81 protein-coding genes (2 of these 81 running past the window's edge) are annotated in these 115,343 nt (G+C 41.1%); 47 read left to right on the forward strand and 34 right to left on the reverse strand.

What is annotated here, in order from left to right:
* Together AAA970_RS19155 and AAA970_RS19160 are read right to left on the reverse strand one after the other, a co-directional pair.
* Positions 1 to 456, reverse strand: partial view of a protein kinase domain-containing protein gene (locus AAA970_RS19155; protein WP_338238504.1) — the 5' portion only. 1,836 nt of this gene lie to the left of the window's left edge; the window shows 456 of its 2,292 coding nt (coding positions 1-456); it begins with the start codon at positions 454 to 456; the stop codon falls past the left edge of the window.
* Positions 457 to 464: 8 nt separating this feature from the next.
* Positions 465 to 1,028: a sigma-70 family RNA polymerase sigma factor gene (locus AAA970_RS19160; RefSeq protein ID WP_338238505.1), complete on the reverse strand. Its 564-nt coding sequence runs from the start codon at positions 1,026 to 1,028 to the stop codon at positions 465 to 467.
* A 398-nt stretch (positions 1,029 to 1,426) separates the two neighbouring features.
* Between AAA970_RS19160 and AAA970_RS19165 the strand changes: the two genes are divergently transcribed.
* Entirely contained in the window at positions 1,427 to 2,032 is a 606-nt protein-coding gene (locus tag AAA970_RS19165; protein WP_338238506.1) for a DUF4251 domain-containing protein, read from the forward strand.
* Positions 2,033 to 2,546: 514 nt separating this feature from the next.
* Here AAA970_RS19165 and AAA970_RS19170 read toward each other — a convergent pair.
* Positions 2,547 to 2,771 (reverse strand): hypothetical protein, encoded by a 225-nt coding sequence (locus AAA970_RS19170; RefSeq protein ID WP_338238507.1) that lies wholly within the window; start codon positions 2,769 to 2,771, stop codon positions 2,547 to 2,549.
* A 93-nt stretch (positions 2,772 to 2,864) separates the two neighbouring features.
* Positions 2,865 to 4,010 (reverse strand): DUF819 family protein, encoded by a 1,146-nt coding sequence (locus AAA970_RS19175; protein WP_338238508.1) that lies wholly within the window; start codon positions 4,008 to 4,010, stop codon positions 2,865 to 2,867.
* Positions 4,011 to 4,230: 220 nt separating this feature from the next.
* On the opposite strand from AAA970_RS19175, the gene AAA970_RS19180 reads away from it, so the two are divergent.
* The 3 genes from AAA970_RS19180 (at position 4,231) to AAA970_RS19190 (ending at position 8,177) form a co-directional block, all read left to right on the forward strand.
* A complete protein-coding gene (locus AAA970_RS19180; protein ID WP_338238509.1) occupies positions 4,231 to 6,186 on the forward strand; it encodes an LruC domain-containing protein in 1,956 nt (651 codons plus the stop codon).
* 166 nt (positions 6,187 to 6,352) lie between these two features.
* Complete coding sequence (locus AAA970_RS19185) at positions 6,353 to 7,477, forward strand: FMN-binding protein (protein WP_338238510.1); 1,125 nt, start codon at positions 6,353 to 6,355, stop codon at positions 7,475 to 7,477.
* A 1-nt stretch (position 7,478) separates the two neighbouring features.
* Positions 7,479 to 8,177, forward strand: a complete 699-nt coding sequence (locus tag AAA970_RS19190; RefSeq protein ID WP_338238511.1) for a flavin reductase family protein — start codon at positions 7,479 to 7,481, stop codon at positions 8,175 to 8,177.
* Positions 8,178 to 8,911: 734 nt separating this feature from the next.
* Here the strand turns inward: AAA970_RS19190 and AAA970_RS19195 are convergent.
* From AAA970_RS19195 to AAA970_RS19230, 8 genes are all read right to left on the reverse strand, one after another.
* Positions 8,912 to 9,262, reverse strand: a complete 351-nt coding sequence (locus tag AAA970_RS19195) for a translation initiation factor (protein ID WP_338238512.1) — start codon at positions 9,260 to 9,262, stop codon at positions 8,912 to 8,914.
* 423 nt (positions 9,263 to 9,685) lie between these two features.
* Complete coding sequence (locus AAA970_RS19200; RefSeq protein ID WP_338238513.1) at positions 9,686 to 10,207, reverse strand: hypothetical protein; 522 nt, start codon at positions 10,205 to 10,207, stop codon at positions 9,686 to 9,688.
* 824 nt (positions 10,208 to 11,031) lie between these two features.
* Positions 11,032 to 11,319 carry a hypothetical protein gene (locus AAA970_RS19205; RefSeq protein WP_338238514.1) on the reverse strand — a complete coding sequence of 96 codons (288 nt, stop codon included), beginning with the start codon at positions 11,317 to 11,319 and terminating at the stop codon, positions 11,032 to 11,034.
* Between the two features lie 225 nt (positions 11,320 to 11,544).
* Positions 11,545 to 11,823 carry a TM2 domain-containing protein gene (locus AAA970_RS19210; RefSeq protein WP_338238515.1) on the reverse strand — a complete coding sequence of 93 codons (279 nt, stop codon included), beginning with the start codon at positions 11,821 to 11,823 and terminating at the stop codon, positions 11,545 to 11,547.
* Positions 11,824 to 12,760: 937 nt separating this feature from the next.
* A complete protein-coding gene (locus AAA970_RS19215) occupies positions 12,761 to 13,501 on the reverse strand; it encodes a carbonic anhydrase (RefSeq protein ID WP_338238516.1) in 741 nt (246 codons plus the stop codon).
* Positions 13,502 to 13,688: 187 nt separating this feature from the next.
* Positions 13,689 to 15,305 carry an ABC-F family ATP-binding cassette domain-containing protein gene (locus AAA970_RS19220; RefSeq protein ID WP_338238517.1) on the reverse strand — a complete coding sequence of 539 codons (1,617 nt, stop codon included), beginning with the start codon at positions 15,303 to 15,305 and terminating at the stop codon, positions 13,689 to 13,691.
* A 92-nt stretch (positions 15,306 to 15,397) separates the two neighbouring features.
* Positions 15,398 to 15,874 (reverse strand): DUF2062 domain-containing protein, encoded by a 477-nt coding sequence (locus tag AAA970_RS19225; protein ID WP_338238518.1) that lies wholly within the window; start codon positions 15,872 to 15,874, stop codon positions 15,398 to 15,400.
* 803 nt (positions 15,875 to 16,677) lie between these two features.
* A complete protein-coding gene (locus AAA970_RS19230) occupies positions 16,678 to 17,523 on the reverse strand; it encodes an AraC family transcriptional regulator (RefSeq protein ID WP_338238519.1) in 846 nt (281 codons plus the stop codon).
* A gap of 1,073 nt (positions 17,524 to 18,596) precedes the next feature.
* Here AAA970_RS19230 and AAA970_RS19235 point away from each other — a divergent pair.
* The 4 genes from AAA970_RS19235 (at position 18,597) to AAA970_RS19250 (ending at position 23,387) form a co-directional block, all read left to right on the forward strand.
* Positions 18,597 to 18,908, forward strand: a complete 312-nt coding sequence (locus tag AAA970_RS19235; protein ID WP_053404356.1) for a transposase — start codon at positions 18,597 to 18,599, stop codon at positions 18,906 to 18,908.
* A gap of 17 nt (positions 18,909 to 18,925) precedes the next feature.
* A complete protein-coding gene (locus AAA970_RS19240; RefSeq protein ID WP_338237706.1) occupies positions 18,926 to 19,978 on the forward strand; it encodes an IS3 family transposase in 1,053 nt (350 codons plus the stop codon).
* 1,083 nt (positions 19,979 to 21,061) lie between these two features.
* The gene (locus tag AAA970_RS19245) at positions 21,062 to 22,432 is read left to right on the forward strand and encodes an MATE family efflux transporter (protein WP_338238520.1); all 1,371 of its coding nucleotides are present in this window, start codon (positions 21,062 to 21,064) and stop codon (positions 22,430 to 22,432) included.
* Between the two features lie 529 nt (positions 22,433 to 22,961).
* A complete protein-coding gene (locus AAA970_RS19250) occupies positions 22,962 to 23,387 on the forward strand; it encodes an OsmC family peroxiredoxin (RefSeq protein WP_338238521.1) in 426 nt (141 codons plus the stop codon).
* A 379-nt stretch (positions 23,388 to 23,766) separates the two neighbouring features.
* Here AAA970_RS19250 and AAA970_RS19255 read toward each other — a convergent pair whose 3' ends face one another.
* Together AAA970_RS19255 and AAA970_RS19260 are read right to left on the reverse strand one after the other, a co-directional pair.
* Positions 23,767 to 26,142 (reverse strand): ABC transporter permease, encoded by a 2,376-nt coding sequence (locus tag AAA970_RS19255; protein ID WP_338238522.1) that lies wholly within the window; start codon positions 26,140 to 26,142, stop codon positions 23,767 to 23,769.
* A gap of 413 nt (positions 26,143 to 26,555) precedes the next feature.
* Complete coding sequence (locus AAA970_RS19260) at positions 26,556 to 26,981, reverse strand: hypothetical protein (protein WP_338238523.1); 426 nt, start codon at positions 26,979 to 26,981, stop codon at positions 26,556 to 26,558.
* 404 nt (positions 26,982 to 27,385) lie between these two features.
* Here AAA970_RS19260 and AAA970_RS19265 point away from each other — a divergent pair, with 404 nt between their 5' ends.
* Both AAA970_RS19265 and bglX read left to right on the forward strand, forming a co-directional pair.
* Positions 27,386 to 27,547, forward strand: coding sequence for a cupin domain-containing protein (locus AAA970_RS19265; RefSeq protein ID WP_338238524.1), 162 nt, complete (start codon positions 27,386 to 27,388; stop codon positions 27,545 to 27,547).
* A 496-nt stretch (positions 27,548 to 28,043) separates the two neighbouring features.
* Positions 28,044 to 30,326, forward strand: a complete 2,283-nt coding sequence (bglX, locus tag AAA970_RS19270; protein ID WP_338238525.1) for a beta-glucosidase BglX — start codon at positions 28,044 to 28,046, stop codon at positions 30,324 to 30,326.
* A 908-nt stretch (positions 30,327 to 31,234) separates the two neighbouring features.
* On the opposite strand, the gene AAA970_RS19275 is transcribed toward bglX, so the two are convergent.
* The 5 genes from AAA970_RS19275 to AAA970_RS19295 form a co-directional block, all read right to left on the reverse strand.
* The gene (locus AAA970_RS19275; protein ID WP_338238526.1) at positions 31,235 to 32,824 is read right to left on the reverse strand and encodes an ATP-binding protein; all 1,590 of its coding nucleotides are present in this window, start codon (positions 32,822 to 32,824) and stop codon (positions 31,235 to 31,237) included.
* Between the two features lie 637 nt (positions 32,825 to 33,461).
* Positions 33,462 to 34,508 (reverse strand): ACR3 family arsenite efflux transporter, encoded by a 1,047-nt coding sequence (gene arsB / locus AAA970_RS19280; RefSeq protein ID WP_338238527.1) that lies wholly within the window; start codon positions 34,506 to 34,508, stop codon positions 33,462 to 33,464.
* 18 nt (positions 34,509 to 34,526) lie between these two features.
* On the reverse strand, positions 34,527 to 35,147 hold the full coding sequence (locus tag AAA970_RS19285; RefSeq protein ID WP_338238528.1) for a low molecular weight phosphatase family protein: 621 nt from the start codon (positions 35,145 to 35,147) through the stop codon (positions 34,527 to 34,529).
* A gap of 94 nt (positions 35,148 to 35,241) precedes the next feature.
* Complete coding sequence (locus AAA970_RS19290) at positions 35,242 to 35,718, reverse strand: DUF6428 family protein (protein WP_338238529.1); 477 nt, start codon at positions 35,716 to 35,718, stop codon at positions 35,242 to 35,244.
* Positions 35,719 to 35,768: 50 nt separating this feature from the next.
* The gene (locus AAA970_RS19295) at positions 35,769 to 36,098 is read right to left on the reverse strand and encodes an ArsR/SmtB family transcription factor (RefSeq protein WP_338238530.1); all 330 of its coding nucleotides are present in this window, start codon (positions 36,096 to 36,098) and stop codon (positions 35,769 to 35,771) included.
* A gap of 517 nt (positions 36,099 to 36,615) precedes the next feature.
* Here AAA970_RS19295 and AAA970_RS19300 point away from each other — a divergent pair.
* The gene (locus AAA970_RS19300; protein WP_338238531.1) at positions 36,616 to 37,089 is read left to right on the forward strand and encodes a carboxypeptidase-like regulatory domain-containing protein; all 474 of its coding nucleotides are present in this window, start codon (positions 36,616 to 36,618) and stop codon (positions 37,087 to 37,089) included.
* A gap of 541 nt (positions 37,090 to 37,630) precedes the next feature.
* On the opposite strand, the gene AAA970_RS19305 is transcribed toward AAA970_RS19300, so the two are convergent.
* Positions 37,631 to 38,140 carry a hypothetical protein gene (locus AAA970_RS19305; RefSeq protein WP_338238532.1) on the reverse strand — a complete coding sequence of 170 codons (510 nt, stop codon included), beginning with the start codon at positions 38,138 to 38,140 and terminating at the stop codon, positions 37,631 to 37,633.
* Positions 38,141 to 38,388: 248 nt separating this feature from the next.
* Here AAA970_RS19305 and AAA970_RS19310 point away from each other — a divergent pair, with 248 nt between their 5' ends.
* Together AAA970_RS19310 and AAA970_RS19315 are read left to right on the forward strand one after the other, a co-directional pair.
* A complete protein-coding gene (locus AAA970_RS19310) occupies positions 38,389 to 39,516 on the forward strand; it encodes a transposase (protein ID WP_338236619.1) in 1,128 nt (375 codons plus the stop codon).
* A 466-nt stretch (positions 39,517 to 39,982) separates the two neighbouring features.
* Positions 39,983 to 40,327 (forward strand): carboxypeptidase-like regulatory domain-containing protein, encoded by a 345-nt coding sequence (locus tag AAA970_RS19315; RefSeq protein ID WP_338238533.1) that lies wholly within the window; start codon positions 39,983 to 39,985, stop codon positions 40,325 to 40,327.
* Here AAA970_RS19315 and AAA970_RS19320 read toward each other — a convergent pair.
* Complete coding sequence (locus AAA970_RS19320; protein ID WP_338238534.1) at positions 40,305 to 40,784, reverse strand: hypothetical protein; 480 nt, start codon at positions 40,782 to 40,784, stop codon at positions 40,305 to 40,307. The genes AAA970_RS19315 and AAA970_RS19320 overlap by 23 nt on opposite strands.
* A gap of 233 nt (positions 40,785 to 41,017) precedes the next feature.
* Between AAA970_RS19320 and AAA970_RS19325 the strand changes: the two genes are divergently transcribed.
* The 19 genes from AAA970_RS19325 to AAA970_RS19415 all read left to right on the forward strand — a co-directional run bounded on the left by AAA970_RS19325 (position 41,018) and on the right by AAA970_RS19415 (position 70,181).
* Positions 41,018 to 41,590, forward strand: a complete 573-nt coding sequence (locus tag AAA970_RS19325; protein WP_338238535.1) for a hypothetical protein — start codon at positions 41,018 to 41,020, stop codon at positions 41,588 to 41,590.
* Positions 41,591 to 41,594: 4 nt separating this feature from the next.
* The gene (locus AAA970_RS19330) at positions 41,595 to 42,257 is read left to right on the forward strand and encodes a DUF2490 domain-containing protein (protein ID WP_338238536.1); all 663 of its coding nucleotides are present in this window, start codon (positions 41,595 to 41,597) and stop codon (positions 42,255 to 42,257) included.
* Between the two features lie 604 nt (positions 42,258 to 42,861).
* Positions 42,862 to 44,013 carry an ROK family transcriptional regulator gene (locus AAA970_RS19335; RefSeq protein ID WP_338238537.1) on the forward strand — a complete coding sequence of 384 codons (1,152 nt, stop codon included), beginning with the start codon at positions 42,862 to 42,864 and terminating at the stop codon, positions 44,011 to 44,013.
* Positions 44,014 to 44,475: 462 nt separating this feature from the next.
* A complete protein-coding gene (locus tag AAA970_RS19340) occupies positions 44,476 to 46,356 on the forward strand; it encodes a sodium:solute symporter family protein (RefSeq protein WP_338238538.1) in 1,881 nt (626 codons plus the stop codon).
* Positions 46,346 to 47,314 carry a DUF4434 domain-containing protein gene (locus AAA970_RS19345; protein WP_338238539.1) on the forward strand — a complete coding sequence of 323 codons (969 nt, stop codon included), beginning with the start codon at positions 46,346 to 46,348 and terminating at the stop codon, positions 47,312 to 47,314. Before AAA970_RS19340 ends, AAA970_RS19345 begins: the two co-directional genes overlap by 11 nt.
* On the forward strand, positions 47,283 to 48,449 hold the full coding sequence (locus tag AAA970_RS19350; protein WP_338238540.1) for a n-acyl-d-glucosamine 2-epimerase: 1,167 nt from the start codon (positions 47,283 to 47,285) through the stop codon (positions 48,447 to 48,449). Before AAA970_RS19345 ends, AAA970_RS19350 begins: the two co-directional genes overlap by 32 nt.
* Before the next feature lie 19 nt (positions 48,450 to 48,468).
* Positions 48,469 to 49,881 (forward strand): DUF5009 domain-containing protein, encoded by a 1,413-nt coding sequence (locus tag AAA970_RS19355; protein WP_338238541.1) that lies wholly within the window; start codon positions 48,469 to 48,471, stop codon positions 49,879 to 49,881.
* Between the two features lie 9 nt (positions 49,882 to 49,890).
* On the forward strand, positions 49,891 to 51,000 hold the full coding sequence (locus tag AAA970_RS19360; RefSeq protein WP_338238542.1) for a glycoside hydrolase family 10-like protein: 1,110 nt from the start codon (positions 49,891 to 49,893) through the stop codon (positions 50,998 to 51,000).
* 3 nt (positions 51,001 to 51,003) lie between these two features.
* A complete protein-coding gene (locus AAA970_RS19365; RefSeq protein ID WP_338238543.1) occupies positions 51,004 to 52,893 on the forward strand; it encodes an FAD-dependent oxidoreductase in 1,890 nt (629 codons plus the stop codon).
* A gap of 6 nt (positions 52,894 to 52,899) precedes the next feature.
* A complete protein-coding gene (locus AAA970_RS19370) occupies positions 52,900 to 55,131 on the forward strand; it encodes a GH92 family glycosyl hydrolase (protein WP_338238544.1) in 2,232 nt (743 codons plus the stop codon).
* A gap of 430 nt (positions 55,132 to 55,561) precedes the next feature.
* Positions 55,562 to 58,759 (forward strand): SusC/RagA family TonB-linked outer membrane protein, encoded by a 3,198-nt coding sequence (locus AAA970_RS19375; protein ID WP_338238545.1) that lies wholly within the window; start codon positions 55,562 to 55,564, stop codon positions 58,757 to 58,759.
* Between the two features lie 12 nt (positions 58,760 to 58,771).
* Entirely contained in the window at positions 58,772 to 60,304 is a 1,533-nt protein-coding gene (locus AAA970_RS19380) for a SusD/RagB family nutrient-binding outer membrane lipoprotein (RefSeq protein ID WP_338238547.1), read from the forward strand.
* Positions 60,305 to 60,594: 290 nt separating this feature from the next.
* The gene (locus tag AAA970_RS19385) at positions 60,595 to 61,689 is read left to right on the forward strand and encodes a hypothetical protein (RefSeq protein WP_338238548.1); all 1,095 of its coding nucleotides are present in this window, start codon (positions 60,595 to 60,597) and stop codon (positions 61,687 to 61,689) included.
* Between the two features lie 33 nt (positions 61,690 to 61,722).
* Positions 61,723 to 63,411, forward strand: coding sequence for a DUF4623 domain-containing protein (locus AAA970_RS19390; protein ID WP_338238549.1), 1,689 nt, complete (start codon positions 61,723 to 61,725; stop codon positions 63,409 to 63,411).
* A 57-nt stretch (positions 63,412 to 63,468) separates the two neighbouring features.
* Positions 63,469 to 65,427, forward strand: a complete 1,959-nt coding sequence (locus tag AAA970_RS19395; protein ID WP_338238550.1) for a family 10 glycosylhydrolase — start codon at positions 63,469 to 63,471, stop codon at positions 65,425 to 65,427.
* 35 nt (positions 65,428 to 65,462) lie between these two features.
* Complete coding sequence (locus tag AAA970_RS19400) at positions 65,463 to 66,548, forward strand: SGNH/GDSL hydrolase family protein (RefSeq protein WP_338238551.1); 1,086 nt, start codon at positions 65,463 to 65,465, stop codon at positions 66,546 to 66,548.
* 358 nt (positions 66,549 to 66,906) lie between these two features.
* Positions 66,907 to 68,115, forward strand: coding sequence for an MFS transporter (locus AAA970_RS19405; protein ID WP_338238552.1), 1,209 nt, complete (start codon positions 66,907 to 66,909; stop codon positions 68,113 to 68,115).
* 120 nt (positions 68,116 to 68,235) lie between these two features.
* Complete coding sequence (locus tag AAA970_RS19410) at positions 68,236 to 68,925, forward strand: peroxiredoxin-like family protein (protein ID WP_338238553.1); 690 nt, start codon at positions 68,236 to 68,238, stop codon at positions 68,923 to 68,925.
* Between the two features lie 821 nt (positions 68,926 to 69,746).
* Positions 69,747 to 70,181, forward strand: coding sequence for a hypothetical protein (locus AAA970_RS19415; RefSeq protein ID WP_338238554.1), 435 nt, complete (start codon positions 69,747 to 69,749; stop codon positions 70,179 to 70,181).
* A gap of 514 nt (positions 70,182 to 70,695) precedes the next feature.
* On the opposite strand, the gene AAA970_RS19420 is transcribed toward AAA970_RS19415, so the two are convergent.
* Positions 70,696 to 71,196 carry a DUF6398 domain-containing protein gene (locus AAA970_RS19420; protein WP_338238555.1) on the reverse strand — a complete coding sequence of 167 codons (501 nt, stop codon included), beginning with the start codon at positions 71,194 to 71,196 and terminating at the stop codon, positions 70,696 to 70,698.
* Positions 71,197 to 71,532: 336 nt separating this feature from the next.
* On the opposite strand from AAA970_RS19420, the gene AAA970_RS19425 reads away from it, so the two are divergent.
* The 4 genes from AAA970_RS19425 to AAA970_RS19440 are packed head-to-tail and all read left to right on the forward strand — an operon-like array spanning position 71,533 to position 77,820.
* Entirely contained in the window at positions 71,533 to 72,732 is a 1,200-nt protein-coding gene (locus tag AAA970_RS19425) for a hypothetical protein (protein WP_338238556.1), read from the forward strand.
* Complete coding sequence (locus tag AAA970_RS19430; protein ID WP_338238557.1) at positions 72,729 to 73,271, forward strand: condensin complex protein MksE; 543 nt, start codon at positions 72,729 to 72,731, stop codon at positions 73,269 to 73,271. Before AAA970_RS19425 ends, AAA970_RS19430 begins: the two co-directional genes overlap by 4 nt.
* Positions 73,268 to 76,969, forward strand: coding sequence for an ATP-binding protein (locus tag AAA970_RS19435; RefSeq protein ID WP_338238558.1), 3,702 nt, complete (start codon positions 73,268 to 73,270; stop codon positions 76,967 to 76,969). The genes AAA970_RS19430 and AAA970_RS19435 overlap by 4 nt, the downstream gene beginning before the upstream one ends.
* Positions 76,966 to 77,820, forward strand: a complete 855-nt coding sequence (locus AAA970_RS19440; RefSeq protein WP_338238559.1) for a hypothetical protein — start codon at positions 76,966 to 76,968, stop codon at positions 77,818 to 77,820. Before AAA970_RS19435 ends, AAA970_RS19440 begins: the two co-directional genes overlap by 4 nt.
* 466 nt (positions 77,821 to 78,286) lie before the next feature.
* On the opposite strand, the gene AAA970_RS19445 is transcribed toward AAA970_RS19440, so the two are convergent.
* The 3 genes from AAA970_RS19445 to AAA970_RS19455 form a co-directional block, all read right to left on the reverse strand.
* Positions 78,287 to 79,210, reverse strand: coding sequence for a DUF2167 domain-containing protein (locus tag AAA970_RS19445; RefSeq protein WP_338238560.1), 924 nt, complete (start codon positions 79,208 to 79,210; stop codon positions 78,287 to 78,289).
* A gap of 517 nt (positions 79,211 to 79,727) precedes the next feature.
* A complete protein-coding gene (locus tag AAA970_RS19450; RefSeq protein ID WP_338238561.1) occupies positions 79,728 to 82,043 on the reverse strand; it encodes a GH92 family glycosyl hydrolase in 2,316 nt (771 codons plus the stop codon).
* Positions 82,044 to 82,612: 569 nt separating this feature from the next.
* Positions 82,613 to 83,527, reverse strand: a complete 915-nt coding sequence (locus tag AAA970_RS19455; RefSeq protein ID WP_338238562.1) for a DMT family transporter — start codon at positions 83,525 to 83,527, stop codon at positions 82,613 to 82,615.
* Between the two features lie 524 nt (positions 83,528 to 84,051).
* On the opposite strand from AAA970_RS19455, the gene AAA970_RS19460 reads away from it, so the two are divergent.
* From AAA970_RS19460 to AAA970_RS19470, 3 genes are all read left to right on the forward strand, one after another.
* The gene (locus AAA970_RS19460) at positions 84,052 to 84,984 is read left to right on the forward strand and encodes a formylglycine-generating enzyme family protein (RefSeq protein WP_338238563.1); all 933 of its coding nucleotides are present in this window, start codon (positions 84,052 to 84,054) and stop codon (positions 84,982 to 84,984) included.
* A 187-nt stretch (positions 84,985 to 85,171) separates the two neighbouring features.
* Positions 85,172 to 87,865, forward strand: a complete 2,694-nt coding sequence (locus tag AAA970_RS19465; protein WP_338238564.1) for a TonB-dependent receptor — start codon at positions 85,172 to 85,174, stop codon at positions 87,863 to 87,865.
* Positions 87,866 to 87,867: 2 nt separating this feature from the next.
* Positions 87,868 to 88,641, forward strand: a complete 774-nt coding sequence (locus AAA970_RS19470; protein ID WP_338238565.1) for a DUF4249 domain-containing protein — start codon at positions 87,868 to 87,870, stop codon at positions 88,639 to 88,641.
* 571 nt (positions 88,642 to 89,212) lie between these two features.
* Here the strand turns inward: AAA970_RS19470 and AAA970_RS19475 are convergent.
* Positions 89,213 to 89,626 carry a response regulator gene (locus tag AAA970_RS19475; protein WP_338238566.1) on the reverse strand — a complete coding sequence of 138 codons (414 nt, stop codon included), beginning with the start codon at positions 89,624 to 89,626 and terminating at the stop codon, positions 89,213 to 89,215.
* A gap of 6 nt (positions 89,627 to 89,632) precedes the next feature.
* Positions 89,633 to 90,781, reverse strand: a complete 1,149-nt coding sequence (locus tag AAA970_RS19480; RefSeq protein WP_338238567.1) for a sensor histidine kinase — start codon at positions 90,779 to 90,781, stop codon at positions 89,633 to 89,635.
* 580 nt (positions 90,782 to 91,361) lie between these two features.
* Here AAA970_RS19480 and AAA970_RS19485 point away from each other — a divergent pair.
* The 3 genes from AAA970_RS19485 to AAA970_RS19495 all read left to right on the forward strand — a co-directional run bounded on the left by AAA970_RS19485 (position 91,362) and on the right by AAA970_RS19495 (position 95,271).
* The gene (locus tag AAA970_RS19485) at positions 91,362 to 92,705 is read left to right on the forward strand and encodes an MATE family efflux transporter (RefSeq protein WP_338238569.1); all 1,344 of its coding nucleotides are present in this window, start codon (positions 91,362 to 91,364) and stop codon (positions 92,703 to 92,705) included.
* Positions 92,706 to 93,476: 771 nt separating this feature from the next.
* On the forward strand, positions 93,477 to 93,716 hold the full coding sequence (locus tag AAA970_RS19490) for a hypothetical protein (protein ID WP_338238570.1): 240 nt from the start codon (positions 93,477 to 93,479) through the stop codon (positions 93,714 to 93,716).
* A gap of 535 nt (positions 93,717 to 94,251) precedes the next feature.
* A complete protein-coding gene (locus AAA970_RS19495) occupies positions 94,252 to 95,271 on the forward strand; it encodes an HAD family hydrolase (protein WP_338238571.1) in 1,020 nt (339 codons plus the stop codon).
* 44 nt (positions 95,272 to 95,315) lie between these two features.
* On the opposite strand, the gene AAA970_RS19500 is transcribed toward AAA970_RS19495, so the two are convergent.
* Positions 95,316 to 95,651, reverse strand: coding sequence for a HopJ type III effector protein (locus tag AAA970_RS19500; RefSeq protein ID WP_338238572.1), 336 nt, complete (start codon positions 95,649 to 95,651; stop codon positions 95,316 to 95,318).
* A gap of 168 nt (positions 95,652 to 95,819) precedes the next feature.
* Positions 95,820 to 96,917 (reverse strand): ISAs1 family transposase, encoded by a 1,098-nt coding sequence (locus tag AAA970_RS19505; protein ID WP_053404476.1) that lies wholly within the window; start codon positions 96,915 to 96,917, stop codon positions 95,820 to 95,822.
* A 316-nt stretch (positions 96,918 to 97,233) separates the two neighbouring features.
* Here AAA970_RS19505 and AAA970_RS19510 point away from each other — a divergent pair, with 316 nt between their 5' ends.
* Positions 97,234 to 98,583: a GAF domain-containing protein gene (locus AAA970_RS19510; protein WP_338238573.1), complete on the forward strand. Its 1,350-nt coding sequence runs from the start codon at positions 97,234 to 97,236 to the stop codon at positions 98,581 to 98,583.
* A 642-nt stretch (positions 98,584 to 99,225) separates the two neighbouring features.
* Here AAA970_RS19510 and AAA970_RS19515 read toward each other — a convergent pair.
* The gene (locus AAA970_RS19515; protein ID WP_060688165.1) at positions 99,226 to 99,468 is read right to left on the reverse strand and encodes a hypothetical protein; all 243 of its coding nucleotides are present in this window, start codon (positions 99,466 to 99,468) and stop codon (positions 99,226 to 99,228) included.
* A gap of 194 nt (positions 99,469 to 99,662) precedes the next feature.
* On the opposite strand from AAA970_RS19515, the gene AAA970_RS19520 reads away from it, so the two are divergent.
* On the forward strand, positions 99,663 to 101,129 hold the full coding sequence (locus AAA970_RS19520) for a hypothetical protein (RefSeq protein ID WP_338238574.1): 1,467 nt from the start codon (positions 99,663 to 99,665) through the stop codon (positions 101,127 to 101,129).
* Between the two features lie 332 nt (positions 101,130 to 101,461).
* On the opposite strand, the gene AAA970_RS19525 is transcribed toward AAA970_RS19520, so the two are convergent.
* The 4 genes from AAA970_RS19525 to AAA970_RS19540 form a co-directional block, all read right to left on the reverse strand.
* Positions 101,462 to 103,204, reverse strand: coding sequence for an ATP-binding protein (locus tag AAA970_RS19525; protein WP_338238575.1), 1,743 nt, complete (start codon positions 103,202 to 103,204; stop codon positions 101,462 to 101,464).
* 10 nt (positions 103,205 to 103,214) lie between these two features.
* Positions 103,215 to 103,715 (reverse strand): hypothetical protein, encoded by a 501-nt coding sequence (locus tag AAA970_RS19530; protein WP_338238576.1) that lies wholly within the window; start codon positions 103,713 to 103,715, stop codon positions 103,215 to 103,217.
* A gap of 117 nt (positions 103,716 to 103,832) precedes the next feature.
* Positions 103,833 to 105,542 carry a DEAD/DEAH box helicase gene (locus AAA970_RS19535; RefSeq protein ID WP_338238577.1) on the reverse strand — a complete coding sequence of 570 codons (1,710 nt, stop codon included), beginning with the start codon at positions 105,540 to 105,542 and terminating at the stop codon, positions 103,833 to 103,835.
* Between the two features lie 282 nt (positions 105,543 to 105,824).
* Positions 105,825 to 106,541 (reverse strand): YebC/PmpR family DNA-binding transcriptional regulator, encoded by a 717-nt coding sequence (locus AAA970_RS19540; RefSeq protein WP_060688160.1) that lies wholly within the window; start codon positions 106,539 to 106,541, stop codon positions 105,825 to 105,827.
* A gap of 691 nt (positions 106,542 to 107,232) precedes the next feature.
* Here AAA970_RS19540 and AAA970_RS19545 point away from each other — a divergent pair.
* The 3 genes from AAA970_RS19545 to AAA970_RS19555 form a co-directional block, all read left to right on the forward strand.
* Entirely contained in the window at positions 107,233 to 113,259 is a 6,027-nt protein-coding gene (locus AAA970_RS19545) for an Ig-like domain-containing protein (protein ID WP_338238578.1), read from the forward strand.
* A gap of 12 nt (positions 113,260 to 113,271) precedes the next feature.
* Positions 113,272 to 114,753 (forward strand): PorP/SprF family type IX secretion system membrane protein, encoded by a 1,482-nt coding sequence (locus AAA970_RS19550; protein WP_338238579.1) that lies wholly within the window; start codon positions 113,272 to 113,274, stop codon positions 114,751 to 114,753.
* Positions 114,754 to 115,307: 554 nt separating this feature from the next.
* A protein-coding gene (locus AAA970_RS19555; protein WP_338238580.1) for a dienelactone hydrolase family protein crosses the window boundary here: on the forward strand, positions 115,308 to 115,343 show its 5' end (the start). The gene runs 816 nt beyond the window's last position; the window shows 36 of its 852 coding nt (coding positions 1-36); its start codon is at positions 115,308 to 115,310; the stop codon falls past the right edge of the window.

A 115,343-nucleotide genomic window follows, 5' to 3' on the forward strand; every position in this document is an offset into this window, starting at 1 on the left:
CAAACTTTCCATGCGCTCTTTTTCTTTTTCAATCCAATCAAACAATACCTGGGAAGTGGTCTCCAGCAGGGCGCTTTTTTCTTCTAATTCTGCCTGAATAATTTTCTTTTTGATCGCCGAACGAACCACCTCCCCAAAAATCATGAGTAAGGCCAAGGTGGTGAATACGATGGCGAGCCTTGTCCCCTTTTTATTGAGGAAAACCCGCTCTACTTTATTTTTAAGGAAAACACTCTCTAATTTTTGAGGGTGAAGCTTCGACTTTTGGGTATTGGGCGAAGGCGGTTTGTCCTCCATATTCACTTCCGTGAATTCCTGGTAAAGAGAGAGGACTGCTTTTTTTAAGGCTTCATCTCCCTGGCATGCCTCTTCTATGATGGTTAAAGCCCTTTCCTTGGGCGCGTCCATCACTTTGGCTAAAATAGCAGAGGCACGATCATGCATATTTGAACTCATGCAGGGGCTTAAATTTCGGTCTTCATGAATTTTCTTAACCAGGCCTTAGCGACTTTCCAGTCTACTTCTATGGTTTTGATAGACACTTCAAGCTCATCGGCAATCTCTTGCATTTTCATGCCTCCGAAAAATTTCATTTCCACCACCTGTGCCTGTCGAGGGGAAACCTCCGCTAATTTTTCAATCCCTTCATTGATATCCAAAATAGCCTCTTCCTTTTGGTCCGTATAGGCGATGCCCTCCTCCAATTCTATCTTGTGTGCGCCGCCGCCTCTTTTTTGAGCATTTCGGTTGCGGGCATGATGCACCAAAATTCTTCTGATGGCCTGTGCACTTAAGGCGTAGAAATGGGTGCGACTGTTGAAGCTCAGGTTGTCCTGATCGACCAAATTCATGAAAGCCTCATTCACCAATAGGGTAGGTTGTAAAGTGTGGTCCTGACGTTCGCGAGCGAATAACTTTTCGGCAATCACGTGCAGATTGTCATAGACCATCGGGTATAGCTTTTCACGATTTGAAGCTAAATCTATCTGATTCAGTAGTTGGGTTACTTCTTGTTTTTGTGCACTCATTGAAATCGTATTGTGGTTTTGGGATAGTTGGAATATCATCATTTTTCTAGGGAAATGAAAGTTTGATGGCTATAAAGGCTTGTTAAAAGCTTTCCTTCCGGTTGTAAATTCGAATTATTGGAAGCGATTTCGGATAATCTCTCAACAATAGCGCTGGTATTCTCTCGAAATTATCGGGTATCGCTTCGGCAATAATCAAATTTTCTCTGTTAACATGCTCAAACCATATTTCTTTCAGGGCTAAGGGGTAGAGCATCTGATGTAAATGATTTTTTAAAATTCTTCAAAAAGGGTCAGGGTTTTGGGATCGGAATTTCCCATCTGCAGGTGTAAGGGCGAAGGAGTTTCGCTAAGGGCGTGAATATTCACGCACAAAACAATCGCTAAATATTTAGACAATGAAAACGTTAAGTCGCCTATTGGCAGTAATTGTGGTTTTAGTCGTTAGTTCCATGTCTTTTGCGGAGAAGTTGGAAGGAGAAAAGGAGAAGGAAAGTAAATTAAGCCGTCGGGAGATCCGTAAGTTGGAACGAAAAAAACGCCGGGAAGCAGCCCGGTTGGCAGAAGAGTATCAGGCAGCGATGACTGATATGATGATCCAAAACAAAAACTTTGTACTCGAAACTGACCGTTTGTATGACCGCTACGGGAATTCGGTGAATGTGAATTCTTCCACCAATTATGTTTCGGTGGTGGAAGATCGGGCGGTGCTCCAACTGGCCTTTGAAGAAATTCCAGCAGGGCTTAATGGCCTGGGCGGGGTGACCTGTGTAGGGAAGGTGAATAAATATGAATTCAAGCAAGAAGAAAATGGCAGCTATTGGGTAAGTTATTCGCTTTTTGGTCCTAACGGTACATTTGATGTGAGCATGAGCGTTCTTCCGAATGGTAGCGCTACGGCCAATATCCGGGGAAATTGGGGGGAAGCCTTGAAGTATCAGGGGAGGATTGTTCCCTCCGCCAAGACCAGAACCTATGAAGGTCATCAGGATTATACTTTTTAAGCCAAAATATTTTTACTTAAAACCTCCTTTAGCTGCTATGCGGGAAAATGAGGGGATTTTTCCTCTTTTGAGTTTTTCCGACCCAAGCAGTTAAAAGAGGAGAAAGCAAGTTTAGAGGGGATTTAAAAGCCAAATTTTGCAGCCGGATGCTGTGCTTTTAAACATACCCTTTTTCAAATTGAGTGATTAGAAAATGAAATGCCCATTCTAAAGGTAGTGGAAGTAGCCTTTAGGATGGGCTTGATGATTGCAGTGATTTATTCTCATATAAAGGCTGCCTGATCTTATTACAAGATGCAATAGCCGGATGATTCTTGCTATATCCTTCTTTAGCTGCAAGACGGAAATAGGAGGGAATTTTTCCTATTTCGAGTTTTTCCGAAGGAAGCAGTAAAAGCCGGAGAATGCAAACTGGCCCAAATATCGGCTATTTATACATCAGTAAATACAATATTATGGCCTTGAAAATAAATCGATTAGGGGAGTCGCTAAATTTAGCGGTGAATAATTCAGCTTAATCACATTCCTCCTCTACCAGACCATCATGTCCTTCCTCAGGGTTCAGGCTGATATGCCTTTGCAAATCTTCCTCCGCCTCCCTCATTTCCGGACGCAACATGCCCACCCAATCATGAGAATGGCAAATGGCGTAATAATAGCATTCCTGTACGGGCGAGGTCCAACTATTTAAACTCAGGAAAAGCAGGGGCAAAGCGAGCAAAGAAAAAACCTTTTTCATAATGAATAGGATTGATTACCAATAGTAAAATACTTTTGGCCATTATTTCGTTACTATTCAACTTATGCTTTGTGGGTTACCATAAAGCTTCTCTTATGGAATAGATTTTAAGCTAATTGCTATAAAATATCCCAAATAATTTCCAACAGCGTATCCGATGATGCCGATGGTTAAACCGGATAGGATGATTTTTTTATTTTTTAAAGCGCCGGCCACCATGGGTACAAAGGGAGGCGAGCAAACCAGTGCCGTGGCACTGATGATCATGCTGTGGGCATCCACTTTCAGGATTTTACAAAGTAATAAATGGAGCAACAGGGAGCTGAACAATACAATGGCCGTCAGGAAAAACAGGCTTCCGTTCGCCTGCTGAAAGAAATCTTCTACCTGAACCATCGAAGCCACCAGGGTGCTGAATACTAAAATAAGGTACATCCCCAGATCAAAGGAATTTTCCAGTTGGCGAATTCTGGGAATAAAGGAGGCGCCTATACCGAGGGTGGTCAGGCCCAGCATGATAACCGGCGTTTGAAGGGTAGGGTCAAAAGCCAGCGATAGCAGATACGCAAGTCCTAAACAGGTGACAGAAACCGCTAAGGAAGTAAGTGTTTTTAGCATTCCTTTTCCCTTAAAAATATGCCATTCTTTTTTGGCCGTTTCCTCAGGTGCCAGGGAGATCTCTTGTAAATTTTGGGGTGTTCCCAATACTTTTCCAATAACTTTTTCGCCAATACTGATTAGAAATAAGAGGAAAAGACCACTTAAAATCATATCACTGGTGTGTAAGAGTAAGTAGGTGTTTTCATCCACCTCCAGCATCAGTTTCAGGCTGGCCAGGTTGGGAGTACCGCCGGTGTAAACGCCTACAAATAATCCCGCAATTTTCCACCATTCCGATAATTCGGCATGATAAGTAAAAGTCAACAGGCTTACGATCAGGATGATGGAAAGCATGCCGGCCAACATGGCTTTTATACTGTTGCCCGCCATTTGACGGCTGTCTTTAATATTGGAAGAAAAAAGCAATAAAGGAATCGCCAGTGGGATTGATATGGAGATGAGTTCATTCTTTAAAGGTAATAGCTCCGAGCTGTTCCAACCGATATTACCGGCAAGCAGCCCCAAGCCATAAGAGAGGATTACTGCGCCCACCCGATGCAGAACAGGAAAGCGGTACAATAAGAAATAAACGAATAATGGGGCTATTAAGAAAAAAATACTCCAGACAATCAATTCCATTCCCAACTAGTCAATCATTAAAATAAACAAAAATCAAAATTAGGTATTTGAGCAGAGTTTTTCACTAAAAATGGAGGGATAATTTTTTCAAAAAATGTAAAAGAAAGCAATAGGTGATGATGTGATTTTTATATAAAATCTATGTTTTTATAAATAGTAATTTACCCATCACCTGCTCTTAGATTATATTTAGTAAAGGTGAAATATAATTTTATCGCTAATGAGACGTATTAACCTTCTTTTTGTTTTACTGGTTGTTTTTCTTGCTTCCTGCTGGAATCAGCGCGATCGAAATGATCCTTCCGCCTCAGGATTTGAGACTATTCAGGTTCCGGATGGCTTCTCTTATAAAACAAACTATAAAATTAACCTTTCAGTGGGAGATGATAATCCCTCTGCCAGCGCATTTTATGAAATTGCTTTTAAAGATACCGATGAAAGCGAACTTAGTTTGGGACGTGCTTTTTTAGAAAAGGGACAAAGCCATTTTGATATACAGATTAACGTACCCACTCATGGAAAGGAGTTGGTGATTACCAAGGTAACAAATGGTGCAGAAATTAAGGAGTTTGTCCCTATTGCACCGCAAACTAATGTGAATTTTGTGAGTAATCAGCGGATCACAAATTGCACCTCCTTAATCTATGGAGTGAACAACAATGGAGAGTTTTTTAGCATTGATCAAAATTCCGGAAATTATGAGTGGACTTATGTCGATGAAAGTATGCCCGATGGTGGATCCATTGCCTGTGCAGTGGATAAGTACAACGGCCGGGTCTATGTGAATTTTGGAAAAAAGCTCCGCTACTTTACCATAGCCGATTCCACCTGGACTACAGTGGCGACTACTAACCCTTTCAATGGTTCCTATCCAAGAATGGAGTATCATCACGGGAATAATGAACTGTGGATTGCAAACGGGACTAAGATGCATATTTTGGATGCGGCCGATGGCAGTACCAAGCGTTCTTTTGATATTCAGGGTTTAGAAAGCCCTACCGGTGGAGGGGATGTGGCGATCAGTTTGAATGGTGATGTTTATATGTGTTGCTTCTCTGGTTTGTATAAGATTAATGAAATAGATACGCTTAATAATATCATCACCACTTCCCGTATTAGTGCAGAGGGGCTGCCCTGGAATCCCACTTCTTTGGCCATCGATGAAAATGATCGCCTGTTCATGGGCACCAATAATAGTAATTCCCTATTTATAGAAATGGATAAAGAAACCGGAGCTTATGATACGGTGGCGATTTATAATACTAAAATCAATGATTTAGGTGCTTTTCCCTGTACTGTGGAGGAATGCCCGCAGACTGATACTGATGGGGACGGCTGCATTGATTGTATAGATGAATTTCCGGAAGATCCAAGCAATTGTGGTACGGTGTCTAGTCCAAGTAAATTTGGATTTGGTTCCGTAGCTTTTGAGGATTTATGGCCGTCTAAGGGAGATTATGATTTCAATGACATTGTGGTGAATTATCGTTTTAAATTGTTTGTGAATGGGAGCAATGAAGTCACAAAAATGGAAATTACTTTGGTTCAGAAAGCCAGATCTGCCAGTTATGATAATGGATTTGGAATTGCCTTGCCGGATGGCGTTTCTCAATCTGATATTGTCTCCGTTACCGGAACAAATTTAACCACCGGTAATATTTCCACTTTGGCCAATGGAACGGAAAGTGGTCATGGCGACCGTGTCGTGATTATTCCATTTGATCAGGCCTCTCTGATGAGTGATTATGGCACCTGCCTTGAAGATGCAAAGCGCAATACGCTGGTGGTAACGGTCACCTTCAGTAATCCGATGAATTTGGAAACTTCCGGTCTGGCTGATTTCCCTTATAATCCTTTCATTTTCCAGAATGGGGTGCGGAGTCATGAAATTCATTTATTCAATGAAGCACCTACGGCCTTATATGATCCGGACCTGTTCCAGACGTTTGAGGATAATTCGGATATGGAAAATAACCGCTACTATCAAACCTTCGCCAAGCACCCCTGGGGATTGTCCATTATCCATGATTATCGGGTAGTGGATGAAGGCATAGATATTACCAGTGCCTATAACAATTTCAAAGCCTGGGCCGAATCCGGTGGTGTCACCAATACAGACTGGTATAAAGATAATGCCGGCAACCGAAATACAGAACATATTTGTACCGACAGGTAAATTTGGGATAGATATTTTTAAAGCAGGAGCAATCCTGCTTTTTTTATGTCCTTTTCTTTCGAAACGGTCCTGTATTTTAACTTCATTATAATGAGCTTATTGCGGATAACGATTGAAGATGCGGTATATTTCGCTATTAGGTTTGAGAAGGAATAATTTTTTGAATATGAAAGGAGTTTATCCGAAGGGGTACCGATACTATTATTATGGTTTGTTTTTTCTATTTATACTGACGCTGGGCTTAAGTAGCGGCTGGAAGTTCAATTTTGGGCAAAAGGCTTCTCCGAACGTTGTTGTAAATATGGATTTGGTCGGGCGACTATTCCCTGAAGCAAAAGCCTTTGAGGCAGTTGAGGAAGGGGAGCACGTTTATCGTGTAAGCTTTGGGCAAAAGCAAGGGGGCAAGGTAGTGATTGTGCAACATAATCCAGGCTATGGCGGGAATTTGCCGTTAATGATTGGTCTGAAAGGCGGACAGGTGCAGCAGGTTCTATTGTTGGAAAATAAGGAAACACCAGAATTTCTAAAGTACCTGGAAGAAGCTCATTTTCTGGATCAATGGAAAGGCTTTTCCATTGATCAGGAAGAGGCGATTCGAATTGCAGCGGTGTCCGGGGCCACGGAAACCTCCAAAGCGGTGCAAAGAGGAGTGGATCAGGGATTGCGTCAGCTTGGGCTAAACAAAGAGGACCTTGGCCCGGACTATTGGGCCTTGTTTCGTGATCTTATTTTTTTAGCGATGGTCCTATTGTCCTTGTTGATGAGTTATCGCAAGGACCTGAAAGCTTACCGGATGGCGTATATGCTATTGGTTTTTGTGGTGACCGGTTTGTTTTTAGGGAAAGCCCTTTCTTTAAAAATTGTGAATGGATGGGTGGCTAATGGGCTGAACTGGCAAACGGGCTGGTCCTCGGTTTTATTAATGGCCCTGGCGATCATCATGCCCCTGTTGAACAAGCCTAAGTTTTATTGTACTTATTTATGTCCGATGGGTGCCTTTCAGGAGATGATCAATAAATTATCAAAAAAGAAGAAAAGGCCCTTCAAAGGGCAATGGAGGAAAATTCCCCTTAATGAGGTTTATTTAATCCTGATTTGGGCCGGCCTGATCTTGGGCTTTCAGTTGGAATTAAGCTATTCAGAGCCATTTATTGCCTTTTTGTTTCAGGTAGCAGGCTGGTCTTTTCTGGGCTTTTTTCTGCTTATAGGCCTGCTTTCAATTTTTTATAATAAACCCTGGTGTAAGCTGTGTCCCACCGGTTGTTTGATCAATAAGATTTATTTGAAATAATATGATGGATAAAAGTAAAGCATTGAATATTGTTCTGTTGCTGGTGATAGTGGTTTTGCTGCTTGCCGGTAAAGGACAAGAGGGCGCTGATACTTTCCTGAAAGGATGGATTAGCCAAAATTTTGAAGATGATACCACGGCCACCTATCAGAAGGTATCCTTTGGGGAAAAGGAACTCGTGTATCCCAAGCCGGCCATGGTGATCGGTACTTATGATAGTCTGGGAAAGCCAAATATAATGACCGCCGCCTGGTTCGGGGTAGTAAATTCCAAACCCCTAAAAGTGGCCGTTTCTATGCGTCCTGCTACTTATTCTTATCACAATGTCATGCGGGAGCAGGCTTTTACGGTTAATATTCCCTCTCCGGAATTAGTACAATATGTGAAATATGTGGGACACCATTCCGGCAGGGATGTCGATAAATTTGAGAAGACCGGGCTGACAGCTGTTCGCGCAGACTCGGTGTCGGCGCCTTATGTACAGGAATTCCCCATAATTTTGGAGTGTCGGGTTACAGAGTATTTTGATTTGGGCTCTCACCGGCAGTTTGTCGGGCAGGTCATTGACGCTAAGGTGGATGAACGCTTTGTGGATGCTGCGGGAGAACTGGATTTCAGTGAATTTACCCCGGTGCTTTACGGAGATATGGGGAAATACTATGAGGGGGGAAAGGAAATAAAATTTGAACCTTTAAAGTAAGGACAAGCTGAAGAAGTTTGAGCTGCTTCAATGCCCTCTTCAATAGCATTTTTTCGTGTTGGTAGGCGTACAGTTTCTGCGGTTATATCAAGCCGAATGAATCACCGATGAATTTATTGATCTTCCCTGAGAGGGTTATTTCAGTTCATTACAGCGTTTTTTTTGAGTTTTAATAGGCCAAATAGGGGAAAGCTTACTTTCTCCTCAATCATCTGCTTCCTTTGAGAAAATGAAATAGAGCACTATTCCTTCATTTTTCCATCCTGAAGCTAAAGGAGGATTTAACCCGAATTATTCACCGCTAAATTCATTGACTAAGCACAAATAATTTATTTTCAATCCATTACAATTTATTTGTGATAGCCCAAATTTGGGCAGGCTTGCTTTCTCATTCATCTGATTCGTTGGGAAAAACTCGAAATAGGAAAATTTCCTTCATTTTTTCTCCTAACAGCTAAACGAGGATTTAAGCATCAATAATCCGGCTTAAGCATATTATTATTCGGTTTAAAAGGCGAGTGGTCACCTTTGTCTTTTTACCTTCAGGCAGGGAGTACCCTCTACTCGTTGATGGTAAATTCAAATCCACGGAATTGATTTTGGAATATTTTATTCAACCAAAGTGGTGCTATTATCACAAAATAATCCAGCACCCCTTTGGTTGGCGCTTAATGATAAACGGAAAGACTAAATATTATTCAATACAGCAAATTGTGCTGTAAAAATAGGGGCAATTATCCTCCGCTCTTTTTGGCTTTATAGCCAGCCTTGATCAGTAAGTCTAAAACCTTATCGCGAAAATCTCCCTGTATCATGATTTCGCCTTCTTTTGCCGATCCGCCTACGCCACATTTGGATTTCAATGCTTTACCCAGGGATTTCAAATCTTCTTCGCTTCCCACAAATCCGGTGATCAGGGTGACGGTTTTTCCTCCTCTTTGCTTTCGGTCAAGTAATACTTTTAAGTTTTGTTGAGCGGGTTCAAGGGTGGTGTCCACCTCATCCTGCTCATTTTGATATTCGTAATCCGGATCAGTGGAGTAAACTACTCCGCTGAAGTCCTTCCACTTCTTTTTCTTCGCCATCTTTTTTTTATGGCAATATAATTAATAAATGGCCTTAGGCCGGGGAATAAATAGAAAAAAGCAGCCTATCCAGACTGCCTTTGCTTGATGATTCCTTTATTTCATACCATTTCCATTTTGGAGGAAAGCCCGGGAGGGAATCCTGATTGCCAAAATGGAATTAATCAGCCTTATTCACCGCCAGATCCTACAAGCTAAAAAAAAAGAACTTATCGTATGGAGAGGTTACGGCTGGTTTTTCGGCTTTTTTAATGGCTTTTCCCGGATTATTCATGTTGAAATTCTCCTTTAGCTGTCACCTTTAAAAAGCCAATATGGGGAGCCTTTGCTTTTTTTATAAAGCAAAGGTTAATCTTCTAAAATTGGCTTAGTCTCGTTTTATAAAGGGGCTTCTGCCTTCATTTTGTACTGCACCATTTGATTTTAAAAACCAAAAACCACATCAAAAGTCATCGCAAAATCCGGTACTTTTTCATTTAAATCGAAAGCCGGAGAAAGGGTAAAGCCAGTGCTCCAGTGATCATCAATATTATAAGCGAGACCGCTCTGAACCAAAACGGCCTTGTCCCAATGTAAATGGTGACCGGCTTCTTGTATTGGTGTAGCGGTTGCCTCTTCCTTTTCGAAACCAAAGTTCATTCCAGCTCCCAGGAAAGTGCCCCAATGGCTATGATGAAAGGGAATTTCATGTACTAATACAGAGGCGAAATGATGGCCGGACTGATCAGCTGTTAATTGGATTTTGTTTTCCCTGAAAAAATAAACTGAGCCTGTAAACTCCATATGCGCTTCATCGGTGAGCGAGACTTCCAGTTCGAAATGTTTTTGATGTTCCTGATGTGCGGTAGGATGTGCCTGATCTGACTCTCCAATGGTCTTTGCCTGTGCGGTGGCAAATGTAAAAACGACCAGAAGCAGTGTGCCGAGCATTTTCTTTTTCAACATAAATAGTGTAAAATTTGGTTTTTCTTATTTGAGAGCGGCTTCAAACCAGACCTTGCCGAAGCAAATTTGAATTATTGGAAACGAATAGGGATAATTTTTCTGCAATGGTACTCACCTGCGCTCCACATAATGGCTTATCGCATTCCTCAATGCTCAAATTCCCTCAACAGATTTTGGCTTTCGTCACGCTCTTTTATAAAAAAAGGGGGTTTAATCTTATCTAAATTCAAATTTAATGAGGGTTCCGCTGAGGTGCAAGTTTCTGTCGGCGCTATTCATCATACTGAAAGATGATAATTATCACAACTGTCTGTAATGCCAAAATAAACTGGCCATTTCTTAATGCATTGCGGGATTTTTGTAATTGATAAGCAATTGGTTGTCTATTATGTACCTTTCTGCTGCTCATGGTTATTGGAAATCACCCTTTTTTTGAAGGTAGTTTTGCCTGGATTATTCCTGCTAAAATCTTCGTTTAGCTGAAAGGCGGGAAAAAATGTAGGAATAGTTCCTTCTTTCATTTTTTTCAAATGAAGCAGATAAAGGTGGAGCATGCTGGCTTGCCCAAATTGGGGATATTAATAAATCAGTAAAATAGGCCTTAAGATAATGGAAGTGAGTGATTTGAGGTGGGGAGCTAAACGTGGTAATTAATAATCAGCTTAAGAGTGTGTTAAAGGCCAAAATTTTTAACCAAAATATGATTATTGCTAAAGCGATACCCGATTATTTTGAGAGAATAGCATCGGTATTGTGGAGAAATTATCCAAAATCGCTTGCCATAATTCGAATTTGCAGGCGGATGGTGTGCGTTTAAACACATTCTAAGGATTTTCATTAGGTTTTAAAAAGTTAAACTTCAGCAGGACCCAAGTAAGGGTGAAAGTGGGAAGGAGGTCGGTGCCGGGTAAAATTTCTTCGAGGAAACTTAAAGAAGCCATTGCCCGATTCCCGTACATTTGAAAGTGGATAATTCCGGCTAAGGGCGCCCAAATAATATCAATAAACTCTCCATAGCCCGGAATGAAATAACTAAGCATGCCAATGGCATCAAAGAGTAAACTTAGAAATAGGGCTTTTAAGCTTCCGGGGGGTAGGTTTTTGATAATCATCTCAAGTGCGGATAGGCAACGGTTACCCTTTATTAAGTGAGGAATAATGCGATAGGTTTTCCCTTTATCCTTAGGGGCACATCAAACAACAAATTATTGGAAACGATTAGGATATTTTTTTCAATGATAGCCCTGCATTTCGCTCTAAATAATCTTTTATCAATTCTGCAATGTTCGAATTTTCGTTACTAATTCCGTCTATTGATTTGCTCCTGCAACTGTAGACTAATTCATAGACATGGCAACCATTCGATCTTCTTCAATTTCTTTCAGATCTAATTCATCTATAAAGGATTGTAGGAATTGGTTGTGCTTACGCACCATTGTTGGAATTCGGAAAAGGTCGATCAGGGCCCAAATGCCCAACCCTCCAAGGGTAAGCCAATATAGCCATTGCCTTTTCCAATTATTGAGGTAGGCATAATGGCAACCTAAGAGAAACCAGCAAACATAAGCGGCAATACCGCTTTTGAATTGACTTTCGTAAATGATTTTACTTTCCATAATCCCCTTATACTTAATTGTTTTTAAATATAATCAAATGGATTATTAATTTAAACTTAATAATGATAAGATCAGAATTTTTTTATGCCCTATAGGTGTTGACCACTATCAAAATCATAAGATAGCATGAATTATTTTTGACTTAGCCGGATTATTCCTCCTTATAGCGTGGTTAAATGCCAAAATTCCCAGCGAAAATTTGATTATTGCCAAAGCGATTCCTGAATATTTTGCGAGAATAGTAGCGCTATTGTGGAGAAATTATCCAAAATCGCCTCCAATAATTTGAATTTGCAGTCGGATGGTGCGGTTTTAAACGCGTTCTTAAGCCCTCCTTTAGCTGCGAGGCCGGAAAAGGAGGGAATGGTTCCCCATTTTGTTTTTTTGGGGAGTTAAATGATTTAGGAGGATGCAAGCTCATGCCTGTCTGGACGTTAAAAAGGAGGGATTATGCTGGTATCAAAATGAAGATTAACAAATTTATCCCCTGCGGTGGTTGGTTGTTTGGTGCGTCGTCGGGCAAAAAAGTATTGAAAAATGGATTTTGTCAGGGATTACTTTTTTCAGGTGGAGAAGGAAAAATGAGCTTCTTAACCTTCGCACTTTTGCCAGGATTATTCATGATGAAATCTTCCTTAAGCTGCAAGGCGGCAATATTAACTGAATATTTCCCTTTTTTATTTTTTTCCAAGAAAGCAGATGAATGAGGAGAAAGCAAGCCTGCCCAAATTTGGGCTATTATAAATCAAAGAAAAAAAATTGTAATGAACTGAAATTAAATTGCTTGCGATCAGTCAATAAATATGGCGGTGAATAATTCGGCTTAAGCCTCGCACTTTAGCATTTGAAAAGCCTAGAAAATAGTTGTTGGTCGAAATTTGACAATAAAAAAAAGCCTGTGATCACTCTCAGGCTTTTTTTGAATAAACTTAAGGGTTTATAGCCCCTCAATTTCTCTATTATTTACTGCTTGTATATGTCGGGCATTATTACCTTCCAGTTCGTTGATCATCATGATCTGTTCTTCAGAGGCATCCAGAATGTCCTGCTTAACAAACCATTTAACCGTTTCCGTAAATGGAGGAGTGGTTAAAGAGCCGTCATAACAGTAGAAATGGTCACTGGCTTTAACGATGTCATCCGCATTGATGTAATCCGTCCAGAGTTCCTTTTCCCCTTCATGATCCGGTACCGAATTGATGAATTTTTTCAGGAAGTCGTTTTCATTTCCCTCCTTAAAAAGTACACCTACTACCAAATAGGTGGTGTCATTGTCTGCAGCGGTATGGACAAAGTGCGCTTCCATTGGATAAGTAATTCCGTCGATCAGGTGCTCGGAAGGCGTATGAAAATGAAACTGACGCAAGTTATAGGCTTGTCCATCATATTCTAATACGGAGCCTGAATCGTAATCCAGTCGAATGGTATGTCCCGTGTTTACAATCTTCTCATGAGAATTTTTGTAGCTACACTGAAACTGATGTGGCTTCGGCTTACAAATTTTGCTGGTTTTAATGTTGATAGGAGATTGTTTAACTCCTGTCACCTCCTCATGAAGGTAAGCTTCCTGGGGAGTGGCATGTGCTTCATGTCCGGCTTCTCCAAAATAGTGATCCTTAATGACAATAGCTGCTAGTCCCAAAATAACCAGCCATGGAAAAGTAGATTTTATGCTCATATATTAATTAGAATTGTAACAGTCCAAAATTACCTGCTGCTTCATCATTAGAATATGATTAAACTCAATTATTTTAGTAATTCTTATCCTGCTTATTCTGTTACTGATGTTAATGGCAACATTAGAACAAAAAAAACGCCAGTTTTGACTAAAAACTGGCGTTGGATATTTTTTTATTAAAAAGGGCTTAGGCCTTATACATTTCTTCTTTTCTGCCCATTACCACTTCGTCGCTCAGATAGCTGTCAAAGTCAGTGTGTTTGTCGATCATACCATTAGGGGTAATCTCAATAATTCGGTTCGCTACCGTAGACACAAACTGGTGGTCATGAGAGGCAAACATTACCGTACCCGGATACTCTTTCAGTCCATTGTTAAAAGCAGTAATAGATTCCAGGTCCAAATGGGAAGTTGGTTCATCCAATAACAGCATGTTAGGTTGCTGCAACATGATCTTGGAAAGCATACATCTCACTTTTTCCCCTCCGGAAAGTACACGTGCCGATTTCATGATCTCCTCACCGGAGAACAACATTCTACCTAAAAATCCACGAATGAAAGTTTCATCCTCAGAAGTGGTGTATTGCTGTAGCCATTCCAACAGGTTATAATCCGTATCGAAAAACTTAGAGTTTTCATTAGGTAAATAACCTTTATTCACGGTTACGCCCCATTTTACCGTACCTGTAGTGGGTTCCAAATCTCCATTGATGATCTCGAAGAATTTGGTTACCGCCAAACTGTTTCTGGAAAGCACGGCAATCTTATCCCCTTTGGCAATAGTGAAATCCAAGCCCGCAAATAAAGTTACGCCCTCATGCACATAACTCAGGTTGGAAATTTCCAAAATCTGGTTTCCTACTTCACGCTCCTGGCTGAAAATAATACCAGGATAACGACGGCTCGAAGGCTGGATATCTTCCAGGTTCAGCTTTTCCAACATCTTCTTTCTGGAAGTAGCCTGCTTGGACTTTGCTGCATTGGCAGAGAAACGCTCCACGAAAGACTGCAATTCCTTGCGCTTGTCTTCCATCTTTTTGTTCTGGTCCGCGCGTTGGCGAGCAGCCAACTGGCTGGACTCATACCAGAAAGAGTAGTTACCTGTGTGGATTTTAATTTTGCTGAAGTCAATATCCACCATATGGGTACAAACCGTATCCAGGAAGTGGCGGTCGTGAGAAACCACAATCACGATATTGTTAAACTCTAAAAGGAAGTCCTCCAACCAGGTAATGGTTTCCACATCCAGGTCGTTGGTCGGCTCATCCATAATCAGGATATCCGGATTTCCAAAAAGCGCCTGCGCCAGTAATACACGTACTTTTTCAGATCCGCTCAACTCGCTCATCATGCGGTAATGAAGATCCTCTTTTACGCGCAAACCACTCAAAAGGGCTGCGGCATCACTTTCGGCATTCCAGCCATCCATCTCGGCAAATTCTGCTTCAAGTTCAGAAGCACGAATACCATCTTCCTCAGAGAAATCTTCTTTTGCGTATAAAACCTCTTTCTCTTTGATGTTTTTGTAAAGGACATCGTAGCCCATCAAAACGGTTTCCATTACGGAAAACTCATCAAAAGCAAAGTGGTCCTGTTTCAGTACTGTCATACGAGCTCCTGGGCTAATGGCCACGCTTCCCGTATTAGGATCTACTTCTCCGGAAAGAATTTTAATAAAGGTGGATTTACCTGCGCCGTTTGCACCAATTACACCATAACAGTTCCCCTCCGTAAACTTAAGATTCACGTCTTCAAAGAGTGTTCTCTTACCGAACCGAAGGGATAAATTTGAAACTGAAAGCATTGAATAAATTTTATTTTTACAAAATCTCCGCAAAATTGCTTTATAATCAGGCAACCACAAAATAAATGTTGCACAATTTCAAGGAATCTGCCTTAAAATATTTCTTGTCTCCAGCGGTTGATATACAAACCCAAAATAATACAGGCCGAAGCCGCAAAGGCCCAAATGAGCGCAATGGGTATGGCGCCAATCAGATAAGCCCCAAAAGATTGCTTCGCCACCTCCAGATTGATTTCCTCTACCGATTGAAAAGGCATGGGAAGATTTTGAAAATGAAAGCCGATTTGCAGAGATTGATAAAGGATCCAGGGGAACAGGGGGGTGAAGTTGATATAGGAGCCGATTAATACCAGTGGCTTGTTCAATCTAAACACCTGCGCCAGGGCGATGGCACTCATGGTTTGAAATCCCCAAAGGGGCAATATCCCAATCACCACTCCCAGCCCCATTGCGAGTCCTTTTTTCCAAATGGGTTCTCCCGGAGAGAGCAGGAGCTCTTTTAAGGGGATATTTTTAACTTTTTCCCACTGCAGTTGTACCCAATGGAAGAAAGATGATTTTTTTGACATAGACTGATGTGGGTAAATTTGCGGCAATATAAGCTTTTTATGTTTCCTGAACAGAACGAAAAAGTCATGCTTTAGTAAATGGGCTGCTTGCAGCACATGGGGAGTTTTTTTTTATGGTAGGGCTTTCATTTTGAATGGCTTTAGGGGATGTATGATAAGCAATTGGGCCTAAGAGCGTGTTCAAAAGCACAGCATCCGGATACCAATTCGAATTGTTGGAAGTGATTTTGAATAATTACTCTACAACTGTGATGCTATTCTCTCAAAATAATCGGGCTTCGCTGTGGCAGTAATCAAATTTTCACAGTGAATTTTGACTTTTAAACACGTGCTAAGTCGGAATATTTATGCTTTAATCCTCGTTTAGCTGTAAGGCAGAAAAAATGAAGGAATAGTTTCTTATTTCGGGTTTTTTCAACAAAACTGAGGAATGAGGAGAAAGCAGGCTTGCCCAAAATTGGCCTATCATAAATCAAAGAAAACAAATCGAAATGAACTGAAAATAAGCAACTTGCGATTAGTTGATGGGTTTAGAGGTGAATAATTCGGATTAATTCTCGTTTAGTTGCAAAGCGGGAAAAACAATTTTTTTTTTTATGGGGAGTTTTGTCCAAAGTATCAGCGGAATAAGGCGAAATTAAGCTGGGCCAAATCGAGGCGAATAAAAATTCAGGAAAATCGCTTTAGGAGATTTAATGAATTTAGGGGTGAAAAAGTCGGCTCAAACTAGGCCAGGATCTGTTGCAGGAATACAAAAAAACCCGCACAAAGCGGGTCTTCCATAATATTTTTAGAAGGAAAGGTTATTTTCTTTCTTTTTTTCTATAGTCCAGCGGTGTAATGGAGGTTTCTTTTTTAAAGAAATAATTGAAATAGGCCGGAGAATCAAAGTCTAACTCAAAGGCAATTTGCTTTGCATCCATGTCCGTGAATTTTAACAGGCGTTTGGCGTCCGTTAAAATCATTTCGTTAATGAAGTGCTTTACGTTTTTTCCAGTACCTTTTTTTACGGCAATGTTTAAATAGTTCGGGGTAATATCTAATTGCTCTGCATAAAAGGATACCTTTCGTTCGTGGCTGTTATTTAAAAAGAACAAGGAAAAGAATCTGGCGGTAATCGCTTTTAATCCTTCAGTGTCATGACCCGCTCTGCGAACCGCATTTTCCACGCTCACTAATATCTCTGTGATGAAACATTTTAAAAGAACTTCTGCGAAATGATTTTCCTGTTGGTGTACTTCCGTAATTTTCTGTGAAAGATGAGCAATGGTAGCAGATTCCTCATCGGTCATGTTTACTTGTGAAATAGCATGAACAGGGTTCAATACATGAAGGGTCTCCATCGATCTCCAAACTTCCATCGATACCTGATTCTGTACCGTGATAAAGCAAACTTTCCCCCCCTCAATATTGATGTTCTGGATCATCTGACCCGGCCCAGCAATGATGATGTCGTTTTGCTTTACCTGAAATTCATCAAAGTCCAATTGAATACTACCTTCACCTTCAATCACATGGAATAAGCCGTATTCCTCAAATCGTCCAATAAAACCATCATCAATGGTCTCTACTTCCAGGACTTGCGCGTAAACATTCGAATATTCGATAGTTTGGTGCGAATCGAAATTATATGGTATTTTATTAATCATTACTCCGTTTTTGTTGCCGGTTAGTTTTTAAAACTATAACTAGCAATTTATCCTATAGTTCTTTTTTTTTCATCATTAAAGGTACTATTTCGCCCTTCTCTTTTAATTTATGTCCATTTTGGGTGTAAAATCAATATTTTGACCAACTATTTTTCAAAAGTTTAATTTTTTTTTTTGACTACCGCGGTAAGTTCTTTGACATTCTTCCCAATTTAGGCTGTTAGAAAATGAAGTCAGCTTTTGATAATGAAGAAATTTGCGGGTTTATTTGTTTTGGGGAATCATGGAGTACATAATTTTTTGACGTAATAAAAGGAAAGAAAAATCAGTGAAACTCAAAAAAAATCAAGTAGTAATACACTCCTTTATCAGTAAAGCGAGTATTTGATCAGTTGATTGATGAAAGGGTAAAGGTGATTACAAAAAGAATGAATAATATAAATGTGGCAATATATCGCATTTTATATGTAAGAAAAGATGATTGAAATAGAGTGTAAAATGTTATCCTTAGCTAGAAAATGTTTAATATTCGGAAAAGCGCGTGAACTGTTAGATACACGATGGGCGTAATTTTTAAAAAAGGCTTTCACCATGTAAGAAAGAGATGAAACTTTATAAAACTACTGAATTGAACTTAGGCGGGATTTAAGGAAACTTAAATATTTTAGGTAAATCATTCTCGCTGTTTTATTTGATGCGCACTAGGGTTCTGTAAATCATTGATAACTATTTTGTTGCTATTAATATTTTAAGGGAGTTCAACAGAAACTCCTTCCCGCACGGCTGGTTAAGTTTTAAAAGAGAATCCCATGAAGCTTTTCAGTAGTAATAAAATTGGACGCGCCAGCTTTTATTCTGATTGTGCGCATTGCCAGTTCTTCGTTAAATTCAATAAATCCTGTGCTGCTTTTCCAAAAGGAATTCCCCAAGAATTACTCAGGGGCAGGAAAAGGCATCGTGGAAAATGGTTTGAACAAGAAGGAGATTTCACTTTTACGCCTTTTCTTAATACCGAGTGATTCCGCCCCATAAATAGTCGGACTTAAATTTTTTTTTACAATATTTGAAATCCGATGAAAAGAGTAACACGAACCAAGGAAGAGAAGCTAGCTATTCTAAAAGAATGCGAGGAAAGAGGAGTAGAAGAAACTCTAAGTAAGTATGGAGTTTATCCAGCCACCTATAAAAATTGGGTGAAAAAATATGAAACCATGGGAGAGGCAGGTTTCACTCGCGGGATGACTATACCTCAATTAAAGGAGATAAAGCGTCTTGAGAAAGAGAATGCCCTATTAAAGGAAATCATCGCTGAAAAGGAGCTTGAATCCAAAATGAAGGATGAGCTGCTAAAAAAGAAATATCCTCAGACGAAAGGGCGGAAATAGCACGAAAATACACTGGTCTGGGGCTAAAACGAGATAAAGCTATTTTGATTGCCCAAATAACAAAACACAAATACTATTACCAGCCTATTAAAGATCGTAAACATATAGGCAGAAAAGCCACTACTACAACTCAAAAGGGGCATTCGGTAGTACCCAATGAGGATGTAATAGGGCAAATTAAGCGCTTAAAAGAAGATCCAATCACTAATTATGGCTATCGTATGATGACCAGTCAATTGAAGCTTGAAGGATATAATATTAATCATAAAAAGGTTTTCCGTTTGATGAAGGACGCAGATTTACTTCAGGAAAAAAGGAAGGTTAGTGATAAAAATTACGTCAAATATCGCTGTGTATGCCCAGAACGCCCATTGCAGGTTTTAGAAATGGATATTAAAATGGTTTGGGTAACAGAGCATAGGCGTCATGCTTATATATTAAGCATTATTGATACATTTACAAGAGTAATATTAGATTGGTCGGTTGGCTATCAAATGGATCAAAAAATGGTCATTAAAGCCTGGGAAAGGGTAATAGATAATTATTTGCAACCAAATGACTTATTGAAACAGGATCTTCATGTTGAATTAAGGAATGATAATGGATCTCAATTTAGCGCTAAAAGCGTTCAAGAATTTTTAAGGGAAAATAGTATTCATCAAACCTTTACACATCCTTATACGCCCCAGGAGAATGGCCATATTGAAAGCTTTCATAGCATTCTTAAGAAGGGCTTGGGACAAGCGCCATTTTGGAACTTAGAGGAATTAAGAGAAAGGTTAGAAGTGTTTTATGAAAAATATAACAATGTTAGATTACATGGGTCAATAGCTCATCTTAGTCCCAATTTGTTTTGGAAGGCGTGGGAATATGATTTGATTGAACGCACAGTAATAAACGAGCGAAAGGTGAAATTTAGACTTACAGTACCCCATAGTCAACTTTCGGGGATTATGAGTCAGAGAGAAGTTCTTTGCTCAAATATACCGACCCTAAATGGGGAGGGATATTTGAATGAGGATGTGAATGGGCCCAACACTCCAAATTCATTACAACCTTCGGTAAATTAATCGCCGTCGATCGTTCTTTGCTAACACAAACTTATAATGGAAAAATAGACCTCACAAGAGGCAAAATCAAAAAAGTCCGAAAATATGGGGGCTAAACCACGAGCGATGGCTTGAGCAGCTTTAGGTCATGTTTAAAAGCACACCCTCCGGCTAAAAATTCGAATTATTGGAAGCGATTTTGGATAATTTCTCCACAATAGCGATGCTATTCTCTCAAAATAACCCTTTATCGTTTCTGCAATAATCAAATTTTCGCTGCGAATTTGGACTTTTAAAGACTCTATGTCCGAATCATTTACCGTTAAATTTTGGAATCTCTTTTTTGGCTTGCTTTCAGTTCGATAGGGCGGTGTTTGCTGATTGGCTCATCTCCCAAAATTCGGCGAGCTTTTTTTCTCCTCATTTATCAGCTTCGGTGGATATAACTTGAAATAGAGCACTATTCCGTCATTTTTCCCGCCTTGCAAGTAAACTGGTTTTAGGACAATATGTCTCCCATTAATAATTTATTGATCAATGGAAGCCCAATGGAAAAAATGCCGCCATGACAGTAGCAAGCACCATCCTATTCTGCTTCCATGCCTTTTTATTCTCGACCAAATGAAGTCCTTTGGGTGGCTTAATTATCGGTGATAGAAACACATAAAAGGCGGGTAATGTCATGAAAGATTGAAGCTTGATCGGTGACTGTTTGACTCAAGAAGTTTTATTAATGCCTTGCTTTTGGGGAGATCTGTTTTTTAAAATTAAATGAAATTCTTACCTTTGTCCGCCCTTTCAAATAGGGAGCAACGACCAGAGATAGCCGCAGAGATGAGGAATTGTTTTTACCTTGAAGCCCGGCGCTGTCCGCAAAAAAGTGACTCATGGAGGTCATCTCTGGAAAGGTCTCGTTTGCCGGTGCATCTGACGGCAAAAAAAACTATCCTGCTTTTTTTCTTCATTTAATCTTAGGAATAATTAGTGATCCTGCTGGTTTAACAGCGCATGGGGAAGCTTTGGGTTGAGAAAAGAAGTAGGTGGGTTTAATAAAAAACGTCTTAGGCACTGCCATAATTGTTACACCTTTTAACAATAGAGACGATGAAGGCTTATTCTTCTCACATTTCTAATTTATTAAAATTGGGTTGGCCGGTGATCATGGCACAACTCGGACAAATTACGGTTGGTCTGGTCGATAATATGATGATTGGCCAATTAGGCACCAGTCCATTGGCTGCGGCTTCTTTTACCAATACCGTTTTCAATTCCGTACTGATTTTTGGTATGGGATTCACCTTTACTTTAACCCCTCAGGTGGGGGAAGCACTGGGGAAAAACGCCCCCAATCGGGCGGTGGAGTCTTTAAAGAACAGTTTGCTGACCAATATGGGCATGGGGTTATTGCTTTTTGCATTGTTGGTGATGCTCAACCTGAATATGGATCAATTCGGGCAGCCTGCCGGAATTATTGAGGCCAGCCGACAGTATTTGGCAATTTTGACCCTTTCTTTTATTCCTCAAATGATTTTCCTGACCTTCAAGCAGTTTTTTGAGGGAGTAGGTGATACCAAATCCGGTATGCGCATTACCCTTTGGGGAAATGTGGTGAATATTGTCGGGAATTTTATCTTCATTAATGGTTGGTTCGGCATGCCTGCCATGGGACTGTTAGGAGCGGGTGTCGGGACGCTAATTTCCAGAATCTTTATGGCAAGTTTGGCGGCATGGAAATTTGGCAGATCTAATTCTTATGGGGCCTATGCGTCATTATTCCCCAAAGTATCGTTGTCGATGAGTCGCATAAAATTCTTTTGGTGGAATGGTTGGCCATTGGCCTTACAGATGCTGACTGAGGCGAGTGCATTTGGCGTAGCCGCGATTATGATGGGTTGGATTTCAGAGGTAGGTTTGGCCGCACATCAGGTAGCGATCAGTATCTCTACTCTGGGTTTTATGGTGTATCAGGGAATTGGTGCTGCTGCGGGTATAGAGATCAGCAAGTATTATGGAAAGGAGGATTTGCCCAATATGAAAAGAAGTGCCTATGCTGCCCTGATGATTATTTTGGTGATGTCTACCGGAATGGTACTTTTCTTTCTATTGGGTAGATATTGGCTGGCTGATTTGTTTACCGATGATCAGGAGGTAATTCTTTTGGTTAATGTGTTTTTATTTTGGCTGGCAGCTTTTCAAATTCCGGATGGAATACAGATTGTTTATGCCGGGGTTTTGAGAGGGGTACAGGATTTTAAGTTTCCTTTGTGGCTGACCTTTTCCGCCTATTTTATCATTTCCTTACCCTTTTCTTATTGGGCAGCTTTTCATGGGGGCTTTGGAGAGGTAGGGATCTGGATGGGCTTTCCACTTGGGCTGAGCATTTCTTCCACTTTGTTTTTGATTCGATTTGAATATTTAAGGAGGAAGCGATTAGTAACAAAATCAGAAGTAAGCCGGGCGGCGGTGCTGGCGTAGTGCTCGCCAGAGATTGGGTCGTTCATATAGCGTGTTTAATAGCCAAAAATTTACAGCCGGATGTTGGGCTTTTAAACACGCTTCGAGCTATTTGAAAAGTATTAATAACTTACAAAGGTGTAAACCGATGCCCCTTATTTCAGGAATAGCCTGATTATTTATGCTATAGCCGGATTAGGGTTGCCTAAATCTTCCTTTGTCTGTAAGGCGTGAAAAATGACGGAAAAGTGTCCTGTTTCGAGTTTTTCCCCAGGCGGTAGCGGAATGAGTAAATCGCAAGCTTAGCCCAAATTGGGCTATTCAAGATATAAGAAAAATGCCTTTACTAAATTTCTTTTGAGTTGTGCCAATAAAATCATCGATGAATATTCAGGTTAGTAGTTTATTGAGGTGAAATGAATCAGCTTTTGAATAATTCGGACCAAAGCCTTGTAAACGCAAGGTGGATTTTGGAAATTATTGGAGAAATCAAATTTTAAATCCCTTAAGCGCAATAGGTTTAGGGGGAAAAATTTAAACCACGACCATAATGAACACAAACAAAGCCAAAGCCCAATGGACCGGCACACTTAAAGAAGGCAAAGGAACCATGCAATTTACCGGTTATGAAGGGCCATATACTTTTGCTTCTCGTTTTGAAAACGGAGCGGAGACTAATCCGGAGGAACTTGTAGGAGCTGCCATTGCAGGCTGTTTTTCCATGTTTATATCTGCCCTGATCAGCGAGGAAAAATTGTCTCCTGAGAGCATCGACACCAAGGCCACCGTCATCCTGGATGGGGACGATATTGGGCCCAAAATATCCAGCATTGCTCTGGATACTACCGTTAAATGTACCGATCTTACCAGCGAGAAATTTGAAGAGATTATCGAGATATCAAAAGCTAAATGTCCCATCTCTCGCCTGTATACCGGAGGCTCAGCAGAGATAGAGGTGAAAGCGGAGTTGCTTTAAAGCAAGAAAACTAAAAGGGTGTGGAAAGTCGCGCCCTTTTAAGTCGAATTATCCACCCTTAGATTTATTAGGTTAACTCAAATAATTCATTAGCAAAGGGATTTAGTTTGATTTTCCAATTTTTCAATAGCCCGAAATTGGGTAAGCTTGCTTTCCCCTCATTCATCCGCCTCCCTGCAAAAAATGAAATAGGAAAAATTCATTCATTTTTCCCGCCTTGCAGTTAATGACGCTCTTAATCATACCTAATTCGGGTTAATGAAAGTAGTTCAATTTATTTTTGTTACTGATTAATGGTTTTCCATTTAGGATCCACCAATAATGATATTGACGATCATGAGGTTACTATTTTCATTATGCTCCTGATTTGCCCCGGCTCTTATTCCTCTTTCAAGACCTTCACCGGGTTTAGAGCGGCAGCGCTATATCCTTTCAGGGCAACTAGCATTAGCACAAAAAAGGCGATTATGCCTGCAGCGAGAAAATAGATGAATGCATTATGCGAAGTGCGATAAACAAAGTTGGAGAGCCATTGGCCTATAAAATAAATAGCAAAGGGTAAACCGGCGAAAAAGCCAATAATTAATTGAAGGGCAAAAGAACGAAAAAGTAATAGTAGTATTTCCGGACTCGAAGCTCCGTTTACTTTTCTGATACCAATTTCTTTCGCCCGTTTGAGGCAAATTTGATGGACCTGTCCAAGGATGCCAAGCATCAGCAATATCAGGCTGATCATGGAGAAAAGGAAGATGCTCTGTTGCATGCGTTCATCCTTTTCATAAAGCTGTTGAATTTTTAAATCCAGAAATTTTGTTTCCAGGATCGTATTCGGAGAAATGTTAGTGCAAATTTCTTTGATTTTTTTCAAAGCTTCCGTCTGATTTTCCCCGGGGAGTTTTATAGAAAGGTAATTGTAGTCACTATTGGCCGGTTTATCTACCCCTTTTTCAATAATTAAGGCCAATGGATTAATGGGCTTATGAAAAGACTGACTATGAAAGTCGCCTATCACCCCACCAATGGGGTAAGTTCCCCAACTGTCCATGATTTTGCCTTCGGTATTTTTCCATCCGGAAGCCTGAAGGCCAGTTTCATTGATATAGCAAATGGCTCTTGATGATTGAAGATATTCTCCATTTTGTTGTAGGGGAATATTGTAAAGTTTCAGGAAGTTTTCATCAGCAAATAGCATTTCAAAAGAAGTGAAAACCATTTCTCCTGCATCATTAAGAGCCGTATTTCCTCCGGTACTTACCGGAAAGGCAGGAATACTGGAGCTAAGACTTAGTTGAATTCCGGGAATGGATTTTTCTATTTCATTAAATAGTGGCCTGGCGATTTGCTTGTTGAACTGTATGGGGATATAGACAATGGCTTCTTTATTAAATCCCGGAGTGGAATTCTGTATATATCGCATTTGTTTATTAAGCATAAGCAGGCAGGCCATGATGGTAAAGGCCACACTGAATTGAAAAACGGTTAGTCCCTGATTGATTTGCTTAAGCTTTCCAAAATTTTGTCCGGAAGAAGCTTGTTTGAGAAGTGGAGAATAAGCGATCCACATGGGCGGAAGACAAATGATAACCATCATCGCTAGGAGGCAAACCGTAAAAATGATTAGGGCATGTGGTAGCAAAAGGTATTGCCATTTCAGGGGGGTATTCAACAAAATTTCAGCCCATGGCAATGTACAATGGCTCAGGCATACCGCCAGGAAAAAGGCGAGTAAGGTGACGATGCCAATTTCAGTAAACAAATAAAGAAACACCTGATGTCGACTGGCGCCTGCAATTTTCCGGTAATAAAGTGTTCGGGCATTATCAGCCATTCTGGCGATATTGAAATTAAGATAATTGGTAATCGAGAGCAAAAGAATGATAAGACCCGTACTCCATAAGGTATAGATTAATCGGGTATTGGCCTTGGTATGGGAAGTTATGGCGGCGTATGGAATTTTCCTTGAAGAAAGGTAGATGTCGGATAGCAATTGCGGAGCCAATTGGTGGTGATTTTGGCTGAGCTGTGGAATATACTTCCTGATCTTTTGCTCCACCCTTTGAGGGTCCGCTCCGGCTTTGATTTTAAAATAAACTTCCATCCGGTCCATGCATTTGTTGTTTTCACAGGATCGGTTCCATATGAAAGCGGGATTTTCAACATTTAGAAAAAAATCCGTGGAAAAACTGTTAGGTGTGGGAAGGTCTTCGCATACCGCGGAGATAATCAATTCCTGTCCCACCATAAAACTTACCACTTTGCCAAGGGGAGATTCATCTCCAAAAAGTTTTCTTGCGGTGGAGGTGGTCAGAATCACGCTGTTTTTATCCTGAAAGGGACTCAATGGGTTTCCCTCCAGTATTTTTATTCCAAATATTTTAAAAAAGTCATTTTCGGTGATGGTAAAGTAATCGGTATCCAGATAACTTTGCTTAGTTTTCAGATAGGCGGGAAATCTTATTTCCCCTTTACAGGGAATGCCATTATAGGCGGCAGCGCTTTCAATTTCAGGGAAGTGTGTGGTTAATGCATTCACTAATTCCATGTCTACAAATTCAGTGGCGTGTTCAGCATCATATAACCGGTAGATCAAATGGTGATCAGGAAAGTGCTTATCGGTTTGAAATTCCTGGAGAATAAAAAGACCAATGATAATACAGGTCGTGAAGCCAGTGGCAAAGCCGAGCACGCTCAGGGCAGAGTAGAAAATATTCCTTTTTAGGTTTCGATAAGCGGTTAGCAGGTAATGTATGAACATGGGTTTGTATTATGATTATTCATTCGTCTTCATATCCCGTTCCACAAGTTTAATGCGCTGTAATATAATAGTTTATAGTATTTTGCTTTTTAGGGATTGTCAAAAAAATTTACATGACTGTAAAGGGGATGGACGCAACCGTGGGAAAAACAACCCGAATTATCTACCGGGAGGTTCCATAGGCTAACTCATTTGCTCATGAACAGAGGATTCTAGGTTGGTTTTCCGATTTTCCAATAGCCCAAATTTGGCAAAACCTGGTTTTTGCTTCATCCACTTACCTGGGGAACAATCTAAATAAGAAAAAACCCTTTATTTCGACAGGTTTGCAGTTAAACGAGGATTTTAGCATGCATGAATTAGGATACGGGAAGACTAAAAATACGGAGGGCTGTTGTATCGTGCTGTGAAAACTAATGTATTCGCTCTTTCTCAGATCTGAGCATCTGCCGGGCATGTCGGTTGGCTCTCCGTTGACGAGGCGACAATACCCTTATTTTTAAAGATAAACCGGCAATGATCGGACCATAATAAATGTAATAAGTATCACCGGTATCGATTGTTCCACAAAAGCTTAAAAGGGTCGCTCCGACTCCAAAGAGAATAAGAATTGTTCCCAATCCTTTTTTAAATTTTTCCCCAATAACAGGTAAATTAATCTTTTTGGGTAGGCGGTTCAGGGCCGCCTCTTGTACATGATCATCCACCTTCCGCACAATATAGCGGATGTCTTCCTCTTTTAACTGTTTGGCTTCTAATTCTTTCCGGACTTGATCGATTTCAAAGTCAGAACGTTCTGATTTGCGGATATAATGGTCGATGACACTTTGCAGGCTCATTTACTTATGGGTTAAGTGATTTTTTCAATTCTGAATTGAAAGTAAAAATTTCAAAATAGAATTCCTCCCTTGAAGGATATGCCGCTATATTTTTTAATGTATTTGTTTTATTTTATTTAAAGGTTTTTTTCCTGGATTTTAATTGTCTGAATTTGACTGAACCAGCATTCTCCTCCTTCATCTGCTTCTTTGGCGAACAATCGAAATAGGGAAGTATCCTGTCATTTTGCCCGCCTGTCAGTTAAGCCAAGGGCTAAGCATGTCTAATTATTTTAATAATCCCGGGTTTTGATAAAATGATATTTGATTAAAATCATGATCAAAATACCAATGAGACAAAGTAAAATAGCCAAAACGGTATCGGCGAGGGCAATCTAGTCAATTTTCCTGAAGTCCTAATTCCTATGGTCCACTGGGACGGAAAGGTAACGGCCCGGCACATCATCCCCACAGAGGTGGGCGGTTTCGTACCTTTGGCCAAAGCAGAATCCCCTCATTGGCAAATGGCCGGACCCGAAGGCGTCGTGATTACAGAAGTGGCCAATACACACAGGCGCTGGCGTTAAACGTTCAGACCCTAAAATGAACTAAAGCCATTTGAAATTGAAACGCCCCCATTCCGATTCTTTTTTTATGTAATATGGTCCTTCATGAATCTATTGGGGGCTTCCCTCCTGACGTCGGTCGGGCTCACGCGGCTCGCTTTTGGGGCGAGGCGCTACGCCTTTAGCCTGCCCCAAAGAGCTTAGACAGACCCGCTTCATCCCTAAGCCAACCGCCCATTTCGGGCGTAGAGGTATTTTGTTTTTATTCTTTTTTATAAACTTGCGGAAAGTGCTAACTGATTTAATTGTAGTGAGATAGCATGTGAAGGATGTGTATGTTTATTCCGCAATATAGCTCCTCGTAGTAACTTGTTATCCTTCTTTTTTCCTCACTTTTTAGGCCTTGAAATTTTTATTTTTGAGCTTAATAGTAAGACAGGATTTTTATGCTATTGATTTATAATTAATGCATTAAAATACCATTAACAGTTTACGTTCTTACGATTAATTTTTTAAAATGAAGCGAAAAATAGTACTACTGATTGCCTTGTGGGTGATGCAAAATCAGCTTATCGCTCAGGAGGCTGGAATGCATCAGTTCATCGACAGCCTGATGAACGAAATGACCTTATCAGAAAAACTCGGACAGTTGAATTTATCTTCTGGTGCAGGTGATTTGGTGATGTCGGAAACCAGGGGAAAGGATGAGTTTATCCGTCAAGGCCTGATCGGTGCTGCCCATGGGGAAAATAATCAGCGTATTGCCGTGGAGGAGTCTAGATTGGGAATCCCTCTGATTTCCGGGCGTGATGTTATTCACGGATACAAAACCATTTTCCCGATTCCATTGGCCCTGTCCTGTTCCTGGGATATGGAAGTGATTGAGCAAACCGCCAGAATTGCAGCCGAAGAGGCGACGGCACACGGCGTAAACTGGACATACTCCCCCATGGTAGATGTAAGCCGCGATCCACGCTGGGGCCGGGTGGCTGAAGGTGGTGGAGAGGATCCATGGTTGGGTGCTCAGATCGGCCGTGCCTTTGTTCGTGGTTATCAAGGGACAGACTTGTCCGCCAACAATTCCATGATGGCCTGCGTGAAACACTTTGCACTTTACGGCGCCTCGGAAGCGGGAAGAGATTACAATACGGTAGATATGAGTAGATTGACCATGTTTAACAGTTATATGTATCCTTATCAGGCTTGTTTTGAGGAAGGTGCTGGTTCGGCCATGTCTTCTTTTAATTTAGTAGAGGGGATTCCGGCCACCGGAAATAAATGGTTGATGACGGAGCTTTTAAGAGAACAATGGGGTTTTGATGGTTTTGTGGTGACGGATTATACCGCTATTAATGAAATGATTGATCATGGTATGGGCGACCTGCAGGAAGTAGCGGCTATGGCATTGAAAGCAGGAATTGATATGGACATGGTTGGTGAGGCTTTCATCGGTACTTTGACCAAATCTCTGGAGGAAAATAAGGTTTCGCAGGAAGAAATCGATACCGCTTGTCGTCGGGTTTTGGAAGCAAAATATAAGTTGGGCTTATTTGAAAATCCTTATCAATACTATGATAACAAGCGTCAGAAGCAGGTCATGAATAAGGAGAAGGTAGCCTATGCCCGACATGCTGCTCAACGTTCCATCGTTTTGTTGAAAAATGAGGATAAAGTCCTTCCCTTACAAAAATCCGGAAAAATTGCGGTGGTTGGACCTTTGGCGGATACCCATGAAGACATGCTGGGCACCTGGGCCGGCACCAATGATACCAAGCCGGTGGTTTCTATTTTGGAAGGTATTCGGAATGTAGCCGGGAAAAAGGTGGAGGTGGCTTATGCGAAGGGGTCCTTCGCAACGCAGGATCCCTACTTAATGAATGTGAACCGCAACCATGGTGGCAGAAAGAATATGCCGGGCAGGCCGGAAAGATTTCCGGATGCTGTCGCCTCCCAAAAAATGTTGGAGGAAGCAAAGGCTATCGCTCAGGATGCAGATGTGATTGTGGCGGTATTGGGAGAAAGAAGAGCATGGTCCGGAGAAGCGGCCAGCCGTTCGGATATCAGCTTACCGGAAAGTCAAAAAGATCTTTTGAAAGAAATGCTGAAATTGAATAAGCCCGTAGTTTTGGTATTGGCCAGTGGTCGTCCCCTGGCATTGAGTTGGGAGGATGCTCACGTGCCGACCATCCTTCAGGCATGGCATGGTGGTAATGAAGCCGGAAATGCTTTGGCCGATGTACTTTTCGGGGATTACAATCCTTCCGGAAAACTGACCATGTCCTGGCCGGTGAATGTGGGCCAAATTCCGGTATATTATAATTATATGCGTACTGGTCGCCCCTTTGAAGAGGATCATAAATACAAAAGCAAATACCTGGACATCCCTAATGAGCCCCTTTATCCTTTTGGTTATGGTTTGACTTATACTACTTTTGAATTAAGCCCGATGCAATTAAGCGCGACCGCTCTGCAGGGAGAACAGGCGACCCTGGAGGTAAAAGTGACGATTACCAATACCGGTGAGCGCGACGGTGAGGAAGTGGTGCAATTGTATGTGCAGGATGTTTATGCTTCGGTGTCCCGTCCGGTTAAGGAATTGAAAAATTATCAGAAAGTTGCCCTGAAAGCCGGAGCATCCAAAGAGCTGACTTTCCGCATTAGTACTGAAGATTTAAAGTTTTATAATTCTGATTTGGTTTATGATTGGGAAAGTGGTGATTTTAAAGTATTCCTCGGAACGAATGCTCAAGAAGTACAGGAAGCCTCTTTTCATTGGCAAAAGCAGTTGAATGTGAATTAACCCGAATTACTCACCGCTCTAGATTTAGTGGGTTGTTGTAAGTGGTTTGAGATTAGGGTGTGGTGATTGGTTTTTCCGAAGATGAAATAGCTTAAATTTGGTTAGTGCGTGTTTAAAAGCCAAAATTCGTAGTGAAAATTTGATTTTTACAGAAGCGATAAGGGATTATTTTGAGCGAATTGCTTCGCTATTGTTAGGAAATTATCCAAAATCGCTTCCAAAAATTTGAATTTACAGCCGGGTGGTGTGCTTTTAAACATGCTCTTATGCTTGTTTTCTCCTCATTCGTCTGCTTCATTGGAAAAAACTCGAAAGAGGAAAAATTTCTTCATTTTTCCCAACTGGCAGCAAAACGAGGAATTAAGCATGAAAAATCCGGCATAAGCAAGCATAATTTGGTTCAGTGCCTAAGAGGAAATTGAGCGAAGTGCTGCGATCTGTGGGTTAATCTATTAGTTTTTTTGTGAATGAACTTAAACTTCTTGCTAATTTGGAATCTACCTTCGAAATACTATCGTAAAGTTTTGTATTGGTGTGACAAAAGTGGTGGGATAAAGTATTTCCGCTACACCCAACCATTCCCACCGCACCCCGGGCCAGGGATAGAGGCGGAGGTGTTAGCCGGTTGTGGAGCTCTTTTTCGTTGGGCAGGCAATGGGGAGAACAACGCTACTGCCCGCCGAAAAAAGCGACCGCCGAAAGCCCGGTGCGCTGTGGCGCAGGCCCCATGAAATCAGGATAGTGAGGAGTATTAAGGGGTTAATTTTTTATTTCTAAAATCATTATTTGCTCATAGGTTGGAGCGCTTTCTCCATAAAAAATAAGTGCTAATTCGTGTTCATTCGTGATTTCCTTCTCGCGTCCTGATGTTAATCTATTATGTTTTTGCTGAAATGGGTTTGCTCCCCTCATGCTTTCCATTCCACCACCTCAAACAGGCTCAGGTTCTTCTCCTCTTCGCTGAAGTGCATACCGATTAACACAATCGGGCGACCGTCGTTAAGGTAGGGAGCATAATACTGCTGCGCGATAATTTGCTGAATAGCTTCGCCTTGTTGTCCGGCAACAGGATCGGGCGCATTCACTTTGAATTCTACGATATAGATATGACTTGGGCTCTCCATCACCAGGTCGATGCGTCCGGCGGAGGTGGCTTGCTCGGTGCGGGTCTTTAGTCCCAGCGCCAGGAGATAGGCATAAATCACGGAAGCATAGTAACCCTCAAATTTTTGGATATTACTCTGAACATAGTTGTTGTAGGGGATGGCAGAGAACATGGCGCGAATGGCTTTTTCAAAGCCTGCCAGATCGTTCTTAAAAATGCTGCGCAAAGCATGCTGCTGCTGATGGTGCGCGTTTTGACGGAGGTCGGTCAGGCTGGTCAGAAAGAGGGCGTTGAGAGCGCGCTGCACTTCATGATTGGGCGTGGTCAGCACATAGCTACTCCCTCCAAAAGGTTCTTCGATTACGGATTCAATGGTCAAATAGCCCGTTTGCCATAGGAGTGATACGAGATTTAGATTTTTCAGCGTGAAGTGGTGCAACTCCTCGGCCGGTAACTCCATACTGCCGAGCTGATAAGCCTGGTATTCTCCTTTTTCAAAGAGTTTGGCCAGGAATGTTGGAGTCCCCGTTTGCCACCAGTAGTTTTGAAAGCTGTTTCCTTTATCCAAAAAAAGCAAAATATCGAAGGGGTTGTATACTTTGTCGCCCAGGTAGTTGTAGCCATTGTACCAGCGTTTTACATTGTCCATATCCACATGGTCAAAGTAACTGCCAAAGCAATTTTCCAATTCATTTTGTGTGAAACCACAAATGGAGGCGAATTTTGAGTCAAGTGAAATGTCATTAAAATTATTCGCCCCACTGAATAGCCCCATACCCGTAAATTTTGTAATTCCGGTCATGAAACAGAAGCGTACATGGGCATCTGAGGCTTTGATGGCGCTATAAAATCCGCGCAGGGCATCCATGGCTTCCGCGGCTAAGTCGCCCTCCTTGTTGAGGGTGTCCTGGATGGCCTTGTCATATTCATCGATGATGATGACGACTTGTTTTTGGTATTTTTTGGATACTTCGGTAATGAGTGAACGAAAGGCTGTTCCTGGCACAGCATCCAATGCAATATCGACGCCAAGATTTTGTGCATTTTCCTTCAGGGCGGTGTTTAATTTTTCATGCACTACCCCGATATCCGTATAGTTGGCGGCACTCATATCCATCCGGATCACCGGATAGGTCTGCGTCCAGTCCCAATGGTCGTGAATATTGAGCCCTTCAAAGAGTGCTTTTTTGCCATCAAAGAGGGATTGCAGGGTGGAACACAACATGGACTTGCCAAATCGGCGGGGACGGGAGAGGAAGTAGTAGCCTTTATTTAGGCGAGTGAGTTGGAATATTTCTTTCGTTTTGTCGATGTATAGAAAATCGTCTTTTGAGGCACGTAAATCCTCAAAAGTCTGTATGCCGATGGGTAATGCTTTTCTATCCGTACTCATAGTTTCAGGCTTGTGCTTTTCAAAGATACGAAATACCTTAAATTCGCAAAAGGAGCTTTTTATGCTGTTGTTCTTCTTTTGCCGGGACTTCAGTATTTTCGGCTTGTTTTTGAGGTACAAACGGCCTGATGTAGCAATCCGCCCGTTAAGGTGAAATTTAACAGCACGGGCGATCCCTCTCCCCGCTGATTCAACCACCCCACCGCACCCCGGGCCAGGGATAGAGGCGGAGGTGTTAGCCGGTTGTGGAGCTCTTTTTCGGCGGGCGGGCAATGGGGAGAACAACGCTACTGCCCGCCGAAAAAAGCGACCGCCGAAAGCCCGGTGCGCTGTGGCGCAGGCCCCATGAAGTCGAATAATTCACCGCAAGTTTTAGGCTTGATTTAAGGGGGTCTCTTTCCGTTTGTTAAGATTGGTGGCGCTAATTTTTATTTAGCTTAAATTGGGGTAGGCTTGTTTTCTTCTCCTTCATTTGCTTTGTTGGGAACCCCCTGAAACAGGAAAAATTCCATCAGTTTTTTCGTTTTGCGGCCAAACGAGGATGGAAGCATAAATAATCCGTGTGAAGTGCTGGGGAAGATAAAAAAAACCGGACATTGCTGCCCGGTTCGAATTAAATTGAGTTATATAAAATTTTCTAAGTAGTTGCCGGATAGTATTTTTTCTTTAATCCAAAAGCTACTTTTACCAGGAGGATAAGTGCTGGGACTTCGACTAAGGGACCGATCACCCCGGCGAATGCCTGTCCGGAGTTTAATCCGAATACGGCAATGGCTACTGCGATGGCCAGTTCGAAGTTGTTCCCTGCCGCCGTGAAGGAGATGGAAGCATTTTGGTCATATTCCGCTCCCATGGTTTTGCTGATGAAAAAGCTGATGAAGAACATCAATGCAAAGTAAATTAATAGTGGGATGGCGATGCGTACTACATCCATCGGGATCTCTACGATCAATTCCCCTTTCAGGGAGAACATCACCACGATGGTGAACAATAAGGCGATCAGCGTCATGGGAGAGATGGCCGGGATGAATACATTTTTATACCATTCTTCTCCTTTAGCTTTTACTAATATCAAACGGCTCAGGATACCCATCAGGAATGGAATTCCTAAATAAATGGCTACGGATTCGGCAATGGTGCCAATGGAAATATCCACGATGGCCCCTTCAAATCCGAATAGGGGAGGTAGTTTGGTGATGAACAACCAGGCGTAAAAGCTGTAGCCAAATACCTGAAAGATGGAGTTCAGTGCGACCAGGCCGGCGCCATATTCGGTAGAGCCTTCTGCTAGGTCATTCCATACCAGTACCATGGCAATACAGCGTGCCAGTCCGATCAAAATCAGTCCTACCATATATTCAGGGTAATCCTGCAGGAAAATGATGGCCAGTGCGAACATGAGTACAGGGCCGATTACCCAGTTTAATAAAAGCGAAATGCTCAGCACTTTTACATTTTTGAATACTTTTGGTAAGAGTTTGTAATCCACCTTGGCCAGTGGCGGGTACATCATTAAAATCAGGCCGATGGCCAGAGGAATGTTGGTGGAGCCGGAGCTCATATTATTGATTTGTTCCGGAATACCGGGGAAGAAAAATCCCAGTGCCACCCCAATGCCCATTGCCAGGAAGATCCATAGCGTCAGGTTTCTGTCGAGAAAGCTTAGTTTTTTATTTGCTGACATGATAGTTATTGATATCTATTATTTTTTGACTTGAGAGAATACGTAAAACAACTCATTGGCAATTTGTGCGGAACGCTCATCATATTTTGCGGCCTCTTCCGGGCTATTGTCAAAGGCCTTAGGATCTTCATATCTTAGCGGAATTCTTTTCTCTGCACCCGGAATAAAGGGACAGTTTTCGTCTGCATGAGAACAAGTCATGATGGTGGCAAACCCCTGATCCGGATTTACTTCATTGTCATAGACCTTGGAGAATGCCACCATTGGGGCTGTCTCTTCTCCGGCACTCACTTTATAAATCGGATTGCCCTCACCCTCGCTGCTTACCTGAAAACCGGCTCTTTCAATGGATGCTACGGCTCTTTCATTGAAAGCGGTGACTTCTACACCACCGGAATAAGTATGGGCCGGAATACCGTGGAAATCTGCGGCTGTTTTTGCCCAGATTTGAGAGAACTGGCTTCTTCTGGAGTTGTGCGTACAGATGAAATTCAAATGAAGCGCTTCTCCTTTTGCTCTTTTTTCGTTGATATAATCAATTAATACCTGAAGGATTTCTTTTCTTTCCGCTGAGATTTCTTTACCGGCCCATTGGACTAGGGTGTTGGATAAGGTAGGGTAAAATGTTGAAGTTGCCATATTAATATTACTATTAGCTAGTGTTTTTAATTTATATTCAGTAGATGCTTTCCTTCTGAAATTGGAAGGAAACAGGAAGCGTTATTTCATCATGTTAACAACAACCCGTTGAGGGGTCGCAGGAACTATTGGTGACTTGCCCGAGGGTGTTCAGTCGGATGCGTGGTTTCTTTTGTGCGGGAATACCACACTGATCCGGTGCCAGGCAAGCAGTCTGTTTGGATTGTAACAGGAATTTTTCTCCATCGAATTCCAGACCATACCGACCTATGGTGTCTTCCTGGTATTCCACCTCTACTTCATGGTCTTCCAAGTCCAATGTGTTTTCGGAAAGCTCAATGATGTTGATTAATTTCTCCGGTCCCAGCCGGTGATCATAATCCGTGGCTTGCCACAGTTGAAAGTTGACTGCATGCTCCTCCCGAACGGTTCCCCCGCAGTCAATGAATTTTTTACTGACGCTTCCTACTTCTGTAACGTGGAAATGTGCCGGTACCATTGCGCCGTTGGGTAATTGGAACTGTACCTGATTCACTTGTTTAAGGGCTTGTTTTACGGCTGAAAGTTTCATTGTTATATCGCAATATTTAAATACGTTGAGTCAAATTTTTTTCAACAAGCTTAACAACATTGTTTTGCGCTGCTCATATGTTGGGTCAGGGCCTGCATCCAGTTTTTGACTTCCAGCCAAACTTCTTCATTGATGCAGTAATTAATATTCTTCCCCTCTATGGTCCCTTTAATCAGTCCCACTTTCTTTAATTCCGACAGGTGCCGGGAAATGGTAGGCTGGGCCAAAGGCAATTCATCCACAATATCATTGCAAATGCAGGAAGTTGCAGCAGCCAAATATTCCATGATGGATAGGCGCGCAGGGTGCCCGAGCGCCTTTAAGCGTTCCGCCATCATATTAGTGGCGTCTGAAAATCCGTCTGTTTTTGTAATTCCCATATTGCAATATTAGAATATGTAGGAGCCTTCTCCAAAATTTTCGAGGCCTTTTTTATTCAGGGCGGAAATTCGAATAATCAGGTGGGTGGAGTCGCGGTATTCCGGGCTTGTTCGTGGTCATTTTTTTTCGAATATAAAATTTAGCAAAAAAATTATGTCATTTACTGAGGTGCGGGAGCTACCCGACGATTGAAAGAGGTTGTTGATCAGCTTTCCTATAGTAATGGCAAGACTTTCCCAATTGAATAAGTACTGGTCGAAAACTGGTGAACGGTGGTTCGGAATTGCATAAAGTTGCGGAAGTCTGTTGAGAATGTGATCAAAAAAACGGCATTTCATTTTCAAAAGTACGTAAAATTGCCCCTGAAAAAGTAGTTTGGTTTTGAAATTCGTAATTCCAGCTTTTGCTTCACTGAAATTTAACATTGGGGGTGAGCACTTAAAAGCTGGTAAAATGCAAACGTGTTCTTACGAAAGCTGACAGTTTGAGGGCTGTTTTTAAGCTGAGATTGAAAATTTGATAAAGGAAGCACTGAAAATGGCGGCCATGTCGATTTCAAAAGATTGTAATGGTGAAAATTTATCAAGAACCTTCCCGTACATTTGTAATGTAATCAATGAGCAAATAATCAAAATAATTACAACGATGAAAAACTTATTAATCGCTTTCGCCCTGGTATTGACTTCAACTTTCGCATTCGCGGGAAACAACGACAACGAAGCAGCTAAAGGAAAATCTTTCTTCCGTGTGATCGGTAATGCAAAAGCCGAGACATACAAAGTATTGTACATGGCCAATATGGATTCTAAGGTATCTGTATCTATCTATAGTGAGGCAGGTGTATTGGTTGCTAAATCTACTATTAAGGACAAAGACGGTTTTATGAAACCTTTCCGTTTTGAAAACATGCCTGCAGGGGAATACACTGTAGTGGTAAAAGACGGTTTTGGTGTAACGCGTAAAACGTTCAATCACAACCCAGCTCAATAATTGATTCATCGGCGAAGGCGGACGCAGGGGTGAGGAACATCTTGCCCCCTGTGATCTAGCCACGATGAATCAATGGAGAAGGTGACCAGGAGATAAAGGCTTCATTGGTCGAAATCAATTTATGAAAAGTCTCGTGTGACGAGCAGAGGAGATGCCCCGTGGAGGGTGTTTTTTTTTGCCTTGATTTTAGGGATTAATGGGATGAGCTTGATTTTGGAAAGAGAGCGTTGATGTTAGTGGAGTATATGTTGGAAGAATTGTAGTACCCTTTGGAGGGTATTTTTTTTGTCCTGATTTTTGGGATTAGAAAGATTGGGGTGTGCGGGGAACAGATTCTTCTAAATCGTGTAAATTGCAGGTTTGACTGGAAGGGTTTTTTGAAGGTGTTTTGGATAGTGAGGTGGGATTGGCCTGTAGATAGGAATATTTTTTTGTCTAAAATGGGTGGTGGAGGATATAGGTGTTTTTTGTGGTTTCTGGATGAACAGTTGGGAGGAGAGCTGTTTCGTGTAGGGGTATGTGACAATATCCTTGGTCCGGATTAAGAAATGATTTCAATTTGGTCTTGAATAGGAAGGGATTGGAAATACTGTTGCATGTCTTCAAAATAATAGCCATCAGCCTGAAAGTTGATTTGTAGATTTCTTCCTTCAATCTTTAAATTCATCGGGGCAATGGCGTACTCGCTGATTTGGGTTCGGAAATAGCGGGCGTAGCGAAGTGGTACTCCCAAGTTGAGTAGCAATCGCAAAATACTGAAGCGGGAAGGGGAGCATTTTTCTTTTCCTTTTATTAATACCACCTGCTCTATGGCTGAAAATGGAATGACGATAAACGCTTTTTGTCTCCCGACCCAGGTATGAAGGAGTAAGCCTGTGGGTCTTTTTTCAAAATTACATTTTGTATTGGTTTTGATGATGGTAGACTGACCGTTCAACATCATATACTGAATTTGCAGGCCGGGGCTTCCGATGGTTTTTAGGGATTTTGATGCCTCACCAAGCAACTGAGCGATTTGTCTGTTACTTTTGGAATTATGGAGAAGAAGCATAGATTGTCTGAGTTCTGAAGTGAAAATTTGAGTAGGTAAAAAAGTTGATCAATTAAAGAAAATCAACTTCCCTTTAATAAGGAAGCGCGAATAAAGGAAAAAGGGCCTGACGATTATCTTCCGCTTTAATCATAGTATTGACGGAGCGGACTAATGTCCTAAAATTCATACAGCTAGACATTTTTGCCTAAAAACGTAAAAAGCGAATCAACAATAGTAACTTTGGGTTCCAACGCCAACAAAGATCTATGTTCAATTCGCTTCACAGCAAACTTACGCAAGAATTTCCAAAATGGGGTAAAGCTTGCTGGAAAAATGTACTCGCCCTAAGTTTAGGCATCATCCGAAAAGGAACCGTTTGTCTTAATAAAGTGAAAGATTCCATCGGTAGCATTTTAGATAATCAGCGTACTTCCGCCTCTGGCCATTACAAACGCTTAACCCGCATATTTACGGAATATTCTGACACCAATTTATGGAGTGATCTATTGCAATTATCCGCCATGCATATGCACAAAGGTGGGGATTTTTTGATGGTCGATGGCACCAGCTGGACGCAAGGGGATCGTACTTTTCATTTCATGACCTTGGCCATTTTGTATAATGGAGTAGCGGTGCCGATCTATTTCATGAATCTGGAAAAGAAGGGCATCAGTAATCAGGAAGAAAGAATTCAGTTGCTTGAAGAGGCGTCAAAGTTATTCAATCTTGAAGGTAAAATTCTCTTGGCTGATCGTGAATATGCAGGACAGAAATTCATCAAATACCTTGAAGATAACGGCTTTAAATATGTGCTTCGGGTAAAAGAATGCAACTTTAAGACTCAGTGGAATGAAAAATCTATGACGAAAGCGCAAATGATTTCAAAAGTCACCAATAGTAAGGTGAAAGGTAAAACGATGTCCGCTAAAATGAAGTTTGAAGCTGGAGACAATTGCCGGATGGTCATCAAGAAAAGTGAAGATGCGGAAAAGGAACCTGTGATTTTCCTTTTGACAAACCTGTCTAAAAACGCATATAAAGTGGCTGAGGACTATCGGAAGCGATGGCAAATTGAGACATGTTTCAGACATTTGAAGACCAATGGTTTTGACCTTGAAAAAATGAATGTTCAGGGAGCAGATAGATGCCGGTTAATGATGGCTATTGTCGTTTTTGCATATTCGGTATCCATAGCTCATGGGTTAAAAAAGTACAAAAATGTTCGTCTGAAAACTTATGCCAATGGTAAAAGGTACAGATCCATTTCCGTTTTTCGAAAAGGAGTCGAATGCATCGCAGAAGCTGGTTACAGAATAGAAAATTGGGGCGAGTATATCCTGAATCACTTCTTGAGTCATGATCGGAAAATTTGCCCCAAATCAATAAATGTCTAGTTGTATGCCTAAAATTAATATCCAATTTCAGCGGAACATTGCTTTCAGGGATTCTTAAATCTCCGATAATTCTTAATGGGAATTCATAATCTCACAGTCCGACATGACAATTATCAGTCTTTATTATTGAGGATTGGCTTAAAAAAATGGCGTTTCATTTTCAAAACTACGCAAAATGCATACTCAAAAAGGGCTTTGGTTTTGAAATTCGTAATTCGAGCATTTGCTTCACTGAAATTTAACATTGGGGGTGAGCGCTTAAAAGCTGGAAAAATGCAAACGTGTTCTTGGGGAAACTAGCAGAATGAGGGTAGTTTTTTGCCTTAAATTGAAAATTTGTTAATAAGCGGGCTTAATATAGGGGGTAGGGTGAATTCAAAAGATCATAATGATGAAAATTTATCAAAAACCTTCCCGTACATTTGTAATGTAATCAATGAGCAAACAATCAAAAACAATTACAACGATGAAAAACTTATTAATCGCTTTCGCCCTGGTATTGACTTCAACTTTCGCATTCGCGGGAAACAACGACAACGAAGCAGCCAAAGGAAAATCTTTCTTCCGTGTGATCGGTAATGCAAATGCTGAGACCTATAAAGTATTGTACATGGCCAATATGGATTCTAAAGTATCTGTATCCATTTATAACGAGGCAGGTGTACTGGTCGCTAAATCTACTATTAAGGACAAAGACGGTTTTATGAAACCTTTCCGTTTTGAAAACATGCCTGCAGGGGAATACACTGTGGTAGTAAAAGACGGTTTTGGTGTGACGCGTAAATCCTTCACACACGCTCCAGCTCAGTAATTGATTCATCGGCGAAGGCGGACGCAGGGGTGAGGGAAATCTTGCCCCCTGTGATCCAGCCACGATGCATCAATGGAGAAGATGGCCAGAAGATAAAGGCTTCATTGGTCGAAATTAATTTATGAAAAGTCTCGTGTGACGAGCGGAAGATATGCCCTTTAAGGGTATTTTTTTTGCCTTGATTTTTGGGATTTAGGGGATTAGCTTGATTGTTGGGCGGAAAAGTAGTTGGTTGTTTATGGGGGGGGTGAATTGATGGGGTGAGAGGAGTAGGGGTTTTCATTTGGGTGGGATGCAGAAAGGTTTGGAAGTCGTATGGAAGATGATGTTTGATGCCCTTTGAGGGTGTTTTTTTGCCTTGATTTTTGGGATTTATGGGATTTTGATTGTTGGGCGGGAAAGTAGTTGGTTGTTTATGGGGGGGAATTGATGGGGTGAGAGGAGTAGGGATTTTCATTTGGTTTGGATGCTGATAGTGGATTTGGAGGTAGTTAGGAAGATTATTTTTGAAGATGAAAGTTGGGGGCTTCCATTTTTTTTGATTTTATTTTTTTGGTGACAGGATGGGCTTTCGAATTTTTAAAAGGAATTAGTGGTTTAACCATCTGTTGGGTAGTCTGTTGAATATTCAGAAAATCATTATTATCCTTTAAGAATGTTGCTTATCTTTTATAAATCATAGGCTGCAATATGAAAATATTTACTACCCTTTTCTGTTTTTTTGTTTTCTTTCAAATTGGATTCGCTCAAAATAAATATGAGAAGGAAACGAAGGTGAAGAAAACTGAGGTTCCCGAATCGGCTATTCAATTTGTGGAGCGTTTAGGATATTCCCAAAAGGTGAATTGGTATAAAGAAGAAGGGTTGAAGCAGGTTTCTTTTGAGGCGAAAACGAAGTATCAGGGGAAATGGGTAAGTATAGAATTTTCGGAACAGGGTGTATTTGAGGATTTGGAAGTGCGGATTGAAACCTCAGAGGTTCCGAAAGCGACTATGCAGCAGATTCAGGAGTATTTGATTGAAGAGCATGCTAAGGTGAAGATTGTTAAAGTGCAAATTCAGTTCAGTGGGGAGGAGGAGTTAATCATAAAAGATTATGACCGCATGGAGGATTTGGAGGGGCTGACCATTAACTATGAACTCATCATTTCCACCAAATGGAAGGGGAGTTTTACCCGTTTTGAATATCTTTTTGACCGGTCGGGAGGCTTCATCAGTAGGGCTAAGATTGTATTGAAAATGACGGATAATTTAGAGTTTTAGGAGAATGAGACAGCTACTCTTTATACTCTTTTGGTTCATTAGTCCTATGATGGTATGGGGACAGGCAGAAGTTGGTTTTGGCTTTTTGCCTTCCGTGAATATCAATAAAAAGCTTCCTAAAGACTGGGCGATTAACTTTAAAACGGAGTCTCGGCAGGCTTTCATTGAGGAAGAAGTGAAATATGAATACCTACAGACGGATATCTCACTGGCGGCCTCTAAAAAAATTAGCCTTAATTCAACGATTGCCGCAGGCTATTTATTAAGGATAGAAGGCGGTGTTCTGAAGCACAGAAGTATTCAACAACTCAACATTATAGATCGCAATGTGCGGTATAAGCTGGCACACCGTTTTTCCACCGATCAGACATTTGACCCGGAAGAGGCCAATGAGTACCGCCTGCGTTACCGGATTTCGGCGGAAATTCCGATGTCAGGAGAGTCCTTGGATGTAAATGAATTTTTTGTGAAGCTCGGAAATGAATATCTGAATGCTTTTTCTGAAGCAAACTATGATCTGGAGATTCGGGCTTTGGGCTTCCTGGGTTATGTGGTTTCACCCCGTAATAAAGTAGAGCTCGGAGTAGATTATCGAATCGATTCTTTTATTTCCAATGCGGCGCAACATCAATTTTGGGCAGGGCTGAATTTTTATTTGTCGATATAAGGAGGGGGTAATATTGTGGTAATAAGAGGATTGTATTGTGTTTTTTGCGGAATGGTGTGAATTTGATACGATACAACAAATTAGGATTTATCGTTGGGGATGATTTCTTTTTTCATAAATGTCCATTTTTATGAAGGCATAACACGGATAATAAATCATTATTAATAGTATAGTTAAACACTTCCGTTTCGAATGATGATTAGGCCTAAAGAATTTTCCACTAAGTAAAATTATTTTACAAAATAACAGCCGAATAGGATAGCCGCTCCATATTAGTTTAATATCACCAATTTCTGTAGTATGCTTTCCTTCTACAATAATTGAAGACCATAAAGACAGGAAATCATTGTTTTAGTAAAGCAGCATATATTATAGTTGGAAACTGTTGGAAAAAATCGGAGTATAGGTACTTAAGTAAAAAATTTATTATATTAGCGATCCTTAGACTAAACTGTTCTAATCAACCTCTTGTTTGGTATTTGCAGGACAAATATTATTAGCTTTATAAAACCAATTAGAACGAATAGAAATAATAATATTTTTTTGACTAAACGGATTCATTTTTTGAACTGTCAAAAATACCTGACTTATAATTATCCCTAATATGAATAAGTATTCCATAGAACCTTCTCATAAGAAAATTCTTCAGGTGATTTCTAGTGAAGAAGATTGTACGATTCCTCAAATTGCAAAAGCCCTGACCATTAGTGTTCCTACAGCTCAAAAATTAACGCAAGAGATTATTGATGCTGGAATCATTTATAATGCAGGAAAGGTTCAAAAGGGCGAAGGCCGTCCAGCGAATGTGTACCGGGTGTTGGATTATTCGTTGCAGGTGATCGCTGTTGAAATTTTAATGAAGCATTTTCGGATCGCAGTAGTGGATCTAAATGGTAATATTACCCACTATCAGGATATTCCGGCTTTCGAATTACGCGATGATGAGGAATGTCTTAATTTTATAGTCAGGCAAATCGTGGATTTTGCTAAATGTCATCATATTCGTCCGGTAGGTATTGGTATTTCTATTACGGGGCGGGTCAATATTAATGTAGGAAGAAGCCAGAGTTTCTTTTCCAATGCTCCAAAATCAATCAGTGATCTACTGGGGGAGCATCTTGATTTGCCGGTGGTGTTGACAAACGATACCATGTCTTACGGTTGGTATGAAAAATTAATTGGGCACTTGGTTGGAGTAGATCATGCATTTTATGTAAACTGGAGTAGAGGCTTAGGCTTATCGATGTTTTCAAATGGGCATATGTTGCAGGGTGGAAATGGATTCGCTGGGGAGTTTGGTCATATGCAAATCGGAAAAACGACTCGTCCTTGTATTTGCGGAATGCGCAATTGTCTGGGCTCTGAGTTGTCGGGGCATGCGATTGAAAGAGACTTTCAGGATTTAATGGCGACTTTTCAGGATAATCCCTATGGGGATGAAGTGACCTATCATCAAGTAGTGGAATTGGCGCTGGGGGGAGATGTGAATGCCATTGAGGTTTTGAGGCATGCTTCCCGTAGATTGGGGGAGGAAATCGGGAATTTATTATCTCTGATGAATCCAGAGGTGGTTGTCATTAGTGGGACGCTGTATAAAGCAAAGGAAATTATTTTTGACGAAATATTAAAAGGGGCTAGTGAAAAGGCGCTGCCTGAATCATTTAAATCTTGTAGTTTTCGCATCATTCCATGGGAGCCGGAGTATGGCTTGAAGGGGGTAGCCATGTATTTTTATCGCATGTTCGAATTTATTTAACCCCAATTATTCGCCGCTGGATTCATGTTGAAGTCATAATGGGCTTTAGATTAGTTGCTTAGGGTTGTATTTGCTGATTTTATCATAGCCCAAATTCGGGTGAGCTTGTTTATCTTCATTCATCTGCTTCGTTGGAGGAAACTCAAAATAGGAAACTATTCCTTCATTTTTCCTCTCTTACAGCTAAACGGGGGTTTAAGCATGAACAATCCGGCTTAAGACGTTAATCAGCCTATTTGGGAGGATTTATAGCGCTTATTGCTTTTTTGAAATTTAAAGGGATGAATCGTTTTAGTAAATAAGGCGTTTCATCCCTTTTTTATGATCATTTTGTGAAATAATTCTTTGCCTGAGGGGTGATTAAATAAAATTATTTATTAAGTTTGTTTCATAGTCGAGGAGGCGCTGCTGTATTGCCGCTGATTTTTGAGATTAATGAAGGATTTGTAAATTATTTTTTAAATGAATCTATCTTTTTGGGACTTATTAGTCATATTAATATACCTTATTGCTACCATAGGTATTGGTTTTTGGTTGTCGAAGCGGGCATCTAAGAACATTGAATCGTATTTTTTAGGAGGAAATTCCATAAAGTGGTATTTCCTGGGCTTATCCAATGCCTCCGGTATGTTCGATATTTCCGGTACAATGTGGACGGTATCGATTTTGTTTGTATATGGATTAAAGAGTGTGTGGATTCCCTGGCTTTGGCCGGTTTGGAATCAGGTGTTTGTCATGATATTCCTCGCCATTTGGATGCGAAGGTCCAATGTGATGACAGGGGCGGAATGGATCTTGACCAGGTTCTCCGGTAGAGGAGGGCGATTGTCACATATTGTGGTCATATGCTTTGCGGTAATTAGTGTTATTGGATTTTTGGGGTATTTCTTTGTTGGTATTGGGAAGTTTGCCACCTCTATTTTACCATGGGATTTATCCTTGAGTCAAGGTTTAGTTCAATTAACTTCTGAGCAATCCTATGCTTTAATTATCATTGGGATTACAACAGTTTATACCTTAAAGGGCGGTATGTTCAGTGTGGTGGCGGCGGATATTTTCCAGTTTGTCATTATGACGATTTCTTGTGTGGTGGTAGGTTATATCGCTTATACTTCCGTTACGGCAGAGCAAATAGCGGCAGTGGTACCTGCTGGTTGGGGAGAATTTATGTTTGACTGGAAAATGAATTTGGACTGGTCCTCAAGCTTACCTGCACTGAATGATAAAATTGCCATGGATGGTTATGAGTTTATCGGTCCATTGGTGATGATGATGCTTTTTAAAGGCGTATTTGCTTCTTTGGCAGGACCGGTACCGAGTTATGATATGCAAAGAATTTTGTCAACAAAATCACCTTCAGAGGCTGCGAAAATGAGCGGGTTCACAATGCTTATCCTATACTCCCCCCGTTACCTGATGGTTGCCGGATTCGCGGTTTTATCTATTGTATATCTATCTCCGGAGTTTGCGGTTCAAGGTTCGGCTTTGGATTTCGAAACGATTCTTCCAACGGCCATCGGTCGATTTGTTCCTGTCGGGTTTAAAGGGCTTCTGTTAGCAGGTCTTTTAGCTGCTTTTATGGGGACTTTAGCGGCTTTCGTGAATTCAGCACCTGCCTATATCGTCAATGATTTGTATAAAAAATATATTAATCCAAATGCGGAAAGTAAGACCTACGTTAGATTTAGTTATTTAGCATCTGTTATTTTGGTTGTCATTGGGGTGGTATTCGGTTTTTTCGCTAATTCCTTAAACTCGCTGACCCTATGGATTACATCTTCCTTATTTGGGGGCTATGCTGCTGCCAATGTTTTAAAATGGATTTGGTGGAGGTTCAATGGGTATGGTTATTTCTGGGGAATGGTGGCCGGTTTATTGGCATCAACTTCTAAATTAATCTTCTTCGCTGAAATTACTGACATCTATTTCTTCCCGGTAATTTTGGGTGCTTCCCTGATCGGATGTGTTTTGGGAACTTTCATGAGTGCGCCGGATGATGAAGAAACCTTGAAGGCCTTTTATAAAAATGTAAAGCCTTGGGGCTTTTGGGGTCCCATCAAAGAGAAAGTACAGCAAGAGGATTCAGAATTTAAACCTAATGAAGATTTTGGTAGAGATTGTTTTAATGTAGTGGTAGGGATAGTATGGCAAATGTCTTTGATTCTTTTACCCATATATTTAGTTACCCATAACTATAATAATTTTGGAATTACACTATTGGTGACCGTGTTATGTATGGGGGTGTTGAAGAAGAATTGGTATGATCGCCTGAAGGAAGTGGATAGGGAGACTGAAAAAAATAAAGCTGTTGAGATTGTAAATGCTGAAAACTATGAGAATTAAAGGAACTTTTTTAGATGAAATAAGCCACGATATTCCTCATCAGAATTGGGGGTATCAGGAGTGGGATGAGGATTTTGCTCGTATGAAAGCGGTAGGAATTGAAATGGTCATTCTTATTCGTTGTGGTTATAGAAAATGGCAGACATTTCCTTCAGCAGTCTTGAAAGAGGAGATGGAATGTTATGAGCCAACAGAGGATTTGGTGAAAATGTACCTGGAATTGAGTGAAAAACACCAAATGGATTTTTACTTCGGCCTTTACGACTCTGGTAAATATTGGATCAATCAACAGTTCCAGGAGGAAGTTGATCTGAATAAAAGATTGATTGATGAAGTGTGGGAAAAATATGGTCATTACCCGTCTTTTAAAGGGTGGTATATTTCTCAGGAGTGCTCAAGGGGCACCGCCAAAATTGTAGACCTTTATGCGGAATTGGGGAAACATTGTAAGCAGGTTTCCAATAATTTACCGGTGATGTTGTCTCCGTATATTGATGGTATTAAGAACCTTAGTCAGTACTCGGGGGAAACCAGTAAAAATCAGGGTGTCAGCCTGAAAGACCATGAAAAGGAGTGGGATATTATTTTCCGGGGGATCAAGGATGCGGTAGATATTGTAGCTTTCCAGGATGGCCATGTGGAGTATGATGAGCTGATAGATTTCCTGAAAATAAATAAGAAATTGGCGGATCGATATGGATTGGAATGCTGGACGAATACGGAGACATTCGATCGGGATATGCCGATAAAGTTTTTACCTATTAAATGGGATAAGCTTCATTTGAAAATGTCATTGGCAGAACAAGCGGGTATTGAAAATGCGATAACCTTTGAGTTCTCCCATTTTATGAGTCCGAATTCGGCCTATTTACAAGCGGGTCATTTGTATAATCGCTACAAGGAATATATCCATAAAAAACAGGAAAATGAACATAGAGCAATTAAAGCTGCAGTATAAATCTGAGTTACTAAATAATGTAGTCCCTTTTTGGTTAAGTCATTCTTTGGATAAAGAATACGGAGGGTACTTTACCTGTTTGGATGCGGAAGGAAAAGTTTTTGATACCGATAAATTCATTTGGCTCCAGGCCCGCCAGGTGTGGATGTTTGCTACTTTGTATAATAAAGTAGAGGAAAAAAAAGAGTGGTTAGATTGTGCCGAGCATGGAGCAAATTTTTTGCTGAACCACGGACATAATGGGGATTTTGATTGGTATTTTTCTGTGGACCGGCAAGGCGCTCCTTTGGTCGATCCTTACAATATTTTTTCCTATACTTTCGCGGCCATGGCATTTTCGGCCTTAAGTTTAGCAGCGAATAATGAAAGATATGGCGAGATTGCAAAAGCTACTTTTGAAAAGGTCTTAGCACGAAAGGATAACCCGAAGGATCGATGGGATAAATCTGCCGGGGGACGATCCCTCAAGAATTTTGCCTTACCCATGATTCTTTGTAATCTTTCGCTGGAAATGGAGCATTTGGTTGATCCTGATTTCTTAAAGGCGACTATAGATACTTGTATCGATGAGGTAATGGAAGTTTTTTACCGCCCTGAATTAGGGTTAGTGCTGGAGAATGTCACTCAGGATAATCAGCTCTCGGATACTTTTGATGGCAGATTATTAAACCCTGGTCATGCAATAGAAGCGATGTGGTTCATCATGGATTTGGGTAAGCGATTAGATCGACCAGAGCTGATTGAAAAAGCGAAGAATATTGCCCTTGAGATGGTCGAGTACGGCTGGGATGAGAAGTATGGCGGTATTTTTTATTTTATGGATCGCAAAGGAGCTCCTCTTCAGCAATTAGAATGGGATCAAAAGCTTTGGTGGGTCCATTTGGAAACATTGATTTGTATGTTAAAGGGCTACGATTTTACCGGTGATGAACGATGTAAATCCTGGTTTGAAAAAGTCCATGAATACAGTTGGAAGCACTTTGCCGGAGATGCAGGAGGAGAATGGTGGGGCTATTTGAATCGACAAGGTGAAGTCTTGCATCAGCTCAAAGGAGGCAAATGGAAAGGTTGTTTCCATGTACCAAGAGCCTTATTTCAGTGCTGGCAAGTTTTAGAACAACTGGAGAAAAAGTAAATAATTAAATGCTCATTTTTTGAACTTTGATATGAAGCGAGTCGAGGGTATAGATGTTTTAAGGGGGCTTTCTATTTTTGGTATGCTACTATCCGGTATCGTGCCATTTTCAGGCCTTCCCCCATGGATGTATCACATTCAGACACCACCGCCAAGCCATCAGTTTGATCCTTCCGTTGCAGGAATCAGTTGGGTGGATATGGTCTTTCCCATATTTATTTTTTGTATGGGATTATCTATACCTTTAGCACTTTCTAAATCTATTGCTAAACAAGATACTTTACATGATATTTTGAGTAAAGTTTCGAAGCGGTATATCCAGATGGTTATTTTTGCGATCGCATTAGGCCATCTTTTACCGGCGGCTTTGGCGGGGAAGGCCTATTGGAGTTTTTCCCTTTTAGGTTTAGAATGGAGTGGAGTCGATCATCAGGTTTTTGGGCTATTATCATTGTTGGCATTGTCTTTATGGCTGGGGAGGCATTCGTCCAATAGTTTAATTAAGCAGGGCCTGGGTTTCGGTTTGATCATTGTTTTGGTCTTTGTCGGTCAAAAGTTATATGGCAAGAACTTTAGTGTACGTAATCAGGATATAATAATTTTGATACTGGCTAATGTGTATTTTTTAGGGACATTATTGTATATCAGTTGGAGGAAATATGATGTAAATCCTTATTTAATATTCATTAGTTGCCTAATAGGCCAAATCATCATTAAAAGTGAAGCGTTTCAAGCGCTTTCCTGGCCTGAAAGTTTGGGCTGGTTTTTTCAGCCCTTTATGATTCACTACCTGCTTTTGTTATGGCCGGCCGTGGCCTTAGGCGAATTGATGCTTCAACAAAAGGAAAAATTAAGTGCTTTTAAAAAAAGCTCGAAAAGTGGTGGTTTGTGGGTGTTAATGCTACCTGTTTTTGTCATTTTGGTTCTTGGAACTATGGTTTATCGGCCTGATCCCATTTTTTATGCTGGATTGTTAATTCTAAATGTAATCATTGCTCGGTGGGGAATCAAAATGCTTCCTGACTTTGATAAGGTGATTAAATTAGGTGCTTATCTCATAATGGTAGGGATTCTTATGGAGCCTTTAGAAGGAGGAATTAAAAAAGATCCTGTCACTTTCTCTTATTTATTGTTAAGTGGGGGATTATCCACTTACCTTCTGCTTGTTGCGCAGTTCATTTGTGTGAATTATCCAAATAAGAGGTTAGTCGGAATTTTTAAAGATGCAGGCTCATCAGCTATAATGGCTTATGTTAGTATTAATTTATTTTTATTTCCTCTTTTAAAAATTTCAGGTTTGTGGCCTCTTTACCGAGGGCCATATTTTACGCAAAGCCCTTGGATAGGGGTTGGGACTTCAATATTGATCACCCTGCTAGCAATGAAAGCAGTGCAGTTTGCAGGTGAAAAGAAATTGATTTGGAAATTATAATTTTTTGTTATGAAAAAAGGCATATTATCATTTATCATCATCCTACTTTTTGGTACCATTTCCGGATTTGCTAAAAAAAGCAATGAAGTTACCAAAGGAGTGTGGTTAACCAATGTAGGAAGTGATGCCATGTTTTCTTATGAAGGAATGGTAAAAGTGGTGGAAGATTGTGAGAAGTATGGAATAAATACCATTTATACCGTAACCTGGAATCGTGGATATACTTTATACCCTTCATCTATTATGGAGGATCAATTTGGGATTAGTATTGATCCAAAATTTGAGGGAAGAGATCCCTTGAAAGAATTAATCGATTTGGCGAAGCCTAAGGGGATTAAAGTAGTGGCCTGGTTTGAATTTGGTTTCTCCTATCGATATAAAGATGAAGGGAATACTAAATTAATGGATAGCCGTCCGGATTGGGTTGCCTTGGATAATCAAGGTAATCCTGCGCAAAAGAATAATTTTTATTGGATGAACGCTTTTAATCCCGAGGTACAGCAATTCCTGACCAGCCTGGTTTTAGAGGTGGTCAATAATTATGATGTGGACGGAATTCAGGGCGACGATCGTATGCCGGCCTTACCTTCTTTGGCGGGATATGAGCCTTATACTATTGAAAAGTATAAGCAAGCACATGGTGGAGCAGCGCCGCCTCAGGATTATAAAGAAGAAGGTTGGGTACAGTGGAGATCGGATATTTTAACGCATTATTTGACTGATCTTTATGATGCGGTAAAAAAGGCAGATCCTGAATGTATGGTCTCTATGGCACCTAGCATTTATCCTTGGTGTAAATCGGAGTATTTACAAGATTGGCCGCAGTGGATTAAAAATGGGAAAGTAGACGAAATTTGCCCTCAAGTTTATCGTTATAGCTTTGAGGCTTATGAAAAAACACTTCAGGAGAATGTGCTGGATCATATGAGTCGAAAAGAAATAAAAAAATTGTTGAATCCTGGGATACTTTTAAAAGTAGAAGATTTTGATGCTCAGGAGGACTTGTTAAAGCAAATTGTCGAGCATAATCGCTCTAAAGGAATTCCTGGGGAAACCTGGTTCTATTACCAGGGATTACCTGAAAATGATCAATTTTTCTCTACATATCCAAATATGTAATCTATGTTGAGGCTGGTTCAATATTTGTTTTTTTCCTTTTTTTTGTGGTCTTGTGGTCAACAGGAAAAGATTGAGCACTATGATGTTTTGGTGGTGGGTGGTGGCACTAGTGGAGTTGCGGCCGGGATCCAATCTGCCAGATCAGGGGCATCAACGATCATCTTAGAAGAGCACCAATGGCTGGGGGGAATGCTCACCTCAGCGGGGGTTTCTTGCGTGGATGGTAATCATGACCTTCCAAGTGGCTTTTGGGGCGAATTTCGAGATAGTTTAATTCACCGTTATGGAGATGAAAAAGCCTTGGCAACTGGTTGGGTAAGCAAGGTGAATTTTGAGCCTGAGGTTGGAAAGGACATTTTCTTGAATATGACCCGGGCGGAGGAGAGACTTAGCGTTGTATTTAATAGTAAAGTTCAGGCTGCAGAACGTCAGGGAGGACTTTGGACTATTAGGTATAATGAAAAGGGGCAGGGCCGTACCGTGACTGCGGAGGTATTAATTGACGCTACTGAGTTAGGAGATATCGCAGCAAAATTGGGGGTTCCTTACGACATGGGAATGGATGCCAGGTCGGCTTCCGGGGAAGAGATTGCACCGGAGCAGGCGAATGATGTGATACAGGATCTGACCTATGTAATGATTTTGAAAGATTATGGTCATAAAGTGGCTACAGTTCGCCCGGAAAACTATCATCCTGAAGATTTTTATTGTGCTACAGATCATGAAAAATGCACTGAACCAAAGCCGAATCAGGCCAAGTGGGCAAAAGAAAGTATGATCACCTATGGGAAATTACCCAATGGAAAATATATGATCAATTGGCCGATAGATGGGAATGATTATTATGCTAATATCATTGAAGAAGATGAAGCCGGGAGGGAGCGATTATTAGCAGAGGCGAAAGATTATTCTTTAGGCTTTCTATATTATTTACAAACTGAATTAGGTTTTGAATCTTTCGGTTTGGATAGTGCGCAGTTTCCCACCACCGATGGTTTCCCATTTATCCCTTATCATCGGGAATCCAGAAGGTTTCATGGTTTAGCGCGTTTTGATGTGAATCACGTTGCTCAACCTTATGAACAGGAGGATGCACTTTACCGAACGGCGGTTTTGGTCGGAGATTATCCCATAGACCATCACCATTATCGATATCCAAATTGGAAAACATTGCCGGAGTTGCATTTCTTTCCTGTGCCTTCTTATGGCTTACCTTTAGGGGCGTTGGTGCCTGAAAAAGTGGAGAATTTAATTGTGGCTGAAAAGTCTATTTCTGTCTCCAATATTGTCAACGGGACTACAAGACTACAGCCTGTTGTACTTCAAATTGGACAGGCAGCCGGGAATTTGGCCGCTACCGCCGTCAACTTAAAAATGAAAGTGAGCGAGGTACCGGTTAGAGCAGTTCAAGATGCTCAATTAGCCGCAGGTGCTTATTTATTACCTTATTTGGATGTTGAAAAAGGAACCCCCCATTTTGAGGTTTATCAAAAAATTGGGGCGACTGGTTTGCTTAGAGGGAAGGGAATGAATGTCGGTTGGTCCAATCAAACATGGTTGCAAATCGAAGAACCATTAACGCAAGAGGCTCTTGTTATCGGAATTAAGGATTTTACTTCCGTAATGCCTGAACTTTCTTTTGGAGCTGATGAAGTGAGTCTTAAGGAAGGATTGATGGCCATTAAATGGTTAGCTGATTATTATAAAATTGAAAATGATCAGTTGACAACAGTGGCTCAATTGTGGGACGGGGTAATGCAGGAACAACTTTTAATGGCTGAAGCAGATTTGAATCGTCCGATGCTTCGTGGAGAATATGCCAGAATATTAGATTTTTATCTTGATCCCTTCCATTTACAAGGGGTGAATTATTCCGGTTCCTTTATAAAATAATTGAATATGAAAAGAATATATTTTTCCTTATTGGTTTTGGCCTCGGCCCTTTGGGCTTGTCAGCCGGAAGAGCAACAGGTGTCAGAAATTGACTTTACGCAACATGTGAATCCTTTAATAGGATCCGGAGGGCATGGGCATGTTTTTGTTGGGGCTAATGTGCCCTTCGGAATGATGCAATTAGGACCCGTTAATTTATCTAAAGGATGGGATTGGTGTTCAGGTTATCATGATACTGACTCAACGGTGATAGGCTTTTCCCATACCCGTCTGAGTGGTACAGGAATTGGTGATTTGGGAGATGTCCTGCTTATGCCAATGACCGGGGCTTTAAATTTTGACAAAGGTACTCCTGAAAATATGGCAGCGGGATTTGTCTCCACTTTTGATAAAGCTAAAGAAATAGCTCAACCGGGTTTTTATCAAGTGGAGCTTGAAAAGTATGGAGTACTTGCGCAATTAACGGCTAGTGAGCGAGTAGGATTCCATCACTATGATTTCCCTTCTAAGGAGGGGAATTTTCTCTTGCTAGATTTGGGAGAGGGTATTGGTAAAGATGAAGTTGTAACTTCAGGCCTGGAATTAATAAATGACCATACAATAGTGGGTTATCGAGCATCCAAGGGTTGGGCTCAATCTCAAAAGGTCTATTTTGTGGCGCAGTCTTCAGCACCATTAAAGTTGGAGGCATTGAAGGTTGATGGAGTGGCTGTTCAGTCCACCAGTGCGGAAGGAAAAGTAGTTCAATTGGGGCTGTCCATTCCAGACCAAAGTTCATTAGACCTTAAGGTGGCACTTTCCTATGTGAGTATTGAAAATGCGGAAAAAAACCTTAAAGCGGAAGGACAAATTGATTTCGAACAAGCAAAAATCAATGCAAAAGAAAAGTGGAATGCAGAGTTAGGGAAAATTGAAGCTTCCTTTGAAGATCAGGCCAATCAGGAGATTTTCTATACGGGGCTTTACCATGCCGCTTTTGCGCCTCAGATTTTTTCCGATGTAACGGGAGATTATATGGGAGCGGATGGATTAGCAAAGCATGCCGACCATAATACTTATACGGTTTTTTCTTTATGGGATACTTATCGTGCTACTCATCCATTATTTAATATTTTACAACCAAATAGAGTAAATGATTTTGTAGCCACCATGTTGAATATCTACGAGGAGCAGGGGAAGCTTCCGGTTTGGCATTTGGTTGGTAATGAAACGAATACGATGGTGGGTTATCACGCAGTACCGGTGATTGTAGATGCTTATTTGAAAGGATATACCGATTTTGATGTAGAAAAGGCTTATGAAGCCATGAAGTCCTTTGCCAAAAGTGAGGAACGTGGATTAAAATATGTGAATGAAATCGAGTACATTCCTGCAGATAAAGAGGGCTGGTCTGTAGCTAAGGCATTGGAGTATGCGATTGATGATCATGCTATTGCGGCTATGGCTAAAAGTCTGGGGCGCGAGGAAGATTATGAATATTTTAATAAAAGAGCGAAATATTATCAGCACTATTTTGATGTGGAAACCGGTTTTATGCGAGGGAAATTGGAAAATGGTCAGTGGCGAACGCCCTTTAATCCTTCACATTCTCTACATATGGAAGATGATTATGTAGAAGGTAATGCATGGCAATATACCTGGCTGGTGCCCCATGATGTGAAAGGCATGGCTCAACTTTTCGGAGGAAAAGACAAGATGCTGCAACAATTAGATAATTTATTTGCGGCTTCTTCTGAGCTGAATGAAGGTGCTTCTATTGATATCAGCGGGATGATCGGTCAATATGCGCATGGCAACGAGCCTAGCCATCATATTATCTATCTGTACAATATGCTGGGGCAGCATTGGAAAGGAGAGCCGTTGATTCAGGAAGTTTATGAGCAATTTTACAAAGCTAATCCAAATGGCTTAATAGGAAATGAAGATTGCGGTCAGATGTCCTCCTGGTTTATTTTCTCTGCTTTAGGCTTTTATCCGGTGGATCCAGTAGGTGGGGAATATGTTTTTGGTAGTCCGTTAGTAGAGCAGGCTTCGGTTCAATTGCCTAATGGTAAAGCATTTAGTGTGAAGAAGACGAAGACTGGAGAAAAAAATACTTTTCTTCAGGAGATCAGGCTGAATGGAGAGCGAATGGATCGTAATGCATTAAAACATAGTGAATTGATGGCTGGTGGATCCATAGAGTATGTGATGGGGGATAAGCCAAATCATGACTTGTTTAAAATATTTACAAATTAATCCCCAAATAAGTATAGAATAGTTAGGACGGCTAGTGCCGTCCTTTTTTTATGATGATCCAGTATTGGGTATAAATTAATTGAAAACAGAGGCAATTAATGGCATATGTTGTTCAATTTGGTCATCATTTCTTATCTGTATTTAGAAAGCCATTTCGAATATTTAGCCTGCAGGAGCTAATGTTTTTTTTAATTAAATTCAAAATTTGATAAAATAGAGTGGTTTTTCGCGTATTTCGAAAAAATATGGCGGAAAAACCAGATTTGAATTTTCATTTAATTAAATTTCTTATAAATTAGAGGTGTAATTAAGCTGGGTTTAGCTTTTTAGTGTATTAGCCCCGAGTATTTAAATAAATTTTTTAATTCAGAGGTCGGGGTGAATATCAATTTTTAGAAATGGTTTATTTTTTCAAAATCAGTATATCTATATGAAAACAAGGTTGACGCTATTTTTAATCTTAACATTGGTGTCATTTCATGCCTTTGCCCAAGAGATAAAAATTGAGGGATTGGTGACGGATGCTAATGGAGAGCCCATGATCGGGGTAAATGTGATTGAGAAAGGAACTACTAATGGAACCACTACCAATTTTGATGGGCAATATGTGATTTCATTAAATGCTTCCTCAGAGATTTTAACCTACTCCTTTATAGGTTATAAAGATCAGGAGCAACGGATCGGAAATCGGACGAAGATTGATGTGATCATGCAAGAGGATGTGGTGGCTTTGCAAGATGTGGTGGTAACTGCATTAGGCATTGAGCGAGAAAAAAACGCCATTGGTTATTCGGTTGAGAGTGTCTCAGGAAATGATCTAATGGCGACAGATAATGTTTCCCCCTTAAACTCCCTTGCTGGGGCTGTTTCTGGATTGAATGTTCAGAATACCGGCGGAGGGCCTGGAGGGTCGACCAAAATGTTGATTCGAGGCGCCAACTCTATTACAGGGAGTAATGAGCCGTTGTATGTAATTGACGGAATGCCTTTGGATAATTCCTCGGCAATCACCGGTACAGATGGAGGAGGTTTTGATTATGGTAACGCAGCCAATAACATTAATCCGGAAGATATTGAGTCTATCTCGGTATTGAAGGGGGGCGCAGCGGCCGCTCTTTATGGTTCTCGGGGACAAAATGGGGTAGTGATGATTACCACCAAGAAAGGGACTAAAGGAAAGGTAGCCGTTAACTTTAAAACCGGTGTAACTTTTTCTCAAGCCTTGATTAATCCGGATTTCCAAAATGACTATGCACAGGGAAGTAAAGGGGAGTATTCTTTTCTGGGGAATACCCAAAGTTGGGGGCCAAAAATGCAGGGGCAAACAGTGACCAATTTTTTAGGAGAGCAGCAAGTGCTTAACCCCAATTATGAAAACCCTTATGATGAATTTTATCAAACAGGGACTTCTATAAATAATTCGATTTCGGTATCAAAAGCGCATGATACAGGAAGCTTCTATATCTCGGGTACTTATCTGGATACCAAAGGGGTGGTTCCCAATGAGGAATTTTCAAAATTAAACCTCAATATACGGGTAGAACAAAAAATTACAGATTTTTTGACCATTGATAGTAAACTAAACATCATTGATCAGAACGCTAGTAACCGTCCTAATCTTCTAAACTCTCCCGATAATACAGTATACTCCTTGTATCATATCCCCAGGTCGGTGACGATGAATCAGTTGAGTTCATACAGGACGCTCGATGGTTTACCAGTGATTCACACCAATCCTTATTCTCTAAATAATGGTAATGTGATTTATGCAGGTGATGACTTTAAATTTGGAGAGTCTCCTTTATTACAAAACCCATATTGGACGACTAATCTCAATACCAATGAGGATACCCGAAGAAGGATTATTGGATTTGTAAAATTAGATTTTGATCTGTTGAAGATTTTTCCGCAAGTCAAATTGGATAAATTTGATTTCATGGCCAGAGGGGGAACAGATTATTTCTCTGATACCCGAAGAAAGCAGGCACATGATAAAACTTTTTTTAAGCCGGGTGGCCTTGCGGAATTAAACGTTTACAGAGGGAATACCATGGAATCCAATTATGATTTTTTACTTAGTGGATTCAAACAATATCGAAATCTGGGAGTGAGTGCCTCCGTTGGTGGAAATATTAGACACAATCAGATGGAGTTTTCCAATGGTTATTCAGCAAGTGGGATAATTAACCCTTATGGGAATTATGTATTGAATAATTTCTCAAATATTCAGTCCACGGAAGGAATAACCGAGCGCGTTACGCAATCTTTATATGGTATGATGACATTCGATTATAAATCCATGTTATACCTGGATTTATCTTATCGGAATGATTGGAGTTCTACACTTTCGCCTAAAAATTGGTCTTTCAGTTACCCCTCTGCAAGTTTGAGTTGGGTACTTTCGGAGAGCTTTACTATGCCTGAGGGAATAGACTTTCTTAAGTTAAGAAGTTCATGGGCCGTTGTTGGTGGTGATATAGGCCCAGGAAGATTAATGTATAACTACACCGTTAATGCCAATCAGTATTTTGGGCTTCCTTATGGAGGTATTCCTGCTATCAGACCTAATGAACATATTCTTCCAGAAATGACCAATAGCTCAGAAGTAGGCTTGGAGGCTAAATTTTTCAATAGTCGATTAAATGTAGATTTAGCTTACTATCAATCGGGTACTAAAAATCAAATCTTTGAGGCTCCGGTAGCGCATAGTTCAGGTTTTGAGTCTGCGCTAATTAATGCAGGTTACATTAGAAACAGAGGGTTTGAATTTGCAGTTTCGGCAGATGTGCTGAGAAAAGAAAAGACGCAACTTACCCTTTCAATTAATGGTAGTAGAAATTTTGCAGAGGTAGTAGAGCTTGCAGAGGATGTTGATATGCTTGCTGTAGGAGGATTAGGAGGCGTTGAAATCCAGGTGCGTGAAGGGCATATACCGGGACTTATTGTGGGTACCGCATATCAAAGAGATTCAAATGGGAATATTGTACTGGATGATCAACACCTTCCGGTCGTAAAAACGATGGAAGATGGAAATATTGATAACCAGGTCATTTTGGGTAATGCTTTGCCGACCTGGGTTGGAGGATTTGGAGGTAATTTCAGACATGGGAATTTTGTGGCGGATATTTTCTTTGATGCAAAATTTGGTCACCATATTTACTCTTATTCTAATGCTTACGGGAATAATCTAGGGGCACTTTCAGCGACTGTTGATGGCCGTGACGAATGGTATGAAGCACTGGAAATGAGCGGTGTTTTAGGTATTCCGGCCAATCAGATCGGTGGTAAGCCAGTGGATGGAGTTGTCGATGGAGTCAATGGAACATATTATGCTGATCCGCAAATGTATTATGAGCGTGAGATGAGAATAGATGAAGCCAATGTTTTTGATGCCTCTTACATTAGGTTACAAAGAGTATCGGTAGGTTATAGATTTAATAAGCCATTTAACAATACTTTTTCCGCTATTCAGGTGTCTTTGGTGGCTAATAATCTGGGATATTTGTATCGTAAAACGCCGAATATTTCTCCAAATTCTGCTTTTGTAGGCGGTACATTTGGTGGAGTTGAAATGTTTGCCTATCCGGAATTAAGAAACTTTGGTTTCAATCTTACCTTTGATTTTTAAAAGCATATAAGCATGAGAATTAATCATATTTTATATACATTTTTATTTGTTTGGGGCGTATTTATCACCGCTTGTACAAATTCTTTTGAAGAGATAAATAGACCTCAAACGGGGGCTCCCATTGTTGATCCTGATCCCATGTTTACTCGGGCATTAGTAACCGGATCAGGGATGAGTTATCAAATTTGGCAACCTATTCACCAAACCCGTGGGTCTCAATGGACGCAGCACTGGTCAAATATTAAACAAGGCTTTACCATGGATAACTATGAGCCTCAATTGGGGGATGATATTTGGCATTTTTATTATTCTAGGGCTTATTTTGCACCATTAAATCTTAATTTTCAAACCAAAAAGTTAATTGAAGAAACGGGGGGGAATCCAATTAAAATGGCCTGTGCAAGAATCTGGAATGTTTATTTATTTCATGTTGTTACAGATATTTTTGGAGATGTTCCTTATTTCGAAGCATTTCAAAACCTGAAGCCCAAATTTGATCCGCAAGAAGAAATCTACCGGGATTTACTTAAGGAATTAGAGGAGGCAGTGACGCAAATTGAAGAAAACGAAAATGGAGGATTTCCAACCTTTGGTGCTGCAGATGTACTTTATAATGGGGATTTGTTGAAGTGGAAAAAGTTTGCCAACTCCCTTACGCTTAGATTAGCTTTAAGAGTATCCAATGTTGATGCTGAATTGGCCAGAAATTACATTCAAAAAGTAAATCCTGAAATGACTATTGCGAACAAAGATGAGTCTGCGCTTTTACTTACCGAGTTAGGTAGCCAGGCCGTTACGCATGAGGTAAAAAATGCAATGGGATTCATTTATAGCTGGAACGAAGTTAGGGTTTCAAAGACTTTAATGGATTACTTGGATGGAACTCACTTTGGAGGTGTAGTTGATCCCAGAATTTATCAATATGTCGAGCCTTCCACAGAAAATGATGATTTCGTCGGACTTGAAAATGGACAATATGCGGCAGATTTGGGTGCTGATCAGGAGTATTACAGGACAAACTATTGCAATATTGGCCCCTACTTTAATACCCAGGACCATAATGTTGAATTGTTTTTATTAACGTATTCAGAAACACAGTTTTTACTAGCGGAAGCAAAATTAAAAGGGTATCTGAACGGAGGGAATTCTTCGTCTGAATATTATCAAAATGGCATCAAGGCTTCTTTCGAGCAGTTTAGATATTTTTGGGATGGAACAGAGGCGATCAGTCCATCAGATCAGGAGGCCTATTTACAGGCTCCGGGTGTTGTATTTGATGCAACCAAAGGCTTAGAACAGATTATTACCCAAAAGTGGATAGCCTTATATGGAAATGGCTTAGAGGCATGGGCGGAAAAACGCCGTACAGACTTTCCGGCAATTTCACCTCTTAAATATTCATTCCCGGGGAATTCCGATATGCCAAGAAGAGTGATGTTTTCTTCAAATGAATTACGATATAATCGGGAAAATTACGAGGCCGCAGTAGCCCGAATGGGGGGGAATACCCAATATACCCGCGTTTGGTGGGATGGCGGTAACTAAGCCGAATGATGCGGTTTTTAACACGCTCTTAAATCCTCCTTTATCCGTAAGGTGGGAAGAATGAAGAAATAGCTTCTTATTTCAACTTTTCCCATGGAAGCAGATGAAGGAGGAAAAAGCAAGCCTACCTAATTGGGGATTACTAAAAAAAGAGAAATACCTTTTTATTGCCTGATGGCAAGTTGATAGGCCGAACGCATCAAGTCTGGTGGTGCGAAATTCGGCTTAATTAAACATGGAGACGGGAGCCTGCTCCCACTCCAATTTTTTGGGGATTTCAATTGAATCGCATGCGATATTTTTTAATCATAGGATCATTGTTATGGTCAACTTCGGTATGGAGTCAGTCCCTGAAAAGGACGTTGAATGCCAACCGGGAGGCATTTAGGGAGGAGATGTTGCAGGAGCTTAAAGCAACTGATTTTTCTGATCCATGGATAAATAAAGTGCTTTGGGCCATTCCGGCCTTTAATCTATATGAGCGAGGGGCGGAGGAAACCTTTCGGGCACTCATTGGAAAATATAAGACCCTTGAGGCTCAGCGGCGTTATCATTTTTTATTAGCGTTTTATGACCGATCGGATTTTTTAACTGGTGAACAATTAAGCCAGATGCTCGATACTGAAATTGATGTCAAGTGTAGGGCCTTAATTTATGCCTGTTTATTCCAGCGGTCGCTATGCCCAAAAATCAGGGATGTAGGGCCTTATGAAAAAGTTTTAAATACGCTGGTCAATGAGACTTATTATGATCGGCTTCAGAATAACGACATTTTCAAGGTCCTCCGGTTATTGAACCGGGAACAATTGAATCTGGTGGCTTTTGTGGATCCGGATCGCAATCAAATAGGGAGTATTCAGGTGTTGCAAAAGGATGGCCGCCTTTCGGAAAATGTTTATCCTTTTCTTTTCAGGGCGGCATCAAATGCACCTTCCTGTTTTACCAACGGAAATACCCCGACCGGCTTTTTTAAAATTCGTGGGACCGGAAATTCCGATAATCCTTTTATAGGGCCCTCAACAACCATTGAGACATATCTTATTGGGGAATATCCAGATGATCCCGATTGGCAAACCATAAAGGATTATGATCGGTTAGTTCCTGAACATTTAAGGGGGAACGAGATGCTGTACCAGGCCTTTTATGCCGGACAGCTCCAACGGTCAGAAATAATTATCCATGGGTCTACCATTGATCCTACTTTTTTTCGGAATACCGATTTTTATCCTTTCACGCCTTCATTAGGCTGTATGACGGCTAAGGAAATCTGGGATCCTGAAGCTGGCAATCTATTGGTGAGCAGTCAATTAGATTTAATTAAAGCGACAGAAGTTGATGGCCGTCCATGGGGATTTTTATTAATAGTTAACAAAGAACTTAATTAATCATACCGCAAAAAGTGGTTTAAATTTTTTATTATGAACAGATTATTTAACGTAATGATGCTGTTAGTCGCCGGACTAATGGTATTTACTTCCTGTAAAAAAGATGATGATAATACCGTGGTGTCAGAGGCCAAAATGCTGGCTTTTGCGATCACTGATGCAGGAGCAGATAAAGATTTAAAAATTGATGGAGATATTTCAGAAGCGGAAGGTGTAGTATCAGTGGTGGTCCCTTTCGAAACAGATTTGACTGCATTGACTACTGAGATATCAGTAAATGAGGGGTCAACTGTGATTCCAGGTTCAGGAACGACTTTGGATTTCTCCGATTCCCGTAATTTTATTGTCAAGAATGGTGACCTGACTAAAACTTATGCGGTTACTGTAAGCAAAGCGGAAGCCACTGAAGGAAGCCTGGTTAGTTTAACCATGGTTTCTAGCACAGCGGTGGAGTATGCTACCGAAATTAACTTAGTAGACAAAACAGTGGAGGTGCTTATTTTTGAAGGTTTCAGCCAGGTAGTTAAAGTGGGTGAAATTGAGGTCGCTCCCGTGGGGGCAACCCATGAATTGGCGGGCGCTGATGAAGATGGATTCGTGGATTTGACAGAGGGGGCTACCCTTACTGTTAATTATGCCGGCGAGGCGGTAGATTACGCTTTAACTTCCAAGGTGGTAAACACCGGAGCGGACTTCTCAAACCCAACGATCATCACAAACCTAAGTGGAAAAGCAAATGCAGTACCTCAGGAAATCGATGACAATAATTCCAGAGATGCGCATTATCATAATGGAGTGGTTTTCGCTCCAAGTAGAAAAGGCGGAAATTATGTATACTATTGGAATGCTTCGGATTTAGCGATTGGTACTAATGGCGCAAACCAACTGGATTTAGATGGCATGGATTTCTCTGATGTGAACTGGACCGTTTCTTCGGTATATCCGGTTAATGGACATGTTTATGTGGCATCAATGGCGATGGATAAAGATAAGAAGTTGAAAGTTTGGTATTTTGAAAATACAACAGCAACCGGGGAATTGGTATTGGATTATACCATCGCTGATCCTGAGGGTACTTCAACTGCTGTAAGATTAGGGGATGCTTTCTCTGGTGCACTGGATGCTAACGGTAATGGTAAGTTCTATTTCTCTAACTTCCCCTTCGGAAATAATAACAATCAATTCTATACTTTTGAGGTTACGGGACATACGACAGTAGATGCAACACCAGAGGTGATCGAAATTGGTCTTGAGAGTGGTAAATGGATTGGTCAGTACGGGCGATTAAATGTTACTCCAGAAGCTGGACATTTTACCACATCAGGAGCAGACATGGGCATCGCGCTTGTAGGAGAGAATGGTCAAGTGATTTTTGAAGTGAATTCTGATGTAATTCAGGGAAGAGCCCAGGATCCACATATTGTTGAATTCAATCAATCACGTTACTTAACCTATACCGTTAACCGTGAGTGGGAAGCTGGTGGTACATTTTTGGAAATTGTAGATATTTCTGAAGGAGCATCAATCGAGGCTGCTTTTAGAGGTTTAAATGGTAATAATATTGCAGAAAAGACCGTTTATCGTATTGATATTGGTGGTTCTGTTGCCGATGGTTGGGTTTCGGCCACTTCTTCTGTAAATATTGTAGATGGAAAATTGGAAGTTTTCGCATTCTCGACTCTGAATGGTTTTGCTATTCACCAATTTGGTGCGGAGCAATAATTAAATATTTAATCTCCCCCGATCTTTCTTAGGACGGGGGCTTTTTTTCTTTTTTATATGAGACGTCACTTTTTCTTTCTTTTCTGGGCTTTGGCAGTATTTGGTTGTAAAAAAGATGATCCAGCATCTTCAGCTAAAGAAATAATTAGCATTTCGATAGAGGAAGATGCTACATCTACTATTAGTTATTATGAAAGCGAGCAATTATATACCGTCTTCATTGAAGATGGAATTGGACTGGGCAGTTTAACACCATTTTTTGAATTGTCTCCCCAGGCAACTATCGATCCCGCTAATGGTAAAACGGTTAACTTATCTACTAGCTTGCCTTACATAGTTACTGCGGAGGATGGCAGTACCGCCATCTATCAGGTCAAGGCACTCAACAGGGGAGAGAGTATTGTTCATGTCGATTTTAAAGAAGTGACGCCATTAAGCCAGCATTCGGCAGAAAATACCTATCAGGTGGAAATACCTTTTTTGATCGGAAATAGCCTGACGTCCCTAACACCTGTAATTACTTTAGCTCCCGGAGCGGAGATGATTACCGATATTACTCGGCCGATGGATTTTACCAGCCCTCAGGAAATTGTAATTAAGTCTGCAGAAGGAAAAGACCAAAAAATTAATTTAACAGTCCAGTATGGCGGTGAAAGCCTGAATACCTTAGAGGATCCAACTTTACCTGAAATTTATGTGGAGGGTAAGGTTAATAATGATAATACAGTGACCTTGAAAGTTCCCTTTGGAACAAATATTAATGCGCTTCAATTTTCAGCAGTAATACCGGAGACGGCCAGTATTTTACCCGATTTGGCTATGGAACAAGACTTTTCTTCCCCAGTAACGTATACTGTATTTGCTCAAAATGGAGAAGAAGAAACTTATGTGGTACAGGTAGAGGAGCAAGCGCAAGAAGAAGCGATACGGGCGGTTTGGGTGCCGGATCCGGCGTATTCCGTTGATATCAGAAATTATGAGAATATCAAAGCAATGGTGAATCTGTTGGATGAACTAAACTTCAATACCATTTATCTGGCCACCTATGTAAGAGCGTCTACCGCTTTTAAAAGTCAGGTACTTTTAGAAAATTCTAACTATTCAAATGTTGAGGAGGGTTGGTTCTATAAGAATTATAATTATGTAAGCCCGACCAACGATCCTGTGCGTGACCTGATTGATGAGGCGCATAAGAAAAATATAAAAGTCATCTTTTGGTTTGAGTATGGATTCATGGCAAGCCATAATGCACCTGATGCTACTCACCCTATTTTTGCCGTACATCCCGAATGGGAAGGTAAGGCAAATGATGGTTCTTTCTCGAACTATAATGATTCAGATTACTACTTCAATGGTTATGATCCGGAAGTGCAACAGTTTTTGCTGGACATGATTGTGGAATCTTTGGACTTATATCCGGATGTGGATGGTATTCAGGGAGATGATAGAATGCCAGCTATGCCCGCCAATTCGGGTTATGATGAATATACAGTAGCAAAATATAAAGCAGAGCATGGAGGTGATGAGCCCCCACAGAATTATGCAGACAATGCCTGGAAACAATGGCGATTGGATATTCTAAACGAATTTGCCAGGGAGTTGTATCAAACCGTAAAAGCAAAATCAAATGATTATTTAGTATGTGCTTCTCCTAATCCTTACCCATGGTGTGAGAAAAATTTAATGCAAAGTTGGCCAACCTGGCTATCCGATGGAGTAGTAGATGTTTTAAGCGTTCAATGCTATCGAACAGACTTGGTCGCTTATAAGACGACCCTGGATGAAGCCCAGAGATATGTGGAGAGCAGTACAGGTTTAAATGTGTTAAACCCCGGTATTATTTTGAAAGCAGGAAGTAATATTATGGAGGAGGAAACTCTGGTTGGACAATTAAAATTTAACCGGGAAGTCGGAACTAATGGTGAATCTCAGTTTTACAATGAGGGATTGAAGGAGCCGTATGTTCAGAAAGTGTTCCGAGCATTCTATCCCGGCAAGGCAATTTTTCCATACTAATTAAAATGGGCCGGTTTTGCCGGCCTTTTTGCTTTATGAAAAAGTATCTTTTTTTATTGATATTCCTTTGTGCTAAAGTTTACGGACAGCCATTGGATAGCTTGAAATTTGTAGCAGTCGATTCCTTTTTATTGTTGGGAAAAATCACGGATCAGACCGAGACGCCATTTGAACGGCTACCCGCAAAGCTAAAAGGAGTCAGCAGACCTGAAGTGTGGGATCTGGGAAAAAACACAAGTGGCTTGGCTTTGCGCTTTGCCTCTGATGCCACCGCTTTTGGCTTGGAGTGGGAGGTTTTGAATGATCGGGTATTTAACCATATGTCCTATACGGGAATAAAAGGTTTCGATTTATATGTATGGGACGAGGGGAGATGGATGTTTTTAAATTCTGGAAGGCCGACTGGTAAGCTTTCTAAAGTAATGGTCGAACAAGATTTAGCAACCAATGGCATGAGGGAATATCTCTTGCACTTTCCTTTGTATGATGGACTGCAAAACTTGAAAATTGGGATTAATGCTGAGGCAAAAATTCGAAGACCGAAGGAAGAAATCATTCAACAGGAAGCTCCTGTCATTTTTTACGGGACGAGTATCACGCAGGGGGCATGCGCCTCCCGGCCAGGCATGGCTTATCCCAATATTATCAGACGGGAGTTAAACCGGGAAATTTATAATCTGGGTTTTAGTGGAAATGGGAAGTTGGATTTGGAAATAGCGGAATTGATCGCTCAAAAAGCAGCGGCTGCCATTGTGATCGATTGTGTTCCCAATTGTACGCCCACTGATATTAATGATCGCTTGTTTAGATTCGTGGAAATCATCAAATCCAAACAGCCGGAAACGCCGATTATTTTTGTGGAGAATGTGATTTATCCTCCAATGCAATTTAAGCCTACACTTTCTGAATGGGTAGCCGCGAAGAATGAGGCTTATTTAAATCAGTATAAACGTATTCAAAAAGCCTGGCCACAAGCCGAATTCAAATATCTAAAAGCAAATACTTTATTGAAAGGGGATATGGAGCATTCCGTTGATGGGATTCATTTGACGGATTATGGTTTCATGCAATTGAGTGAGCGATTGTTGGAGGTGATACAAAGTACAAGCGAAGATATTTAACCTGAATTATTCACCGTCAGTTTTAGGTAGTTTCTTTAATTGGTTAATTATCAGTATAGTACATTCGTTTCGGCTGATTTTTTAATAGCCTAAATTTGGGCAAGCTTGCTTTCTCCTCATTCATCTGCTTTCTACGGAAAAAACTCGAAATAGAAAACTATTCCTTCATTTTTCTCGCCTTGCAGCTAAATGAGGATTGGTGCATGAATAATCCGGGTTAAGTACTGATGTTTAGCTTGCGGTGAAAGATGAATCATTTCAGGAGTAAATAATTGAGGCAAATGTCAAAAATGGGATTCCCGATGATCTGATAATTTAATTCATCCAAGCTTTCCAAAAATTTCCCTATTTTGCCGCTATGACTAAAATCGACAATAGCAGTATTTCCCTGAAAGTGATTCGGCAGAATCCAATGTATACCTACTTATTGGTCTTGTCTATGGCTGCAGCAGCAGGCTTTCAGGGCTGGCGTACCTTATTTAATAATTTTGCGGTAGATGAAATTGGCCTGAATGGTTTTAATGTCGGCTTTGTTCAGTCGGTAAGGGAGATTCCCGGTTTTCTTTCGATGTTGGTGGTATATCTGTTGCTGGTTTTTAAAGAACATCGGTTGAGCGCCTATTCGGTGATGTTTTTGGGCTTAGGAGTCGCCCTGACGGGTTTATTCCCCTCTTATTTTGGTCTGGCCACCACGACGATGATTATGTCTATCGGTTTTCATTATTTTGAAACGACTAATCAGTCTTTAACCCTTCAGTATTTCAGTCATCAGCAGGCACCGATTGTTTTTGCACAGATCAGGTCGATTACCGCAGTTTCTAATATCGGGGTCGGGGCTTTAATCTTTGGGATGTCCGCATACTTCACTTATCAACAGCAATATATCGTACTGGGCGCCTTTGCCATCATCATTGGAGCCTGGGCCTTGAGTCGAAATCCGGCTGATGATTCTAAGCCCGCCCAGCATAAGAAGTTACTTATCCGAAAAAAGTATTGGTTATTCTATATGTTGAATTTCCTGAGTGGCGCCCGTCGACAGATTTTCGTAGTATTCGCGGTTTTTTTATTGGTGAAGAAATACGAGTTTTCTATACAGGAAATCACCATCCTTTTTGTAGCGAATAATATCATTGCTTATTTTTTTAATCCGCTCATCGCTAAGGCAATTAACCGTTTTGGAGAACGGAAAGTATTGTCCATGGAATATGCTTCCCTGTTTTTAATTTTTATTGCTTATGCGACTGTGGAAAACCGCTGGATAGTGGCAGGCCTATACATCCTCGATCATATTTTCTTTAATTTCTCAATAGCGATTAAAACATTTTTCCAAAAGACTGCCGATCCTAAAGATATCGCGCCTTCCATGGCGATGGCTTTCACCATAAATCATATTGCAGCAGTTGTGATTCCGGTTGTTGGTGGGGCGCTGTGGTTGTTAAATTGGAAGATACCCTTTATATCTGCGGCGATTTTATGCTTATGTTCGCTGTACTTTGCTCAGCGGATTCGCATTCCTGGTCGGGAAGTGTCGGTTGAATGTCCAATAGAAAAGGAAGTCTCGAATTAATTCTTAGCAAGTCATTTTGCGGACATATCCCAATCAGGTATGGTGATAGTTTTGAACATTCAAAACACGATGCGTGGTTTGATAGATCATTCAATCAAATAAATCCCAAATTTTTGACTTATGAATCAGAAGTTATTTCTTATGGCCCTGTTGGCGTTATTTATGGTAGCCTGTCAGGAAGAGAAAAGTGAAAATAATGCGCAAGCAGAGGTAAAAGCACAGCAAGAGGTGCCAGATGCCCAAACCCAGGACCTTACGAAATTAGGGGTTGAAGAGAAGACCCTTGGCAAAGGATTAATGGTTGGGGATGACGCACCGGAGATTGCAGGTAAGGATCAAAATGGTAATGAAGTGTCATTGCATGAAATGTTAAAATCAGGGCCTGTGGCCGTGGTATTTTACCGCGGCTATTGGTGTCCGGTTTGTAATCGTGAGCTTAAAGGTTTGCAGGAAAATTTAGATCAGATTACTGCAGCTGGAGGCCAATTGCTGGTAGTTTCACCGGAACAGTTGAAGGGTGCGCAGAAAATTTCGGAAAAAGTGGGGGCGAGTTTCTCCATTATCCCCAATGCGACTCAGACGGTGGCAGATTATAAAGTGGGCTTTGAGGTAACAGAGGCCTATCAACAAATGATTCGCGAAAAATTGTCGGAAGATATCGCTCAAAACAATGGGTCGGACAAAGCGATATTGCCGGTTCCGGCGACTTTTGTTGTAGGGCAGGATGGAAAAGTGATCTACCGTCAGTACGATGTGAATTACAAACAACGTGCTTCTGCAGCTGATATTGCAGCGGCGATGAAAGGATAATATTTACGCTTGATAAATATGTAGGGATATAAGGTCAGCTTGATAAGAGCTGACCTTTTTGTATGTCACTTGGGTACTGTTCTAATGCTAAAGCTTGGGTAAAAAGGGGATTTTCTAAATTTGCTAGATTGACAATAATGCCATCTTTCGAGCGTATGTTCTTACTCCTTTTTTGCTGACAAGCTATATGTTGAAAATTGAATTATTTCGTTATCTGCTTTGTAGAAGTCAAGATTTGAGCGCGTGTTTATAAACCTACCATCCGGCTGCAGATTCGATTTATTGGAAGCCTTTCCAGATTCCTGCTCAACAATAGCGATGCTATGCTCTTAAACCAATCGGGTATCGCTTCTGCAAAAATTAAATTTTCGCTGCGATTTTTGGCTTTTTAACACGCTGTAAACGAGTTTTCAAGCATGTTAATCCAAGTTAATGTTGCTTGGAAATGAAGTCCTACTTTTATGGAAGAATGGTTAAATACAAATGTGCGGTTATTGGCCTACCGTTAAATCCTCGTTTTCTGTCGTTCGTTTTAAAATATTCTAACATAAAAGTGTGAGAAAAAAAGGTGTCCCTTTAGGGGTATCTGCCTTAATGTTAAGAGTTTGGGTTGCGCGGCGATTTTTGAGTGAAAAAAGTCATTATAATTACATTAGATATTAAGGGTGGGATTAGGCGTTTTGAATGCTATATTGTTGGATAATGCGCCTTGTTAATCTGTTTCTCATCTCATTTGTGGTTTTGCGCAAAAGGAAGATTGTGGTTTTTTCTGTGTCCTGCACTTTTCTGATTGATTGAAGGACTAATTAAAAATTATTATCATGAAAAAACTTTTCTTCTTTTTCGCATTGGCTATGGTAGCAATGGCCTGTAACAAATCAGATGACACAGTAGTAACTGATCCTATTGAGGAAGCACAAAAGCAATTAAGCGAAATTTACCTTTACAATGCTTCAGAATTGCGTGAAGTAAAAGGGACTGAGTATGAAGTGATCGGAATGGTGACTCCTACGGCTGTTCATATTACTTCAATGATCAATGAAACGACTTTCGAAGGTGAATTGGAAATTAATGGTAAGGAGCCTAAAGGTGACGAAAACATTGGTTACAAAGTTACAAAAGGGGTGTTTAACATGGATGACTTGAACTTCTATCAAGTAAATGAAGTGTTGGAAGTATCTCCGGCTGATGAGGCGGAGTTGCCTCTTCCTACTCAATTATACATTGTACCTTTGGTTCCTAATCCAGAGCAATAATCAAAAATTAGAGATAATTGGAGGATAGTAAATTTGCCGGTCAAGGCCAGGCAATATGTTTTCCAATTAGTCCAATCTAAAAACCGCTTCGTGCGGTTTTTTTTTTATTTCCTGTATTCCGTGTTTAAATCCGGAAGAAGCGAAATTTTAAGTACAGTTCGGGCGTTTTTTTACCGTTAGAGCCGCCGGTTTTGCTTCCATAATTTCAGAACTATTTGAGATTACTTCGCTAAGGTGATTTATTGATCATTATTGATAGCCGCCAAGCGTGGGGCTGTTATTCAGGAAGTTGAAAAACAAACCCTCAATAATGGATGATACGGGCTGGGGAATGGAAATTAGCGTTATTTATTACGCATTAATTTAGGGATGATTATTGATAAATATTTCCAATAATTTATCCTGCCTGCCCATTCCTAACCCCGTTAATAATGATTAATTTTTTTCTTAAATAGTGGAATCGTATATCGTCTTTAATTTTCTAAAAAGCATAGACTAGCTATTCCTCATTTGATCATTGTTTCGTGAAAAATTCCATATCCTCTCCTCTGGATCTAGCCTCTTTTACCTCGGCTTGTAAATTTTCAGGTAAAGTGTCCATTGGCATCATGTATCCATCAATCATCACGAAATCGTTAAAAGGGTTTTGTGCTTCCATTTGAGCAGTTGAAAATTCCGGATCAAATTGCCTCATCTTAAACATTTCTTTTATTTGTTTAGATTTGGTGGAAACGGTGGAGCTTTTAGTTCCGAAGAATTCATGGATTTGATCGGCAGTAACATAAGGCTCGGAGGATTTGTCAAACAGGAAATTGACGAAGCCAATGGCATTGACCACTGCGGCACCCCATATTTCCAATTTTCCTCTTTTAAAAGGAACCTCTCTTTTTCGACCCATTTTTTTAATTAACTTTTCGCATAGTTGAGCATAATCCTCATTCAGCTTCTCTGTGCAAAAAGTTCGGGTCATTTCAATGAGTTGTGCTTCTTTTTGTTTTATTTCTTCCTTGTTCATTTACGGTGATTTTTGAGCGCTGATTTTTTTTCAAAAATAGGTATTCTGGAGAAAAAGGGAAGGATTTTATAAATTATCATTTCGGATATCGTTTAACACCGTTTTTTGAAGGCAGGCCAGGTGATTTGTAGGGACTATTGGAAGAATCAATTGCGATTTTATTCGGGTGGTAGGGAAGATGAATTTTCCCGAGGTTTTTCGCTGGTACCCTATTAAATTAGTGACTTTAATAAAAAAAATGATACCAAAGATGGGCAATTTGAGTGGGGCTAAATAAAAAGCCTGCATGCTTGATGTTGCTCTTCGGGTATTAGCGTGGACTTTTTTGTAAGTAATATGGAAGGATTTTCGTCAGTTAAGGAGGTGATTGGGATATTAAACTCCTCCCAACATCTTTTGCATGAGATGTTTAGTAAGCGAAATGATGTGAGTTTTCGCTTTGATCATGCATTGGAGTTGATGGATGAGGATAAACTCAATCTACTATTGTCCAGAGGGGTAATTGATCGTTCCGGACAGTATCTGACCATTTCTGATGATATTTTACTTTTTCTGGAGACGGTATTAGGGGCTTCGGAAGAAGTAAATACGGCCTTTATTCATGATCAGATTGCGAATTTGAAGCAGAATATTAAGTACTTTATTCAGGAGGAAAAAAGTGCAGGAAAAGCCAAATATCTGAATAAAGCCAAGCAAACATTAAAACGCATCGGGAAGAGTTGTCACCGCTCTGTACTGGATGTAGGGCGAAATGTGGAACAGGTTTTTAAAACGGAACCTAATTTTTCCTTAAAAAAGGAAAAGCTCTCTTATTTTGACCAAAAGAGTCAGGACATCAGAGAGCTGATCGCCCAGACGGAGCAACTATTGAAGGAGGAGCATTTGTTTTTCAAATCTGCCCTGGATGATGAACTGGCCGATGTGTTGATTGATCTGAAGATAAAATTGCAGGAGAGTCAGCACAATCTGATTGAATTGCAACGGCAGATTATTGATTATTTGAATCAGGTAAAGATCCAAACAGATATCTACCGCAAATTGGATCAGTTAAAAGCGTTTAAAGATAATCTGGTTTTGGAGGGGCAGACGAATATCCGGGAAGTCTTGCAGGGGAGTCATGATGTAATCTTTGAGCCTAAATCCGGATTTCGATTGAAATTAGGACTTTCCCAACTGGAGGAAGATGGTGTGTATGATCTCATTAAGACCATACATGAAAGAGGAAGAGCGGGCAAGAAGCGTAAAATGGATCTGGCTCCTGCTTTAAGTCCGGAGGATCTGGAGCAGTCTGCCGCACAGGAACTTTTTATTGACATTGCTGCTCTTAAGAATAATTTTATGGCCTCCGGTCAGCATCTTTTTGCCTTTATCCAACAATATGAATTTCCACGCAAAGTAGACTTTGAAGAGCAGGTTTTATTGTACTGTCAGGTCATTTCCATGTACGGAGAAGAACTCTCTTTCAGCGGGGCTTACGGCGAAGCCCATTCCACTGAATACGCCATTGTTTACCCCAAAGCGAATGAAGCAATATGAAATATAAAGCCATAATTTTTGAGCGCCTTTCCAAAGGAAAATTTATCAATTCCAATTTAAAGTCAGACCGACCACTTTTTGACTTTGTGGAGGAACATTTTGAAAGCCTTTTTCAGGATTTTGAAGAACTGAACTTTGTTTTACAACGGGGAGATGGTTTCTATTATTTTTCCCGTACGGAAAGCAAAGCTACTTTGGAGCGTAAACTGAAAACCGCTTTTAAATGGATTGACTATATGGATTTTTTTAAAACCTATAATAGTTCTTTTTCTGCTGGTATAAGATTTTCAATTACTGGAATATCAGGTGAAATGAAGGTAAACACGGCCTTGAAGGAAAAGCTGAGAGCTTTACATAAAGGCAGTAAGCTGGAAAGTGAGTTGGAAATGCTCACAAAAATGGTGGATGCCCTGGAGGCGGAGGGCTTTATTGTGTTGGAGGATGCCTATGAATCCACCTATCGCGTTTTGTCTTCCTGGTCTTATCTGGAAGAGTTGATTTTAAAGATTGATATTACAGAAGATTTACATACCTCATGAGATACCTAAGTAAAGTAATTTTTATCAATAGTGCTTCTGTCAAATTTTCATCCGTGGAATTGGATGGTAATGTTCATTTTATTGGGACTCAGGGAGTGGGGAAAAGTACGCTATTGAGGGCTATTTTATATTTTTATAATGTGAACGGCCGGGGTTTAGGGATACCTACCGGGCCGACCAATAAGTCTTTTTTAGATTGGTACTTGCCCTATGGTAACTCCTATTTGGTCTATGAGGTAAAGAAGGAGACGGGCACCTATTGTGTGATGGCTTTCAGGCACCGGTCCGGAATTTCTTTTCGATTCCTGGATGCTCCTTTTCAGCAGTCACTCTTTATGGATACGCTGGGACAGGTACACGAAAGCTGGGATCAAATTCATAAGGCCTTGTTGGAACATCAGGTGAGTTATTCCAATATTGTGGCGCAGAATGACCACTTCCGGGATATCATTTATGGCAATGGCAAACAGCCGGTTTCTTTTAAGAAATATGCCATTATGGAATCTCGTAAGTATGGAAATATTCCCAAGACGATTCAATCCATTTTTTTAAATGCCAAGCTGGATGCGGATTTCATCAAAAAGACGATTATATCCTCTTTGGACAGTGATGAAATGCAAATCGATTTGGTGGTCTATAAAAAGCATTTGGAGGACTTTGACCAACAAATGAAGGATATTAAGGGCTTTAAATCCTCCCGCTGTGAAACGATTTCTAAGAAAATTGAAGAGCAAAGGAAGGAGTACTCGCATCGCTTGCGTGGCATAGAAGAAAGTACGGTAAAGATTCAGCGACTTTATAAAACATACAGAGAGCAGGAACCTCTACAAAAAAAATTACTGGAGGAACAAAGGCAGCAAAATCGGAATTTACTGGAAGATATTCAACAATTGCAGGCCACCTATACCCGGCAGCGCCGGGAATTGGATGGGCAATTGGGAGGAATACAAAAGGATATCGCCAGGGCGAAGCAATTGCAAAAGGATTACCAAAGCAGAGGAATAGCGACCATAATCAGAGAGGTTGAGGAGGAACCGGCTTTGTTAGCGGAACAAAAACGCCTGGCCCGAAACCATGCGATTTTATTAGAGCAGTCCTCCGAGATCGCTCAGAAATATGAAAATCTGATTATTGCGGAAAAGCAAAAATTACAAGCCGTAAAGAATGATTTGGTGGAAAGGGGAAATGCCCTGGATAAGGAGTTGATTGATTTCAGGAAAGAGCAGGCCCATAAAGAAAGACTTGAAGAAAAAGGAATTAGGGAGGAGCAGGCCGAAAAAGTAGCTTTGCTGGAAGAAAGAATGGAAGGCAGTCAGCTCAATTGGACGGAGCAGCAGGTGGCACTTGAAGGTCTGAAGCACCAGCTTTTCAGGCGTGAGGAAATCTCTGCCAAGGAGGAGAAGTTGTCGACCTATAAAACCTCCATGGAATCTCATCAGCGCAGTCTGGGAGATTTAGAGCAGCAGGAGGCCAAACTGAAGGGTGATTTTGAGTTGGAGTTAAAGCAAATGAAGTTTGCTCAGCACCAAAAGGATCAACAATTTCAAAAACAAATGAAGGAGGCCGGGGAGGCTGTGGCTTTGTGGGAGCATAAATTGTCGGCCTCCAAAGATTCCCTCTATTCCTGGTTGGAGCAAAATAAGCCGGGCTGGCAATCGGACATCGGGCGAGTGGTGAAAGAGGAGATTTTATTTGCTCAGCAGGTGGAAGCCAGCGTGGATGAGCAGGCAAAAGGCAGCTTATTTGGCGTGCGCCTGAATTTGGAAAGCTTGCCCAAGGCCGAGATCAGCCTTGCTTATATGCAGCAAGAATTGGCCGAAGCACGTGAAAAATTGCAGGGGTTTTCAGAAGGGCGTGAGCAGATGCTAAGAGAATTTGAAGCAGAAAAGGTAAAGACCGAAGCCGCTTACCGTAAAAAACTGGCCGACATAAAGGGGCAGCAGGATGGTCTGCATTATGAGTTGGAACAATTAAGCAGAAAAGTGCAGTCTACCACGCTGGATTTGCAGGAGCTTCAGGAATTGGCCGTAACCGAAAAGCAAGCGGCATTATTGAAGCAACAAGAGGTTTTGATGGCGGCAGAGGCGGCCGTATCTTCTTTAAGAGCAGAAAAAGGGCAATTGGAAGCAGCCTTTAAAGCAGCGGTGGTCAGGCTGCAGGAAAAGTTTGCCCGGGAAGAAGATGCCTTTTTGCAACAACAGGCCTCTGCCCATCAACAGCTAAAGCAGTCACATGTCGAGGCAGAAGCGGCCTGTGAGCAGCAGATAAATACGGTTAAAGAAGAGCGGGATCTTGCGCTGTTAAATGAAGGAGTGGATACCCAAAAAGTAGGAAAGATTGAACAAGAGCAACAGCGGATTGAGGAGCAGTTAGAAAATCTGGTGGCTAAAAAGAAAATGGTCATTGAATACCGACAGCATAAAAAGGAATTAATCGACCAGCTACCTGAATTGGAACGTGTACAGGAAAGCTGCCAAAAAATGTTGTTGGATGCAGAGCAGGAATATAGTGGGAACAAAAGCAGCCTGGATGTTGCCCTGCAAAACTCCAGAGCTCAAGAACAATCCCAAATTAAGGTGTGTGATCATATTGCCCAGGGTATAAGAGATTACCAGCTGAATTTTGAACAGAGTGGTTTGTATCAATTTTTATTGCAGGAGGGCTACCTGCAGGACCAGCCAGTATTGAAGGCGGCGGAAGAAGTAAAACGCAAACCGATTGATTGTGAGGTGAAAATGGGTGATAGTTTGCATTTACTTCGGGAGTTAAATGCCCAGAGGGAAACCGCTTTGGATCGCCTGAAGAAAGGAGGACATCAGTTTTTTACCTGTGTAGATCCGGAGAATATTTTTAATTTAAGACAGCCTGATCATGAAATTCAGCATTTACTTGCTTTTGCATTGGAGCTGAAGCAGTTTGTAGAGGAAGAGAAGATCAAAATTTATGAAAAGCGCTCTAGTGATCGGTTTACAGATATTATTAATCTGATTGGTAAGGAAACCGGGGAATTGGTTGACCTGACCGGAAAAGTGCAGCGCATCATTCAGAAAGTAAACCGGGATTTTACGGAGCGAAATTTTGTAGGAGCGGTGAAAAAAATTGAACTGAAAGTGGAGGATAGCCGGAATCCGCTGGTCGTTTTGTTAAAGGAAATAAAAGCTTTTAATGATGAATATCAATATGAATTAGGGCCGCTCAACTTATTTTCAAATACTTCGGATAATCATGGGAAAAAGGTCAGTGAGTTATTGAATAGGCTTACCCGAGCGGTAGGTAATGAAAAGCGGGAGAAGCTGGATCTGTCCGATGCCTTTGAGTTGATGTTCAGGGTGGAGGAAAATCTGAATGATACGGGCTGGGTGGAGCGCCTTTCCAGTGTGGGTTCTGACGGAACAGACATTCTGGTAAAGGCCATGGTTTACATCATGCTATTGAATGTTTATAAAGAAGGGGCATCCAAAAAATTCAAAGATTTTAAACTTCATTGTATGATGGATGAAATTGGTAAGCTTCATCCAAATAATGTCAAGGGGATATTGAAATTTGCCAATGATCGCAATATTTTGCTCATCAATGGTTCCCCTACCGAAAGTAACCCTTTAAGCTATCGTCATATTTACAGACTGGAAAAGCATCCCCAAACCAATCATACGATGGTTACTAAAATTATCAGTAATCAAAATATGATGCAGCTATGAAAATAAACAAACATCAGGGCCGACTGCTTTTGCAACTACAAGCAGGTGAGCAGTTGCCCTTCAGTAAGTTTACTGCACCGCTCTGGAAATCATTTTTTGAAGATGGGGTGTTCGTTATCCGTCAGGTAAACCGACGGTCAAAGCAGGTAAAACTGACTAAGGATTTTCCACTGGCCACTTATTTAAAAAATAAATTCGGAATAGAGGAGTTGGAAGCCTATGTTTTATTGTTGGAAGGGCAAATGGAGGCCGGGAGCCGCTCCCGGGCCGTTCAGGTGAGTGGGAATTCCAAAGTGCGTGGGCAGCGGACTTTTTTTGGGTTTATGGTGAGTGTGATTGATCCGGTGAAAGCCCGTTTGAACGGACAGGAGTTAATGCTTCTTCCTACAGAAGGCGCTTTCACTTTTATCTATGATTATGAAGGATTTTCTTTGCCTGAAGATACGGTAATTGTAGGGGTGGAGAACGCAGAAAATTTTCGTCAGCTGGAAGCGCAAAGATATATGTTTCCTCAAAAGCCCTGTGTTTTTGTGTCCCGATATCCGCAGAATAAAGATTTTATCAAGTGGATGTCAGTAAGAAATTATTCCTATATTCATTTTGGTGATATTGATTTTGCTGGTTTGAAAATATTTAAATCCGAATACTTCCAACATTTAAAAGGACGGGCAAAGTTTTTTATACCGGAAAACCTGGATAACTTATTGATGAAATATGGCAATGCTGGGCTATATGATCGTCAGTTTGATCAGTATCAATTAAACGATTTACCGGATTATCTTTTAAAGGCCATGGCGGTTTTGCACCGTCATAAAAAGTGTCTGGAGCAGGAAGTGTTTATTGGTTTGTGATTTAATATGATTTTCCCACCTTCACAGGGATTTTGAATAAGATCATTATTAGTACTGAAAAAATAATTAGCGAAAATTCGTGTAATTGGTGGTTGAATCCATTTACTATGATTTATGGATTTTAACAACCTCAAAATTGTCCCAATGGGTGATTGATTTTTTCAACCCAATTTTGAAGCGTAATACCATAAATAAAAAGGCACGAATGATTACGTGCCTTTTAAAGTGGTAGGGGAACCGATTGATTTAACCCGGCTTATTCATGCTTAAATCCTCGTTTAGCTGTAAGGCGGAAAAAATGAAGGAATAGTTTCCTATTTCGAGTTTTTTCCAACGAAACAGATGAATGAGGAGAATGCAAGCTTGCTCAAATTTGGGCTAATATAATCCAAAGAAAATAAGCTTTTAAGACTTGAAAATAAGTCGCTTGCGCTTGGTTAGTAAATTTAGCGGTGAATAATTCGGGTTAATTCCCTTTTAGTCTTTTAAATATTCCGCCAAAAACGGCTACTATGCCAAGGATGATGAATTTACCAAATTTGGCTAAAGCCGCGAAAATTCCGGTTTTGGCCAGTACTTTCCCGGCGATTAGTCCTCCAATGCCATAAGCTGCTACTTTATCGATGCTATCATCGAATTGATCGTAGCGATAACCATCATTAAAGCTAACAGCGGGCATTAAATAAGGAATCGCTTTTTGAACGGAGTCCAACTGGTACATGTCCGCCACAAAGTTCATTTTCAGGTATCCATGGCGGCCCAAAGCCAACAGGTTATAATTCAAAAGGTATTCTTCCTGTCCTTCCGGTAATAAGGATTTCGCCCAATGTAATTTGTGATCGGCCTGATCATAATGTGGTTCGGAGGCCCATCCTATCAATTCCATGGCTCCGTAGCCATTTTCTTTCAGGAGCTTATTGTATTCTTTAGAATCCTCTTTCATGGTGGCGATGAGTTCGTCATAGTCCAGGTCCTGCGCTTCTTTATCGCTGATATATCCGGAATTGTCGTAGGAGAAAATGACAAAATAGGCACTATCATTAAAAATCTCCACATTGGCCGGAAATAGAATGCCCTGATTTTCTCCCTCCATATTGCCATATACATCGGTAAGAATATATTTCCCTTGTTCAGGGTTTAAGAATTTGAAGCCTTCAGGAACGGTAAGTGTCGCTACTCCATCGCCCAGGGTAACGGTGGAGCCTGCATTTTGCCAATTCATAGCGGTTTCTACACTGTCGACCCAAGTATAATACTTTTGGATTTCTAAAAGGTCCGCTTCAGTGAATGTTGCTTCCTCTTCAGCCGGTTCGTTGTCCAGGGCAAAGCTGATCAATGGGAATCCAAGAAGCAGGAAAAGAAAGGTTGATGTTAGTCTACTTAATATCATGTTAGTTTTGGTATAGTATAAAGAGCATGTTTAAAAACCCCACCAGCCGATTTCAAATTCAAATTTTTGGAAGTGATCTCAGATATTTCTCAACATTAACGATTTTGATTCCGAGAAAACCCCCTGTTATTTTTCGAGTACTTCAAATTTTTGTTCTGAATATGGGTTTTTAGCATGCTTTAAATGGTAAATATAGGATATAATGAATTTAATTATATAAAGTTAAGCAAAATTTATACTTTAATGGCTTGTAAGTGGCTTGTAAGTGGCTTGTAAGTGGCTTGTAAGTGGCTTGGAGTGTGGAAGTCCTTATACTTTTTATAGATCCCGACTGGCATAGGGATGGAAGCAGCGGCGAAGCCGGTTGTTTGAGCTCCTGCTTGCCGCCTAAAAGCGTAGCGGCCTGCAAGCAGAGCGAGTGCTGAGAGCCCGCCCACGCTTGCGTGGGATGCTTCAAAACAAAAAAGCCGACCCCCTAAAGGACCGGCTCGTACTCACCAAATCAAAATATATTATTTTAAAGCGCTGGATTTACTTTTCCATTTTGCTTATGGATAGAAAAAGGAAAGCTTTCTTCTTGTGTTCCTCTTTCTTTGTTCGGCTGAGCGCCCATATCAAATTCTAAAACGCCACCCTTCATCAGGTCTTCATGGTTCAGGAAGTTTTTGTTCCAGTCGTTACCATTAAGCGTTGCAGATTGGATATATACGTTTTCTACTTTATTATCATTTGCTTTTACAGTGAAGGTGTTGCCATTCTCCAGTTTCAGGGAAACTTCTTCAAACAACGGAGAACCGATCACGTACTGAGGCGTTCCTGGTGCTACCGGATAGAATCCCATTGCGGAGAATACATACCAGGCAGAAGTTTGTCCATTGTCCTCATCTCCACAGTATCCATCTGGGTAAGGGGTGTACATTCTGTTCATCACGTCTCTAACACGCGCCTGTGCTTTCCATGGCTGTCCGGCATAGTTGTACAGGTAAATCATGTGTTGAATCGGCTGGTTGCCGTGTGCATAGTTCCCCATATTGGCAATTTGCATCTCACGGATCTCATGGATGGTGAATCCATAGTAAGAGTTGTCGAATTTCGGAGCCATTTCAAAAACCTCATCCAGTTTGGCATTGAATTGCTCTGGTCCCCCCATTAAGCCTACTAGTCCTTGGATATCCTGGAAAACGGACCAGGTATAGTGTAGAGAGTTACCCTCTGTGAAGGCATCACCCCATTTCAATGGATTGAATGGCGACTGGAATTCACCGTTTTCGTTTTTACCGCGCATCCATCCGCTTTCCTGATCATACAGGTTACGGTAGTTTTGCGCACGCTTCATGTATAGCTTATAATCTTTTTTAGATTTGCCCATTTCTTTCCCCATCTGCGCGATACAGAAATCCGCATAGGCATATTCCAATGTACGGGCAGCGTTTTCATTGATGTCTACATCGTAAGGTACATAGCCTAATTTATTGTAGTACTCCGCACCAAATCGTCCCACGGAATTCAATGGACCTTTTCCTTTGGTATTTTTGATCATGGCTTCATATAATACCTCTGCATCGAATCCGCGAATACCTTTAATGTAAGCATCGGCAATCAGGGAAGCGGAGTTGGAACCGATCATACAGTCACGGTGGCCAGGGGAAGCCCACTCCGGTAGCCAGCCACTCTCTTTGTAAGTGTTGGCCAGGCCTTGCATGATTTGCGCATCCAGTTCCTGATACATTACCGTAAAGAATGGGAATACGGCACGGAAAGTATCCCAGAAACCATTGTCAGTAAACATGTATCCTGGTAATACTTCACCATTATAGGGAGAGTAGTGTACTACTTCGTTGGCCTCGTTGTATTCGTAAAACTTTCTTGGGAACAACATGGTGCGGTACAGGCAGGAGAAGAAAGTGGCTCTTTCTTTTTCAGTTCCGCCTTTGATTTGGAAACGGTCAAATTCCGTTTCCCATGCTTTGCGACCATTTTCTTTAGTGGTTTCAAAGCTGTCGTCACCAATTTCCCTCTTTAAGTTCAAAGCTGCCTGCTCATGGGAGATGAAAGAGGAAGCGATTTTAGCAGTTACTTGTTCTTTTTCTGAAGTTTTGAAACGTACTAACGCTCCAACATGCTCACCGCTAAGTTCAGATTTGTCATAGGATTTTTCATCATCCCAAACTTTCACTTCCTGGATATCTTTGTCGAATTCGATAATGAAATAGTTCTTGAAATTCTCCGGTACCCCTCCACTGTTGTAGCTAGAATAACCAATGATTTTATTGCCTTCTACTTTGATGGATGATCCTTTGTGGAAAGCATCAATTACCACCCAGGAGTTCTCACCTTCCGGGAAGGTAAAACGCATTTGGTTGGCGCGCTCTGTTGGAGCCATTTCTGCCAATACATCATAATCGGCCATATATACCGAGTAGTAGTAAGGCTTTACTTCTTCTGCTTTATGAGAGAAATAGCTCTTTCTTTCCTCTTCTTTAAATTTAGGTGCTCCCACCACAGGCATTAAAGAAAACACCCCATAATCATTGATCCATGGAGACGGTTGGTGGGTTTGTTTTAAGCCACGGATGGTTTTTGCACTATAGGCGTACATCCATCCGTCTCCGTTTTTCCCGGTTTGTGGCGACCAGAAGTTCATCCCCCAAGGGGTGGCAATGGCCGGGTAAGTATTTCCATTGGATAATTCAAAATCCGAATCGGTGCCCATTAATGGGTTTACCAAATCTACCGGTGCCGTTGCCATTCGGGATTGTGCATGGGCTTTTGCGGGTAGCAGCCCAATGATGGAAAAACACAGGCCAACGATATACAACAATGATTTAAACATAAAGCTTATTTTTTGAGGGCGTGATAGCAGTTGATCTCAATAGTAAAAATATTAGAATGCTATTATCGGAAGGACTGATTACAGGGAGGATGCGGAAATGGTTACATAATGGGTTACAAAATGAAAAATACTTAAAAAATACACCTTGTTTCAGTCTATCATTTCGAATTTCAATAAAAATTTGGGTTGGTGGCGTATAAAGTGAGCATCAATCTCCTTTGCTAAAATTAACTTTTGAGCAGAGCGGAATAATATTTTCAGAGCAAGAAAGGAGACTTTGGGCTTTGTTTCCTTTTGTTGATCCGAGCGCGTCTTAGCCTGAAATATCCACACTTAAATCCCTTTCCCTACAGGGCAGGAAAAATGAAGGGATTTTCTTGTTTCGAATTTTTTCAACGTAGCAGATGAAGGAGAGAAATGCAAGAGCTCCCAAATTTGGGTGATTAAATACTTAGTAAAGCTACTCAAATGAGCCGGTGACGGTGGGGATGTTCATAAAGGGACTTCAAAAATATGGCGGAGAATATTTCGGCTTTAAGCTTTTTTCTAAATGAGAATGGAGCCAGAAATTAACCTTTTTGATAATTACTTAACAGGATTCCTGAAATGATCAAAAAGGCACTAAGTGCGTGTGTGGGTTGGAGCGCTTCGTCTAAAATCAACCAGGCCAATAAGCCACTAAAGAGGGGAAGCAGGTAATACACCATTCCTGATTTGGCTGCCCCGACTAGTAATATGGCTTTGTTCCAGAGTACAAAAGCAAAAAGAGAGGCGCAGATACCAACATAGGCAATAGCTGCCCAAATGCCGGAGTCATATTTAACCAACAATTTGTCCGGTTGTTGGGAGAAGAAAAATGGCCCAAGCATTAGCAGTCCCAGAATAAAGGTAATATACTGAATGCTGATCACGCTCAGTCCTTGAGGTTTTCGCTTCATTAGCATGCTATAGGTTGCAAATATGATGGCGGCAAGCAACATCCAGGCATCTCCCTCTTGAAAGTGAAGGGTAGTCAGTACTTTGAGGTCCCCTTTGGTGATCACCCCTAATACTCCCATAAATACCAGTCCCACGCCAATGAGTCGTTTTCGGCTGATTTTTTCCTGATTCAAAACTCTGGAAAAGATTAAAATAAAAACAGGGAAGGAGATAGAAATCAGGGATAGGTTGATGGCGGGGGAAGTTTGTCCAGCAAAATAAATCAATGTATTAAAAGTGCTGACCCCCAAGAATGCCGCTATTGTTAGAAAGCCTAAATGCTGTTTAAGCATTCGCCAATCTTTCAATGTTTGGCGAATTGCGAAGGGACTGAATACCAGGACTGCTACCATCCAACGATAAAAAGCTAAAGTCAATGGGGATATTTCACTGGATAGGCCTCGGGCAACGATGAAGTTACCCGACCAAAAGGCAGTCGCGCCCAAGGCAAATAAATATCCTATATACTGTGGGTGGTTGAGGGTGATTTTGTCGACTTTTTGCATAGCGTTTCCAGAAGCGTCAAAAAGGGTACCAACCAAAGGTGGGGGAGGTTAGGAATTGATTAATTCATATTACGCAAGCTTTATTCCGCTCAGCAGTAAGACGATGAAAATGAAGGAACAGTTCCTTGTTTCGTCCCATTTCTAATCTATGGGAGGAGGTGAATGTGGGGAATCATGCTTGCCAAATTTGTGTTCAAAAAAACTGGCCAAGGTTCTCTATAATGCTAGGCAAACAAATACTCGGAGTGAATGGGTAAATTGTCGGTCTATAATTTGGCTAAGGAAAGGAGGGGGATTTGGGATTATTGGGCTTGATTGGATCATACTGGAGGTGGAGCTTTTCCAAAATGGAGCAAATTCCCGACAAATAAACAGCATTCAAACCATTATGAGTAGGTTTGGGGTTTTCTGAGGGATTATTCATAAATTGCTGGAAATATGATTTTTTTAATTTTGGAAATTTCTGGTGACAGGTGTTAAAAAAGCGCTTTTGGAACCGGTAATTAATATTTGAATCAATAAGAATGAAAAGTACAAACTGGCTGAAAGGCAGCTTGATGATAGGCTTGGCAGCGACTGCATTATTAAGTTGTGAGCAAAAAGAGAAAGGTAAACAGGCTCCTAAACAGGAGGAAAACCCTAAGACGGAAAGCCCAATAGTAACAGAAGCCCCGATTACTTCAGAAATGGTGAAATTTGAGGGGGGGACTTTTTTGATGGGAACTAATTCCACTTTGCCTTTGGAGGGGCCTGCCCATGAAGCCACCGTAAAGGCTTTCGAAATGGATAAAAACTTGGTAACGGTAGCGGATTTCAGAAAGTTCATACAGGCAACCGGTTATCAGACCAATGCTGACAAGTTTGGTAACTCCATGGTTTTTAATTTTCAGAGCGGGCAGTGGGCATTGATCGAAGGGGCTAACTGGGAGTACCCATTGGGTAGAACAGAAACAGCGGCGGGAGATAATATGCCGGTGACGCACGTGAGCTGGAACGACGCGACTGCTTTTGCCGCCTGGGCGGGTAAACGTTTACCAACCGAGGCAGAGTGGGAATATGCGGTGCGAAACAGTGGCCAGTCAGAAACCCTCTACCCTTGGGGCAATGAACCTACCGTTTCCGGTGCTTATAAAGCCAATACTTTCCAGGGAGATTTAAGAAATCCTCAAATTGCAGACGGTTATTTATTGGCCAGCCCTGTGGGAAGCTTTGAAACAGCTCCTTGTGGTTTGAATGATGCCGTAGGTAATGTTTGGCAGGTCATGCAGAATGATATTTATCCGTATGATGGTAAAGCGTTGCGTCAGCAAACAGAAGGCACCAAGGTGATTCGTGGTGGTTCTTTTATGGCCGATGAAGCCGGGGATATGGGACATACTGTCTATACCCGCAGAACGAAAGTGGCGGAGGATGCTTCTTTTAATCAGGGATTCCGATGTGCCAGGGATATTAAATAAGTATTCCCATTATTGAAGATATTGAAAGAGCAGGTCCCGGAGGCCTGCTTTTTTCGTAGGTGGAGGGCAAAATGGATAGTGGAGGCTTCTTTGATTGAAGGAATGGCGACGTTGGTTGAAGTTTTTTTCTGAAAAGGGGATTTGCCGTCAAATTGAGCTGATTTTTAACCAGCCAATCGAATAGCAAATGTTCAGAACTTACTGCCTGTGTCTGTTTGCCTTTATTTTTTCTTTTTCTGCTTTTGGTCAAAAGACGCCTCTTGATCAAAAATTGAAAGTGAGTAAAGAATATTTAGGAAGGACGAAAGGACAGATCTTAAATGATCTGATTAATCAATTTCAATTAAAAGTGGACGGTGCCACAGATATTTTCCCAACCGGTGTAACGAAAATGAAATTTTACCGGAAGACCCCGATCAAGGAGGTATTGGATGATTTATTCCAGTATACCCACTATCAATATCGTTTATTGTCTGATCGTACCCTGGTGATTCGTGAGGGAGGCGAGCAAATTGTGGGTTTGGAGGAATATGAAGTGAGCCGAACCGCCTTCCAGCTCACCGGGAGGGTGAAGGACTTCGTGAGTGGTGAGCCCCTGCCCTATGCCACGGTGCAATTGGCCTATGTGGAAGGACAAACCGCGGTCACCAATCTGGAAGGTAATTTTGTGCTGAAAGAAGTTCCCTCGGATACGGTCACCCTTTTAGTGAAATATTTGGGATACGAACACCAATGGTATAAAGTAACCCCCAAAAGGGTGAAGGCCAATCAGGTGATCATTGAAATGGAAATGGAAGCCACTGAATTGGATCAGGTGGTGATTTCTGATTTCAAGGAAAATCAGATCATGAAAATTTCCGGGGAAGCCGGCAGAATGGCTATTTCTCCTGCCCAATTGAGAGGGCTTCCTTCTTTGGGCGAAAAGGATATTTTCCGATCCTTACAATTACTTCCCGGAATTAGTGGAACCAATGAAACTTCCAGCGGACTGTATGTGCGTGGCGGAACACCCGATCAGAATCTGATCCTGTTGGATCGTATTCCCATTTTCCATGTGGATCACCTTTACGGATTTTTCTCTGCTTTCAACACCCAGGCCTTAAAAGATGTGCAGGTCTATAAGGGAGGATTTGGGGCGCAGTATGGCGGTAAGATGTCTTCCGTGGTGGATATGACCGGAAAAAAAGGGAATACCGAAAATTGGGGAGGTAATCTTAATATTTCCGGTTTAAGTGCCAGCGGACTTCTTGAAGGCCCCATTAACGGAGGAGATGGAAGTGCGCTGCTGGCTTTCCGAAGATCTTATCAATCTTTTTTATTCAATAATATCAACAGTGTTTATGATAATCCACCTACCATTACGCCCCCTTCCGGTGGTGGAGGACGTCCGGGCGGCGGTGGAGGAAGAATGAATATTGAGCCGCAATTGTATTTCTGGGATTTGAATGCCAAGGTGAGTCATAAAATAGGTGAAAAGGATCAGCTTTCTTTTTCCTACTATCAGGGACAGGATAATATGGATAATTCCCGGGAGTTTAATTTTTCTCCTCCGGGTATGGAGACGGTCAATAATTCCATTACGGACATCAATGAATGGGGAAATCTGGGGGGGAACTTTCAGTGGAACCGCCAATGGAACGATCAACTGTTTTCTTCCTTTAACAGCAGTTATTCCCGCTATTTTAATTATCGTGAAAGAAGCGGCTCCCTGGCTCGTCCGGGAGAGGAAGCACATAATATGGAAGATGTCGAGGACAATGTGATCGACGATCTGCGGTTGCAGTGGGATTTCACCTATAATCTAAATGAGCAACACCGACTAAAATGGGGTTTACAATCGGATTTTTATTCCGCTTACTATGATTGGTATAATCAGGATAATACCTATGCGGATCATAATGGGGCAGGACAAACACATGCGCTTTACCTGGAGGATGAATGGAAGTGGAATCGCCTGGAAATCACCGGTGGTATACGGTCCACCTATTTCAGTCAAACCAATGAGTTTTATACCGCTCCCCGCCTGGCCGCTAAATATCAATTGGGAGAAAATACGCATTTAAAGGCGGCCTGGGGTTGGTATTACCAGTTTACCTCCCGTATTACCCGTGATAATATCGATGATCGTCCCCGGGAATTCTGGTTGTTGGCAGATGGAGATAATCTGCCGGTGGGCAAATCCGAACACTACCTGCTGGGGCTGACGCACGAATGGAATAACCTGGTATTGGATGTAGAGGCTTTTTACAAAAAGCTGGACGGTTTGAGTGAATATAGCACTGCCGGACCAACGATTGGATTTCGTCCCGGGCAGGGATCTGCCGGCACCGGGGAGGAGTATTTTTATACCGGTACCGGAGCGACCAAGGGAGTGGAATTTTTGCTACAAAAGAAAGCCGGAAACTTTACCGGTTGGGTGGGCTATACCTTGTCGCAGGTGCGCTATGATTTTCCGGATCTGGCTTCGGAGGCTTTTTATGCATTGCATGACCAAACCCATGAATTAAAATTGGTGGGGAATTATAAATGGAATAATTGGATTTTGGCGGGTTCCTGGATCTACGGCAGTGGAAAACCCTATACTGCAGTATTGGGGACTTATGAAAGCAGCCTGCCGGATGGGTCCACCGAATATCATCCAATACTTTCGGACAAAAATGAATACCGCCTGCCGGCCTATCATCGACTGGATGTATCAGTGACCTATAATTGGAAGCTGAGCAGGAAGTCAGATCTGGACATTGGCCTGACCTTCTTTAACCTGTACGATAGATCCAATGTGTGGTATAAAGAATACAGCATAGTGGAGGGGGAACTGATGGAAACCGAAGTCAATACGCTAGGTTTTACCCCTAATTTCTTCATCAACTTTAATTTTTAATCATGAAGCGATTCTTAGTATTATTCGGACTATTATCTTTTTCTGCCTGCACAAATTCGGAGGAAATCACATACAATACCCTGACGGTTCAGGCGTTTTTATACCCTGATGCACCAGCCGAAATTCAACTTTCCTTACTAAATGAAAGCGATTCATTACCACAGTATGCTGATGACTTCCATCCCCTGTTGGTAGTAGGGGAAGAGGAGTTTGCTTTGGAGCCCATGGGGGAAGGGAAATTTCGCTCCTATGAAGTGCTCCCCACTACGGTAGGAGAAAGTTATCACTTTTCCCTGCCGGTATGGGGAGTAAGTGCGAAGAGCAGTATGCCGGAGCCATTGGGGGATTGGGAGATTCCCGCAGAGGACTTGCAAAAAAGCACCATAACGACAGTGTCCAACGCCCGGGCGTATCAACGGTCGATAGAAGCTACCGTTTATTTTGAGAATCCGGAAGGCTTACCTTTTTTCTATTGGTTAGAGGGGCCGGAAAGTGAACAATACGTTTTCTCTGATTTGAGTTGGGTGAATGCAGAGTCGATGGAAGGGGTCTTGACTTATGCAGACTCCCTGAATATTGAAGGACGCTATCTGGAGGCCATAGGGGAATATCAGCTGATCATGATGGCTTGTAATGATGAGTTTGCCCGTTTTTATGAAGGAGGGATGTCGCAGGGGCAGCTGGATCCAAATTATTCCAATATTACGGGGGGCTTAGGCGTTTTCACCGCCATTTATCCGGATACTGTTCGGTTTAGCTTGACGCTTAAGGAGTAAAGGATATGGAGCAGAATGAAACCAGGTTATTTACGATTTATTCTAACTGTAAGGGAAAAAAATGGTTCCTGTTTCGGATTTTTTTCCAGGGAAGCAGAGGAATGAGGAGAATGCTGGCCCACTAAATTTGGGGGAATAGAAAATGAGCGAAATCAATATCAACGACCTGTTATAAAATCGTTTATCTTGATTTTATCAAGCTGGCGGCGCATAATTTGGGGTGTCCAAATTATGTGCCGCTAGATTTAACCTGAATAATTCCCAGCCAGATTTAGTCATTCGCGATTGGTGGTTTAAAATCAGTGAGTTTGCTGCAGGGGCTTGCTAATGAGGGTTTTAGTGTGCTTGTCTGAGCTTGGTAGTAAATAATTCGGATATTATTTTCAGGAACCTGGTTTATTTATGCTTCTAAACGCATGTGAAAAGCTAAAATTCGCAGCGAAAATTTGATTATTGCAGAAGTCATACCCGATTTATTTTGGGAGAATAGCATCGCTATTGTGGAGAAATTATCTGAAATCTTTTCCAATAAATCGAATTTGCAGCCGGACGGTGTGCTTTTAAACATGCGCTAAGCAGGCATATTAAAATGCCTGGTTAACAGATCTTTCATTGCCTCAACGGAAAGTGGTTTGTGGAGTAAATCATTAATTTCGGGAATTTCAAGAGCACGTGTTTTATCATCAGGGTTAAAAGAGGTGGTAAGCATAACCACCACAATTTCTGCTTTATGCTGCTCCTCTAATTGCTGATAATGATTAATGAAATCCCAACCATCCATGCCGGGCATATTGATATCAAGGAAAATAATTTCCGGTCGGGGGTTTTCGTTTTCTTCAACGGATTTCAGGTAAGCTAATCCTTCATTTGCGGATTGAACCGCAATGATTTTTTCGGCGCAATCCATATCATTTAAAACTAACTGGTTAAAAAAATTCGTGGGTTCATCATCATCAATAAGTAAAATGCATTTTAGTTTTTTCATGATCATCTATTTTGGAAATTGAATATGAAAGGTGCTCCCTTCCTCTACTTTTGAACTTACCCATAGTTTTCCACCATGGAGATCCATTATTTTTTTGCAATGAGCCAGCCCAATTCCTGTCCCTTCTATTTCGGAATTGTTGTGTAAACGTCTGAAAATCGCAAATATTTTTTCCTGGTATTCTTCCGGTATTCCGATTCCATTATCGGAGACGGTAATTTCCCAAAAGTTTTTTCCTTTATGACCGGCAATCGTGATTTGCGGCGATATAGTTGGTTTTCTAAATTTAATGGCATTGGAAATCAGGTTTTGAAAAAGCAACCTTACCTCAGTCCTATACCCTTTTATTATCGGGAGATTTTTTAAATGTATCTTGGTTTTTGTACTTTCAATCGAGGACGCTAAATCCTGTTCTACAAATTGAATAACCTCATTTAAATTAATGATGTCCCATTCTTTGTTTCGCCCAATCCGATTGTACTCCAAAAGGCCTTTAACCAAGTCACTCATTCTTGTACTTGCGCTTTCTATATAGCGAAGAAATCGCACACCATTTTCATCAAGTTGTTTCGAATATGTTCTCGAAAGTAATTCTGAATAAGAAATGACGGTTCTTAACGGTTCTTGTAAATCATGGGAAGCCACATAGGCAAATTGTTCTAATTCCTTATTTTTATTTTCCAGTTCTTTAACGTATTTCTCAATTTCCTCCGCCTTTTTTATAGGGGTAATATCAACATGCGAGCCAACCATTCGAATGGGGTTTTCATTTTCATCCCATTCAATTACTTTTCCCCTGCAGAGCACCCAAACGATAGACCCATCTTTATGAAAATACCTCACTTCATTATCGTAGGGGATTACTCCTTTTGAACGAACATGGTCCTCAAAGCTTTTTATTGCTTTTGGTAAGTCCTCCGGATGTATGATATTTTGCCATGTCTCCGGATGATTAGGCAATTCATGGTCTTCATAGCCAAACATGTGCTTAAAGGTGGGACTCATGTATTCGTGGTTTTCCGCAATGTGCCAATCCCAATATCCTGCCATGGTGCTTTCTAAAATATTGTTGAACACCATTTCCTTATCATTTAATTTATTTTGTAGCTGATGGAGTTCCTGTTCAAGGGGGATTTTCTGAATGGGTTGTCGCATAGTAATGGTAGTTTTGTTTGTATTTACTGTTTTAACCTATGATATGTTATTGAAATAGTTGATAAAATGAAATAAAATAGGGTAATACTCTTTTTTATCCTTCGTTCTGCGGTGAGCCGATCGTGTCAAATGAGCTAAAATCGGAGTAAAACGATCTTTAAGTTTGACTTTGAGGTTTTTTTGAGGACCGGTATGCGATGAATTTTCTTCTTGAGCCGGATTATTCATGCTGGAATCCTCCTTTAGCTGCAGGGCGAAAAATGATGTAATTTTTCCTGTTTTGAGTTTTTGCTACCGAAGCTGACGGGTGAAGAGCAAGCAAACTTGCCCACATTGGGCCATTAAAAAATCAGTTGGCAAAAATGGAACATATTGACAATTAACTCATTAAAGTATGTTTCTGAATCTGGCGGTGAATAATTCGGGTTAAAATAAGTCCCCTAAGAAGAGCTTCTAACTTAAGCGATGAAAAATTCCGGTTAATTGACTTAATTGCGCATAAATAAAAAGCCCATTGATTGGGTTATTTCTCCCCTTTTCCGAACTTCGCGCGATCTTTTTTTGAGAATAGAAAGCAGCGATGATTCAAACTTATATCCCTTATTATAAACGCCTATTAACCTTGGCTATCCCATTGGTGTTGACACAAACCGGACAGGTCGTCGTGGCTTTGGTGGATAATGCCATGGTTGGTCGTGTAGGGACACAGGAGCTGGCAGCGGCTTCTTTTGCTAACAGTGTTTTTGCGGTGATCATGGTTTTTGGGATGGGGATGGCTTTTGCGATTACCCCATTGGTCGGGCAGGCCATTGGCGCTCATGATGCTGAGGGGGTGAAAAGTATGATCAAAAATGGTGGGATTTTGGGTTTGCTTTCCGCTATTGTATTGGGCTTTCTTTGTTGGTCTTGTAGCTGGATAATGCCTTATCTGGGGCAGCCGGAAGAAGTATTGACTTTGGCGATTCCCTATTTTCGAATTTTGGCCATATCCTTGTTGCCTTTTATGCTCTTTATGATTTTGAAGCAAATTGGAGAAGGCCTTGGGAATACCGTCATGGCGATGGTGGCGACCCTGATTTCAAATGTGGTCAATATTTTTCTGAATTGGGTTTTGATCTTCGGTAATTGGGGAGCACCCGAATTAGGCTTAAATGGCGCCGGAATTGCCACCCTGATCGCCCGGGTTATCTTACCTGTGATCTTGTTTTTTAGTTTTTTGAAAGCACCTGCTATTAGGAAATATTTTGACTTTTCCGGCCTTACGTCGGTATCTTTCCAAAAGGTGACCCAATTGTTAGCCTTGGGGCTTCCAATTGGTTTCCAATTGGTTTTGGAGACCTCTATTTTTGCCATTGGGGCGGTGATGATGGGTTGGTTGGGGGATGTTCCTTTAGCCTCTCACCAGGTCGCATTGGGGATGGCGAGTTTGACTTTTATGATTTCCAATGGAGTCGCACAAGCCACAACGATTCGGGTAAGTTATCAAATTGGAGAAAAGAATGCAGAGGGGCTGAGGATGGTCAGCTATTCTGCTATGCATTTGGTATTGCTGTTCATGACTTTTTGTGGTTTGGGTTTTTACCTTTTCCGATATGACTTACCCAGAATTTTCACCCCTGATGAGTTGGTGATCAATAGTGCCGCCTCTTTGTTGGTTCTGGCCGGGATCTTTCAAATTTTTGATGGACTGCAAGTGGTTTGTTTGGGGATTTTACGCGGGATGACCGACGTGAAAGTACCCATGGTATTGGCCGGTTTTTCCTATTTGGTGATTGGTCTTCCTGTGAGTTATTTTGCCGCCTTTTCCATGGAGATGGGTGCTGAGGGTATTTGGGTTGGTTTTGTGGTGGGGCTTGGCCTGGCAGGACTTTCCCTATATTTTAGAATTTGGAAACGGTTACAGCGCTATCAAAAGGTATTGTAGGTCTTTGTAGTGGGAAAATCTTCCAAGCCGAATTATTCACCGATAAAATAGAAAGCCTTCTATATTGTAGTCATTCTTGGCCCTATAAAAGTAGGTTTACTGATCTAGTAATAACCTAAAATTGGGCTAAGCTTGCCTTCTCCTCAATCGTCTGCTTTCTTAGAAGTAAAACTCGAAATAGAAATCTATTCCTTTATTTCCCCGCCTTGTTGCAAAACAAGCATTATAGTAGGAATAATCCGGGGTAAATCCTCCTTTAGTGGAAAGGCATTAGACTTTATAATATCCTTTCACCTCCAATTTTTTCCTATACACCGAAATTTTCTTCCTGATATAGACAATGATCTGTTGATCGATTATTATGACATTGGAGGGGGTGTTCGTTTAGGTTGGTTTCCTGTAAATTTCATTGAATTAATGTTTTATGCGTCCATTGAATTTTCAGGTTTCCAGTGGTTGATTTTAATTATCGTAAAGAATTAATGATTTAATTATTAAGTATTTAAAGAAAGCAGCGGTTGCTATAAATCTATTGAAAGCAAAAGGGGATAATATTGTTGAAATGAAAATAATATCAGGCGAGAATATGATTTTTGTTAGTCCTTTAGTATTTTATTTTTTTGCCTCGACCTTTTATAAAATTATTCCGTTTGATAAGAAGGAAGTCTTCAAAATTTTGAGTAATTTCTACAAAAGAGGTTCCCTAATGCTTGGTATTAAACCAGTTGGCGTAGGGTGGATTTTTATGTATCGTTATATAAATTTTTAGTTATGTCGTTGATATCACACTTGAAGGATGGTACACAAGTTTTAAATACCACCAGAAATAACAGAATTAAGGCGGGTGATCAGGTCATGTTGGTGTCGGGTACGATTCGCCTGGTCGATCATATTCAGATTTTGCCTGATGGAAGGGAGAAAGTATGTTGGTTAACAGAAACGGGTTCCATAAGAGGGGAAGATCCTAAGTATTGTCAATTGATCAGGAAACAAGATTTAGAAAGCGTGTAGTTTAAATGAGCACCTAATATGCAAAAGACCACTAATTAAATTAGTGGTTTTTTTTTGACGTCTCTTTACCGATTTGTCTTTAAGCCGATTTATTCACCGCTAGTTTTGGGGATCATCGCTAGAGCCTATTTTTCAGTTCGTTAAGGTTGAATTCTGATAGCCCAAATTTGAGTAGGCTTGCTTTCTCCTCATTCATTTGCTTCGTTGGGAAAAACTCGAAATAGGAAACTATTCCTTCATTTTTTCCGCCTTGCAGCTAAACGAGGATAAAAGCATGAATAATCCGGGTTAAGAGATCGGTAGGTAAATTTTATTAGCAATTATAAATTCTTGCTGGAGAAAGGAATCGCCCTGATGAGTTGGTGAAGATTGTGAACAAATCAGCTATTGATGGTGGAATGCTCAAAAGGAACAATGTGGTGTTTATTATGGTCAAAGATGTTTAAGTACTTGAAATTGTGTTTATTATTGCTTAAGTTTTATTTAAGAATTGATTTTATACTTGCTTATTTTCCATTCCAAATAAATATTCTTAATGCGGTATTATATCCCTGTTTTCTTGTTGCTATTTGCCTGTCAAAATGCCTCTGTTAAGGAGCAGTCATCAGAAAAGTTAGTCACAGAAGCGAGCCCAAATGAGACTTTCCTGAAATCCTGGGAGTCTAGTGAGCGTAAAAGTCAGTTGATGACCTTTGTAACCAATATTACTAATACCGAGCACAGCCAATACATTGCGACACAGGATCGTATCGCGGTATTTGATAACGACGGCACCCTTTGGAGTGAAAAGCCGGTATATTTTCAGCTTTATTTTACTTTTTATCGGTTGAAGCAATTAGTAGCGCAACATCCGGAATGGAAACAGCAATCCCCTTATAAGGAGCTTTTGGCAGGAGATTATGCGGCAGCTCTTCATAGTGGGGAGGAAGCGCTGATTCAACTGTTAATGGATACTCACGCTGGGATGGACTCCAAAACATTTCAGCAATTGGTGCGGACATGGTTAAAAGAAGAGCAGCACCCGGAGAAAAAGGTGCCTTTTACCGACTTGGTTTACCAGCCCATGCTGGAGATGATTGATTATTTGCATCATCATGATTTCCGGGTATTTATTGTTTCAGGAGGAGGGCTGGAGTTTATGAGGGCATGGGCGACCGATGTTTATGATATTCCTTCGGAGAGAATTATTGGTAGTACGGTTAAAACTACTTATGATTATAACAATGGCCAGCCCCACATCTACCGGGAGGCTGAATTAGAATTTATTGATGATAAAGCTGGTAAGCCTGTTAATATCCATAAAATTATTGGGAAGCATCCGGTCCTTTGTTTTGGTAACTCGGACGGCGATTTGGAAATGATGCAATGGACGGAGGCGCATCCCATTGCGTCTATGATGGTCTATATACACCATACCGATAGTGTACGGGAGTGGGCTTATGATAGAAATTCGGCTGTTGGGAAATTTGATAAAGCGCTGGATGAAGCAAAGCGGAAAGGGTGGTTATTGGTTGATATGAAGGAGGACTGGAAGCAGGTTTATGCTTTTGAATAAATTTGATGGAAAAAAACAGGCCTTATTGGGATAAGGCCTGTTTTTTATTTTTTGCTCAAGGGGAAATTTTCAAAAGACACCTTTTCAAATCCGGTCTTCATGAAATTTCTGATGTTCTGATGATCTTCTCCATCAGGTGTTGCTAATACATTCTGATAATGTTCACAAAATAAAGAGAGTGTGGTCTCCTTATCATATTGTAAAATTTTGCCTAAAGCAAAGACTTTACAAGATCCCTGATTTTGGTCTGAAGAATTGCTCAGGCTTCCATTGATAAAAGCAGTAGGGGTGAAGCTGTAATGATCTTCGATGAATGCCAGGACCGCTTTAAAAGTGAGCTCCCCGTTTTTTAACTTTTTGGTAAAGGATGACTTATCCATATTTTTTGTTTTAATTTTTATACTTAGATGCTTTAGTTGCCCCCTCTAAAATGAGTATTTCCACTTAGATTAGTTTCCGTAATCGCATATATTATGATGGGAAACATATATCAAGTTGGTTTTTCCAATTTCTAAACTCTGATTCAGTTTTCAAATAGGGCAAACGCATCAGGAGATGATGGATATAAGGTAGTTATGATCCATTGAAGCCTTGTATCTCCTCTTTTTCTTACTGAGTTTATCATCCATTCTAGAAATTCTCTGCAGTGCGATTTTTCGGAGGATATTTAAGTTTTCAGCGGAATGATCCTTTCTGGCTCTACAAGCATCCTCATTAAATGTCACATCCAAATGCCAGTGCAGTTGATTCTCTATGCTCCAATGTCCTCTTGCCAATAAATTGTAGTATTTTGGATCTGAAATTTCTTCAGAACTCATGTAGAATCTAACCTGCTTACTTTCCTTCCCTTTAACATTTCGATTACTCTCAATCTTAACAATAGTTTTTAGCCCTTCCCAACCAGTTAATTGCTCCTCTTCCGGCAAAGATGCCATTGAAATTATAGTGCATTTACGTTCTTCTTTTCTTCCATGCCCTTCTTCAATCATTAAGTCAAATTTGCTAGGATTGTGGAAGCGGAATGCATCTTCAACAATCTGATAACTGTTCCTCTGGTTTTTTTTAAGCGAAAGAAAGTATTGAGCATCACAATCTTGTGTTATTTTTTGAGCAATCTCCCTTTGACACCCTATCGCATCAATACTCACCGTAGCGCCGGCCAATTCTATGCTATCAAGTAATTCAGGAATGGCTGTAATTTCGTTGCTTTTATTTTTAACCTTTTGTTGGCCTATGCAAATATTATTTTCACCAACCCAAGCACTTAATATGTATAAACCTTTATTCCCTTTTTGATTTGGAGAAACTCCCCTTAATTTTTTCCCATCTAAAATCACCTGCTTTTCATTTACAACGTCCAGTAATTGTTGCCCATCTTCTTTGAGACTATTCAGCAATGAGTCTGGTCGTAATCTTTGTAGAACTCGATTAAAGGTATCATGAGAGGGGATACCATTCGATAAATCAAGGCACTCGGCTAGCCATTCATAATTTTGCTCTCCGAAAATTACCATATCTTCAAAATCTTCGCCATTACAAATCATTGTTGCTAAGGCGATAAAAAGGATATTTTCTAATGGATGAAGACATCTCCACTCTTGGCGAGGGTCTTCTACTCCTGAAAAAATAGTCGTGGGTGTATTCATAGGGCAAAAATAAACCAATTTCTCAATAGTTTTTAACTTGATGCGTTTGCCCTAGTTTTCAAATTAAATTGTCCATTTACTACGAATTATGCAAAATAAACCTGCTTTAGGGTAGTCGAAATGTTTTTTAGGTAGAGGGATGAACGGTGAAAAATGCTGAAAGGTATTTTATTGATAAATAGTAGCTTAAGTGTTGTGTGGCTCTGTTGTGTCTTAATATTTTTATTTATATGTTATTAAGAGCAATAAATTGTTGTAATAGTTGAAAAATATTGCTTGGTTTGAGTGGCTATTTTTTTAACCAAATTGACTAACCTTGTTTAAACTAGTTTCCAAAATTCTGACGCTTGGGATTAAGCCCGGAATGACGGATGAAGAACAGATTGATTATCGTATAAATAATACTTTAGCTGTTTTTATCCTATCGATAACCATCCCTTTTATTTTTATTGGATTTGCACTACTGCCTTATTTTATAGGCGTTTTAATCACTATCGTGGCGGGGGTATATGTATCCATTTTGTTTTTGAATAGCCGGAATCGTATACACATTAGTAATCTTATTTTTTCTTTTTTGCCCGCAGCTGTACTCTCGATAGTCCACTTATACATGATCAGGCCGGATGAAGCAAAAGAACCTGCTCAGTTTTTTATTCAACTGGGGGTGGCACAGTTTGGCTGGGTAGTGAATAAATGGGAGAACAAGGGGGTGATATTCCTATCAGGCATTTGGAATGCAGGTCTATTATTTATGGTGTATATGCTGCCGGGAATGAATGATTATGGCTTTGAAACGCCCTATTTTATTTTCGCCTATCTTTACCCTTTTATGATTATTCTGGGTTTTGCTATTTTGGCTTATTGTTTTTATTGTGTCAATTTAGGGAATGTCCTGAATGTCAGGAAGAATAGCCGTTTGTTGGAAGAAAATAGTAAAAAGAATGCTTCCCTTGAAGAAAATGCGCAAGAAATGAAAGCTTCTATGGCAGCACTGAAGGAAGCGCAAGAGGAGGATAAAAACAGACAGTGGGTAAACGATGGTTTGAATCAGGTGAACGACATTTTAAGGTCGGCGGCAGGCCGGTCGGATACCCTGGACGATCTGATGAAATCCATAGTACGGCTGACAGGATCTGTAATGGGCGGCCTTTATTTTATTCGAGAAGAGGAAAAGGCCCTGGAGTTAATGGCTTGTTATGCCTTTGATCGGAAAAAATACCTTTCCAAAAAGGTAAGTTTTGGTGAAGGGCTGGTGGGGCAATGTTACCTGGAACAGGAACCTACTTACCTTACCGAGATTCCTGAAAATTATTTTGAGATTACCTCGGGATTGGGAGATGCGCCGCCAAGGTCCTTACTGATATATCCGCTGTTGGTCAATGAACAAGTGGTGGGCGTGATTGAGTTAGGGAGCTTTAAAGCTTTTTCAGATAGAGAATTTGCCTTTGTTAACCAATTATCCGGCATTGTTGGGGGCTATTGGAATAGCCTGCAGACAACTGAGAAGATGTCCGGATTACTGGAGGAAAGTCAAAGACAGGCCCAGGACTTAAAGGATCAGGAACAACAAATGCGGATCCAGATGGAAGAGTGGGAAGCGGAACAGGAAAATTTGCGAAGGGAAGTAAAGGAGCTGCGAGCAGCATTGGCTTTGGAGAATGCTTAGCAACGTATTTAATCCGAATTATTCACCGCCAAATTCATTAACTAGTCACAAGTGATTTAATTTCAGTTCTTTATAATTTGTTTGCTTTGGTTTAGAATACCCCAAATGGGGGCAGGCTTTCTTTCTTTCTCCTTCTTCACCTGTTTCGTTGGAAAAAACTTGAAATAGGAAACTATTCCTTCATTTTTTCCGCTTTACAGCTGAACGAGGATTTAAGTAGGAATAATCCGGGTTAAAAGTCAAAATTCGCAGTGAAAATTTGATTATTGCAGCAGTGATACCGGATTATGTTAAAAGAATAGCATCCCTATTTTTGAGGAATTATCCAAAATGGCTTCCAAAAATTCAAATTTGTATCCGGATGGTATACTATTAAACATGCGCAAAGCCGGAATAATAAAAGCCAAAATTCTCGTGTAGCTGCAAGGGGCGGGGGATTCCATCGTGCAATATTGTGGTTTTTTGCAAAAAAGCGGATGAAAGAAAAGAAAGCAGACTTCCGTGGTTTTAGGTCATTGAATAAACCGCTGAAATAGTTAAAAAAAGCGTCTTGTGTCATCCGGCAATAATAGGTGATGCAAATTTCGGCTTAAAAAATTGCTAAAAAAAGCCGGTCAATCCACAATGACCGGCTTTTTGTGATTAGGCTCCGGCAAAGGAATAGGAGGTGCATAACATGCCAGTCACCGCCGTGTCCGGATGAGCACAAGATGTTTGTTCATGTTTGGCACAATTGCCGCAGTCTGAATTTTTGTGCAGTTCCAACCGCTTGTCAAAACTGTCACAAGTTTGGTCAAAGGTGACCAGGGTTTCATTTACCTCGCAAAGGTGGTTTGGCATTAAATGATCACAGTTAATACAGGTGTTTGCTTTCTTGATTTCCATGATGCTCAATTGGTTAAGTTTGAGGTGTTAATATCCGAATTTTCCTCATAATAATCATTTTAAATTACTGTAGTTCAAGTTGTTGTAGTTGCTTTAGTGGTCCGAATGCCAGAGGCCACTTTTTTTAGAGCTGTTTTTTCCTCTTAATGTATTAAATTAGCAGTTCCTCGTTTTAGGGAATTTTTAGAACTTATATGGATTTAATCGCAGAATACGCTTTTGTTTTATTGGATGGTCCCACCCGGGTTTTGGACATGTACCTTCCTAAGAAAACTAAAATGAGAAAGCTCTTTGATCTTGCCGTTCAGAAAGGGCTTGATGATAAGGGTGCGGCAAAGATGATCTATGCTTCCAGGCCGTCGGATAAGCGATATCTAATGCTCAAGCGGAATTTGATTCAGAAACTGGCAGAAATTTATGTTTTCAGTACCTTACAGAACCGCGAAAGTGATGATTACCTTCAGATAAAGTCTGAGCTGCTGGCTCAAACATTACTGGTAGAGCGACTTTTGAATAAAAATGTCTATCATAATGCAGAAAAAATCCTCAAAAAGGCATTGGTGAGAGCAGAACGGGTGGAGCTTTTAGGGGAACAGCTACAAATTGCCCTTAAACTTCGGGATATGTATTCCATGCAGGGCTTTCCTGATAAAACCTCGGAGCAAGTCATTAAAATTGAGGAATTAATGGCAAAATATGCGGTATTGGAAAGAGTGGAAGGATATGAAAAATTATTGGATAGTAAAATCAAATTCTCCCTGCATAAAAGCCCTGCCATGAAAATCTTTTGTGAGGAATTGCTGCAAAAGACTCAGGAGGCACATCAAAAGCTGGATTCCCCATTTGTGAAGTATACCCTCTTTTATATTGCCCTGATAAAGGCTTTTGTGGATAACAATTTCGTGGCTTATGGTAAATGGATTGAGAAGATGGCGCAACTTGTTAGAGAATTTCCCTTTCTCTTTACGCCAGCAAGAAAGATTCAGTTGTTTTTTCACCACGCCAAATATTATCGGGGAATCAGAGAATTGGAACAGGCCCGGGATTATGGCGAGCGGTGTTTAGCCTTAACAGCGTATAAAGCCTATAATAAGTTTGATGTGCAGCTTTTTATGGTAGATATTCATTTAAAGCTAGGAGACTATCGACGGGCGAATGCGATTATCCATGAAGTTTTGAAGGTTAGTCAGTTTTCTCACCTTCATGAGGTGGACAAAGGAAAGTGGGAAATTTTCAGATATTATACCGCTCTTTTGGCTGCAGGAAGCGGAGAGGGGGATTTTGAAGGAGTAGAAAGATTATTTGAAAAAGGTTATCCCGCTCGAAGGGATAAATTGGCGGCCAATATTCAGGTCTTATTATTGAAGCCTTTTGTGGAAATTGTCAGAGAGGGGGAGGAGTATGATTTATTGAATATCGCCCATAATTTTCAGGTATATCGCCATCGTCATTTGCGTAATTTTGGAGAGCCCCGGACCATGCTATTCTATGAAGCGATGGTGGAAGCCTGTATGGTGAATTTCGACAAGGCCCATAGACCGGAAATCATTGAAAAATTAAACCGTGCTTTGTCAGACTATCCTCAGTTTGATGAATTGGAACTAATTCCCTATGATCAGCTATTGGCTTTGGGTTTTCAGTTAAGTTCTGCTTTGGTTTAAAGCTTTGGTGAGCATGCTAATAAAGCGAATGCCGCTATCTGCATGAAAAAGTTTAATACCTCCTTTAGCTACAAAGCAGCAAAAGAGAACTTAAATATTTCCTTCGAATCAGATGAAGGAGGAGGAAAGCAAGCTTGCTTAAATTTGTGCTATCAGAAATTTAGCAGACTTAATTGTAACTACCTTAAAAATTGTCTTTTGTGATCGGGTTTAAAGCCGGCGGTGAATAATTCGGCTTAATTTAGCGTTGAATAATTCAGGTTCAACTCAATCCTAAGGGTTGAAAAAAGTTCTTATGGTGGTTTGCTAAATAAAACGATGAATTATTCGGCCTAATTCATGTCCACCCAGGTGGAAGGACGTAGGCTTGAAGAGGGATTTTTAGGATCCTTGGGCAAGATAATGATAAATTCACTGCCTTTATTTTCATGAAATACCACTCGAATAGAACCATGATGCAGCTTTACAAATTCCTGAACCAAGGCCAGGCCAATTCCGGTTCCTTTAAAATTTTCTGTGTTTTGAGCACGAAAGAAAGGTTCAAATAAATTTCTTCTTTGGTGTTCAGGGATGCCAATGCCAAAGTCTCTGATGCTGATCGTCAATAAGTCCTGCGCTTCCATCAGTTTTATTTGGGGAGCTTTCTTGCCCGGAGAGTATTTTAACGCATTGGAAATCAGGTTGGAGAATACCTGAATCATTAAGTTGGGATCCAGCACCCAGGTGTCGATATTACGCTTGAGTAGTAATTCAATTTTTCTTTTTTCAGGATCAATTTGCTGGTATTGTTCAATAAGGTCGTTGAATATATTGAGCAGGTTAATTTGCTTGGGATGGAATTCAATCCGACCCATTTCGCTTTTATTAAACACCAGGACGTTGTCCATCATATTGGTCAAAAGGTCAATGGATTCTGAAATTTTCAAAAACTTGGAATGTCTCCATTGCCGATCGTTTTCGGGAATATCATATTCTGCTTCTGTAGCTTCTAAAAGTTGACCGGTGCTTTTGATGACCGTCATCGGGGTACGGAACTGATGGCTTACCATGGCAATGAACTGGGTTTTTACCTTGTTCAAATGCCGTTCTTTACTCAATGACCTGGAAACTTGTACATTAAGTCTCTTCCGTAAGGTGATGTCTTGCGCAATCGCATCAATGCCAACGAATTTTCCATCATTTTCAATTTTAAATTCGGAAATACGGAGCCATTTTGATTCCTTATCCGCTTCTTTTAATTCTACCTCGAAGACCTGCTTTTTCAGCTTATGAGAAACCTTAGAGAAAGGGTAAATATATCGTTGTAATAACTCCTGAGTGGAATAGGATGCCGCATAATGCCCAAATATCTTTTCTGGGTTTGGACTGGAATATATTAACTCTCCTGATGGCTTTCTAGAGAAAAGAAAGAACTCCTCACTAATAGAGTCCACAATATTATCCATCTTGCTTTTATAATGGTTGAGCTGTTGATTATTATCGTACAGTTCTTTCTGCTTTTTATAAAAGTGCTTTTTAAAAAGGATGGTCGTGCCTCCGGAGAAGATGATGCCAATCAAAAAACTGAACATAATTCTGGCTTCTTTTTCGGCATCACTAATAGGGATCATCCATTCCGGATATGTTTTTTCTAAATAAATCAGGCCAAGAAAAATGACCGCAACGAATACCAGAAATTTATTTTGCCGCTTTTTGGAGATGTAGTGGAGGAAACTAATCATTATGAATACAATGCCAAAGGAGGCTGATCCGGTCAGGCCTCCCGTTCTGAACCAAAGCATACTAAGGCTCAGGTAAGTGAATCCCAAAAATATGTAGAGGACTAAATGGTATTGCTTATAAACTCTGGAGAGGATAAATAAAAAAGTGAAAATTAGGGGTATGATCAGGTACATGACCTTTACAAAAGGGGCTTGATTGTACCTGAAATTGACTAATGACAAAATAATCCCAGCTGTAAAACCGCATATGATCAGCGCATTTAGGCCTCTGTGTTCAAAGGGAAATTGCTCGTATCCCCCCAGTATGATGGTACTCCAGGGACGTTTTTCCTGATCTTGCCGATTTTGATTCATATTTTAGCCTTTAGAGAGAGATGTTTTCCCGATAAAAATTAGCGATGTCATGGTGGTAAAAAATATCTTCCTGAAAAGAACGGGTCAGGATTTCTATCTCCGGGAAAACTTTTTTCATATTTGATTTAAAGCTATTGACTTTAAATTGGTGATCCAGAGAATGGTAGCCTATAAAAAAATGATGTTTGGCAATGGGTTCTCCCTTACAAAGGTGGTGGATTTTCTCCACCCAGTGGAGTTCTCTGAACCAGGTTTTAAGATTGATTACGGCTAAAATTTTATCTTGTTTAACATCTGCAATCAAAATGTCTATCGGGTTGGGGTTCCCTTTTTTTACAATACTATTGGTCCAAATCCTGATCCGATCCGTTTCCCCGGCTTTTTCTATTTCCTGCCAAAGGAATATAGTGAAATATATCTTATAGTCATTTTCCTTAAAAGCAATGACTTTTTTGAAGCCTTCGTAGTATAAGTTTTCTTCGGCTTTAGCCACTATTTTATTGATATCCATATTAATAACTTTTAAATATGGAAAGCAAATGGATGAGAATTGTTTCGGGCGGGAAATAGGTGGGATGTATGAAAAATAAAAAAGTCACACAAAACTGTGTGACTTTCCTTTCGGGGCTTACCCTCTATATCTTGGCTTTCGGCCTTCACCTCTTCTTGGGTAGGGCTTTCGATCTCCTTTGAAACCACCGGACCTGCGATTTCCACGGAAACCTCCGCCTCCACGTTCCTTACCTTTTTTCTTCTCCACTACCACTTTGCTATTGCCAAAGCTAAAGTTAGAAAAGGCAGTTAATACCTCACTTTCAAAATTGGCATCTACTTCGAAGAAAGAGAACTTCTGAAGGATATCGATTTTACCAATTTCAACCTTGCGTTGTGAAAGGTTGTCATTGATCATACCGATCATTTTCAACTTATTGAAGCCTTCATTTTCTTCCCCAAGGTTAATGTAAAATCTAGTGAATTTGCCGTTATCACGATCTTTTCGTTGCTTTCTTTCCTTGATGTTCAGGTCTCTGGCATCTTTATAATAAGCCAAAATCTGATTGAACTCCACAGAAACAAAGTGCTTGATCAATTCCTCACGAGACATGTCTTCAAACTTCGCGTAAATATCGTCCATGAATGGAGCGATTTGCGCCTCGTTTACGTCTACGTTCTCAACTTTAGAAATCAAGTTGTATAGTCTTGCCTGGCATACTTCTTCTCCGGCAGGAACTCTTTGTTTTTCAAAAGTTTTCCCAATGAAACGCTCGACTTCCTTGATACGGTTTACATCGCGATTGGAAACAATGGCAATCGAAATACCCTGGTTGCCTGCTCTACCTGTACGGCCTGAACGGTGAACGTATACTTCACTGTCATCCGGAAGGTTATAGTTAATCACATGCGTTAATTCATTCACATCCAATCCCCGGGCTGCTACATCTGTAGCTACCAAAAGTGTTAATTGTTTGCTTCTGAATTTATTCATTACCTGGTCACGCTGACCTTGTGATAATTCACCGTGAAGAGCATCCGCATTGTAACCGTCAGCCTGTAGTTTATCGGCAATATCTTTGGCTTCCGCACGTGTACGGCTAAAGATAATACCATAAATATCAGGGTTGATGTCAACGATTCTTTTCACCGCTTCGTAGCGATCGCTGCCATGCACCAAGTAGTAGAAATGCTGTACATTATCAGAAGCAACGTTTCTTTTGGCCATTTTAATGGTCATCGGATCCGTCATATAATTTTCTGCAATGTTCTGGATTTCCTTAGGCATGGTAGCCGAGAAAAGCAAGGTCTGGCGATCTTCCGGTGTAGTGGCCAAAATGGTATTCAAATCTTCTTTGAATCCCATATTCAGCATTTCATCCGCTTCATCCAATACCAGCCAGTTGATATTGGAAAGATTTAGTACTCTTCTGTTAATCAGGTCAATCGTACGACCTGGTGTACCTACAATCACCTGGGCACCTCTTTTAATCGCTCTGATCTGCGAATCAATAGGTGCACCTCCGTAAACCGAAACAACTTTAATGTCCCCCATATACTTCAGGAACTTTTCCATTTCCGTGGCGATTTGTATACACAATTCACGCGTTGGGGAAAGGACAAGCAACTGAGTATTTTTCGTCTTTGGATCAATGCGGTGCAATACCGGTAATCCAAACGCAGCAGTTTTACCCGTTCCGGTTTGTGCCAGCGCTACTAAATCCTGATCTGATGACAGGATATGAGGAATAGTTTTGGACTGAATAGGAGATGGGGTTTCGAAACCCATTTCAGTGATAGCGTCCAAAAGTTCATTCCGTAGCCCTGTTTCTTGAAAATTCTGCATATATTTCTTTATGTATTGAAGGGCTGCTGCAATTATCCTGCCTAAAATTTCAAGATTTCGTTACACAACCCGAATTGATGCGCAAAGGTAGGGTTTCTTTTCGGTATTCTTACCTTTATCCAACAATTTTATTCGTATACGCTTTTTTAGCTTCATAAAATGCAATTATTAAGTAAGAAAAGCGAAATCAGACTTCCTTTTTATTGAAAATGTTAGGAATGAAACAAAAAAAAGTCGCCCTTCTAAGTGAAAAGCGACTTTTTAAAAGTAGGCTCAAAAAAATTAAGCCATAGAATGGAAAACGTTCAATACGTCATCATCCTCTTCAATTTTTTCCAATAGTTTTTCTACATCCGCCACCTGCTCTTCGTTCAGTTCTTTGGTTACCTGAGGGATGCGCTCAAATCCGGAAGAAAGAATTTCCATTCCTTTTTCCTCTAAAGCTTTTTGCAGGGCTCCAAAGCTCTTGAAGTCTCCATAAATCAGGATATCGTCATCTTCGCCATCGGTGAAGACTTCCTCCGCACCATAATCGATGAATTCCAATTCCAATTCTTCCACATCCAGACTGCCGTCATTCTTTACACGGAAATTGCAGGTGTGATCAAACATAAATTCCACCGAACCGGAAGTACCCAAACTTCCCCCACACTTATTAAAATAGGAGCGAATGTTCGCAACGGTACGATTGTTATTATCGGTAGCAGTTTCAATCAAAATTGCGATACCATGCGGCGCATATCCCTCAAAAAGGGCTTCTTTATAGTCTGAGGTGTCTTTCGAAGAAGCTTTTTTGATCGCTCTTTCGATATTGTCTTTGGGCATGTTCTCAGACTTGGCGTTCTGAAGAATCGCTCTTAGACGAGAGTTGCTATCCGGATCCGGGCCACTCTCTTTTACAGCGATGGTGATTTCTCGACCTATGCGTGTAAAAGTTTTTGACATATGCGCCCAGCGCTTCATCTTTCTGGCTTTCCGGAATTCAAATGCTCTTCCCATTTTTGTATTTTATTTCAATTGATTTGTTCGCTAAAAATCACCGCCTTTCTGTTGAAAGGAGAATAATGCTGCAATTTAAAATCCTTTCTAGCATTGGGCAAATCTTTGTTCGTTGATTTGTTTGAAATCTTGACGGAAAACAAAGATTTTGATCAGAATTTCAAGCAATGGTCCTGATGGATTTGACTGTTTTACCAATAAATGGGAAGCCCGAAGGAAATTATTACATCGCCCGAAAGTTTTGGCTTTCCTAAAATTTGATGTGCTTTTTTTGGGGTTTTTTAACAAAAAGGAGAAAAAATAGACCAGAATCAATCTAATGGCGTTTTAATTCTGGCTAGGTGTTTTCCCCTAATTTCCCCAATAAAGAGATACCGCCAAATCCCAAATCCCTTGCAGAAAATAAAAGGCCGCTTAGAATGATGTAAGTAGGGTGCAATTTTTGTGAAGGTTTTATGTAATATTAAATGGTTATTTACCATGTAATTTCATAAATATAATTAGTCTATAATTAATCATTTTTCCCCTGTTCAGAGTAAACTATAGAAGGAAATTAGATTAAATTTGGAAATAATTTCCATTTTCTTATTCATTAAAGAGAAAATGTCATTATTGGGTAGATGATGACAACTTTTAAAAACCAACTTTGACCATAATGAGGGAAAAATTACTTCTTCCGATTTTTCTATTTATGTTACTATTTCCTCCGCTGGCGGAGGGCTTTTCTAATGGGGTGATACACCCTTTTGAAGGTAGTAACCCCAATGTTTTCGCTTTTAATGGCTATTTAATTGCGGATTTGAATGGGGATGCACTGATGCTCAATCCGGATTTGGCTGTGAGTGGTGATACTTTGCTTTATAATCAAATGCTATTTGATTTTATGAGCGTGTTGAATGCAAACACCATATCCATTAGCCTGGATCCTGCTGATGATACCGGTTTTGTCCCCGGAGCTACCAATGTGGATTTTCCGACCATGGTAGTGTTTAGTGATAACAGTAGATCGGCTTCTGCGAATATTCAAATCACCCCTACCGGAGGCACAACAAGTGAATACCCGTTCTTCGATTTGGTGAATCAGCAGACCGTCGAATTTGATTTGTACGATTTGGTAGGGGGAGTTTCAACGCCTTTAGCAGAGGGAACTTATGAAATAACGGCCCGAATTTTTGACGGGGCCGGAGGAACAGGAGATATCCTGGCGACCTCCCGTGTATTTTTCCTTGCGATTGATCGCTCCGTACCCACTGCCTGGTTACAGCCGGAGCTTGATGCGAACTCCAATACAGGTTTTATTCCTGAGGATAACTTAACCAATTCGGATCGCCCCTTGATAAATTATGCAGGAGTAACGGAATTAGGTCAGACTTTTAATTTACACATCTCTTATATTTTTGGGGGTATCCAAACGGATTTAGATCCTATTGCCGGATCGAGTCCGGTGAGTCTTCCCCTGGAAGATCCTTCCGGCAATGGCCTGGCCGATGGGAATTATGAAATATTTGTCAAGGTAGAGGATGAAGCAGGGAATATGAGTCCTAATTCTCCTATCCTGAATATAGTGGTGGATACTTCCGCTCCGGTGAAACCTACCATGCCTATTATGACCGATGCAAGTGATAATGATTTAGGAGATGCCACCACTGAGACGCAGCCTTATTTTAAAACTTCTACTGAGGCGAATGCTTTGGTGAAGTTTTATCTTCAGGGAAATCCAACTCCGGTGATTACCATTGATAATCGCAATTTTGGTGGAAGCGGTGTTATTGTTTACCGGGCTCAGATATTAAATTCTTTAGCAGACGGTACTTATAGTATATATGCGGAAGCGGAAGATGAAGCGGGTAATGTATCGGAGACTTCAGACCCTTTAGAGTTTGAAATTGATACTACCCCTCCGGCGGCGCCCTCTATGCCGACCTTGTTTGCCGATGATGATACGGGCGAGTCTAACAGTGATCATATCACCAAACTGCTCAATTTAAGGTTTGAAGGTATCGTGGAGCCAGAGGTGAATATCGTATTGCAGGTGGTTGGGGAGTCGGTGACGGCTAATGGTGTTGCCGATGAAAACGGGGATTATTTAATTCCGCTTGATTTCACTGCTTTAGGTGCCGGAACATATCAGGTGATCGCTAAAGCAATTGATGCGGCAGGCAATGAATCCGCTTTTTCAACTCCTCGCGAAGTAACGATTGAAACCACTCCGCCTAATGCACCAAGTGCGCCGGTTTTAACCGCGGCGACAGACTCCGGTAGATCAGATAGTGATAATGTCACCAATGCCACGACCATTGAAGTCATTGGGACGACGGACCCGAATTCCAATGTGACCCTGGTCATTACAGGAGTGAGTGGAACCACTACCTATGGGCCGACCAAATTTGCCGGTGGAAATTATTCCTTTACCATCTCCAATTTACCTGAGGGTAATTTTACTATGCGTGCAGATGCACAGGATGTGGCCGGAAATGGGCCGGTACAATCCGGTGTCACTAATTTGACGATTGACCGTACAGCTCCTGCCCAACCTTCCCTTTTGGCTTTGGACCCGGGAAGCGATAGTGGCGTTCAGGGAGATGATATTACCAATGTTCGAATTCCACAGCTTAATGGTACTACGGAGTTGGATGCCTTTATTGAAGTGAGTAGCTCCATAGATGGAGACTTGGGCAGCGATATTACCACCACGACAAATTTCGGTTTTATGCCAGGGTCGAATATGAGTTTTGGCTTACATGAGGTGACTTATACGGCCGAAGATTTGGCGGGTAACCTGTCGCCGGTGTCGGATATTTATGAATTGACCATTGTGGATACCAGTACTCCTGCAGTTACTTTGGTGAGTACCCCATTATCAATTTCAGAGAATGGAGGAGTATCTACTACCGTGCTTAGCCTGAGTTCCCTCACAGATACAGATGTAGTGCTGGATTTGGATTTTACAGGAACGGCCACTTTTGGAAGTGATTATACCATTTCATTACCAACAAATCAGATTACCATTCCAGCGGGTACACAAACAGCTAATTTTACCCATACGGCTGTTCAGGACAATATTTTAGAAGAGGACGAGACCATTGTAACCACGATTAGTGGAGTGGCATCCGGTGGAAATGCGACCATTGGAAATCCAAGTTCCTCTGAGATCACGATAATTGATCAGAGCGCGCTACCTACCGTAACCGTGGCCGTTGATGTTAATTCTATTTCAGAAAACTCCGCTACTCCGGCTACCATTACCTTAACGGTCAATCCAGCTGCAGAGGTAGAGACCAGAGTGGATTTGGATTTAAGCGGTACTGCCCTGGTCAATAGAGATTTTACCATTTCCAATACCTCTGTTGTTATTCCGGCAAGTGCCGGTTCGGCAGATATTGAGGTTTTTCCTATTGATAATAGCATTGTGGACGGAACCAGACAATTAACTGCCAGCCTGACGAATCCGAACAATTTAGTCATTGCCGAGCCTTCTTCGGTCACCATAGAAATTACCGATGATGACCAGGCACCAGCTGTGACGGCGGTTATTCCTCCTGCGAATAAAACTTATTTATTGGGAGAGGAAATGATTTTCCGGGTGAATTATGATAGCGCCATCACCGTTATTGGTAATCCCGTAATGGAAATTGCCTATAATAATGCGGATGGTAATGGTATTTGGGAAGCCGCTTTCGACGGTGGAAGCACTACTTCTACGCTTATTTTCAAATATATCGTGGCTGTGGATGATGAGGATATGGACGGTATTACGATTCAATCCATCAATTTGAAAGGTGGAAGTATGAAGGATGTTCATGGGAATGTTGCTGATTTAACCCTGAATAATGTGGGAAGTACAGCTGGCGTACTGGTGGATGCTAAAATTAATGATTTGGCAGAGGTCAGTGAGGATGGCAGTTTGTTGAACCCCGCAGTAACGACCACTGACCAGGACAGACCTACCGGTACCTTAACTTTTGACCGTACGGCAAATGATGATCCGCAGACGAAAGGTTATAAAATCATGGCCATTGAAAACGGAAGCCTGAAACTACAGTCGGGTACCAATCCTACCATTGGTGTGGGGGATTATCTTACTTTGACTGAAGCCAAGACTTTAGGGGTGGTTTTTGAACCAAGTCCCGGATATTTTGGAACAGGGAGAATCCTGCTTCAGGCCACTTTAATTGAAGGGAATGATAGCGGATTGAATGGTCCTCAAACGGAAATTCTGATTAACATTTTGAGTACGCCAACGGTGACCCTTGCTACGAATCCGCTCGTGATAAGTGAAAATGGAGGAGTAGCCACTTCCACCCTGAGCCTAACGGCAGCGGCCAGTTCGGATATTACCGTAGCATTAACTTTCACCGGAACGGCGGAGCGGGATGTAGATTACAACTTATCTATCCCAGCCAATGAGGTGACCATTCCGGCAGGGCAGACCTCCGTAACCTTTACTTATACCGCTATTGCCGATAATATTTATGAAGGAGATGAAGCCGTCATTACCACCATCAGTAATATACCCACCGGAAATGCATTTATCGGAACTGAAAACGCCACCACATTGGTGATACAGGATCAGAGTCCATTGCCGGTAGTGAGCATAGCGGCTAATCCCGTTTCCATTCCGGAGGATTCTCCAACGCCGGCGATTATTACGGTGAATCTGAATCCGGTTTCGGCTTTGGAGGCGAGAGTAAATTTAAGTTTGACAGGCACTGCTTTAGTGAATTCAGATTATACAATATCTACTACTACTGCGATTATTCCTGCGGGATCCACTTCTGTAGATATTCAGGTGCAGCCGATTGATAATGATATCGTAGACGGCACACGCCAGTTAATTGCCACCTTGGTCAATCCTACGGATGCAAATATTGGTAGTCCTAATGCAGTGACCATTGAAATTACGGATGATGATTCTCCACCATCGGTGATCAGTGTAGAGGTGCCGAACAATAAAACTTACCTGATCAATGAAACGATGGAATTTACGGTGAACTTTGATCGTGATGTGACGGTGATCGGAAATCCTACCTTGTTGATTGATTTTAATAATGCCGATAACAACGGCACATGGGAAGCGACCTACGACGCTGTGAATAGTTCGGCCGATGGCTTGAAATTTAAATATACAGTGCAGGCGAATGATGAAGATTTAGATGGCATCACGGTAAGTAGCCTGTCGCTAAATGGCGCAACGATCCGCGATGGTTTCGGAAATGACGCAGATGTCACCTTGAACAATGTGGGGAATACCAGCGGCGTTTTGGTTGATGCGAAGGTCAATGATTTTGCCGTGGTTCGAGAAGATGGCGCTTTGTTGAATCCTGCCGAGACTACTGTAGATCAGGATGCGGAAACAGGCAAAATCACCCTGGAAAGAACCGCTAATGATGAATTGCAGACCAAAGGTTATAAAATCACGGCGATTGAGAATGGTACCCTGGTACGTGATCTTCCCGGAGATCTCGATCTTGCCGTGGGTGATTATTTGGATTATAGCCAGGCCAGTAGTGTGGGTTTCAGATTTATCCCAACACCGGGATTCTTTGGTACCGGACGCGTGAGGGTGCATGCCACCCTTATTGAGGCAGATGATGCCGGGCTGAGCGGGCCAACGACTGAGATTATTATCAATGTAAATAGGATTAATCAGCCTCCAGTCATCGTGGATCCGGCACCAGCAGCGATTGTGGCCACGTATGGAGATCCTGATTTGGAAGTGGATTTAACCACCTACATACAGGATCCGGATGGTCCGGCAGATGGCGCTACTTTATCCTACACCATTTCAATTGTGAATGAAGGAGTGGTTACTGGAAGTGTTAATGGCGATCGGGCTTTACTGGATTTCGGGGATATTGGCACCACTCAAATGACCATTACTTTGGATGACGGGCAATATGTGGAGACCACCACGACTCAGGTGACGGTCAATCCAGCGATGTTAACCGTTACGGCGGAGGAAAAAATCCGGGAATATGGGGAACCTAATCCGGAATTGACCTATACCTTTAATGGTTTTGTCAATGGAGAAGATGAAAGCATCATTGATGCTCCGGTAGTGATCAACACCACAGCAACTGTAGGGTCCAATGTGGGAGAATATCCTATCACCATTAGCGGTGGAAATGCGCCTAATTATGAGATTACCTATGTGGCAGGCACTTTGATAATTGTACCGGCACCATTGGAGATTATTGCTAATGATACGACCATCATTTATGGTGATCCTATCCCTGAATTCACCGGTACGATCAGTGGAATCAGAAATAATGATGACATCACGGATGTTTACGATACTGATGCGAATAGTTCAAGTCCGCCGGGAGATTATTCGATTATTGGCTCCGCCGAAGGGGAGGAAGAGGTGCTGAATAATTATGATATTATCCTGACTGATGGAACTTTGACTATTCGTGAGCCAGGAGGCGTGTTTGTGCCTACCGTATTCACTCCAAACGGAGATGGTTCCAATGATGTGTTCCGCTTGCGTGCCAGAGGAGTTGCCGAGATTCATTTCCGACTATATAATGCGCAGGGCGTGATCGTCTGGGAAACCAGAAATGTGGCCGAGGCTACCGAAACCGGCTGGGATGGCCGATATGAGGGTAGAGATCAGCCGCAGGGGAATTATGTATGGCAAGTGTCCGGTACACTTACCGATGGAAGTCCAATTGAATTGGATGGTAAAAAGTTAGGTAATGTTTCACTTGTCCGCTAAAAAGAAATAACGATGAAGACTTCTTTAATAAAATTAGCCTTTTTGCTTTTAGCCTTGTTCATTTTAGGGGATCTGAAAGCGCAATCACCATTTTATTCTCAGTTCCAGTTTACGCCTTATTTTACGAATCCGGCGCAGGTGGGCCAGAATAACTTTGATGAGGTGTTGGTGCATTATCGAAATACCACCCTGGGAAGTGGCTTCGGTTTACGAACTACCATGGCAGGATATGCGCATCCGATTTATGACAGCAAGGCCAAAAGACAGGTAGGTTCGGTATCTGGTGCTGTTTCTGATTTCAGAAGCGGAGTAGCCGGTGCCCTGACCAATACCAGGGGATTGATTGGAGCGAATTATAACCTTCCAATTGCTCCCAATCACCAAATTGGATTCGGGATGCAGGCTTTGTATTCTTCGGTACGAATTGACTGGAGCAAAATGACCTCCGATTCCCAGTGGGTGGGCGGAATATTTGATCCCTCTGCCGATTTAGGGGAAAACATGGATATGAATTCCAATAATCAGTTTAACCTGAATTTGGGAATGAACTGGATGTGGTTTGACCGCTTTGGCCGGGTAAAAGGCATGTTGGGCGTATCGCTTTATGATGCCGTTAATGCCACGACTTTTACCGATACGGGTGAGAAAAATCCACAGCAGAATTATATTATCAATGGGGAGTTTCGTGCCGCTAAGTTTGATAATCTGGCCATTCGTCCTTTGGGTCGGGCGGTGATTAACAATAATGCCAATTCTTATGAGGCAGGGGTGAAACTGGCTTTTGAACCTGATATGATCAATCAGCCAACTGTGGCCTTGGGAAGCTGGTATCGTTTCGATCAGGCGATCGTTTTAGCACTGCAGGTTTATTTCGAAAACTTAGCTTTGGGTATTTCCTATGATATTCCTTCCAACAGCAAAGTGGGCGGAAAGATGGGCGCAAATAATGCCATAGAATTCGGGGTGACTTACCGCTTCGGTCATTTGAGAGCTCAAAAAGCCCTGGGTTCACCTTCCAGCTATATGAATTCCAATTTGCTGAAAGAGGTGCCTCCTACTACTGTTCCGATGAGGAGAATTGACCGGACAGAGGAACCGCCACCAAGCATTATCGAAACGACTTCTGAGGAGCGTATGCCGGCAGATTTGAGAGATGAATTGGAAAAAATTAAGCTGCAGTTTGCTTTGGGTAAATTTGATCTGACTGATGATTCAGAGCAGAAGTTGAGAAGAGTGGCTGAAATTCTACGCCAATATCCGGAGACCAAGATTTTGGTATTGGGCCATACCTGTACCATTGGGGATGAGGATATTAACAAATTTGTCGGTACCGAGCGTGCCCTGGCCGCCAGAGACCGTCTGATGGAATATGGCGTTCCACGACAGAATATCCGAATCAAAGGAATGAGCTATACCCAGCCGATAGCCACCAACGATACGGAAGAAGGACGTGCGAAAAACCGTCGGGCACAGTTCATTATTATTGATCAGTAATTTGTGTTTTTTTTTGATATTGAAAATCCTTGTCGGTTTCGGCAAGGATTTTTTTGTAAGAATGGGGGACTTTTCCATTCTGTTGTGAGAAGCATTAGCCTATAAAATAAATTACAGTCTTTGATTTGAGCTGGCTTATGCCTGCTTAACCCGGCTTATTCCTGCGTAAATCCTCGCATAGCTTTAAGACGGGAAAATCGCGAAATACTTTCCTGTTTCGGTGTTTTTTCAAAGAAGAAGAGGAAGGAGGAGAGCTCAAGTTTGCCACGATTTGGGTAATAAAAATTCAGGAAAAACAGTGATGCTCACCTGGTAATTAGGTGTTTATGCCGAGTCGTTAAGTCTGCCTGCAAATAATTCGCCTAAAGCTATATTGCATTAAAATGGACTTTCCCAGAATGAAAAATTATAAGGAAAATTAATGTAGGTAGAATCCATAGTTTTAGACTTTGTTGGAATAGTGCAAACGTTATCAAGGGTTTGCAATTTAATTGTTTGTGAATTCGGTGTATTCAAGTAGAATGCTTAAATTCTTGTATCAACAATTATCAATTATGCGCTATCTACTCTTGTTTATCTGGCTGTGGTTT

Source organism: Persicobacter diffluens, from assembly GCF_036244895.1.
GTDB lineage: Bacteria > Bacteroidota > Bacteroidia > Cytophagales > Cyclobacteriaceae > Persicobacter > Persicobacter diffluens.

What these genes read in the sequence shown, in the direction of transcription:
- AAA970_RS19160 (WP_338238505.1), bottom strand. Translation starts at nt 1,028, where the DNA reads ATGAGTGCACAAAAACAAGAAGTAACCCAACTACTGAATCAGATAGAT.
- AAA970_RS19165 (WP_338238506.1), top strand. Translation starts at nt 1,427, where the DNA reads ATGAAAACGTTAAGTCGCCTATTGGCAGTAATTGTGGTTTTAGTCGTT.
- AAA970_RS19170 (WP_338238507.1), bottom strand. Translation starts at nt 2,771, where the DNA reads ATGAAAAAGGTTTTTTCTTTGCTCGCTTTGCCCCTGCTTTTCCTGAGT.
- AAA970_RS19175 (WP_338238508.1), bottom strand. Translation starts at nt 4,010, where the DNA reads ATGGAATTGATTGTCTGGAGTATTTTTTTCTTAATAGCCCCATTATTC.
- AAA970_RS19180 (WP_338238509.1), top strand. Translation starts at nt 4,231, where the DNA reads ATGAGACGTATTAACCTTCTTTTTGTTTTACTGGTTGTTTTTCTTGCT.
- AAA970_RS19185 (WP_338238510.1), top strand. Translation starts at nt 6,353, where the DNA reads ATGAAAGGAGTTTATCCGAAGGGGTACCGATACTATTATTATGGTTTG.
- AAA970_RS19190 (WP_338238511.1), top strand. Translation starts at nt 7,479, where the DNA reads ATGATGGATAAAAGTAAAGCATTGAATATTGTTCTGTTGCTGGTGATA.
- AAA970_RS19195 (WP_338238512.1), bottom strand. Translation starts at nt 9,262, where the DNA reads ATGGCGAAGAAAAAGAAGTGGAAGGACTTCAGCGGAGTAGTTTACTCC.
- AAA970_RS19200 (WP_338238513.1), bottom strand. Translation starts at nt 10,207, where the DNA reads ATGTTGAAAAAGAAAATGCTCGGCACACTGCTTCTGGTCGTTTTTACA.
- AAA970_RS19205 (WP_338238514.1), bottom strand. Translation starts at nt 11,319, where the DNA reads ATGATTATCAAAAACCTACCCCCCGGAAGCTTAAAAGCCCTATTTCTA.
- AAA970_RS19210 (WP_338238515.1), bottom strand. Translation starts at nt 11,823, where the DNA reads ATGGAAAGTAAAATCATTTACGAAAGTCAATTCAAAAGCGGTATTGCC.
- AAA970_RS19215 (WP_338238516.1), bottom strand. Translation starts at nt 13,501, where the DNA reads ATGAGCATAAAATCTACTTTTCCATGGCTGGTTATTTTGGGACTAGCA.
- AAA970_RS19220 (WP_338238517.1), bottom strand. Translation starts at nt 15,305, where the DNA reads ATGCTTTCAGTTTCAAATTTATCCCTTCGGTTCGGTAAGAGAACACTC.
- AAA970_RS19225 (WP_338238518.1), bottom strand. Translation starts at nt 15,874, where the DNA reads ATGTCAAAAAAATCATCTTTCTTCCATTGGGTACAACTGCAGTGGGAA.
- AAA970_RS19230 (WP_338238519.1), bottom strand. Translation starts at nt 17,523, where the DNA reads ATGATTAATAAAATACCATATAATTTCGATTCGCACCAAACTATCGAA.
- AAA970_RS19235 (WP_053404356.1), top strand. Translation starts at nt 18,597, where the DNA reads ATGAAAAGAGTAACACGAACCAAGGAAGAGAAGCTAGCTATTCTAAAA.
- AAA970_RS19245 (WP_338238520.1), top strand. Translation starts at nt 21,062, where the DNA reads ATGAAGGCTTATTCTTCTCACATTTCTAATTTATTAAAATTGGGTTGG.
- AAA970_RS19250 (WP_338238521.1), top strand. Translation starts at nt 22,962, where the DNA reads ATGAACACAAACAAAGCCAAAGCCCAATGGACCGGCACACTTAAAGAA.
- AAA970_RS19255 (WP_338238522.1), bottom strand. Translation starts at nt 26,142, where the DNA reads ATGTTCATACATTACCTGCTAACCGCTTATCGAAACCTAAAAAGGAAT.
- AAA970_RS19260 (WP_338238523.1), bottom strand. Translation starts at nt 26,981, where the DNA reads ATGAGCCTGCAAAGTGTCATCGACCATTATATCCGCAAATCAGAACGT.
- AAA970_RS19265 (WP_338238524.1), top strand. Translation starts at nt 27,386, where the DNA reads ATGGTCCACTGGGACGGAAAGGTAACGGCCCGGCACATCATCCCCACA.
- bglX (WP_338238525.1), top strand. Translation starts at nt 28,044, where the DNA reads ATGAAGCGAAAAATAGTACTACTGATTGCCTTGTGGGTGATGCAAAAT.
- AAA970_RS19275 (WP_338238526.1), bottom strand. Translation starts at nt 32,824, where the DNA reads ATGAGTACGGATAGAAAAGCATTACCCATCGGCATACAGACTTTTGAG.
- arsB (WP_338238527.1), bottom strand. Translation starts at nt 34,508, where the DNA reads ATGTCAGCAAATAAAAAACTAAGCTTTCTCGACAGAAACCTGACGCTA.
- AAA970_RS19285 (WP_338238528.1), bottom strand. Translation starts at nt 35,147, where the DNA reads ATGGCAACTTCAACATTTTACCCTACCTTATCCAACACCCTAGTCCAA.
- AAA970_RS19290 (WP_338238529.1), bottom strand. Translation starts at nt 35,718, where the DNA reads ATGAAACTTTCAGCCGTAAAACAAGCCCTTAAACAAGTGAATCAGGTA.
- AAA970_RS19295 (WP_338238530.1), bottom strand. Translation starts at nt 36,098, where the DNA reads ATGGGAATTACAAAAACAGACGGATTTTCAGACGCCACTAATATGATG.
- AAA970_RS19305 (WP_338238532.1), bottom strand. Translation starts at nt 38,140, where the DNA reads ATGCTTCTTCTCCATAATTCCAAAAGTAACAGACAAATCGCTCAGTTG.
- AAA970_RS19310 (WP_338236619.1), top strand. Translation starts at nt 38,389, where the DNA reads ATGTTCAATTCGCTTCACAGCAAACTTACGCAAGAATTTCCAAAATGG.
- AAA970_RS19315 (WP_338238533.1), top strand. Translation starts at nt 39,983, where the DNA reads ATGAAAAACTTATTAATCGCTTTCGCCCTGGTATTGACTTCAACTTTC.
- AAA970_RS19320 (WP_338238534.1), bottom strand. Translation starts at nt 40,784, where the DNA reads ATGAAAATCCCTACTCCTCTCACCCCATCAATTCCCCCCCATAAACAA.
- AAA970_RS19325 (WP_338238535.1), top strand. Translation starts at nt 41,018, where the DNA reads ATGAAAATATTTACTACCCTTTTCTGTTTTTTTGTTTTCTTTCAAATT.
- AAA970_RS19330 (WP_338238536.1), top strand. Translation starts at nt 41,595, where the DNA reads ATGAGACAGCTACTCTTTATACTCTTTTGGTTCATTAGTCCTATGATG.
- AAA970_RS19335 (WP_338238537.1), top strand. Translation starts at nt 42,862, where the DNA reads ATGAATAAGTATTCCATAGAACCTTCTCATAAGAAAATTCTTCAGGTG.
- AAA970_RS19340 (WP_338238538.1), top strand. Translation starts at nt 44,476, where the DNA reads ATGAATCTATCTTTTTGGGACTTATTAGTCATATTAATATACCTTATT.
- AAA970_RS19345 (WP_338238539.1), top strand. Translation starts at nt 46,346, where the DNA reads ATGAGAATTAAAGGAACTTTTTTAGATGAAATAAGCCACGATATTCCT.
- AAA970_RS19350 (WP_338238540.1), top strand. Translation starts at nt 47,283, where the DNA reads ATGAACATAGAGCAATTAAAGCTGCAGTATAAATCTGAGTTACTAAAT.
- AAA970_RS19360 (WP_338238542.1), top strand. Translation starts at nt 49,891, where the DNA reads ATGAAAAAAGGCATATTATCATTTATCATCATCCTACTTTTTGGTACC.
- AAA970_RS19365 (WP_338238543.1), top strand. Translation starts at nt 51,004, where the DNA reads ATGTTGAGGCTGGTTCAATATTTGTTTTTTTCCTTTTTTTTGTGGTCT.
- AAA970_RS19370 (WP_338238544.1), top strand. Translation starts at nt 52,900, where the DNA reads ATGAAAAGAATATATTTTTCCTTATTGGTTTTGGCCTCGGCCCTTTGG.
- AAA970_RS19375 (WP_338238545.1), top strand. Translation starts at nt 55,562, where the DNA reads ATGAAAACAAGGTTGACGCTATTTTTAATCTTAACATTGGTGTCATTT.
- AAA970_RS19380 (WP_338238547.1), top strand. Translation starts at nt 58,772, where the DNA reads ATGAGAATTAATCATATTTTATATACATTTTTATTTGTTTGGGGCGTA.
- AAA970_RS19385 (WP_338238548.1), top strand. Translation starts at nt 60,595, where the DNA reads ATGCGATATTTTTTAATCATAGGATCATTGTTATGGTCAACTTCGGTA.
- AAA970_RS19390 (WP_338238549.1), top strand. Translation starts at nt 61,723, where the DNA reads ATGAACAGATTATTTAACGTAATGATGCTGTTAGTCGCCGGACTAATG.
- AAA970_RS19395 (WP_338238550.1), top strand. Translation starts at nt 63,469, where the DNA reads ATGAGACGTCACTTTTTCTTTCTTTTCTGGGCTTTGGCAGTATTTGGT.
- AAA970_RS19400 (WP_338238551.1), top strand. Translation starts at nt 65,463, where the DNA reads ATGAAAAAGTATCTTTTTTTATTGATATTCCTTTGTGCTAAAGTTTAC.
- AAA970_RS19405 (WP_338238552.1), top strand. Translation starts at nt 66,907, where the DNA reads ATGACTAAAATCGACAATAGCAGTATTTCCCTGAAAGTGATTCGGCAG.
- AAA970_RS19410 (WP_338238553.1), top strand. Translation starts at nt 68,236, where the DNA reads ATGAATCAGAAGTTATTTCTTATGGCCCTGTTGGCGTTATTTATGGTA.
- AAA970_RS19415 (WP_338238554.1), top strand. Translation starts at nt 69,747, where the DNA reads ATGAAAAAACTTTTCTTCTTTTTCGCATTGGCTATGGTAGCAATGGCC.
- AAA970_RS19420 (WP_338238555.1), bottom strand. Translation starts at nt 71,196, where the DNA reads ATGAACAAGGAAGAAATAAAACAAAAAGAAGCACAACTCATTGAAATG.
- AAA970_RS19425 (WP_338238556.1), top strand. Translation starts at nt 71,533, where the DNA reads ATGGAAGGATTTTCGTCAGTTAAGGAGGTGATTGGGATATTAAACTCC.
- AAA970_RS19430 (WP_338238557.1), top strand. Translation starts at nt 72,729, where the DNA reads ATGAAATATAAAGCCATAATTTTTGAGCGCCTTTCCAAAGGAAAATTT.
- AAA970_RS19435 (WP_338238558.1), top strand. Translation starts at nt 73,268, where the DNA reads ATGAGATACCTAAGTAAAGTAATTTTTATCAATAGTGCTTCTGTCAAA.
- AAA970_RS19440 (WP_338238559.1), top strand. Translation starts at nt 76,966, where the DNA reads ATGAAAATAAACAAACATCAGGGCCGACTGCTTTTGCAACTACAAGCA.
- AAA970_RS19445 (WP_338238560.1), bottom strand. Translation starts at nt 79,210, where the DNA reads ATGATATTAAGTAGACTAACATCAACCTTTCTTTTCCTGCTTCTTGGA.
- AAA970_RS19450 (WP_338238561.1), bottom strand. Translation starts at nt 82,043, where the DNA reads ATGTTTAAATCATTGTTGTATATCGTTGGCCTGTGTTTTTCCATCATT.
- AAA970_RS19455 (WP_338238562.1), bottom strand. Translation starts at nt 83,527, where the DNA reads ATGCAAAAAGTCGACAAAATCACCCTCAACCACCCACAGTATATAGGA.
- AAA970_RS19460 (WP_338238563.1), top strand. Translation starts at nt 84,052, where the DNA reads ATGAAAAGTACAAACTGGCTGAAAGGCAGCTTGATGATAGGCTTGGCA.
- AAA970_RS19465 (WP_338238564.1), top strand. Translation starts at nt 85,172, where the DNA reads ATGTTCAGAACTTACTGCCTGTGTCTGTTTGCCTTTATTTTTTCTTTT.
- AAA970_RS19470 (WP_338238565.1), top strand. Translation starts at nt 87,868, where the DNA reads ATGAAGCGATTCTTAGTATTATTCGGACTATTATCTTTTTCTGCCTGC.
- AAA970_RS19475 (WP_338238566.1), bottom strand. Translation starts at nt 89,626, where the DNA reads ATGAAAAAACTAAAATGCATTTTACTTATTGATGATGATGAACCCACG.
- AAA970_RS19480 (WP_338238567.1), bottom strand. Translation starts at nt 90,781, where the DNA reads ATGCGACAACCCATTCAGAAAATCCCCCTTGAACAGGAACTCCATCAG.
- AAA970_RS19485 (WP_338238569.1), top strand. Translation starts at nt 91,362, where the DNA reads ATGATTCAAACTTATATCCCTTATTATAAACGCCTATTAACCTTGGCT.
- AAA970_RS19490 (WP_338238570.1), top strand. Translation starts at nt 93,477, where the DNA reads ATGTCGTTGATATCACACTTGAAGGATGGTACACAAGTTTTAAATACC.
- AAA970_RS19495 (WP_338238571.1), top strand. Translation starts at nt 94,252, where the DNA reads ATGCGGTATTATATCCCTGTTTTCTTGTTGCTATTTGCCTGTCAAAAT.
- AAA970_RS19500 (WP_338238572.1), bottom strand. Translation starts at nt 95,651, where the DNA reads ATGGATAAGTCATCCTTTACCAAAAAGTTAAAAAACGGGGAGCTCACT.
- AAA970_RS19505 (WP_053404476.1), bottom strand. Translation starts at nt 96,917, where the DNA reads ATGAATACACCCACGACTATTTTTTCAGGAGTAGAAGACCCTCGCCAA.
- AAA970_RS19515 (WP_060688165.1), bottom strand. Translation starts at nt 99,468, where the DNA reads ATGGAAATCAAGAAAGCAAACACCTGTATTAACTGTGATCATTTAATG.
- AAA970_RS19520 (WP_338238574.1), top strand. Translation starts at nt 99,663, where the DNA reads ATGGATTTAATCGCAGAATACGCTTTTGTTTTATTGGATGGTCCCACC.
- AAA970_RS19525 (WP_338238575.1), bottom strand. Translation starts at nt 103,204, where the DNA reads ATGAATCAAAATCGGCAAGATCAGGAAAAACGTCCCTGGAGTACCATC.
- AAA970_RS19530 (WP_338238576.1), bottom strand. Translation starts at nt 103,715, where the DNA reads ATGGATATCAATAAAATAGTGGCTAAAGCCGAAGAAAACTTATACTAC.
- AAA970_RS19535 (WP_338238577.1), bottom strand. Translation starts at nt 105,542, where the DNA reads ATGCAGAATTTTCAAGAAACAGGGCTACGGAATGAACTTTTGGACGCT.
- AAA970_RS19540 (WP_060688160.1), bottom strand. Translation starts at nt 106,541, where the DNA reads ATGGGAAGAGCATTTGAATTCCGGAAAGCCAGAAAGATGAAGCGCTGG.
- AAA970_RS19545 (WP_338238578.1), top strand. Translation starts at nt 107,233, where the DNA reads ATGTTACTATTTCCTCCGCTGGCGGAGGGCTTTTCTAATGGGGTGATA.
- AAA970_RS19550 (WP_338238579.1), top strand. Translation starts at nt 113,272, where the DNA reads ATGAAGACTTCTTTAATAAAATTAGCCTTTTTGCTTTTAGCCTTGTTC.